The organism is Akkermansiaceae bacterium (genome assembly GCA_017798145.1).
Lineage (GTDB): Bacteria > Verrucomicrobiota > Verrucomicrobiia > Verrucomicrobiales > Akkermansiaceae > Luteolibacter.
The window spans coordinates 576,716-692,058 of the sequence record CP059069.1; the positions used below are offsets into that span (position 1 = coordinate 576,716).

Annotated in this window: 100 protein-coding genes, 1 tRNA gene, 1 other RNA gene, 2 pseudogenes and 1 riboswitch (2 of these 105 running past the window's edge); of the genes and pseudogenes, 48 read left to right on the plus strand and 56 right to left on the minus strand. The window is 59.6% G+C overall.

What is annotated here, in order from left to right; genetic code table 11:
- The 7 genes in view from HZ994_02400 to HZ994_02430 are tightly spaced (at most 58 nt apart) and all read left to right on the plus strand, a layout consistent with a single transcriptional unit that may run on beyond the window.
- On the plus strand, nt 1-788 hold the 3' portion of the coding sequence (locus HZ994_02400) for a restriction endonuclease (GenBank protein QTN31226.1). 3,550 nt of this gene lie to the left of the window's left edge; the window shows 788 of its 4,338 coding nt (coding positions 3,551-4,338); its start codon lies beyond the left edge, outside the window; its stop codon occupies nt 786-788.
- 7 nt (nt 789-795) lie between these two features.
- Complete coding sequence (locus tag HZ994_02405) at nt 796-2,805, plus strand: hypothetical protein (protein QTN31227.1); 2,010 nt, start codon at nt 796-798, stop codon at nt 2,803-2,805.
- A 58-nt stretch (nt 2,806-2,863) separates the two neighbouring features.
- Nucleotides 2,864-3,382, plus strand: coding sequence for a hypothetical protein (locus tag HZ994_02410; protein QTN31228.1), 519 nt, complete (start codon nt 2,864-2,866; stop codon nt 3,380-3,382).
- A 13-nt stretch (nt 3,383-3,395) separates the two neighbouring features.
- Nucleotides 3,396-5,966, plus strand: a complete 2,571-nt coding sequence (locus tag HZ994_02415) for a hypothetical protein (protein ID QTN31229.1) — start codon at nt 3,396-3,398, stop codon at nt 5,964-5,966.
- A 26-nt stretch (nt 5,967-5,992) separates the two neighbouring features.
- The gene (locus HZ994_02420; GenBank protein QTN31230.1) at nt 5,993-8,869 is read left to right on the plus strand and encodes an AAA family ATPase; all 2,877 of its coding nucleotides are present in this window, start codon (nt 5,993-5,995) and stop codon (nt 8,867-8,869) included.
- Nucleotides 8,869-9,267: a hypothetical protein gene (locus HZ994_02425; protein ID QTN31231.1), complete on the plus strand. Its 399-nt coding sequence runs from the start codon at nt 8,869-8,871 to the stop codon at nt 9,265-9,267. Before HZ994_02420 ends, HZ994_02425 begins: the two co-directional genes overlap by 1 nt.
- Before the next feature lie 42 nt (nt 9,268-9,309).
- Nucleotides 9,310-9,624, plus strand: coding sequence for a hypothetical protein (locus HZ994_02430; GenBank protein ID QTN31232.1), 315 nt, complete (start codon nt 9,310-9,312; stop codon nt 9,622-9,624).
- Between the two features lie 127 nt (nt 9,625-9,751).
- On the opposite strand, the gene HZ994_02435 is transcribed toward HZ994_02430, so the two are convergent.
- Both HZ994_02435 and HZ994_02440 read right to left on the minus strand, forming a co-directional pair.
- A complete protein-coding gene (locus HZ994_02435) occupies nt 9,752-10,615 on the minus strand; it encodes an IS3 family transposase (protein QTN31233.1) in 864 nt (287 codons plus the stop codon).
- The gene (locus tag HZ994_02440) at nt 10,576-10,893 is read right to left on the minus strand and encodes a transposase (GenBank protein QTN31234.1); all 318 of its coding nucleotides are present in this window, start codon (nt 10,891-10,893) and stop codon (nt 10,576-10,578) included. The genes HZ994_02435 and HZ994_02440 overlap by 40 nt, the downstream gene beginning before the upstream one ends.
- Before the next feature lie 112 nt (nt 10,894-11,005).
- Between HZ994_02440 and HZ994_02445 the strand changes: the two genes are divergently transcribed.
- Nucleotides 11,006-11,656 (plus strand): hypothetical protein, encoded by a 651-nt coding sequence (locus HZ994_02445; protein ID QTN31235.1) that lies wholly within the window; start codon nt 11,006-11,008, stop codon nt 11,654-11,656.
- Nucleotides 11,657-11,802: 146 nt separating this feature from the next.
- Here HZ994_02445 and HZ994_02450 read toward each other — a convergent pair whose 3' ends face one another.
- Nucleotides 11,803-12,084, minus strand: coding sequence for a helix-turn-helix transcriptional regulator (locus tag HZ994_02450; protein ID QTN31236.1), 282 nt, complete (start codon nt 12,082-12,084; stop codon nt 11,803-11,805).
- Between the two features lie 118 nt (nt 12,085-12,202).
- Here HZ994_02450 and HZ994_02455 point away from each other — a divergent pair, with 118 nt between their 5' ends.
- The 8 genes from HZ994_02455 (at nt 12,203) to HZ994_02490 (ending at nt 27,275) form a co-directional block, all read left to right on the plus strand.
- On the plus strand, nt 12,203-12,949 hold the full coding sequence (locus tag HZ994_02455; protein QTN31237.1) for a hypothetical protein: 747 nt from the start codon (nt 12,203-12,205) through the stop codon (nt 12,947-12,949).
- 808 nt (nt 12,950-13,757) lie between these two features.
- Nucleotides 13,758-14,444, plus strand: a complete 687-nt coding sequence (locus tag HZ994_02460) for a DUF1573 domain-containing protein (GenBank protein ID QTN31238.1) — start codon at nt 13,758-13,760, stop codon at nt 14,442-14,444.
- Entirely contained in the window at nt 14,441-15,421 is a 981-nt protein-coding gene (locus HZ994_02465) for a hypothetical protein (GenBank protein QTN31239.1), read from the plus strand. Before HZ994_02460 ends, HZ994_02465 begins: the two co-directional genes overlap by 4 nt.
- A 23-nt stretch (nt 15,422-15,444) precedes the next feature.
- Complete coding sequence (locus tag HZ994_02470) at nt 15,445-19,416, plus strand: hypothetical protein (GenBank protein ID QTN31240.1); 3,972 nt, start codon at nt 15,445-15,447, stop codon at nt 19,414-19,416.
- Nucleotides 19,417-19,460: 44 nt separating this feature from the next.
- Nucleotides 19,461-25,373 carry an RHS repeat-associated core domain-containing protein gene (locus HZ994_02475; protein ID QTN31241.1) on the plus strand — a complete coding sequence of 1,971 codons (5,913 nt, stop codon included), beginning with the start codon at nt 19,461-19,463 and terminating at the stop codon, nt 25,371-25,373.
- Between the two features lie 125 nt (nt 25,374-25,498).
- Nucleotides 25,499-25,948 (plus strand): hypothetical protein, encoded by a 450-nt coding sequence (locus HZ994_02480; GenBank protein QTN31242.1) that lies wholly within the window; start codon nt 25,499-25,501, stop codon nt 25,946-25,948.
- 322 nt (nt 25,949-26,270) lie between these two features.
- Entirely contained in the window at nt 26,271-26,468 is a 198-nt protein-coding gene (locus HZ994_02485) for a transposase (protein QTN31243.1), read from the plus strand.
- 27 nt (nt 26,469-26,495) lie between these two features.
- Nucleotides 26,496-27,275 (plus strand): hypothetical protein, encoded by a 780-nt coding sequence (locus HZ994_02490; GenBank protein QTN31244.1) that lies wholly within the window; start codon nt 26,496-26,498, stop codon nt 27,273-27,275.
- A 114-nt stretch (nt 27,276-27,389) separates the two neighbouring features.
- Here HZ994_02490 and HZ994_02495 read toward each other — a convergent pair whose 3' ends face one another.
- Entirely contained in the window at nt 27,390-28,481 is a 1,092-nt protein-coding gene (locus tag HZ994_02495) for a WGR domain-containing protein (protein ID QTN31245.1), read from the minus strand.
- Complete coding sequence (locus HZ994_02500) at nt 28,478-28,738, minus strand: hypothetical protein (protein ID QTN31246.1); 261 nt, start codon at nt 28,736-28,738, stop codon at nt 28,478-28,480. Before HZ994_02500 ends, HZ994_02495 begins: the two co-directional genes overlap by 4 nt.
- Before the next feature lie 296 nt (nt 28,739-29,034).
- Between HZ994_02500 and HZ994_02505 the strand changes: the two are divergent.
- Nucleotides 29,035-29,322: pseudogene (locus tag HZ994_02505) on the plus strand (hypothetical protein).
- A 198-nt stretch (nt 29,323-29,520) separates the two neighbouring features.
- Entirely contained in the window at nt 29,521-30,132 is a 612-nt protein-coding gene (locus tag HZ994_02510; protein QTN31247.1) for a hypothetical protein, read from the plus strand.
- 227 nt (nt 30,133-30,359) lie between these two features.
- On the opposite strand, the gene HZ994_02515 is transcribed toward HZ994_02510, so the two are convergent.
- The 5 genes from HZ994_02515 to HZ994_02535 form a co-directional block, all read right to left on the minus strand.
- Nucleotides 30,360-31,880 carry an AAA family ATPase gene (locus tag HZ994_02515; protein ID QTN31248.1) on the minus strand — a complete coding sequence of 507 codons (1,521 nt, stop codon included), beginning with the start codon at nt 31,878-31,880 and terminating at the stop codon, nt 30,360-30,362.
- Between the two features lie 22 nt (nt 31,881-31,902).
- Complete coding sequence (locus HZ994_02520; GenBank protein ID QTN31249.1) at nt 31,903-32,199, minus strand: hypothetical protein; 297 nt, start codon at nt 32,197-32,199, stop codon at nt 31,903-31,905.
- Entirely contained in the window at nt 32,196-32,396 is a 201-nt protein-coding gene (locus tag HZ994_02525; protein QTN31250.1) for a DUF2997 domain-containing protein, read from the minus strand. Before HZ994_02525 ends, HZ994_02520 begins: the two co-directional genes overlap by 4 nt.
- Nucleotides 32,393-32,782, minus strand: a complete 390-nt coding sequence (locus HZ994_02530; GenBank protein QTN31251.1) for a DUF1257 domain-containing protein — start codon at nt 32,780-32,782, stop codon at nt 32,393-32,395. Before HZ994_02530 ends, HZ994_02525 begins: the two co-directional genes overlap by 4 nt.
- Before the next feature lie 225 nt (nt 32,783-33,007).
- Nucleotides 33,008-34,030, minus strand: a complete 1,023-nt coding sequence (locus HZ994_02535) for a hypothetical protein (GenBank protein QTN31252.1) — start codon at nt 34,028-34,030, stop codon at nt 33,008-33,010.
- A gap of 106 nt (nt 34,031-34,136) precedes the next feature.
- Between HZ994_02535 and HZ994_02540 the strand changes: the two genes are divergently transcribed.
- Complete coding sequence (locus tag HZ994_02540; protein QTN31253.1) at nt 34,137-34,367, plus strand: hypothetical protein; 231 nt, start codon at nt 34,137-34,139, stop codon at nt 34,365-34,367.
- A 113-nt stretch (nt 34,368-34,480) separates the two neighbouring features.
- Here HZ994_02540 and HZ994_02545 read toward each other — a convergent pair whose 3' ends face one another.
- The 13 genes from HZ994_02545 to HZ994_02605 all read right to left on the minus strand — a co-directional run bounded on the left by HZ994_02545 (nt 34,481) and on the right by HZ994_02605 (nt 48,784).
- Entirely contained in the window at nt 34,481-35,653 is a 1,173-nt protein-coding gene (locus HZ994_02545) for a vanadium-dependent haloperoxidase (protein QTN31254.1), read from the minus strand.
- The gene (locus HZ994_02550) at nt 35,653-36,960 is read right to left on the minus strand and encodes a hypothetical protein (GenBank protein QTN31255.1); all 1,308 of its coding nucleotides are present in this window, start codon (nt 36,958-36,960) and stop codon (nt 35,653-35,655) included. Before HZ994_02550 ends, HZ994_02545 begins: the two co-directional genes overlap by 1 nt.
- Before the next feature lie 11 nt (nt 36,961-36,971).
- Nucleotides 36,972-38,222, minus strand: coding sequence for a hypothetical protein (locus HZ994_02555; GenBank protein QTN31256.1), 1,251 nt, complete (start codon nt 38,220-38,222; stop codon nt 36,972-36,974).
- Nucleotides 38,223-38,246: 24 nt separating this feature from the next.
- Nucleotides 38,247-40,850, minus strand: a complete 2,604-nt coding sequence (locus HZ994_02560; GenBank protein QTN31257.1) for an Ig-like domain-containing protein — start codon at nt 40,848-40,850, stop codon at nt 38,247-38,249.
- A 5-nt stretch (nt 40,851-40,855) separates the two neighbouring features.
- Nucleotides 40,856-44,407, minus strand: coding sequence for an alpha/beta hydrolase (locus tag HZ994_02565; GenBank protein ID QTN31258.1), 3,552 nt, complete (start codon nt 44,405-44,407; stop codon nt 40,856-40,858).
- A 95-nt stretch (nt 44,408-44,502) separates the two neighbouring features.
- Nucleotides 44,503-44,748, minus strand: a complete 246-nt coding sequence (locus HZ994_02570; protein QTN31259.1) for a hypothetical protein — start codon at nt 44,746-44,748, stop codon at nt 44,503-44,505.
- Nucleotides 44,749-44,857: 109 nt separating this feature from the next.
- On the minus strand, nt 44,858-44,998 hold the full coding sequence (locus tag HZ994_02575; GenBank protein QTN31260.1) for a hypothetical protein: 141 nt from the start codon (nt 44,996-44,998) through the stop codon (nt 44,858-44,860).
- Complete coding sequence (locus HZ994_02580) at nt 44,976-45,404, minus strand: hypothetical protein (GenBank protein ID QTN31261.1); 429 nt, start codon at nt 45,402-45,404, stop codon at nt 44,976-44,978. The genes HZ994_02575 and HZ994_02580 overlap by 23 nt, the downstream gene beginning before the upstream one ends.
- Nucleotides 45,401-46,264 carry a PD-(D/E)XK nuclease family protein gene (locus tag HZ994_02585; protein QTN31262.1) on the minus strand — a complete coding sequence of 288 codons (864 nt, stop codon included), beginning with the start codon at nt 46,262-46,264 and terminating at the stop codon, nt 45,401-45,403. The genes HZ994_02580 and HZ994_02585 overlap by 4 nt, the downstream gene beginning before the upstream one ends.
- Nucleotides 46,261-46,776, minus strand: coding sequence for a hypothetical protein (locus tag HZ994_02590; GenBank protein ID QTN31263.1), 516 nt, complete (start codon nt 46,774-46,776; stop codon nt 46,261-46,263). The genes HZ994_02585 and HZ994_02590 overlap by 4 nt, the downstream gene beginning before the upstream one ends.
- A gap of 103 nt (nt 46,777-46,879) precedes the next feature.
- The gene (locus tag HZ994_02595; protein ID QTN31264.1) at nt 46,880-47,095 is read right to left on the minus strand and encodes a hypothetical protein; all 216 of its coding nucleotides are present in this window, start codon (nt 47,093-47,095) and stop codon (nt 46,880-46,882) included.
- A gap of 264 nt (nt 47,096-47,359) precedes the next feature.
- Nucleotides 47,360-48,577, minus strand: a complete 1,218-nt coding sequence (locus tag HZ994_02600) for a hypothetical protein (protein QTN31265.1) — start codon at nt 48,575-48,577, stop codon at nt 47,360-47,362.
- 122 nt (nt 48,578-48,699) lie between these two features.
- Nucleotides 48,700-48,784, minus strand: a tRNA-Tyr gene (locus HZ994_02605).
- Nucleotides 48,785-48,906: 122 nt separating this feature from the next.
- Between HZ994_02605 and HZ994_02610 the strand changes: the two are divergent.
- Nucleotides 48,907-50,729, plus strand: a pseudogene (locus HZ994_02610) (carbon starvation protein A).
- Between the two features lie 519 nt (nt 50,730-51,248).
- Here the strand turns inward: HZ994_02610 and HZ994_02615 are convergent.
- Genes HZ994_02615 through tdh form a run of 4 tightly spaced genes read right to left on the minus strand, consistent with a single transcriptional unit; the run spans nt 51,249 to nt 55,569 of the window.
- Nucleotides 51,249-52,181: an NAD-dependent epimerase/dehydratase family protein gene (locus HZ994_02615; protein ID QTN31266.1), complete on the minus strand. Its 933-nt coding sequence runs from the start codon at nt 52,179-52,181 to the stop codon at nt 51,249-51,251.
- Entirely contained in the window at nt 52,178-53,299 is a 1,122-nt protein-coding gene (locus HZ994_02620; GenBank protein ID QTN34298.1) for an aminoglycoside phosphotransferase family protein, read from the minus strand. The genes HZ994_02615 and HZ994_02620 overlap by 4 nt, the downstream gene beginning before the upstream one ends.
- A gap of 32 nt (nt 53,300-53,331) precedes the next feature.
- Nucleotides 53,332-54,522 carry a glycine C-acetyltransferase gene (kbl, locus tag HZ994_02625; protein QTN31267.1) on the minus strand — a complete coding sequence of 397 codons (1,191 nt, stop codon included), beginning with the start codon at nt 54,520-54,522 and terminating at the stop codon, nt 53,332-53,334.
- Between the two features lie 12 nt (nt 54,523-54,534).
- A complete protein-coding gene (gene tdh / locus HZ994_02630) occupies nt 54,535-55,569 on the minus strand; it encodes an L-threonine 3-dehydrogenase (protein ID QTN31268.1) in 1,035 nt (344 codons plus the stop codon).
- 122 nt (nt 55,570-55,691) lie between these two features.
- Between tdh and HZ994_02635 the strand changes: the two genes are divergently transcribed.
- The 6 genes from HZ994_02635 to HZ994_02660 all read left to right on the plus strand — a co-directional run bounded on the left by HZ994_02635 (nt 55,692) and on the right by HZ994_02660 (nt 62,106).
- Nucleotides 55,692-56,678: a LacI family DNA-binding transcriptional regulator gene (locus HZ994_02635; GenBank protein QTN31269.1), complete on the plus strand. Its 987-nt coding sequence runs from the start codon at nt 55,692-55,694 to the stop codon at nt 56,676-56,678.
- 117 nt (nt 56,679-56,795) lie between these two features.
- Entirely contained in the window at nt 56,796-58,172 is a 1,377-nt protein-coding gene (locus HZ994_02640; protein ID QTN31270.1) for an ROK family protein, read from the plus strand.
- A gap of 150 nt (nt 58,173-58,322) precedes the next feature.
- Complete coding sequence (locus HZ994_02645; protein QTN31271.1) at nt 58,323-59,180, plus strand: PIG-L family deacetylase; 858 nt, start codon at nt 58,323-58,325, stop codon at nt 59,178-59,180.
- Complete coding sequence (gene nagB / locus HZ994_02650; protein ID QTN31272.1) at nt 59,180-59,950, plus strand: glucosamine-6-phosphate deaminase; 771 nt, start codon at nt 59,180-59,182, stop codon at nt 59,948-59,950. Before HZ994_02645 ends, nagB begins: the two co-directional genes overlap by 1 nt.
- A 98-nt stretch (nt 59,951-60,048) precedes the next feature.
- A complete protein-coding gene (locus tag HZ994_02655; GenBank protein QTN31273.1) occupies nt 60,049-60,720 on the plus strand; it encodes a DUF3313 family protein in 672 nt (223 codons plus the stop codon).
- Between the two features lie 357 nt (nt 60,721-61,077).
- Nucleotides 61,078-62,106 carry an agmatine deiminase family protein gene (locus HZ994_02660; protein QTN34299.1) on the plus strand — a complete coding sequence of 343 codons (1,029 nt, stop codon included), beginning with the start codon at nt 61,078-61,080 and terminating at the stop codon, nt 62,104-62,106.
- A gap of 42 nt (nt 62,107-62,148) precedes the next feature.
- Here the strand turns inward: HZ994_02660 and HZ994_02665 are convergent, their stop codons facing one another.
- Nucleotides 62,149-63,933 (minus strand): TonB-dependent receptor, encoded by a 1,785-nt coding sequence (locus tag HZ994_02665; GenBank protein QTN31274.1) that lies wholly within the window; start codon nt 63,931-63,933, stop codon nt 62,149-62,151.
- A 47-nt stretch (nt 63,934-63,980) separates the two neighbouring features.
- Nucleotides 63,981-64,123: riboswitch (cobalamin riboswitch) on the minus strand.
- Nucleotides 64,124-64,258: 135 nt separating this feature from the next.
- Here HZ994_02665 and folD point away from each other — a divergent pair.
- Entirely contained in the window at nt 64,259-65,143 is an 885-nt protein-coding gene (folD, locus tag HZ994_02670) for a bifunctional methylenetetrahydrofolate dehydrogenase/methenyltetrahydrofolate cyclohydrolase FolD (GenBank protein QTN31275.1), read from the plus strand.
- A 23-nt stretch (nt 65,144-65,166) separates the two neighbouring features.
- Here the strand turns inward: folD and HZ994_02675 are convergent, their stop codons facing one another.
- The 4 genes from HZ994_02675 to HZ994_02690 form a co-directional block, all read right to left on the minus strand.
- Nucleotides 65,167-65,487 carry a pyrimidine/purine nucleoside phosphorylase gene (locus tag HZ994_02675; protein ID QTN31276.1) on the minus strand — a complete coding sequence of 107 codons (321 nt, stop codon included), beginning with the start codon at nt 65,485-65,487 and terminating at the stop codon, nt 65,167-65,169.
- Between the two features lie 10 nt (nt 65,488-65,497).
- Nucleotides 65,498-66,019: a rhodanese-like domain-containing protein gene (locus HZ994_02680; protein ID QTN31277.1), complete on the minus strand. Its 522-nt coding sequence runs from the start codon at nt 66,017-66,019 to the stop codon at nt 65,498-65,500.
- Nucleotides 66,016-66,420, minus strand: coding sequence for an FKBP-type peptidyl-prolyl cis-trans isomerase (locus tag HZ994_02685; protein QTN34300.1), 405 nt, complete (start codon nt 66,418-66,420; stop codon nt 66,016-66,018). Before HZ994_02685 ends, HZ994_02680 begins: the two co-directional genes overlap by 4 nt.
- A gap of 69 nt (nt 66,421-66,489) precedes the next feature.
- Entirely contained in the window at nt 66,490-67,272 is a 783-nt protein-coding gene (locus HZ994_02690; GenBank protein ID QTN31278.1) for a segregation/condensation protein A, read from the minus strand.
- A 105-nt stretch (nt 67,273-67,377) separates the two neighbouring features.
- On the opposite strand from HZ994_02690, the gene HZ994_02695 reads away from it, so the two are divergent.
- Nucleotides 67,378-68,967, plus strand: coding sequence for a hypothetical protein (locus HZ994_02695; protein QTN31279.1), 1,590 nt, complete (start codon nt 67,378-67,380; stop codon nt 68,965-68,967).
- Between the two features lie 5 nt (nt 68,968-68,972).
- Here the strand turns inward: HZ994_02695 and HZ994_02700 are convergent, their stop codons facing one another.
- The 5 genes from HZ994_02700 to HZ994_02720 all read right to left on the minus strand — a co-directional run bounded on the left by HZ994_02700 (nt 68,973) and on the right by HZ994_02720 (nt 73,810).
- Nucleotides 68,973-69,689 (minus strand): hypothetical protein, encoded by a 717-nt coding sequence (locus tag HZ994_02700; GenBank protein QTN31280.1) that lies wholly within the window; start codon nt 69,687-69,689, stop codon nt 68,973-68,975.
- 123 nt (nt 69,690-69,812) lie between these two features.
- Nucleotides 69,813-70,874: a DNA replication and repair protein RecF gene (recF, locus tag HZ994_02705; protein ID QTN31281.1), complete on the minus strand. Its 1,062-nt coding sequence runs from the start codon at nt 70,872-70,874 to the stop codon at nt 69,813-69,815.
- Between the two features lie 38 nt (nt 70,875-70,912).
- Nucleotides 70,913-72,274: an arylsulfatase gene (locus HZ994_02710; GenBank protein QTN31282.1), complete on the minus strand. Its 1,362-nt coding sequence runs from the start codon at nt 72,272-72,274 to the stop codon at nt 70,913-70,915.
- A 4-nt stretch (nt 72,275-72,278) separates the two neighbouring features.
- Nucleotides 72,279-72,500 (minus strand): hypothetical protein, encoded by a 222-nt coding sequence (locus HZ994_02715; GenBank protein QTN31283.1) that lies wholly within the window; start codon nt 72,498-72,500, stop codon nt 72,279-72,281.
- Nucleotides 72,501-72,508: 8 nt separating this feature from the next.
- Nucleotides 72,509-73,810, minus strand: a complete 1,302-nt coding sequence (locus tag HZ994_02720; GenBank protein ID QTN31284.1) for an SGNH/GDSL hydrolase family protein — start codon at nt 73,808-73,810, stop codon at nt 72,509-72,511.
- A 127-nt stretch (nt 73,811-73,937) separates the two neighbouring features.
- On the opposite strand from HZ994_02720, the gene HZ994_02725 reads away from it, so the two are divergent.
- Nucleotides 73,938-74,588, plus strand: coding sequence for a DUF1294 domain-containing protein (locus HZ994_02725; GenBank protein ID QTN31285.1), 651 nt, complete (start codon nt 73,938-73,940; stop codon nt 74,586-74,588).
- A 59-nt stretch (nt 74,589-74,647) separates the two neighbouring features.
- The gene (locus tag HZ994_02730; GenBank protein QTN31286.1) at nt 74,648-74,800 is read left to right on the plus strand and encodes a hypothetical protein; all 153 of its coding nucleotides are present in this window, start codon (nt 74,648-74,650) and stop codon (nt 74,798-74,800) included.
- A 1-nt stretch (nt 74,801) separates the two neighbouring features.
- Here the strand turns inward: HZ994_02730 and HZ994_02735 are convergent, their stop codons facing one another.
- Both HZ994_02735 and HZ994_02740 read right to left on the minus strand, forming a co-directional pair.
- Complete coding sequence (locus HZ994_02735; protein QTN31287.1) at nt 74,802-75,335, minus strand: DnaJ domain-containing protein; 534 nt, start codon at nt 75,333-75,335, stop codon at nt 74,802-74,804.
- 33 nt (nt 75,336-75,368) lie between these two features.
- Complete coding sequence (locus HZ994_02740) at nt 75,369-75,728, minus strand: iron-sulfur cluster assembly accessory protein (GenBank protein QTN31288.1); 360 nt, start codon at nt 75,726-75,728, stop codon at nt 75,369-75,371.
- A gap of 110 nt (nt 75,729-75,838) precedes the next feature.
- Between HZ994_02740 and ligA the strand changes: the two genes are divergently transcribed.
- The 8 genes from ligA to HZ994_02780 all read left to right on the plus strand — a co-directional run bounded on the left by ligA (nt 75,839) and on the right by HZ994_02780 (nt 88,223).
- Complete coding sequence (gene ligA / locus HZ994_02745) at nt 75,839-78,004, plus strand: NAD-dependent DNA ligase LigA (protein ID QTN31289.1); 2,166 nt, start codon at nt 75,839-75,841, stop codon at nt 78,002-78,004.
- A gap of 160 nt (nt 78,005-78,164) precedes the next feature.
- Nucleotides 78,165-78,890, plus strand: a complete 726-nt coding sequence (locus HZ994_02750; protein ID QTN31290.1) for an ATP-binding cassette domain-containing protein — start codon at nt 78,165-78,167, stop codon at nt 78,888-78,890.
- Between the two features lie 38 nt (nt 78,891-78,928).
- Nucleotides 78,929-79,660 carry an ABC transporter permease subunit gene (locus HZ994_02755; protein ID QTN31291.1) on the plus strand — a complete coding sequence of 244 codons (732 nt, stop codon included), beginning with the start codon at nt 78,929-78,931 and terminating at the stop codon, nt 79,658-79,660.
- A 41-nt stretch (nt 79,661-79,701) separates the two neighbouring features.
- Nucleotides 79,702-81,606, plus strand: a complete 1,905-nt coding sequence (locus HZ994_02760; protein QTN31292.1) for a Gldg family protein — start codon at nt 79,702-79,704, stop codon at nt 81,604-81,606.
- 46 nt (nt 81,607-81,652) lie between these two features.
- Nucleotides 81,653-82,960: a DUF4340 domain-containing protein gene (locus tag HZ994_02765; protein QTN31293.1), complete on the plus strand. Its 1,308-nt coding sequence runs from the start codon at nt 81,653-81,655 to the stop codon at nt 82,958-82,960.
- 102 nt (nt 82,961-83,062) lie between these two features.
- Nucleotides 83,063-83,420, plus strand: a transfer-messenger RNA (tmRNA) gene (gene ssrA / locus HZ994_02770).
- A gap of 752 nt (nt 83,421-84,172) precedes the next feature.
- On the plus strand, nt 84,173-86,737 hold the full coding sequence (locus tag HZ994_02775; protein ID QTN31294.1) for a tetratricopeptide repeat protein: 2,565 nt from the start codon (nt 84,173-84,175) through the stop codon (nt 86,735-86,737).
- Nucleotides 86,738-87,242: 505 nt separating this feature from the next.
- The gene (locus HZ994_02780) at nt 87,243-88,223 is read left to right on the plus strand and encodes an aldo/keto reductase (GenBank protein ID QTN31295.1); all 981 of its coding nucleotides are present in this window, start codon (nt 87,243-87,245) and stop codon (nt 88,221-88,223) included.
- A 65-nt stretch (nt 88,224-88,288) separates the two neighbouring features.
- On the opposite strand, the gene HZ994_02785 is transcribed toward HZ994_02780, so the two are convergent.
- Entirely contained in the window at nt 88,289-88,561 is a 273-nt protein-coding gene (locus HZ994_02785) for an EF-hand domain-containing protein (protein QTN31296.1), read from the minus strand.
- A gap of 128 nt (nt 88,562-88,689) precedes the next feature.
- Entirely contained in the window at nt 88,690-89,166 is a 477-nt protein-coding gene (locus HZ994_02790) for an EF-hand domain-containing protein (protein QTN31297.1), read from the minus strand.
- Nucleotides 89,167-89,318: 152 nt separating this feature from the next.
- Between HZ994_02790 and HZ994_02795 the strand changes: the two genes are divergently transcribed.
- Both HZ994_02795 and HZ994_02800 read left to right on the plus strand, forming a co-directional pair.
- On the plus strand, nt 89,319-90,215 hold the full coding sequence (locus HZ994_02795) for a CDP-archaeol synthase (protein ID QTN31298.1): 897 nt from the start codon (nt 89,319-89,321) through the stop codon (nt 90,213-90,215).
- A complete protein-coding gene (locus HZ994_02800) occupies nt 90,212-91,381 on the plus strand; it encodes a 1-deoxy-D-xylulose-5-phosphate reductoisomerase (GenBank protein QTN31299.1) in 1,170 nt (389 codons plus the stop codon). The genes HZ994_02795 and HZ994_02800 overlap by 4 nt, the downstream gene beginning before the upstream one ends.
- 7 nt (nt 91,382-91,388) lie before the next feature.
- On the opposite strand, the gene HZ994_02805 is transcribed toward HZ994_02800, so the two are convergent.
- Genes HZ994_02805 through HZ994_02815 form a run of 3 tightly spaced genes read right to left on the minus strand, consistent with a single transcriptional unit; the run spans nt 91,389 to nt 94,940 of the window.
- Nucleotides 91,389-92,249, minus strand: coding sequence for a hypothetical protein (locus tag HZ994_02805; GenBank protein ID QTN31300.1), 861 nt, complete (start codon nt 92,247-92,249; stop codon nt 91,389-91,391).
- A 53-nt stretch (nt 92,250-92,302) separates the two neighbouring features.
- Nucleotides 92,303-92,932 carry a VTT domain-containing protein gene (locus tag HZ994_02810; GenBank protein ID QTN31301.1) on the minus strand — a complete coding sequence of 210 codons (630 nt, stop codon included), beginning with the start codon at nt 92,930-92,932 and terminating at the stop codon, nt 92,303-92,305.
- A 7-nt stretch (nt 92,933-92,939) separates the two neighbouring features.
- On the minus strand, nt 92,940-94,940 hold the full coding sequence (locus HZ994_02815; GenBank protein QTN31302.1) for an ATP-dependent DNA helicase: 2,001 nt from the start codon (nt 94,938-94,940) through the stop codon (nt 92,940-92,942).
- A 119-nt stretch (nt 94,941-95,059) separates the two neighbouring features.
- On the opposite strand from HZ994_02815, the gene HZ994_02820 reads away from it, so the two are divergent.
- Nucleotides 95,060-95,500, plus strand: coding sequence for a DUF5069 domain-containing protein (locus HZ994_02820; GenBank protein QTN31303.1), 441 nt, complete (start codon nt 95,060-95,062; stop codon nt 95,498-95,500).
- Between the two features lie 2 nt (nt 95,501-95,502).
- On the opposite strand, the gene HZ994_02825 is transcribed toward HZ994_02820, so the two are convergent.
- From HZ994_02825 to HZ994_02845, 5 genes are all read right to left on the minus strand, one after another.
- Nucleotides 95,503-96,576, minus strand: a complete 1,074-nt coding sequence (locus tag HZ994_02825; GenBank protein QTN31304.1) for a VWA domain-containing protein — start codon at nt 96,574-96,576, stop codon at nt 95,503-95,505.
- Between the two features lie 124 nt (nt 96,577-96,700).
- On the minus strand, nt 96,701-97,165 hold the full coding sequence (gene ybeY, locus HZ994_02830) for an rRNA maturation RNase YbeY (GenBank protein QTN31305.1): 465 nt from the start codon (nt 97,163-97,165) through the stop codon (nt 96,701-96,703).
- Nucleotides 97,166-97,173: 8 nt separating this feature from the next.
- The gene (locus HZ994_02835; GenBank protein ID QTN31306.1) at nt 97,174-98,946 is read right to left on the minus strand and encodes an HDIG domain-containing protein; all 1,773 of its coding nucleotides are present in this window, start codon (nt 98,944-98,946) and stop codon (nt 97,174-97,176) included.
- Nucleotides 98,947-99,001: 55 nt separating this feature from the next.
- Entirely contained in the window at nt 99,002-99,184 is a 183-nt protein-coding gene (locus tag HZ994_02840) for a transposase (protein ID QTN31307.1), read from the minus strand.
- A 14-nt stretch (nt 99,185-99,198) separates the two neighbouring features.
- Nucleotides 99,199-99,660: an ISL3 family transposase gene (locus HZ994_02845; protein ID QTN31308.1), complete on the minus strand. Its 462-nt coding sequence runs from the start codon at nt 99,658-99,660 to the stop codon at nt 99,199-99,201.
- Between the two features lie 487 nt (nt 99,661-100,147).
- On the opposite strand from HZ994_02845, the gene HZ994_02850 reads away from it, so the two are divergent.
- The gene (locus HZ994_02850) at nt 100,148-101,785 is read left to right on the plus strand and encodes a peptide chain release factor 3 (protein QTN31309.1); all 1,638 of its coding nucleotides are present in this window, start codon (nt 100,148-100,150) and stop codon (nt 101,783-101,785) included.
- A 160-nt stretch (nt 101,786-101,945) separates the two neighbouring features.
- On the opposite strand, the gene HZ994_02855 is transcribed toward HZ994_02850, so the two are convergent.
- The 3 genes from HZ994_02855 to HZ994_02865 are packed head-to-tail and all read right to left on the minus strand — an operon-like array spanning nt 101,946 to nt 104,474.
- Nucleotides 101,946-102,473 (minus strand): hypothetical protein, encoded by a 528-nt coding sequence (locus HZ994_02855; GenBank protein QTN31310.1) that lies wholly within the window; start codon nt 102,471-102,473, stop codon nt 101,946-101,948.
- Between the two features lie 22 nt (nt 102,474-102,495).
- Complete coding sequence (locus HZ994_02860) at nt 102,496-103,938, minus strand: SpoIIE family protein phosphatase (protein ID QTN31311.1); 1,443 nt, start codon at nt 103,936-103,938, stop codon at nt 102,496-102,498.
- A gap of 5 nt (nt 103,939-103,943) precedes the next feature.
- On the minus strand, nt 103,944-104,474 hold the full coding sequence (locus HZ994_02865) for an STAS domain-containing protein (GenBank protein QTN31312.1): 531 nt from the start codon (nt 104,472-104,474) through the stop codon (nt 103,944-103,946).
- A 101-nt stretch (nt 104,475-104,575) separates the two neighbouring features.
- Here HZ994_02865 and HZ994_02870 point away from each other — a divergent pair, with 101 nt between their 5' ends.
- Together HZ994_02870 and HZ994_02875 are read left to right on the plus strand one after the other, a co-directional pair.
- A complete protein-coding gene (locus HZ994_02870; protein QTN31313.1) occupies nt 104,576-105,349 on the plus strand; it encodes a class I SAM-dependent methyltransferase in 774 nt (257 codons plus the stop codon).
- A 91-nt stretch (nt 105,350-105,440) separates the two neighbouring features.
- A complete protein-coding gene (locus HZ994_02875) occupies nt 105,441-106,604 on the plus strand; it encodes a class I SAM-dependent rRNA methyltransferase (protein ID QTN31314.1) in 1,164 nt (387 codons plus the stop codon).
- Nucleotides 106,605-106,636: 32 nt separating this feature from the next.
- Here HZ994_02875 and HZ994_02880 read toward each other — a convergent pair whose 3' ends face one another.
- The gene (locus HZ994_02880) at nt 106,637-107,401 is read right to left on the minus strand and encodes a hypothetical protein (protein ID QTN34301.1); all 765 of its coding nucleotides are present in this window, start codon (nt 107,399-107,401) and stop codon (nt 106,637-106,639) included.
- 209 nt (nt 107,402-107,610) lie between these two features.
- Here HZ994_02880 and HZ994_02885 point away from each other — a divergent pair, with 209 nt between their 5' ends.
- Complete coding sequence (locus tag HZ994_02885) at nt 107,611-108,354, plus strand: hypothetical protein (GenBank protein QTN31315.1); 744 nt, start codon at nt 107,611-107,613, stop codon at nt 108,352-108,354.
- A gap of 15 nt (nt 108,355-108,369) precedes the next feature.
- On the opposite strand, the gene HZ994_02890 is transcribed toward HZ994_02885, so the two are convergent.
- Together HZ994_02890 and alaS are read right to left on the minus strand one after the other, a co-directional pair.
- Nucleotides 108,370-108,801 carry a hypothetical protein gene (locus HZ994_02890; protein ID QTN31316.1) on the minus strand — a complete coding sequence of 144 codons (432 nt, stop codon included), beginning with the start codon at nt 108,799-108,801 and terminating at the stop codon, nt 108,370-108,372.
- 290 nt (nt 108,802-109,091) lie between these two features.
- On the minus strand, nt 109,092-111,908 hold the full coding sequence (gene alaS, locus HZ994_02895; protein ID QTN31317.1) for an alanine--tRNA ligase: 2,817 nt from the start codon (nt 111,906-111,908) through the stop codon (nt 109,092-109,094).
- A gap of 363 nt (nt 111,909-112,271) precedes the next feature.
- Between alaS and HZ994_02900 the strand changes: the two genes are divergently transcribed.
- The 3 genes from HZ994_02900 (at nt 112,272) to HZ994_02910 (ending at nt 114,330) form a co-directional block, all read left to right on the plus strand.
- Nucleotides 112,272-113,642 (plus strand): glycine--tRNA ligase, encoded by a 1,371-nt coding sequence (locus HZ994_02900; protein QTN31318.1) that lies wholly within the window; start codon nt 112,272-112,274, stop codon nt 113,640-113,642.
- Nucleotides 113,643-113,701: 59 nt separating this feature from the next.
- Nucleotides 113,702-113,938: a ferredoxin gene (locus tag HZ994_02905; protein ID QTN31319.1), complete on the plus strand. Its 237-nt coding sequence runs from the start codon at nt 113,702-113,704 to the stop codon at nt 113,936-113,938.
- A 62-nt stretch (nt 113,939-114,000) separates the two neighbouring features.
- Nucleotides 114,001-114,330: a DUF721 domain-containing protein gene (locus HZ994_02910; protein QTN31320.1), complete on the plus strand. Its 330-nt coding sequence runs from the start codon at nt 114,001-114,003 to the stop codon at nt 114,328-114,330.
- Between the two features lie 24 nt (nt 114,331-114,354).
- On the opposite strand, the gene dnaG is transcribed toward HZ994_02910, so the two are convergent.
- Nucleotides 114,355-115,343, minus strand: the 3' portion of a protein-coding gene (dnaG, locus tag HZ994_02915) for a DNA primase (GenBank protein QTN31321.1). 904 nt of this gene lie beyond the right edge of the window; 989 of the gene's 1,893 nt are visible here — the last part of the coding sequence; the start codon falls outside the window, past its right edge; it ends in the stop codon at nt 114,355-114,357.

The window sequence follows — 115,343 nt, forward strand, 5'->3', positions numbered from 1 at the left end:
ACCGCCAGCTCGACCAAGCCGTCCTCACCGCCTACGCCTGGCACCAACCCGGCCCCGACGGCCCCGCCATCCACCTAGCCCACGACTTCCAACAAGTCGAAACCCTCCCCGAAAACGACCGCACCCGCTACACCATCACCCCCCAAGCCCGCAAAGACCTCCTCACCCGCCTCCTGAAACTCAACCACCAACGAGCCGCCGAAGAAAAGGAACAGGCCACCACGAAGCGCAAGACGGTAGCTGCCAAGCAACAGGTGATCCAACTTCCGACCGACGACCTCGACCTGTTCCGCCCGGCGGCATCTAAACCAGCGAGACTGGCCTTCCCCAAATCCGAACGGCAAAGCCTCACCGGAGAGCCCTTCCTGTTGGTGCTCGTCCACTACTTCATGAATCTGGCTGGCGAGGAAGCCACCGTCCGCAACCTCGACGGTGTCTTCCATCTCCTGCGGAACCGCACGACCCATCGGGACAACATCATCGCGGCCATAGGCACCATAGGCGAGGCATGGTTTAAGGGTTACAATGACGAGCCTCCCAACAAGCTGTTCATCCCCTTCCTCAAAAAGTTGGAGGAACAGAGGTGGATCGAAGTGGACCGCGAGACCGGCCAGCTTCGCCGACTCTCTGCCTTCAAGCAACCGACGCAGCCCCATCCGTGGCAAGAGTTGGACGTTAACATCGCGCTCCAGGTTCTCAAGTCGGAGCCTGAAGTCATCGACATCATCACCGAAACCAGCAAATCCACCCGCGTTTCCTCGGCTTTCGGCATCACCCAATCCGCCTGACACCGCCATGCCCTCGGACCCAGAGCTCATTCCGGATAAAGATTACCTGAAGGTGGTCAACCCGCCACCGGCCCTGTTCTGGTTCAGGGATATCCGTCTCTTCAATCGACTCGACGCCGAAGCTGCCCAAGAGATTCGCCGAATCCCTCTTTCTCGCGGGCTCAACATCGTCTGGGCCAAGCCGTCCGACCCTGACGAGTCTGATCCTGAAGCTCGTGGCCGGGGACACGACGTGGGTAAGACCACGTTCTGTCGCCTCATTCGTTACCTGCTCGGAGAAAAACACTACGGCACCGAGAGCACGCGCCGGGCACTCTCCACCTCAGATAAGCTCGACCGCCCGTGGGTGGTGGGTGAACTGGAGTTGTCGGGCGAGACATGGACCATCGGGCGTCCACTCTACTCTGGAGGACACCCGTTTGCCGTTCGGGGAAAGGGACTCGACGAGGCCATCGCCATGCCGGCGGCGGAACGCTCGAAGCACGAGGAGTTCATCACCCACCTCCAGCAGGAGGCACTGAAGGATTTCCCCGTCCGCAGCTTCGACGCTCAAGAACTGCGCCCGCTCCGTTGGCTCCACCTCCTTCAATGGCTTGCGCGTGATCAGGAGGCGCACCTCTCCAGTCCGTTCCGTTGGCGCGACACCACCTCCCACTCCGAGTCGCCCGATCTTTCCGCACAGGACACCCGGTTTCTCGTCCGCTGCGTTCTCGGTGTCACCGACACCATAGAGCGACGCATCATCGGCGAGCGGGAGCAACTGGAGAAAACAAAGGAACAACTGATCGGGGATATCCGCTTCCATGAGCGCCGGGTCGCAGAGGCCATCGAACTAGCCCGTACCGGTCTGCCCCAAGGGGATCAATTACCAGACATCGCCGAGTCTCTTTTCGTCGATCAGGTCTCCCGCCACGCCGAGCACCTCGTAGAGGCTCGCCGGGCCATCATTGAATCCCAACTCGGTGAGATTGATATCACCACCGTTGAGCGTGAGCTCGAACAGGCAATCGGACGGACGGCGGTCGCACGCGAGCAGCGGGATGCCGAGCAGAAGCTACTTTCAGACGCTCAGGACAGGTGGGAACGGCTGACCGCATCCGACCAAGCTCCAGCCTTGGACGAACTGGAGTCGATTCTCGCGGCACTCAAACCGGATCGCCAGCATTGCGAAGTCCCCACTAACATCGCCCTCTTCAAGTGCCCCATCCTACGTGAACACCGTAGGACGCAGGAACAACCCGGACCTGTTCCGACCGGCATCGAGGAACAGACCGCCCAACTGCGCAATGAGGTAGCCCAAGCGCTCACGGCAAGTCGGGCGAGACTCGCCGCTCTCGACCAGCGCCTCACCAGTGCCGTCACGACCGAATCCGCCGCGCGTAAGGTTCGGGACCAACAGCTTGCTGAGCAACGAGAGTTGCAAGCCAGTCTCAGCGGCCTGTCCCCGGAGATACTAACATGGCGCTTCCGGGCCGAAGATGCCAAACGCAGCCATGACGCGTTGGAAGAGATCCGCAAGCAGATCGACACCATCGAAGATAAGGCGTCGAAACTGAAATCCGCCCAGGATGCCGCACAGAAGGCCGCGAAGGTGATGCAGAAGCAGATCGGCAAGCTGTTTGTCTCGCTGTGCCAGGATCTCAAGGGGGTGAACGTCGATGCCGAACTCAAGTTCACCCGCGACGAAATCAATGCCCGAATCGGGTCCGGCGGCGGAGCCTACAACGCTCTCAGCACCTTACTCTTCGACTACAGCGCCGTCCTTGCCCGCATGCACCGGCTCGGCCACCACCCCGGGTTCCTCATCCACGACAGTCCCCGCGAGTCCGACATGGAACCCAGCCTCTATCGCCCCCTCTTCCGCCTCCTGAAATGCTTCTCAGACTCCGCGCCAGATTCCTTCCAATACATCGTCACCACCACCGAAGAACCTCCCCCGGAGCTCTCCAAAGGCCACGTCGTGACAACCTTGGACGGGTCGACTAAAGAGGGATTTTTGTTCAAAACCCGATTTTAGATCAAGGAGACAGACCCGCATATAGACCTGCCATCTTTCGCTACAAGTGATTCTTCCAATGCACACCTTCGACGATACAGTATTAAAGAGATCCACGCGAGACTGGTTAACCCGGCACAACGCGATGCCTTCGGCATGGAAACTCCCCGAGCAGGAGCTTGAACGCTGGCTCCAAGCGGGGGTTCGAATTTGCGTATTCAACTCACCGGCATGCTTGGTCTCGATCGGTGCAGAGACTCAGATTCCATCACCAAGACTTCAACTGGCACTTGTTGATGCATATAAGATTGATGACTGGGTGGCCGAGCACGGCTTTGCTAGAGAGGAGCTGATCGCGACGATTCTCCACGAAATCGGTCACGCCGTGAACTGCCCCAAGTACCCGATGGGTCTCGGTGAGGAGTTTGGAGCAGACGACTATGCGCGCCACTGCGGCTACGAAGCTCCATTGCGCTCAGCCCTTGAAAAGATTCTCAAGCTTGATCCCAAGCATTGCGAATTGGACGCGTTTCAACAGCGGATTCAAAGGATACACAAAAAGGAACCAATCGAGCTAGCATGGCTATCTCCCGTCTAACCACGTTCACCACATGACCGCACCGCTCCCCTTTTCCGACCGCCCTTTAAAACACGGCGAACTCGACCTTCTCCACCGGGGTCCCTTCGTTCGGAATTTAGCAACAGCCATTTGCCATACCCCAAATGACGCGAGCATTGTCTTCGCCCTCTATGGCCGATGGGGAGAAGGCAAGACCAGTACCCTTGCTCTGCTCGAAGATGAACTAGCGGCAAGAGAAGAGAATGAGGAGTCCACTCCTGTTCTCATACGTTTCAATCCGTGGGTCTTCAGCGGTCGGGAGCAACTGTTCAGCGCGTTCTTCGAAGACATTGGAAACGCCATGAACAACTCTGGTGTGAAAGATGCCGAAGATAAGGCCATGCGGTGGAAGCGGCTCGGAGCCTATTCGAATCTTGTCGGGCAGGGCCTCAACCATGTCGATACTGTCCTCAACGTCTTTGGCGCATCGATTCCCGGTTGGAAGCTGCTCGGCAAGTTCCTGGAACACGCTGGCGAAACGACCGCCCAGGCAGCAGAAGCTGAGCTCGCCGGGACAGATCGGAATCTCAACCAGCTTCGCAAAGAACTTGAGGAAGCACTAATCGAGCTCGAACGCCCGTTCCTCATCATCCTGGACGACCTTGACCGACTGCCGCCCGGCGAACTGGTCGAGATATTCCAGCTTCTCAAATCAGTTGTGGACTTACCAAAGGTGCACTACCTGCTTCTCTGCGATCGCACGAACATCGAGCGAAGTCTTGAGGTGCAGAACCTACGTCGGGATTACCTAGAGAAAATCGTCCAATTCAGCGCGCCTCTACCAGCCGTTCCGGCGAGCGTGTTGCACGGTCTGCTTCTCGGCCAGTTGAAGGCATTGTTCACAGAATTTGCGAAGGACGACGCTCGTCTCAACACGGAGTTTTGGGAGGCACTCGGCGAGGGGGAGCTTCCCCGGCTTTTCTCCACCTTGCGCGACGTGAAGCGATACATCGGCGAACTCCGCCTGGCTCTACCCACATTCTGCGAGGGAGACCACTTCGAGCTTAATCCAGACCACTTCCTAAAGCTCCAGGCACTCCGGCTTCTGGCCCCGGAGATCGTCGACGAGATCTACGCGCACCGTTGGCTCTATGTTTCTACGCGTGCGAGTCAGCTTGTTTGGAGGGACGAGATGCATGAAAGGGCGGCAGACCGAAAGAACTTCGCCGAGGTCGAGCTACCGAAACTGCTCAACGGAAGCAAAGCATCGTCGCTTGACATGATCCTCGCCTCGCTTCTCCGTAGCGGAGGAGTCGACTGGACTGCAGACGAGGCTGCCGCAGAAGGCCGTTTCCTCACCTCGTCACTTTGGTTCGACTGCTACTTCACACTGACGGTTCCCACAGCGACGGTTCGCATGCGGGATTCTGCTGCAATCGAGCGCTGCCTCTCGACTGAACCTGACCGCATCTCGGACGTAATCCAACGTATCGCCTCCCAGAACGGCTATCCCGCGCTCGTTCGTTGCCTGACAACCCGCTTAGCAGCACTGACGCCGGAACACGGGCAGCGAATTCTTGATGCGATGCTCTTGCCCGGTGCGGAGCCTGAAGACCCGGGTTCGAAGCTCTTCGAGCCAGGAATCCATGACTACTTCGCACGATGGATACATCAGATCCGTGACCAGGATCGCGAGGCGCGAATCGTCGAACTCATCCGATCGACCTGCAACCACGCTTTCTTTGCCAGCATCCTCTACTCAGCTGAGAATTCCGATCAGTCGCAAGGCGGCCTGTTCCAAAGCCTGAAGTCCTGTGTCAATGGCGTGGGCAAGGCGACCGCCAAGCTCATCGAGTCCAAGGCGGAAAGCGGCGAGTCGTTGCTTTATAATGGGTTCTGGGAATCTTACGACGTCTGGGCGAAGTGGGGCTCTAAGGCAAAACTTCAAGACTGGATTCGAGAGCAGACCGAAAGTGACATCGGTTTGAGAGACTACCTCCTCGCCCTGGGCGGTTATCGCAAGGCTCACGGCAATGATCGAGACGAATACGAGTATTTCTGGATAAATCATCATCGATTGGAAGCGTTTCCCAGTCTAGCGAGCGGCGAGAAGCGCTGCCGGCAACTGGTCGGTTCCGCATCTTCAAAGGATCGGATGCTGTACGAGAGCGCGGCTGAAGCATTTCACGATCAGGCCGAATACCGCAGAGGAAGCCGAACGTTGCTCCGTAAGTTTCCAGAACTTCGCCAGCTGCGATTTAGAAGCGTACAATACGAGGTCGGCACACCAACCGCGTTTTTCCTAGATCGAACTCTTGATCAAGGCATGCCTGCGCTGGCAGATCATCCTTCTTTGGAAACGAGAATCGAAGATCACTTTAAGCACCTAGGACCCTACATGGTTCCTGCCACTCTGACATGCGATGGTGGACAATCGGAACTTTCGGCTGTGGCTCTATCCGCGAATCCCGATCTCGCCGAGGAAGTTGGTCGTGCTCTCGACCTCCCATACGTTCTCATGATCTTCGATGATGGCCGGGTTTTGGTGATCGGGTTGAACGGCGAGGGTCGCCTCGCTCTCGGTTTGGCCAAAGACCTCATCTACAAGCCCGGGAATTGCTAGAGATTAATCATCACCACTTCAACACCATGTTCACCTGGATCCCCATACACGAAGAAACTGCCAAGCGCCTGCTTGCATTCAAAGACAGCAATCATGAGCTCGTTGAAATTCTCGCCCGGATGAAATCCAGTGGATACACCACGACGAAGATTTCCGACGAAGCTGCGGACGGCAGCAAGTTTCAGCTCAAGGAAATCGACCCGTTCACATTCCTCGCTAACTTCAACCGCGGAACCATCGACAAAAACCGACAAGGCATGTGGGAGAGGCTCAAGGATGAATGGCATTTGGATTCTGATGTGCCGCAGGATTTCGACGGCATCCCGGTCGCAAGTGCCATGAACTCATGGCTCATGCCCTACGCCAAGGACAGAGCCCAGGATCATGTCCCGCTGCTCTGGCGCTTCTTCGCGCACATCATGGGCACGGATCCGGATGCACTCGATGTAGATCTGATGCAGCGTTGCCTCAAGCTTCCAAAGGTCGGTCTCGGAATGCTTAGCATGGGCATGTTCTGGGCGTGTCCGAAGAAGTGGATTGCGACGGATGGAAAGAACCTCGCGTTTGCCAAAACCAAGGGCATAGGTGAGGAACCCAAGACCGCAGCCGATTACTTCCGTTGGCTCCCTAAGATCCGTGAAGCGGTCGGTGGCGATGGCGTGGAATTCTCCCTACAAGCCCATCAATGGGCGCTTGCCAATAAGCCCGGAAATGGGAATGAGTCCAAAAAAGATCCTTGGTGGAAGCAGTTCTTCGATACCGAAGAACAGGGTCATGCGGCATTCGATCTGCTCCACGAGGCATGCCTGGCATTGGGCGTCACGAACACCCAAGGAACCACTGCGCAGAGAGTTTCATTGACCAACGTCAGGGTGGACGGAAAGGAGAGGCTGAGGCTGAGTTGCGGCAATTCGCTTGTGTTTGAAATCACGTCGCCGCCCGCTAATAAGCCGAATTCGGTCTTCATTGCACGGATTAGCGAACAGGACACTTCTCCGGAACCAGAGGGACGTTTCAGCACCCCTTACGCCGGGCAGATGCTTGGACTTTACCGGGTCGATTTGGATGATCTTTTGAAGACGGATTCCGCTTTCCGGAAACTGTTTTTTACAGCGCTTGGAGATGTGGCGGCGACCTACAAGAACATCAAAAAGAGGCATTTCGAGAACGCCCACCGTCCCAGGCTCCTCTATGCGGCCTATCACAAGGAACGGAGGCCTGACATGCTTGCGAACGGGCCAACGAGCGGGCCTGCTGATGAGGAACCCGATCCAAAGCCAGTGCCCACCACCTCTCCGGGCAAACATGAATCCGCGAAAAACCTGATCCTCTACGGCCCGCCGGGGACGGGGAAAACCTATTCGACGATCGACCGGGCGCTCGAAATCATCGACCCGTCGCTGGTGGAATCCACCTGGAACGAAAAGGATGGCCGGGCAAAGCGCAAAGCCCGCTTCGACGAACTCCTCCATGCGAAGCGCATCGGGTTTGTCACCTTCCACCAGAGTTTCAGCTACGAGGACTTCGTGGAAGGTCTCAAGGCCTCGACCGATGAAAACGGACAAGTGAAATACGAGATAGAGGACGGCATTTTCAAGCAGATGTGCAGCACCGCCGCCGCCGCCGTCAGCGGAGCAAGTCGCAGCGGCTCAAGCGGGAACGTGGATCCCGCCGGCCGCACGATCTGGAAAATGTCGCTCGGCAACACCCTGGGAACGGATGCCACCGTTTACGACGAGTGCATCGAGAACGGCTACGTTCTTCTCGGCTGGGGAAAGGGCGTTGACTTCTCCGGTGCCTCAAGCCGGGAGGCCATCAAATCGAAGGTCGAGGCTGAGAAGCCGGAGGGATGGGAATCGGAATACACCGTCACGGCTTGCCACGCCTTCGTGAACACGATGAAGCCCGGGGACTTGATCATCGTCTCGGATGGCAACCACAAGTTCCGTGCGATAGGTGTGGTGAAAGGGGGCTACCGATTGCTGCCTCTTGACGACGAGCGCGGGCACATTTACCAGCAATGCCGCGACGTCGAGTGGATCCGCACCTACGTGCCGCCGCTTCCCAACGACCGGCTGATGACCGTGGCCTTCTCACAGGCAACCCTCTACCGGCTGAAGCCCCCGGCAATCGATCTGGATCTGATGCGCTCCCTTCTCAAGGAGGATGAAGCGGACGCCGGTGATGGGCCGCGCCCATTCGTCCTGATCATAGACGAGATCAACCGTGGCAACATTTCCCGGATCTTCGGCGAGCTGATCACCCTGATCGAAGACAGCAAACGGATCGGGAACGCCGAAGCCCTTTCCGTCAGGCTGCCTTATTCGAAAGAGATCTTCTCCGTGCCCTCCAATCTCCACCTGATAGGCACCATGAACACCACCGACCGTTCCCTGGCACAGGTGGACATCGCTTTGCGCAGGCGCTTCGTTTTCGAGGAACTCATGCCGGATCCTTCCATTCTTTCGATGATCCCGGCAATCGCAGGCATACATGCGGGCGAGATGCTCACGGCCATGAACCGCCGCATCGAGGTTCTCTATGACCGTGAGCACGCCATCGGCCACACTTTCTTCCTCTCCCTCAAAGATGACCCGAGCATGGCTGAAATGGGGCGCATCTTCTCCGGGAGAATCCTGCCCCTGCTGGAGGAGTATTTCTTCGAGGACTGGGAAAAGATCAGGCTGGTGCTGGGCGACCACCGCAAGCCTGCGGAGCTCGCCATGATCAGGCCGAAATACTCCGATGGCGAACTGGAAGCCCTCTTCGGAGCGGAACCGAACCATCCGATCACCACCGTTTACCAACGGAACGAGAGCGCACTGAAGATCCCGGAATCCTACATCGGGATCTACGATCCTGCGGCTTGCAACGGGAAGAACCCATCCGCCCCCATTTCGTGATGCTCACGACCGTGGCCGTCGAGCGGGAGATTTCCATCAGGGAGCATGAAGTCCTGCTCCGTGGCGGATGTCTGTCGATCGAAGGGGCTACCTCCATCGGGGTTGAGGATTGGGATTGGCTGAACGATCTGAGCGCCAGGGTTACGGAGGCACCGGCCTTTTTCCGTCCGGTCTTCCGAGCTGGGATCCGCGGTCTTCAAGCCTGCAATTATGTGGGAACCGTCGAAACACCCGGCGGCACGCGCATCGAGATCCTGCCCAAGTCATTCATCACAGGGGACGATCCGAGGCGAGCTCGCAACATAGTCCTCAAAATGCTCAGCCGTGTCCTGGATCTTAGCACGTATTCCTGGGAGAAGGGATCCTTGGTGGTGATGAACCAGCCCCGTTGCGGCTGATAGAATCACAGTCTTTGCGGGGAGAAGGGATCCTTGGTGGTGATGAACCAGCCCCTGCACGAACACCTGATCGGGATATTCCTCACCGGAGTGGAACGTCTCGTCAAAAAGGGACTCCGAAACAACTACATCCTCAAGGAAGACGACCACCCATTCCTGCGCGGAAGGCTTCGGATCGAAAAGCAGCTCAATCGGCGTCCCGGCTCCAAGCCGGAGTTTCCCATCGAGTATCACGAGTTCATCCCAGACCGCCCGGAGAACCGTCTCATCCACTCGGCCATCCTTGCCGTGGGAAAATGGACGAGGAATCCTGAAGTGGTCTCCTTTTCGTGGCCAGCATTTTTTCTGTTTTATTGATGCCTTTGGCGGGTCTTCGGGGGACTTGGTTGTTGTATTGGTTTCGTAGCGGGTGAGGTGAAATGGAGAGGCTGGAGCGTAGCGGAAGACTAGCAATGGAGCCTCACCCGCTACGCCGCCGCCCCGGTCAGGCGGCTTGGCAGGCTGGCGGTTCGTAAACCGACCACGGTGTGCCGTAGCCGTGAGTCTGGTGCTTCCGGCGGTGGTTGTAGAACTCCATCCAGTCGGCGGTCAGGGCACGGAGTTCGGGGATGGTCCGGTAGCTCCAGAGCCGCAGCTTCTCATACTTGAGGCTGCGCCACAGGCGCTCGATGAACACGTTGTCCATCCAGCGCCCCCGGCCATCCATGCTGATCTGGATTCCATGGCCTTGGAGTTCGGAGATCCAATCCGCCCCTGTGAACTGGCTGCCCTGGTCAGTGTTGAAGATCTTCGGCTTGCGCCCTGTGCTGCGCAGCGCGGCGCGCAGCGTGCGGACACAGAACGCACTGTCCATCGTGTTGCTGATCTCCCAGGCGAGCACGGCGCGGCTGTGCCAGTCCATGACCGCCACCAGGTAGGCGTGGCCTTTTTCCATGGGGATGTAGGTGATGTCGGCGCACCACACTTCATCAACGGTGCTGATGTCCCGGTTGCGCAACAGGTAGGGGAAGATCCTGTGCCCCTTTGCAGGGACACTCGTCGAGGGCTTCGGCACCAGGGCTTCGAGACCCATGATGCGCATCAGTCGCCGGATGCGCTTGCGACCGAGGAAATAGCCGTGATCCTTGAGGTTTTCGCGGAAGTTCCGCTGTCCGTAAAACGGGCATTCCATATGGAGGTTGTCCATGATGGCCATGATCCTGAGGTCTTCTTCGCTGGTCTTGGTGGGGCGTGCTGCGAGCCGGTTGCGGTTGATCCCCAGGAGCTTCGCCTGCCTGCGGATCGAGAGTTTCCTGTCGCTGGGATCGATCATGGCCTTTCGCTCAGATCGATTCCCAGCTGCTCGCACTTTTTTTCGAGGAACTCCTTCTCGATGAGCAGTTGGCCGATCTTTCGCTCCAGATGCGAAGTCCGGCGCTCCTGCTTCTCGGCGCTTTGGTCCGCCGCGTTCTTGCGCTCGAAGATCGAGGCCATGTGGTCTTCGAGATCCTTCTTCCAGGTGCTGACCTGTGAAGGGGCGATGTCGTTCTCCTGGGCGATCTGCTGGATGCTCTTCTCGCCCTTGAGCGCCTCGGTGGCGACGCGGGCCTTGAACTCGGCGGTGAGGTGTCTTCTCTTTCGTTTCATTGGTCTGATTTCGGGGTAATTCGCCCCTCTCAGACCAGTCAAAGTTTCAATAAACCGCTGGCTCCGTTTTCCGGGGCCACTTCATCCCAACAACCAACGCCGTGCCCGAACCTTGCGATTCGTCTTCTCCGAAATCCCGGAAAGCGCCGATCACCGGAGAGACCTTCAACACTGGAGCCCCGACCGCGCCCTGATCGACTACCGGGGGCTGAAGCCTTGGTGTGAACTCATCTTGAGCCGGAAATCCCCTCTCTTCATGGCCGGCACGTTCAGCGGACTCTCGTTCCTTTTCCCCATGGAGCAGCTATTCGAGCGCTACGTGGCAAGCGTGCTCCGGAATATGTTGGAACCCGGATTCCGGGTGGTCGCCCAGGCTTCGCGTCACTCGTTGGCAACCCATCTGGGAGCGGATTGGTTCCGCCTCAAGCCCGATCTGATCATCGAACGCGGCGATGGTTCGTGTTGCTCCGTCCTGGACACCAAGTGGAAGCACATCGATGAAAACAGGGGCACGTCCACAGAGAAATATGGGCTCAGCCAGTCAGACTTCTACCAGATGGCCGCATACGGCGAGCGCTACCTGCAGGGAACCGGCGACATGTTCCTGATCTATCCACGGTCTCCGCGATTCACCCGCCACTTGCCACCCTTCGGGCTGTCATCTGATCTCAGGCTTTGGGTCGTGCCATTCGACTTGGAGAGCGATGTCCTCGGATTGCCTGAGACATCTTCATCCGGAATCACTCACGGCATAGCCTGCTGAAAGGCTCTCAACACGTCGTGATTCCGCGAACGGCATGCGAGACTATGAGCAAAGAGGACAATATCTCTTTTCGCGCTGAACCGAAAAAATTGCCGCGTTCCCGAACGTTTTGCCTGTTCGCGGCTATCACCAGGCGCAGTCGTCGATCAGGTTCCAGTTTTCCGTCTCGAAGATCTAACTTTCGCACTCTTTCCACCGATGTTCGCACTCCCTCCTGGAAGGAGTAACTGCCAGGGTTCCAATCCGTGGCCATTGGCCAGACGATCCAAGGTCGATAGGCGCAAGTCCCTTTTCCGCCCTGCCTCTACAGCTTGGTAGTATTTGTAGGAAATACCCGATTTCTCAGCAAATTCCTCCTGAGTCAGCCCACTCTCGATCCGCAACGCCTTGAGGCGCCCGAGCAATCGTTGAACCGTTTCAGTCTCCATTTCAGGGCTAGCATACCCGCTGGATTTCCTCCTTTACACCTCACCTTCGGTAGTGCTTGTGTTTACGTATTCTTCCCACCTGGCTCGGATCAATTCCCACCGCCCCTCTCCTAAATCCATGATCACCTTCCCTTGCCCCCAATGCGCAATCCACATCACCGCAGAGCCGGAACATGCGGGCTGCGAAGCAAACTGCCCCAAATGCGACCAGGCTCTGGTTGTGCCGAAAACCTCCGATAAGGTTGAAACTGTGGCGAAAAGGCCTGATAGCCCTCCCCTGCTCCCAAACCTGCTTTTTACGGCAAAGAACAAGGCCATTCATTTATCACATAAACTACATCCTCTGCATAAATGGATTACATTCCACTCTGCCCAAATTATTCAACAGACAAGCAAATATGGAAAAATTAAAATTAAGCGAGCAATAAATCAAAACAAGTATTTACTAGCGCTGTATCTGCTAGCGATTGCGGTAATTTTAATTTATTCGCCCATTGGCAAAAATTCATCAGAGAATATTTCAAGCGAGGAAGCCATCGAAGGAAACGAACAGGAAAGCACAATCAGCGAAGTTTTCTTGGAAGAATACAAAGAGGCTGGCCCAACAGGATATGGAAGCTCCAAGATAACGATAAAACTTTACGATTTCAGGAGTTCCGGAATAGTTATGATAAAAAGCGAGATAATATACTACCTTGGGTACGGCAATCCAGACTCGACAAAATTTGCTGAGACAGCTTCATATCGCGTTCAAGGAAACCATTTGAGAATAAGCCATAGAAACGGCGACACTACAATATTTCAGATGGAGCCGAATGGAGACCTGATATCGAACGCTACCGGAAGCCGGATGCAGCGCCAATAGATGCGGTGGATTTACAGTGTCGGCATTCGTCTGCCAATCGGTGTCGTGCAGGCGGCGTCCTAGCTGTCAACCAGGCAGAGAATGTGCGCCGGAGTGCGGAAGGGGCGGGCGGTCTCAGCGACTACGAGACGGAGCTCCTGCCATCGAAGCACTTCCGGGTTGAATCCGACAACAAAGGCGGCGTCTTGGGAGCAAAAAAGAGGATGTCCTCCACCGGAAGTCCGGTGGAGGAATATTCAAACAGATGCTAGGGATCAGGCTGCGGCCGATGCCTGCTCGGCTTTGTATTTCAACTTACTCCTGGTGCACATTACCACTGCCTGCGTTGAGCGGTTGAGTATTTCCCTGTCGTAGACCCGGTGCTAGGTTCCCTCCATGTGCAACGCCTATTTCGTCGAGCCGAAGAAGGATGCTGTGGGTCGTGACCGTGCAGTCGCCAAAGTCCGTTGAGCGATTGAGGTTTGCACTGATCCGACCCACGGTTGCAAGTCTGGTGTTGCTGGAGGATGGGCTTGGTTATCATGCGCTGGAGGACGACCACAGTTCCGGGGATGAGTGGTTTTGGATCCTGAAATTTCCGCACCTGAATCGAAAGGACGGCGAGTTATCGCTGATTCAGGGAATTTTAATACCGGCAAGTCGTTGAAAATGAATATCTGAAAATCCATGGCCGGTTTTGGGTAATCAAATTCCTAGGCGCTGGCGGATTTTCTGTTAAATCCGATGTGTGTTTTTCAATCCCCGTCGGTTTTCTTTGCGTTTGCTTTCGTCGGCCATGATGGCTGCGGTTGTGCTCTGCTTGCAATTCTTGCCTGGGACAATCTCCGCCAAAGAAGGCGTTGATGCGCGGGACATCGGAACGGCGTTTGTAGCAAAGGTGGTCGAAATTACCCCGGCAGCCGGTGCCAGCGAGATTGCGGTTCAATGGGATTTCACGAACAAATGGGACATGCCGCTGATGGTCGAGCGCTTTGAGGAATCATGCGGCTGCCTTGGCGGTGTGACCGACCAGAAGGAAGTCGCTCCCGGCAAGACCGGCCATATCCGTGCCAATTTCATTCCCGGCGGGTATCGCGGGAAGATCCGCAAGTCGCTCCATGTTCGCTTCGTTGGCTTCGACAAGCCGGTGGAATTGGTGGCCGAGGTCACGATCCCTTCGTCGGTGGAGCTTTCCTCCCAGGAACTCGTCTGGAATGGCTCTGCAGATACATCGTCCAAGACGGTTGATGTCAAAGCGGGCACGGATGCCGATTTCACCATCACCGGGCTGGCAGGGGTGGCCGAGGGGATGTTCTTGGTCAAACAGGAAATCGTGACCCCGGGTCGCCACTACCGCGTCACGATCACCCCAACAAAGGCCGCCGGTTCCGATGTCCAATGCCTCCAGATTCGCACCGATAGCGCCGACCTGCGTGACCGTGTCGTCGCTGTCTTCCTCCGCTGCGGGCCATCACCCGCCGGGCAGCCTCCTGCTTCAACCTCTCCCGAACCATGAAACCATCAGCCCTGCCAGGTTCCAGCCCGCACCGCAGCCGTCCCTGGCTATGGCTCAGCGTGGTCTTGGCCATCGTGTGCGGGGGCGTAGGTGCAATTTGGTTCGCGAGCCGGACTCCCGACCTCGAGCCACTTGCAGTGGCGATCAAATCCCTGCCGCGAGCCGTGCCGGTTCCAGATATGCAGGAACCGGCGGAGGATTTCGGCACCTTCCTCCATGTTCTCCGGACCGGCGGAAACGAGGTGACCAAGCCCGTCGCCATCGCATGGCTGGACAAGGTTGCCAGGGAAAACATCGCGCTCACCAAAAGCGAACGCGAGGGGGTGATGGGGATGATCCGCAGCGGCGGCCACCAGTCATGGGAGTCCGGTTACCGCCTTCACCTGTTCAATTCGGCGTTCAATGCCATGCAGCTCCGCCACCCATTCGGGGAATTTACGGAGGAACTGCTGCGCCTCGCCACGCGCGACCCGAACCGCACGATGCGCCTCTACGCCTTGCAGCACCTGAACCTCCAGAGGCGCACCGGTCGCTTGCCTGATGGAGCGCTTGCGGACGAGGTTCTCGCGGCCGTGCGCGGCATGTCGTCCGACAACGGGGTTGCAGGCTACGTGATCGAAATTCTCGCCACATGGGACGGGGGTGAGGATGCCGAACCCACACCGGAGATCCTGCGCATTGCTCTTTCCACCGCCGCAGACCCGTCCTTTCCAACGGATGTCCGTGTCACCGCGATACACGCCGCCGGATCAGCGAGTGTGCCGCTGGCCAGAACCATCGCAACAGATGCGGGGGAACACACCATGCTGCGCAAGGCCGCGATCGCCCTGATCGGCAGGTATGGCTCGCCCGCCGACCTCGGGTTCTTGGAAACCATCCGCTCCGAGAGCGCCCGGCTTGCCCAAGCCGCCGAACCCGCCATCGCCCGCCTCCGCGAACGCCCGGACGGGCGCGGGGAACCCATCCCTTACCAGTAAAAGACTCGCCAACCAATCGCCCCATGAAAACGCTCCTATCCATCACCCTCGCCTCGCTGGCCTCCGCGCTATTTGCTGCCGCTGGCATCACCCAGACCGGCTCCGCATCCTGGATACGCACAGCCGCTCCGGGCACCTTCGACGCCTCCACTTCCGACAAGCTCGTCGTGGTCGTATCCGGAGAGCACAACTTCGGGGGCAACTACACGGGCGACTGCACAGCCGTCACCTACAACGGACAGGCGCTTAGCCTCGCGGAGAAGCAACTCCCCTCCAATCCTTCGGCGGGAGGCCACGGGCAGACCCATTCCTCAATCTGGTATTTGGACAGCCCGGCCAACTACACGGGTGCTGGCACGATTGCGGTCACTTGCACTGGCAACAACTGGGTCGCCACAGCCATCGGCCTTTCGGGAACCCTGCCGGGCGTCGGCTCCACCGCCAAGGTCACCAAGACCTCTACCATCCAGCTGACCACCACATCCTACGGATCGATGCTCATTGGCGCTGTCGGCATGGGTGGCCAGGGAAACACCGCCAGCCCCTTGCCCGGCGTCACCGCCACCTCGCCCGCCCAGGCAGTCACCATCGGCGGCCTCAAGATCGGCAGCAACTGGGCGGGGCATGCCGTGGCCCGTGCCCTGGTCGACTATCCTTCCACGACTAGTCTCGGCTTCAACACCGCGCTGACCGATGTCGTCACCGTGGGTGCCGTGTTCAAGTCCGCAAGCCCGGCCGTCCCAGCCGGCCCTGTGCCAACCGTGCTCGATGTGGTTCCCGGCCAATCCGTCCAGCTCACCTGGAACAACCTGCTACCCATACAGGGCGGCGATGTGTGGGTGGACGTCTGGATCGGCGACTCTCCCTCGAATCTCACAAAAGTTGTGTCCGCCGATCCCGATGGCCTGAACCTATCTTCCTTCACCTACACCGCTCCTGCACCGGGAACCTACCACGGCAGGATCGATTCATACCTGAACGGCTCTCCCACAGGCACCCCGCACACAGGCGAGGCATTCTCGTTCACCGTGGATGACAAGGGGCTGCTTTCGGAAACATGGATCGGCCTGCGGGCTCTTGCCAGCGTCGAGCTGCTGCAGAAAGAGGGCATCGATGTCCGCCCGCCAAATACTTCTGCACGCATTCTCTCCTCCGGCGTGTCGAACCTGCCGGCACCTGCGGGTGTCCGCCTGCGCGGCCTGCTCACCCCCGATGTCACGGGCGATTACACCCTATATGTTGCCGGTTCGGAAAACTCCTCCCTCTGGTTCTCGTCCGGCGCGTCCCGTTTCAACAAGCAGCGCGTGGCATGGCATCTTGAAACAACATCTGCGAACGAGTGGGGCAAATTCCCGACCCAGAAATCGGCGGTGATCCACCTTGAATCGGGGCAATCCTACTACATCGAGGCCCAGGTCATGAACTCCACGGGCATCGGCCACATCTCCATCGGCTGGAAAGTTCCCGGTGCATCCACCCCTGTCGCGATCCCGGTCGATCGGCTGCGCTATCCGCTGGCTGATCCCGATGATCTCAACGACAACAACCTGCCGGACTCATGGGAGATCGCGAAGGGTCTCGACCAATCCGTTTTGCCCGGAGCCTTGTCCCAGACCGGCGACCCTGACAAGGACGGCATTTCCAACCTCGACGAATACCGCTACGGTTCCGATCCCCTCGTGTCCGAAGAGCTGGCCAACGGACTCACCCGCGATACATGGGCATCACCGGGTATGGGAGGCTGGCCGATCACCTCACTCACCTCCACCCCACGCTTCTACGACATCCCCAGCGAGACACTGCATGTGCCGGGCATCGACGATTCCAGCCGTGGAACCCAATTCGGAGCGCGTTACCGCGGCTTCCTCATTGCGCCCACCACAGGCTCCTACCGTTTCTGGATCACCGGCAACGATGAAGTGCAGCTCTGGCTTTCGGACGGCACCGTGACTCCGCGCGGCGAGTCCCAGCCGCGCTCCGATTCCTTCGGCAAGCGTATGATTGCCTTCAACCAGACTATCATCAGCAACGTGGATTGGGGTCTTCCTCACGATTGGGATCGCACCCCCGCACAGCGCAGCCAGGTCATCCATCTCGTCGCCGGCCAGCCCTACTACATCGAAGCGCTCCACAAGCAAGGGTGGGGGGATTATGAGGATCACGTCTCTGTCGCATGGCAGCCTCCCGGCCAGGCGCGCGCCCTTCTTCCCGCCTCGGTTCTGATCGGAAACATCCCACATCCCCAGGATGCCGGCGATGACGGCCTCCCCGACACCTGGCAAACCGCCAAAGGCCTCACCGAACCCGCCTACACCAGCGTCCAGCGAGGCCAGTTCGGCGATCCCGACGCCGATGGCCTCACCAACCTCCAGGAATACCAATACGGCACCAACCCGAAATCCGCCGACACCGACGGCGACGGTGTCACCGACTACAAGGAACTCTTCCATTACCACACCGATCCGCTCGTCTCAAACGCCCTTGCGCCCGTTCTCGCCGCCGCGCCTGCACCCCACATTTATGCTTCCTACACCGGCGGCTGGACCGCCAACCCCGACGGTTCCCTCTCCGCATGGGATAGGCGCGGCGAAATCACCTACTCCTTCACCCTCGCCGAGGCCGGCGTCCACGAAATCACCCTCACCGGAGCCGCCATCGGCGATGTCCGTTCGGTCGAACGCCTGCCCATCGTCCTTTCCGTCGACTCCATGGGCTCCTTCGCCTCCGCCGAGCTGGTGAGCAACAACGGCGGCCAGGGCACCGTCACCGGCGTCACACCCTGGCTCGCCGCGGGCACCCACACCCTCACCATCCTACACGACAACTACCGCGCCGCCCGCCGCCTGCGCATCGACTCCATCCAGATCCACCGCCTCGGCGGCCTGGACATGGACTCCGACGGCATCCCCGACTGGATCGAGGCGAACGCCGCCGAACTCAACCAGCTCACCCGCGTCCCCGCCCAGAGCCGCACCTCCCCGGCATCCATCGAGGGCGTCACGCAGAGCCTCGACGCAGCCGTGCTCACCTACACGCCCTTCGGTGAAACCACCCCCGTTCCGCTCACCCTCTCGAAATCCGTCAACACCGGCTTCTTCACCGATGTCCCTCTCTCGGAAAACGGAGCCACCGCCGTGGAATCAAGCTTCATGGGAGGCCTCGTGGAAATCCCCGCATCCATCGAATGGATCCCCACCAACCTCTTCGGAACCTATCCCTCCGCCACCCTCCACATCCGCCAAGGCGACTCCCTCCGCCTCGACGCATGGAGCGCAGCCTCCCCGGACGGGCAGCCCTTCACCGTCACACTCGATGGCACCCCGCTCGCCGACGCCAACCAAAGCACCACGCACACCTCCGGCCAGCCCTTCGCCGCCGCCTTCGGAAGCGCAGGCACCTTCACCCTCGCGGCCACCCACGGCTCCGCCACCTCCAGCATCACCCTTGTCGTCCACAGCGCGGATTTCGGTCCGGCGTTCTCCGTCGGCTCCGGCACACCGCGGACATGGACCCCAGCGTCGCTTGATACCCTCTCCGTCGTGGAATTCGACGATCACGTGATACTCCAGGAAACCACCGGCACGACAGGGCCGCGCAAATTCCTCGCAAACGTCAGGGACGCTGGCAACCGCCACGTCCTCGCCCGCCTGCCCGGCGATATCGAGGGCGCACCCTCCGCCATCCTCGCCCGGGGAACCGTCAACGGCTTCCGGATCGCCTACCTCGACCAGACCGATGACGCCGCCGTCGTCACCCGCTACCCGGACGGAACATGGCTCATGTCGGGCTCCATCGTCGCCGTGAACCTACCTCCCGACATCCTCATCCGCCTCCGCGCCCACATCCAGGGCATGCTCTTCCCGGACGGCTCCAATATGATCTGGCTTGACGCCTCAGACTTCGACGCCAACGGCATCGCCACCATCTATTACGAATGGTCAGGCACCGGAGACCCCAAACTCTGCAACCGCCTCCAGCTATTCGTCCAGCCCTGAACCCCGCCCGCCGCGCCTACGAAACACTTCCCAGAACTTCCCCAATGAAACCGACCGCCATCCTCGCCCTCTTCCTCGCCTTCCTCGCAGCGATCCCCGCACCGGGACAGCAGCAAGGCGATACAACCGGATCCGAAAAAACCTACAACCAGGATCCCGATCTATGCTGTGAATGCATAAAAATGAAAACCGAAAGGCAGAAGCCCGATACCAAGGGCAACGTTCCCGTCATTGTCACAGTCACACACACAGGCGCTACGGATTGCCCCGATTCAGTGGATTTCACTGTCTCCGCACACGGCCTCGACGCCCCGGCAGCGGTGCCCGACCAGGACGGCACGGTGGCGGCGGGCCAGAGCGTCACCCTTACATTCTTGATCACGCCCGACCAAAACCGAACTTGCGAGGAATGGGAGTTCACCCTGACCTGCGAGAAGAGCGATTCCTACTGCGACCGCCAGATCGTCACCCTCCGCCCCTGCGGAGGCGACGATTCCTGCTCGGACTGCGATGGCGAATCTGCGGAACCCAGCGCATCCCAGCCTGAGGGGCCGGGCAACTTCGCCTCCGGCGACGGCCCCAGCTCATCCTTGCAGGACGACGATGTCACTTTCTCCGCCACCTTCCCGACCACCAGATCCAACGGTGGCATGAGCGACGGCTCGATGCGTTTCGTATCCCGGGACTTCACCTTCCCCGGCCGTGCCGGACTGATCACGAACTTCTCACCGGACTTCGACACGACCAACAGCCTCGGCGGCATCCTGTCCAAGGTGCAGACAAAGGCGGGTCTTGCGGAGGTCGAGGTCACCGACGGCCCCGGACAGAACGCCTTCACCGTAACCCACCGCGATCCCGTCGGATTCGCGTTCCGCACCACCGTGATTTCCTGGCTCACAGCGGGCGGGGAGCAGACCCTGCGCATGGACTCGACCTACGACGGGACGACCACGCGCCACGAGCAGACCCAGCCACAGCCCGGCACTCTTGTGCTAAAGAAAGGCCGTGTTATCGACAACGAATTCGTCCCTCTTCTCACCGACACCCTGGTCAAGACCGAGTCGAACGGCCTGCGCACCTACCACCGCACCGTCGAGACACGCGCCTCGGGGAGCCACGCATGGCACACGGTTTCCGACACGGAGACAACATGGGAAAAGCAGATCTTCGGATGGATGAAGACCAAGGAAGTCATCCATCCCGGTGGAGCCGCCCTTACCTCCACCTGGACCTACTACCAGCCGGGGGATTTCCCGCCGCCTGAAGTGGGTGTCTCCCCCGGTGGCTTCGAACTCGACCGCGCGGTCGGCCGCGTCCGTCACTTTATCCGCTACGATGGGTACGAGGCCTTCTACACCTACAGCCTTTTCTCCCGTTCTGTCACGACCCCCTACGCGGGGAACCCTGCGGGGAAAACCACCACTTCAAGTTGGGACGCCGCCACCATGACCCAGACCATCACCACTCGTGTGGGCAACCACATCATCTCGAAAACGGTTCGCAAACACGGTCCTGGCAGCACCATGACCGTGGACGAATACACCTCGGAGGGCACAAAGCTCACCACCACTCACTTCTACAAGGAATCCAACATTGACTTTGGCGGGAAATCCGCCCGTGCCGTCCATCCCGACGGAACGCTCACCACCTATTCCTACACCCGAAATGCGGGCGGCGGCTACACCACTGTCACCGACAACGGCCAGGCAAATACCGCAAAAACCGCGGTGACCAAAGGCACCCGCACCACCACCACCCGGAACTCCCGCGGCACCGTCATCCTCAGCAAAACGGAAGCCATCGGCTACACCGGCGCGGCAGGACTCTACTCCTCCATGGCCGTCACCGAAGTGGACAACCTCGGCCGTGCACTCACCACCGCCCATCACTCCGCCGGCCCAAGCGCTGGGCCCTCCGACGAGCAAGCCACCGCACCCTTCCCGGCCTACAATACCTACACCGCCTATTCCTGCTGCGGCGTTTCCAAGGAAATCGATATGTATGGGGTCAAAACCTTCCACGCCTACGACGGCCTCCGCCGCCGTGTGAAATCCAACACCCTGGGCGTCACCATTGAGACCGTCTACGACGGACTCACCACCGAGACACATCGCTACGCGGAAGAGATCGATACAAGCCTCTCCTCCGCCTTAACCGACAACGACATAAACCTCGTCTCCAGTTCCTACCGCAACCTCTCAGGAACCCTGAGTGAATCCGGGTCGCCTGATCCGACCCCGGATCCTGTCCCACCCCTTGCACCCGGTGTGCCAAGGCCTCTCGTGATAACCAAATCCGAAATCACCTACAAGCCCGCCGCCGGCCTCTCAATGCGCGAGGTCACCACCACCCCGGACAATTTCTCCCAGACCACCGACTCCTTCCTGGATGGCCGCCCCTACAAGACCTACGGCTCGCTGTCTCCCGAAATGGAATACGCCTACTCCACCAATCCAACCGGCCAAATCGACACCCGTTCCTACCTTGACGGCACGGCTCTCCGCGAAACCACCACCTCCCAATCCGACTGGGCGGGCCGCACCCTCCGCTTGGATTACATGGGCGGAGCTTACGCCACCATGACTTACAACTCCCTCGGGCAGATGACCAAATCAACCGACCCCGACGGCATCGCCACACTTTACGAATACAACACCCGAGGCGAACGAACCGTCTCCGCCATCGATCTCGATGGTAACGGAGCCGTCACATACGGCACCGACACCGTCCAATTTTCCGAAACAGTCCCCGCCACCGGCACCATCGGGACAACCGGCACCATCGCCTCTTACTCCGGCCCCGTCTGGAAATCGGTATCAAAGGTCTGGCAGGACGGACAGGCGGATTCCGCCACGGGCACAACTGTCTCCACCTCTATCCGCTCCGCCAACGGGCTGCATTCCTCCACCGAATCCATAGGCGTGGCCAGCCCCTCGATCTCTGCCACGGCACTCGCAGGAAACGGCGAATGGATCGTGGAATCCAAGAACCCCGACGGATCGAAGTCCGTTGCATCCTACGAAGCCGGCTTGCTGAGAAGCACCGCCGTCCGGGATTCCTCCAACGCCCTCGTTGACTCTGTCACCTACGGCTACGATTCGCTCAACCGCACCATCTCGCAGACCGACCTGCGCCGTGGTTCCATCACCGCCCTGCCATCCAATTACCTCCCCGGAGCCTATACCTCCATCCTCACCACCTACCTCTCCGACACCGCAGACTACGTGAAATCCACCGGAGAGCCGGTCAACCTGCTCACAAAATACACCTACGACATCCGCGGCCGCCGCATCACCGTGGACGCCCCCGACACCACCGATGCCGATGGAGCACCCCTCGCAAACATCACCAACACTTTGTATAACCCCGACAGCACAGTCCAGGAAACGAATGGTGCCCAAACCTACCGCACCACCCACACCTACGACTACGCGGATCGGATGACAACCCTCACCACCTACGGCACCGCCACGGCCACCACCACCTGGACATACTCACCCGACCGCGGCTTCCTCACCCGGAAGCAATACGCCGACTCGACCGGCACCAACTACACCTACACCGCCGCAGGCCGTCTCGCCACCCGCACCTCGGCGCGCGGCCTGCTCACGGTTTACACCTATGAAAAAGGCAGGTTGGTGAACGTGGACTACTGGAAAGGCGAGGCTCTCAGGGGTTCCTACCTCCAGGCTCTCGCCGATAAGGCGGCAATACTGAATAATCCGAACTCAACACAGCAGCAAATCGACGATGCCGTTGCAGCCGCTGCTGCAGCATACACTGCTGCGAAGGATCCAACCCCGGATGTCGCCATCGCTTACGACGCCCTCAATCGCCCCACCACTCAATCCAACGGCCTCGCCACCTCAGCCTTCACCTACTCATCCACCCTTGCCCCCGATACGGAAACCATCACCTACAACCTCCCCGGCCAAACCGCCTTCACCCGTGTGATCGACCGCTCCCGCGACAACCTCAACCGCCCCAGCGGCTGGAAATATGGCACAGCCGCACAGTATGCGGCGGGTTGGGAGCAGTCCGGCTCGCCCGATCTCGAAAACCAGGCCGCCTACGGCTACGACACCGCCGGCCGCCTCTCCACCGTCAGTGGCGGCGGATTGAATCCGCCCAGCCAATTCACCTACGGCTACGAACCGAACAGCTACGGCATGCTTCGCTCCGTCACCGGCCCCGCCCACACCGTCACCAACACCTGGAACCAATACCGCAACATCCTGCAATCCAAGGAAAACGAGGCGGGCACCACCAACATCAGCACCTTCGCCTACGGCGTGAACTCCATCGGCCAGCGCGACAGCCTCACCACCACCGGCTCCGGCTTCGACGGCGGCAACAACTTCGCAAGCGCCACCGCCACCGGCCCTGCCTACGGCTGGAGCTACAACGCCCGCGGCGAACTCGTAGAGGCGAGCGACACCAGCACCGCCAACAACGACCGCGCCTACGAATACGACGGCATAGGCAACCGCAAAAAAACCGTGGACGGCCTATTCGCCGATCTTGGGACAGCCCCCGTCAACTACACCGCCAACGCCCTCAACCAATACACCGCAGTCCCATCCGTAGCATCCGCACCAACCTACGACCCCGACGGCAACGCGACATCATATCCGGTTCCCAAAAACCCAAGCGCCAACTCAACCCTCACATGGGACGCCGAGAACCGCCTGATCACCGCCACCGTCAACGGCACCACCACAACCTACCGCTACGACGCCGCATCCCGCCGCATCGCCACCACCACCGGTGGATCAACAGTCACGGTCATCTATGACGGCTGGAACCCGATCGCAAAATATGCTGGCACAACGCTCGTGGAGAGTTATCTATGGGGAATGGATTTGTCAGGTTCCATGCAGGGAGCGGGAGGTGTCGGAGGACTACTCGCCGTCAACGACGGCAGCGCGAGCTACTACCCGACCTACGATGGAAACGGTAACGTATCCGAATACCTCGACTCCGCCGGAGCCGTCGCCGCCCACTACGAATACGACCCCTTCGGAAACACCACCGTCGCCACCGGAGCGAAAGCCGCCGACTTCTCCCACCGCTTCAGCACCAAGCCGCTGGACGCCGAGACCGGCCTCTACTACTACGGGTACAGATACTACGACCCTGTAACAGGGCGCTGGCCATCCAGGGATCCGATCGGGGAAAGAGGCGGATTGAACCTGTATGGGTTTGTGGAGAATGATGGAGTGAATTACCTCGACCGGTTGGGTCTTATCGAGTGCCCCGTAAACTGTTCAGGAGCAAAATTGGGGGTGATGAAGGGCGAATTAGGAGGGTTCTTTCACGACCGTCGAGACATAGACAATGTTATCGAAAACTGGAATCCAGGAGATGGTCCTACGAATGGAGTTTCAATGGAGATTAGCTTCGACGGCAAACCGAATCCTGGAGAGGGAGAGTGCTGCTTTGATTCGTTTATGTTTATCCAGATTGTCAAAACGAATGCAGGCCAACAAATCGACGAAACAAAGGAAGGGTTTGCTCTTGATGGAAATAGTCGATCGAACCCTGGCTACCCCAGTGTGCCAGGTAACAAGTACCCTGAGGGTCACCCAAGAGAAGGTCAGCCCTTTGGCGGAATGATAGATGCTCCGAATAGGCCAGATTACTGGTTGGAGGGGTTCGAGGGTAAAGATATTAATTGGCGCGCATGGACGTTCGTTGTGGGCTTCAAGAATGGCTCGGCAAAGTACGGTGACCACCACAAGGGAACAGTTCTTCTCCAGGGAATTGAGTGGGGTTTTGATCGGCTTTGGAACAAGACTTCTGGAAGCTGGGGTAGCGCAGACCCGTTCGGTCCCAAGTGTATTGAATCTCTAGGTGCGAATGGTGTTCCTACGAGTCAGCAGATTGCAGACGCGATTTCAGCGGGGGGAAGGAATGGCAATGGAGGGCAGGGCTATACCGGTCATCAAGGACCTTGACGTACGGTTACGATCACGAAGCCTGTAAACGTGTACGGAAAGATAGCGAGATGATTAAGAATTTGGGGATTCTGATAATTAGGCTGTGTTTGGTCTTGGGAGTTTGTCATGCCAAAGAACCTGAAGTGCCTGACAAGCAGTTCGCTTCATTTCAACGTGAATTTTGTTCAGTTCTTTTCCAGCGAGATTTAGCTAAGTGTGCAGGTTTTTTTGCGGAATTTGATCAGTATGAGAAAATATTCTCCGAATTCGGAACGCCTGACTCACTGGATCGCAATTTTACGCTCGCAAAGTCGGATTTTCTTGATGATTGCAAGAGAGTGATGGATCAGTTGCCCAAAGCTGGTGAGACGCTGCGGGTTGTTAAGATCGACTATAGTGAAGCCAAGATTACCGAGACTGATTCGATCGTGCGGATTTCTGGTGCATTGGTTCATGTGGGGTACGGGTTGAGGCTTGCCCGCTGTACGTTGAGTTTGCCGCCTATGATCATGGTTGAGGGAAAGTGCTCCTTTGTTGAGCGGTTTCAGGGGATGGTTCGCTTTCAGATTCTCGATCCTGAGACCGGCGAGTAAATGGGGTATGAACCGACCACGTAGGTAACAATCATAGGGGTCAGGAGTATCAGAGAGGATCAAGTGGTTTTTTTAGTTTTTTGTAAGGTCAGTTTTTGGACGCAAGGGATCGTGCCAGATCGGAGGATTCGATTTTCTGGCCTGTCTGCTTTGGGATCTTTCCGGCAGTTCGGACGCTGCGGTATGAACGGGTGGAAACGGGTGCGGGTGGTGGCAACCGTAAGCGTCCTACCAAGCGCCTCTAGTCATAGCGCCATTCGGGTCAGGTGTCGCATTGCAACATTTGCCTTGGTTTTGCCGAAGGCGAAGGCAGGATCACCGCATGCCGAGGACGCTGAGACACGAGTATCCGGGAGCGGTCTATCATGTGATGGCACGCGGCGATGGCGGGAAGGCGATCTTCGAGGGCGACGACGACCGGAAGGCGTTTCTTTACCGGCTCGGGCAGGTTTGCGGGAGCCACGGCTGGCGCATCCACGCATGGGTGCTGATGGGCAACCATTTCCACCTCCTTCTCTAAACCCCGGAGCCGAACCTTGTGACGGGGATGAAATGGCTGCTCGGGACTTTCAGCCAGGGCTGGAACGGCAGGCGTTCCCGGCGCGGTCACGTTTTCCAAGGGCGCTACAAGGCGGTGCCTGTCAGCGCTGCGACGGAGAGCCCGCATTATTTCCGAATCGTGGCGGACTACATCCAACTCAACCCCGCCCGCGCCGGTCTTGCGGGAGGCAGCCGGGGGAAGCTCGTTTCCTGGAAGTGGAGCAGCCTAGCCGACTTCGCACGTGGCAAGGGACCCGACTGGCTGATCATGGAAAGGGTGCTCGCCGCCTTCGATCTGGCAGAGGACGGCAGGGGGCGGCGGGCTTACGTAGCGTGGCTGGAGCAGCGGGCAGCCAACTCGAAGGGGGAGATCGATCAGGCGGCGATGGCCGCCCTGCGGCGGGGGTGGTATCTTGGCGAGCCGTCCTTCGTCGACAAATTGCGTTCCCTGGTGGAAGGGAAGCCCCGTCGGGCGACAGGAACCGATCCGGTTGCGAGGTCGCACGATGAGGCAGGTGCCGAGGAACTCGCCAGGCGGGCGCTGGTAGCCGTGGGGCTGCCCTCCGATCCCGCCGATCTCGCAAGCCACAGGAAGGGCGACCCGGGAAAAGTGATCGTCGCCACACTCCTGAAAAAGCACACGTCGGCTGGCAACCGCTGGCTGGCAGACCGCCTCGCAATGGGGCATACCGGAAGCGTGAGCCGCCTCGTAGGGGCGTTCGGCAGGGGTAAGGGGAACCTGGGTAAGCTGGGGGAGCTGGAGAAGCTATTGCAATGCTGCACCTGAGCGAAATGGCGGTTCATGCCATAGCTAAAAAAATGGCGACCACGGAACCCGCTTCCGGGTTCCGTGGCGGCCATCGTTTCATCCGTGATGCTTGGGAGCGGATTTCCCCGTGGATCAGGCAGCAGTCGCCACCATGACTGATTTGTATTTCAGCTGTGCGGTGGTGCAGTCCTCGGCGGGGATGTCCTTACGTTCGCCGATGTAGACGGGCTGGTAGATGCTGCCGCTTTCGCGGTAGGCATACAAATAACGTGTCTCACAGACCTGCCCGATTGCCGGGATCCGGTGGTTCGGCGGGATGGTGACCTTGCCGGCGGGGACGATGCCGCCGCCGTCTTCCGCAAGCAGGCCGAGGGTGACGCTCCGCTTGGCGTTGTGGCCGGTGACGATGAAGGACGCGCTTTCGACGAACTTGAACTTCAGGTGGGTGCCGCCGGAGTTGGGGCGGCCGGGGCTGAAGGGGGCGTCGATCTCCTTGAAGACGACCCCCTCGCTGCCGGTGCGGCGGAAGGTCTCGAACATGGCGCGTTTCTCCTCTTCCTCCATGTGGGTGTTCACGGGGCGGAGGTGCTTGTGCTCGGGATCGAGGAGGGTGATCAGGCCGGCGAAACGGGACAGGTAGGCGTTGCCCCGGATGTCGTGGCCTTTCACTTCAAGGAGATCGAAGGCGTGGAGTGTGTCTCCCACCGCCTCGCCGTCGATGAGGACATCCACGGGGAGTTCCTCGAAGGCGTGACGGATGGGTTCCGGGATGGGGATGAGGAGTCCACGGCGGTTGATGCCGGTGATCTCATCCCCGCGTTTGCGAATCATGAGGCGGCGACCGTCGAACTTTTCCTGGAGGCAGATGGCATCGCTGCCGAGGAGCCGGTAGAGTTCGGATTCGTCAACCGGGTTGAGGAGCTGGCAGCGGATGCCGCTGTCCTGGCCGTCGGCGGTGCTTGTGCGGTCGGGTTGCCTGGACTCCCCGGTGGGGCGGTAGCCTTTCGCGGTCTTCTGTCGGACGAGCTGGTCGTGGATCTTGTTCGCCTCGGCGAGCGTGACGATGTGCTGGGTCTTCCTGCCGGTGGTTAGGGTGCTGCCACGTCGCCCATAGGCGAAGGTGACGATGTAGCCCTCGCCTTCCGGCTCGACGGCGACGTGGTATTCCTTGTCTGAATTGCCCTCGCGGAAATGGAGGGAGGTGCTGGTGATGCTGATGTTCATTTTTTGGTATGGGGTTGGTTGTTGGTTTGGTTCTCGTGGTGAGAGGGGTTGGAAAAGAAATGGCCGCCACGGGGATCCCTCTCCAGGGAGTCCGTGGCGGCCTTGTCGTGACCCGCGCCGCGCTTGGGCGTGTCGTGCGGGGCGGGTCTGTCATGCGGGAAGGAGTCACCGCGCGGTTGGGCGGTTACGGAAGAGCCGGGAATGTCCGGGCTTGTCGGGAGGGAGGAGGCTGTGATAGGCCTCAGGCATGAAAACAACCGCTCAGAAGGTGCTGGACGAAGTCTGCCTTTCCGGGTCGTCTTTTACCCTGATCAACGATGGGGGCGTGTAAGCACAAAACCCGACCGGCCGTTCAATAAGACTGTTAGCAAAGAAGATGAAAGACGAGATCACACCCAGCAATTGCAGGCTTCTATTAGCAGCATTTATTGAGAAAGAGAAGCTCACAGCTCCCAAGATCTCGAAGGCTATTGGATGTAGACACGCAACACTTGGACGGATTTTAGCGGGAACGACCGAGCCGACAGAAGAGTTCATGCGGCAGATCGGCGTCATGATCGGTATCGGATATGACCGATACAGCACACTTAGCGAAGCGGAGAAAGAGAAGATATCGGACGCGATTGGAACAGTTGGAGGTGGGGTTCTCGGCTTTGGCAGTATTGCCGCTGCGGTCAGTGCATCTGGAACTGTTGCTGGTCTTTCGGCGGCCGGTATCAGTTCGGGTTTGGCTGCGATTGGCACGGTTGTCGGTGGCGGCATGATGGCAGGTGTTGCCGTGGCTGCCGCGATACCTCTCGCCGCAGGTGCTATAGGCTATGGCGTCATCAAGGGGGTGAAGTATTTCTTTTCCGAAGCTGAACTCAACAAGGAGGAGATTGACCAGAAATGGGAAGTCGAAAAAGAGGGCTAACAAGACGAGACACAGTAATCGCCACTAGCCGCCTGTTTACATGATCCATCGTAATTACAACCTTTACCCAGCGTCCAACGCTCGCCCTCGCTAGTGGCGGCGCGTGCTCTTTGACGTTAGCCAGAAATGAATATTGTTGAGGACGCGATAAAATCTCTAGCAGACCTTGGGGTTGAAGTCGAAAAAGCGAAAAATCGCCATCGTCGTGAGTTCACAGCCAATGAAGGGGATGATTACAATATCGCTCGAATCTTCGTAGATGGGCTCATTGCCTCAATATTTCTAAAGACGAATAAGCCGATTCAAGGAATAACACCCGAAGGAGAATACCAAATCCTGATCGGAGCTTCATTTGTTCGAACTCATGCTCTACTTCACGACTTGATTCTCGATGGTCACATCATTGACAGTCATTGTCTCCTTCGTAAACAACTCGAGCAACTAGCTCGTCTGCAGGAGTTGGAAACCAAATCGGTATCGCAATTGCGCGGTAAGACCCCGAACATCAAGAATGCTATAAGCGGTATTGCTGGGACAATTTACGGCGCGCAATCGAAGATTGCCCATTTTGCAGATACAGAGGTGGGATATTCATTGCTCGAGACACATAACTTTGATGATCATTCAAGAGTCTCGGCATTACCCTCCTATTCCGAGAACAGTGTATTTTGCATGAACTCTCGTCTGTTTCTAGCCGTTCAATTCGCTGCCTGGTTTGTTGACAAGCTCACTAGATGATACCCATTAGAGAAAATTGAGATATTGTCTAAGCAGCTATATATTGCCGTAGAGTTAACCGTGAAAGCGGGGATCATGAGCAAAAATGAAAAATCCGAATCGGGTCCCGGGGAGTGATTAGCTCCCCGGTCCCACACCACCCTGCGTATGGCTCCATACAGGGCGGTTCCAATCAGACACGGGCATCAGGCCCGTAGTGAACAACGATGCAGTTCGACCGGTGATGTTCAGTTCATTTCCGACATTCGCCTGCTTGGGCGGGAGCCGGTTGCGGTGTTGCTCCGGCTGGCTGCCTCGCGGGCACGCCCCTTCGCCCAGTGGCGGAGGGCGGCGATCTTGCCGTCCATTAGCTGCGCCAGGGGCACGGTGCCGGTGATGGCTTCGAGGATGTGCTTGGGCTTGGGTTCCTCGCCCTCCGCGTAGGCCTCGTGCAGGGCGTCGATGAACACCGCCTCGATCTCCGCCCCGGTGAACTGCTCGCAGGCGCGGGCGAGGACGACGGTGTCGAAGTCGGTGGGCTTGCGCTTGTGCCGGGCGATGACGATGTCCCAGATCTGGGCACGCTCCAAGGCGTCGGGCAGATCGACGAAGAACATCTCGTCGAACCTCCCTTTGCGCAGGAACTCGGGTGGGAGCTTGGAAACATCATTTGCCGTCGCCACGACGAACACCGCCTTGGTCTTCTCCTGCATCCAGCTCAGGAACGAGCCGAAGACACGGGAGGAGGTGCCGCCGTCGGTGCTGCCGCTTGACGAGCTTCCGGAGAAGCCTTTCTCGATCTCATCGATCCACAGCACGCACGGGGCGATGGCCTCGGCGGTCTGGATGACGGAACGGAGGTTGGCTTCCGATTGCCCGACGATGCCGCCGAAGACGCGCCCCATGTCGAGGCGCAGCAGGGGCAGGCCGAAGGCTCCGGCGGTGGCTTTCGCTGTGAGCGATTTCCCTGTGCCGGGGATGCCGACGATGAGCAGGCCTTTGGGTGCGGGCAGGCCGTAGGCTTTCGCGGATTCGCTGAAAGCCCCGGAGCGGCGTTGCAGCCATTCCTTGAGCAGGCCGAGTCCGCCGATGTCCTCCAGGGATGTGTTGTTTCCGACGACCTCGACAAGGCCGTTGCGTTTCAGCGTGTTCGCCTTTTCACGGGAGACGACGCGGTGGTCGATTCCGTTGGTCTCAACGACCGAGAGGGCGAAGGCGTTCTCCGCTTCCGTGGTGGTGAGGCCGAGGGCTGCCTGGACGGCTGCCTCCCGCGTCACCTCATGGACATTCTTGAGCTTCGCCGACTTGATGATGCCATCGAGCACGGTGTGCAGTCCGGCAGGATCGGGCAGGTCGAAATCGACGTGGGTGATTTCGTGTTCGAGTTCGGCGGGGAGTTTCAAACGGCAGCCGAGCAGGACGATGGTGTGGCCGTTGGCCTTGGCGATGCGGAGTGCGTCCTTGATGCGGCGCACGAGCATGGGGTCGCTCTGGTCGAGGTGGAGCTGGAGATCCCGGAGCAGCACGACGTGACGTGGCTTGTCCGAGGCGAAGACGCCGTCCAGGAGCTGGAAGGCATCGAGTGGGTCGGGGCACGGGGTGACCCGCCCTTCCTTCACATCGGCAAGACCCTCGGTGGAGGACCAGGCGAGGAGTTTGCGTTTCAGGGAAGTGCATGCGCCGGCGATTTCCGCTTCGGCACGCGCTTCCTCGGAACTGATGATGGCGAGGCCGGGGTATCCGGCACGTAGGTAGGTGGTGAGGTTCATAAGTTTGGATTGTTGGTGGTTCTCAAGGACGGCCTGTGACCGGTTTGAGGTTTGGCAATGTGCCGGTTGGTCTCGGTGGTTCCGGATTGGGTGGGCCGAGGTTTTCATGTTCCCAGACGAGGCACGCCTCGCGGGAGGGATGGCAGTGGAGGAGCTGGCCGGATGAGGCGCAGCGGACTTTCCACAGTTGGGTGGTTTCACAGAAACGGATGTCCGTGGCCCGGACGACATGGAGTCGCCCGAGCGCACGGAGATCGATCGCTTCGGTGTAGAGGCAGTCGATGTGACCGCCGGGGTTGAAGCGGAGGGTGGCTTTCATCCCTCGCCTCCCAGCTGTTGTTCGCTGCGGAGGAACTGGGGTCGCCAGAACTGCGGCTTACGAGTGCGCTCCCGGGGTTTCCCGAGCGCATCCTCAATCGCCTTGGTGGCGGCCTCGCAGCCTTTCCCCTGGAAGCCCTCGGCCTCGACGCTGATTTCCCCTGTAGGGGAAACGCGGACAAGGATCTTGCGGCTCATAGCGAACCTCCTTCCAGGGTGAGCAGGACGGTGCCGTCGGCCTCGATCCTGCGGGTGTGGCGGAGGCCGCGCGTGGCGGCTTCGCGCACGGTTTTGTGAACTCCGTAGGATTGCAGCAGGCGGCCATAGCCGCTGCCGACTTCCTTGGCGACGTGTCCGTCCCACCAGTCGGTGGTCAGGCCGTAGCTTCCGGGGTTCCCCTTGTCCGGCTCAACCGCGATGTCATACGGGCCCTTGAGCTTGATGACGTGCGGTGCGGGTCGGGTGATGCCGGCGTAGCCCCGGCACTGCGTGTCTGCCAGGAGCTGTAGGCCGAGTTCGACGGATGCGTCGCGCAAGGCTTCGAGATCCCGGATCTGGGTCTGGATGGTGGTGAAGTGTGACATTGGTTGTTCGTATTTGGTTGGTTGTTGATAGAGGGAAACGCACGAAGGGCGGCCCCTGGTGTGGAGCCGCCCTTCGCGCGGATTGGTCGTTGTGTTTTGGCAGTGGAGTTAGGGCGGGTGGTATCGTTGGAGGTAGTGGTTTTGGTAGTGGTGGTTTAAATATCGGGCTGGTGAGGGCGGGGCAATGTGACGGGAGGTGTAATTGGCTGGCTGGGTGGATTTGTTTCAACCAACCGCCGCGAGCCTGCGCGATCCCATCTGGCCGAATCGGGAGACGAGTTCGCGGGCGTCGCTGCGGGCGAGTTGGACTGCGTTTTCGCGGAGGCGAGCGAGGCCTTCGGTGAGGCTGCCCATCGCGGCGCTGTCGTTGCGGTAGTCCTCCGCGCTGCGGGTGAGCAGGTCGCGGCGGAAGCGTTCGAGCGTTTGCTCAAGCTGCTGGTCGCCTGCGAAGTTCAACGAACGGAAGCTGTCGATGAACGTGGTGAGCCGGTTCAGCGTGCGCTGGTGGACTCCGTTCTCCGATCCGTCGATGGTGGCGAGAACCTCTCCGGCGAGCCGGGCGGTTTCCTCACGCATGGAGGCGACGCTCTCACGGATGAAGCTGTCGAGGTCGGACTGCAGGCGGCGCGATGCCTCCTCCGCGATTCGGCGGCGGTCGTCGGCGACTTCGAGCCGTTCCATGCCGTCGGCCACTTCCAGTCGGATGTGGTCGGGGGCGGCGATCTGGAACAGACGTGTCTCGAAGGCGAAACGCTTGGCGATTTCTCCGGCTGGTGGGAACGACTGCTCGATGGTGGCGATCAGTCGTTCGGCGCTTCCGTTGAGGTGGCGGGCGGCTTCACGCCACTCCTCCATCGCGGCATCACGCAGGGGCGTGTAACCGGCGACGAAATCGAGCGTGGCCTCACGGAACTCCTCGCGGAGCTTGTCGAGCTTGTCGGTCAGGTCGCCGAGCCGGGGGTTGGGCACGAAGCGTCCGATGCCTCCCAGGAAGGGGAAGCTCGATGACTCCACGGCTGCGTTTGTACGCGACTCGATCAGGGCGAATGCCTGGAGCGCGTCGCGGGGGATGAGGCGTTTATGGCCGAGCTGGATGAGCCGGTCTGAGACGTGCGCGGGATCAAGGCCGAGGTCTTCGGGATTGAGCCGCTTGCAACCCCGCCAGTAACGGACGGAGGTTGCGACAAGGACTCCCCGGCGGCAGATGCCTTCGAGGAGCGTTTGGTTGGTATATGGTGTTTGGTTCATGTTTTCTATTTTGGTTGGGGTTTTTGTTTTTGGGGAAAATGAAACGCCCGCCTCGATCACGTGGATCGGGCGGGCGTTGCGAACAGAGAGTTCTGGTAGAGGAGATGTGCCCAGGGGGCGGGCGGAAAAGGACGAATGCCTTCCTGTCGCTACCTATCCGGAAGGCCTCCGGCTGAGCCGACTGATGGAAGTCGTCGACGAGAGATACGAGAAATCCGTGACCTTCCACAACGGTTCATCGACAGGCATGGATCTTGGCGATGTGCTCGCCATCAGGAGTCCTCGGACGAGGTACGTATCACGAGCGGTGTGGTGTTGGGTCGGACTGGAGCGCTGAAAAGTAATTCTAGGTCGAAGTCGGCAGCTATCCCAGCGCTTTCGGAAGCGAGGTCACCGCACGTGAGTTTTATCGTGTGATCTGCGGGGGGACTGTCTACGTTTTAGGTAGGATCAAGGCTCGCTATAGTGTGTCACGACCCTATCCGCAACTTTTCTTCCAAGTGCCAATCCCTCCCTGTTTGATGTAGGGAAATGGATGCCGCCGTATATCCTGCTTTGACCGCACTCCGCCGCGATTTCATCAAAACTCCCGAACGACCGAATCACTCCCGGCATGTCCGGGTTCGTGACTCGAATAAGTTCCGAGGGCTTTCCGAGATATTTGTCGAGAACCCGGGAGGCGGCACCGCTGAACGTGCTGTGCCCTGACACGTATTCCGGATGTGAAGGCGAAGGGAGCAGGGATTTCCAGTCTGTGGAAGCCACCGTCAATGTATTGCGGTCATCAATGCTCTCGTGGATCGCGGACTCCGGTCTCCAGAAGCGGTAGAAAAATTTGCAATCCCACGCTGCGATTCCCGCATCCGCCATTGCAACATTCAGAACTGCAAAGACCTTTGCCTTTTTGGAAATGGAAAACCCTTTTCCGGCCACTGATTGGCTCGCGATTTCGTTCCACCTTCCGGGAGGAGTATCCGTGTAGCTGAAGTCTGACCAGAAGCGTGCGGTTTCCTCCTGATCCTTCGTTCTTTTTGCGGAATCTTTCCCGCCGAGATCGCGCACCAAGGCCACATCTTTGGAGTATGCTTTGCTCTCCAGCGCGGGCGGTGGAGGTGGGCGGAATGCATCGGCGGAAGCGATCACAAACGGCTTCACGTTTTGCCAGTGTGGCAGCTCGGGAGGCCGGTTATTCGTCGTCCTCTGCCAGATACCTGCCGCCAGTTCCGGTTTGTAATGAACTGTTGTATTGGCTCCATCATCGGCGCGGGATTCCAATATTTTCTCCGCCTCTTGTTTTGCGAGTAAGAAAACATCACCTTTCGCAGCTGGGAATTCGGTTAATAATTTTTCAAATCCGACCCTGTCTCCGGAAAAATAAGTGGTGCAGACTGTATACGCCGCCGCGCAGGCTGCGGATTCCTCGTTGCCTTCCCCGGCTGACTCCACCGCCCGCCAGATCGTAAGGTGCAGGATCGCGAGATTTCTCGCCACCAGACAGGGTGGCATCGCCTGCCTTCTGATCGCATTGCGAAATTCCTGATTCCAACGCTCAATCACCCGGGATTCGTCTCCTCCGGCAAAAACTGGGAGCAGCAGGCAAAGTAAAACGGCCAGTATTTTCATCACTCGCGTACAACTCCAAATCTGAAAAACTGCTGGTCGGGGGCATTCCCGTCAATCTTCGACGAGAACTCCTCGGAGAATGAGGTGCTTCTGCCTGTGAACCCTGTTGTTGTGGTCGCAGGAGTCCAATCTTGGAGGTTTGTGCTGGTCTCGATCAACAGGGCCACTCCCTGCGCTTCACGGGAAACGCCATATTTCAGCTCGGCGGTTCTGATATTGCCGTTGTAGATTAGGCCGGCTTTGGGTAGCGCAGCACTGTCTGTCGCCTTTGGATTACTGCCGAGTAGATATTCCAGAAGATTGGACATGCCATCTCCATCCGGATCTTGCTGCTCGCCTGCGGTATTTGGGTCAAGCAACTGGTTCGCGTCGAAAGAAAGCGCCAGCCATTGTGAGAAAGTTACCTTGGGAACAACACCGATGTTTGGAGCTGCATTCGGATTGCGTGAAGCTCCGATCCTATAGAATTGCACCGGTGCGGCGACCGGATCGGATTCGACGGTGAGTCGCATCTGATCGGTCAGGCTGTCGATGCTCCCCGCGTTTACCGGTGCGACAGTCTCACGCTTCCACAGCTTCAAGTCTGCGGAAGTCTCTATCCACAGATCGACCCCTTCGATGTCCTTAGCTTGCGGATAATCGAAGCTGAAAACAAAAGCCCCTGGCTCCGGTTCGCCTGATCCATTGGTTTCTAAGCGCCTTGCAAGGCTCTGGATCGCGACGTTTTTCCCATCCGGCGACAACGGATTCGTGGCGAACAGGAATTCCATCAGGTTTGAATAACCGTCACCATCCGGGTCTTTTGAGTCTCCGACAATCTCCGGATTGGATCGTTGCTCCTCAGTGAAACGATCCTGCCGCCAAACCTCCAATGGATGGTAATACACAGCCCCGGCTATACGTTGTCCGGCGGCGTTGGTGAAAATCAGGTTCTCTATCGCGAAGGACGGGCCACCTTCCGGAGAGTTGGCCGATAAATTCAGAGGAATGGAAAGGATGTCTGCACTCGGAAGAAGGGCATTGGTCGGCGAGTGAATGACGATCTTGAGCGTGTTGCCCACCGAACGGCTGTCCACCCTGTGGCGCTCCATTCCTTCTCCTGCGGAGGCGGATCCCGGTAATGCTTGGCTTCCGGGGATTTTCAGGTCGAACTGCATTCCCACGATTGCCCGCTCATTGACGATTCCCACATCTGCGGAAACCTGTGTGTTCGGGGAGCCGCTTGTATTCTTCAAGACAAGCGTATCTCCGGAAGCACACAAAGTGGCTCCTAGAAGCAAAGTCCCATGACGTAAGGCGGCAATCATTGGGCTAGTAGTTAGCGTGTCCACACGTCGACGCGGCTGGCAACACCAGCAGGAATGTTCACCTGCACGCTGCCTTCGGAGGAGCCACCTGCCGAGTTGTCCACGGTGAAGTCAAAGGTCTGCTTTGATCCGTTCTGCGGTGTCACGACCGCACGCAATGGGACGGAAGTGTTGAAATCCTTGACGATCACTCTCACAGTTTGGGCTTCGGTAGACCCGGCTGGGAAAAGCACGAACACAGGATCAATCTGGGTGTCGGAGATGATTTCGGTGCCCACCTGCTTGATCCTCAATATGGGAAAATTTGGCGGGAAAACCACCATATTGGAACCGAAACTCGCGTATTGTGCGGAAAACCCGTCATTGTTGATCAGTTGCAATGCCCCTCGGTTGATTGCATCGATACGAATTTTACCCATACCGCCGCCGCTTGGCCCCTGGCCGTTGGCCGCTGATATCCGGATATCTATGCTTCCACGAATTTCTGGGGCAACCAGCCTAACTGCACCCCCGCTTCCTCCTCCGAAGGCGGGAGAATTGCCGCTTTGAGTTCCAGATCCTCCATTCGCCAATACCACGCTGTAACCATTGGTTGGAAACACTATCCGGGTATTTGAAGCAATGACAACCGCCCCACCGCCTCCACCACCACCCCAACTATACTGCAGGGTTTCAGTTTTCCCCCCTCCACCCCCAGAACCGCCTATGATCGGTATGAGCAATGCGTTTCCGTATATTGCCCCACCTGTAACGGACTGATTCGTATTTGCAGGACGATTGGAGTACCCGGCAGCTCCCCGGTAAGGTAGTTCATTTGGCTTGTTATCCCATGGGCCAGAGTCCCCCGTCCAACCCCAGGCTCCCCCGCCAGGACCCGCACCATCGCCCGGCTCCGCGCCACCTTGTCCACCATCGAATCCTCCGGGTCCGCCGGCACCACCTGCAACGCCGACACCTCCAAAGCCGGAAACATCGATGGACGGAATTCCATTCACTCCGGTGAAAGTTACATCACCAGTCGCCAAAAGATAAACAGGAGTATTCGCTGAGTTCTTGCTAAATTTGAGAGTTGCGCCGCTTGCAATCGTGATTGTCGTGCAGTGAAAAACCCCGTCTTCTGGCAGCTGTAGAGTCGTGTTGGAGGTAATATTCATCGGACCATACGAGCCATTGCTGCCCGAGTCGAATTGAGCCATCGCGGTTCCGCTGGCTAATGCCGCAGCTAGCGCTGATGCCATGATAAGTTTTGGAGTATTCTTCATGATTGGTTTCCTTTGATTTTAAAACTAGTTGTCGCGCTGGACTTTGACGGGAGGTTTGGCCAAGAGGATGGAGCCGGGCACTTCGGGAGTATCGTAGTTGAAACGGAGCGTGTTAACAAAAGGGGTAGATCGGAAAAAACTCCCGAGGTCACCGTTGGCCTTGGCTCCGAAATTCAAGGCTGTGATTTCAGGATTGCTTCGTACCGTAGTGAGCATCCCATTCCCTGGTTGGCCGATGTGCAGTGCGGTGATTTGAGGCGATTGGATTAGGAAAGGATAGGGACGACTCCGTGGATCCAGAGGATTACTGCCAGCGCTGACTTCGGCTTCATCGCTCCAAGTATCGTCGTCGGTGTCCGCCTTGAAGCGATCTGTCCCAAGAACGAACTCGCGGGCGTCCGTGAGACCGTCAAGATCGCTGTCCTCAAGGCCGTCCGGAATACCGTTTCCATTGGAATCGGTTTTTGTCGGATCGGTGCCGAGGAGGACTTCCAGACCGTTGCTCACGCCGTCAACGTCGAAATCCTCGTCACCATCCAGGATCCCATTGCCATTGGTGTCCGTCTTGGTTTTGTCGAGCCCAAGCAGGCTTTCCCAGTCATCAGCAAGGCCGTCGGCGTCATCGTCCGTCAGCGCGAAGACCCGGAAAGAGGCGTTCAGCGGCGATGCGAGGCCGTTGCCTGCTGCGTCGGTGATGTTGCCCGTGACATTGAGGATGTAATTTCCGGGATTGAGAGGTTGGACGAAACTCAGGAAAGCTGTGTTCGTTGATTCACGGTAGCTCGCTTTTGCCAATACGGGCGTTCCTCCGAGGGTCACGGTCAGTCCGCTTGAAAGTGTGTCTGCAGCCATTGGCTCATTGAACCTCACCCAGGCCTCGTTGATCGCCCCTACCAGACTACCGGAGACGGGCGAGCTGGCGACAACCACCGGAGGAGTCGCATCCCGTGTCAGTGTCAGATTAATCAAGTTGGTCCAAGTGGAATTGCCACCGGTATCGGTCGCTTTAGCCCGGATGGTGAATATCCCGCCGCTGGAGGAAATCGAAGGCGTCAGGAAAGCGAACTCGAAGGGATAGTTCCCGTCCGTCGATCTCAAGGCACCGTTCACGTAGAATTCCACGTTGCGGACTTGTACATCGTCCGTGACGGAGGCGCTCAGGCGCATTCGTTTACCTTCCTCCGCCATTCCACCCGCAAGATTGAAATTCGAGGAAAGCGCGATTGTTGGCGCGATTCGTTTTGTATCGAAATCCAGGTAATTAAATACCTGCAGCCCCCTTTCGCTATCAGCGACATAGGCGAGGCCATTGTAGATCGAGAGGGATCTTGCCAGGCCGGGAGTCTCAAGGGTTGCCCGAAAAACCGTGCTCCTACCATCCGTGCCAACGTCATAGAGGCTGATATCGTGCGCTCCAGCTTGGTTGAGGTTCGGTTCTGTGGCGGCGATAGCCAATCCTGAACCATTGGCAACGATCTGCTTCCAGCCGAGCTGGCCGTCCACATACTGACTTACCAACTGGGGTGTGGCTGGATTCGCCACGTCCATTATGTAGTAACCACGTGAGTGGGTGCAATAGGCCGTTTTACCGTCACAAAAAAGACGGAACGGCAGGTTCAGCCCCCCGCGCAACAATCCGCTGAGTGCAACAGTGCCCGATGCGACCGTTCCACCATTGGTCAGGCGATATATCCTCAGGGAGGTGGAATCCAAGAGGTAGAGCGTTTCCCCGGCTATCTGGATGTCCTCCGGAGTGCTGCCGCCGGTTTTCAGTCGAGAAGTGACCACTCCCGTGGCCAAATCGATACCCACCAATTCCCCGGCTCCCGTGCCGACATAGGCGGCCACGCCGTCACTGGCCACCGCCGTGACTACGGCTCCCAATGGGATCTGCCGTGTCAGACGGATACTCTGGGGATCTCCCACATCAATGATCGCCAGGCCTGCCTGCTGATCCGCCACACATACGAAGTCCCCCGCGGAGGCGACCGCCACCGCACTCCCCGGTGTATCGACATCGAGAATCCGGCTCGGGCTCATCCCGCTGAAGACATTGAATATGGAAATACCGGATGTGCCCATCGCCACGGCGGCAATGTTGTTCGAGGCACTCACATGCAGGGCACTGCCTGTAGTGGGGGCGGAGGCGATGACTCCGGCTGCCGCAACAATCCCATCAAGTGGATTTGTTCCCTGACGGACTTCAGCCCCATCGGAAATTCCGTCGCCATCTGTGTCGGCTTTCGCGGGATCCGTACCAATGATCGCTTCAGCCTCTGTGGGTAGTCCGTCACCGTCCGGGTCTCCTGTGCCGGTCAGGTAGCATTTGATCTGGGGAATCACGAAGCGCTGACCGTTATCCGGCGTCTCAAAGGTGCGGATCCCATACTTGAGTGTGGTAGTAGAGACGCAGGAAAGTCGGTAAACCGTATTTGGTGCGAGCACCACGTTGCTCAACCCTGCGGAGGAGTTGTAAGTTCCCGTGCGGGCGACGCGGTTGGTGATGGTTTCTTCCAGTTTAAAGATCAGAATGCTATTTCCCGCACTTTGCGCTTGGAGGCAGTTGCCGCAGCACAATAATACTGCTGAGTAAATGGCAATGGCTAGCGGGGCATATATACGATTCATGCCAATCATCTCTGAAGTTCTTTAAGTATGTATTCTCTCCAATAATTCTGCGTATAAATCAAAGGCCTATTGAACTGCCCAGAATGATCAAATTCACCCGCCATAAATTCGTTCAACTGGATATTGCTTACAGATATTGAAGGTAACTTGATGACGACTGCTCCCATCGGTCGGTAACGAGATTCGGCTACATGTGAAAAAATTTCATATCTATCAACTGTACGATCCAATTCAAAATCTTCAAATTCCTGATCTGGCCCCGTTAACGGATTTGATGGAGGAAAGGTTCTAAATTCACGGCGATAAAATTTTTGTGAGATTGATGACCAGAGCCATTCGCCACCGAAAATTGAAGGCGTATCTGTCGAAAGCTCAAATCGATCTGGTTTAGTAAGCTGGTTGACCATCCAATATTCCAGTGCGTAATCATCCGGATTGAAAAGATTGATCATTCTATCGGCTGAATTTCCGATTCGATAAAAGTAAGGTTGGTTTCCGGCGGTCGGGTAGCTTCCGTAAAAGTCCGGTTGTGTCTCGTCACGATCCGGGAGGGCTCCCAACCCAAGCAATTTTTCGTTGCCAATGTCTTCAACGCCAAACTCAGCCGCTGTAGTAGAAAAAGCACCTGCTGAAACTGCACCTTGGCTGGCTATATAGGTATCTGTGACTTTCGTTCCCGCAATCGCCGAAGTCCTCAGTGCCTCGCTTACGACGATATTACCCATGCTGTGAGCCAGAACTACATTACGCGAATATTGCGACTTCAGATGCCTTAGGAGTGAAAGTAATGCAGGCGAAGAATGATAGGCCCTCCGTTCGCTTCGGTCATAGTTTTTTGGATAAATCAAAGGACTTATCGTATAGTCACTAATCCAGTCTGTTGGCCACGAAAATAGACCGACACGACCACGATAACCAAGCCAGAATAGGCGTTTAAAAGCTGTTTCAGTAAAAAACCTACGGTTCTCGGGCTTCATTCTCCATCCATGGACAAAAAGCAGGTATTCGTTATCTTTCCTTTGAGTCCATTCTGGGAGCGAGGCGCTCACTCTCACATAGTTTTCATCAATATTGTAATAAGGTGTCGTAATATCATCACAGTTTCCTCCGCTTTTGCTCGCCGGCGAATAAATATCGTAGAACTGCTCTATTGGTCGGATATCGAGGTGAATATCATTTGAGACAGCAGTGGGAATTGTTCCTCCTTTTTTAATAAGCTCAAAGCGTATTGCATACTCATCCGCTTCTCTACCTTCAAATAAAAATGTGATCTCACTATCACCGAAACGGGAAATTTGTGCACTTCGTGGTTTTGTTGCGTAAGTTGCTATATCTGATGTTGGGGTGAGTATCTTGTTTGCCTGTTCTTCCGCAAGGCTAGGATTGGTCAGTAAGTATCCGAGAGTGGAATCTTCTCTTGCTGTCATCGATAGCCCCAATTTTTTAAGCGGCACTTTAATTCCGCTTTCCACTAAACGGATCTCATAGCCTCTATTCAACAATTGCGGAAAGATGGCATTACCTTTCATTACCAAGCGATCGAAATCCTCAAGGTCACCTAAACCCTGTATTGTGCTCGGTGCCCGGTCAATATCTCCGCGAACATATCCCAAGTCTCCAATTTTCAGATCGTTGACTTTCTGTATTCCTCCATTATCGGAATCAGAATTTACCCAAAAAACATGCTTCGAGCTAGGGCTCGTCTCATCGTCCACGTCAAAAGAAACGACTCCATCTCTGTTCCTGTCTACGGCAATTTGCAGCTTGGGTACAATGGTGATCTTAATCGTGTCTGTCTCTGGGCCATTCTTACCCGGATAGGTGCCGGTAATTGTGACGTCGCCTATAGTTTTGCTCCCTCCAACGGCCACGATACCGATATTGGCGGTGCCGGGACTGGTGGATACGCTGCCCGGTGGAGCGGTAACGTTCCATTCGACCCCCGGTTTGTTTGATACGATGTTCAGGTTATCACCTTCCTGCATCACCGGACCTTCTTCTTGTCCGCCGGGTTGCCCAGGTGGTCCGGGCTGCTCCCTGTCTGCTCCTTCCGTTGTGATATCCAGGGGAGCTTCGGGTGGATCTTCGGGATCTTCCGTTCCACCGTTTCCGCCAGTCCCGGGGGCGGGAGCATGCCAGCCAGGTTGCCTGACCCCTGTTCCCGGATCGCTTTGGAGGAAATTTCCATCCGCCGTCACCGTCATTGGACCAGATAATTCCCATTCCCCCGTATCATGGTTGAAAGACCATAAGGCGGACTTTTCACCGGGAGGCAAAATTTCACCAGTCACGGGATCAGGCAGGTTGGGAAATATGACCGCCACAGGACGATCAAGGTTGGTGCCGCCATCTGTCTGGATGGTGATGACAAGGGGCGGATTGAGCCCTTCAGGCAAAGGAGAGGGCAATCGATCCGGGGCGACTGGTGCCATTCCAATCTTGCCACCTCGAGTGCCATCGTCGGAGAACAGGGAATTGGCTGGGACTACGAGCATGGTTCCAGCCAAGGCCGGATTTACCGCCAGAGTGGCGGCTGGGAATTGAACGGCAGTGTCTCGCGACACGCTGGTGCTTTGTAAACTGCCGCTGCATACACAGGGAAGATAGATCGTGCCCCGGGTGCTATCGCCCTCGTCGCCAGCCAGATTGTCCATGCGACCGGCGAAGGCATGCCATTTTTTTCCTACGAATGGATAATAATCACCGCCAGGCCAGGAACTATTAGGCGATGTACGTCCATCGATTTTCACGAAGAAGGTTCCCGCCGGGCAAGGGCTGAGGGTGAAATTTCCCTGGGCATCGGTGACTGCTCGGAGCGTTTCCTCCGCCCCGTCCACAGTGATGGTGACTCCGGACAAGGGCTTCTCGATTCCACCCGTGCCGCGCTCGGAAGCGATCACCCGACCCACGATGGCAGTTCCACCCACCGGGGTAATCGAGAGGGTATCGAAGTTGAATCGGCGGAAGCCACCCGGCTGTCCGTCCCCATCACCATCCAGCGGGCGGTTAAGCAGATCCGTGACGCCATTGGTGTCCAATGAAACGCGGATCCGGGCGTTCGAGGGCAGCGGCTCCAGATAGAACAGGGTGGCCTTTTTCCTGTCGCTGGAGATTTCCACCCGCGAGAGGATTTTCTTTCCGCCGAATTCCGCCTGGAACTTCGTGGTATCCAGCGTTGCCGTGGGTGAGAGGGGGACGGTGAAATGGACGACCGTTTCCCGGGTGACCGCGACATTCGCCTCACCGGATGAAGGGGAGGTGAAACGGACAGTTGAGAGAGGAAGGGTCTCCGGAGTGCGGGTGCCAAGGATTTCCTTCACCAGCTCGTCCATGTCTGAGGAATTCACCGCCCCGTCCTTGTTCACATCCGCGATCTGCTTCTGGACATCCGTGAGGGCAGCGGTGCCATTGAAATGCCCGGCGATGATGGCGATGTCCCGGACGGTCGCGACCCCGTCATTATCAATGTCGCCGAGGGCGGGGAGTAGCTGCGCAGAAGCTACTTGGACAAGCGAGAAAGACAGGATGAGTGCCTTGAGGGGGAGATCGAATGCCATTCGTAGATGAGAAGAGCGGAGTGTGAGGGTGATGGCAAGCTTTGGGCTGTGACAATAGAGGTTTTTCCCATTTAGAATCCTAACTATCTAGGAATTCAAATCATATCGTTGCTAGCAATTTGCTCTTGGGGTGAAGGCCGTTGAAAGAGCCGGTGACCGGACTGGGGGAGAAAAAGAAGGGGAAGTGAAAATTGCTGTGTGAGCAGATAAGAAAAGCGTGGCGAAGCAGCCGTGTGCCGGACGCCGTTGCTGGTTTTAGTACTCACATTCATAGCGGGCTTAGCTTCCCGGCGGCAGATGCCTTCGAGGAGCGTTTGGTTGGTGTGTTGTGTTGGATTCATGTTTTCTATTTTGGTTATGGGGTTGTTTGTTGGGGAAAATGAAACGCCCGCCCCGCCAATGAGGCGGAGCGAGCGTCGTTTTATGGATCCTACCGGTGGGGCAGGCTGGTCAGTGGCTGCGGGCGAGCAGCCAGATGGCGGCGGCGACACCGGCGGCGATGAGCGCCCAGGTGTGGCCGTCCGCCAGTTCGAGTGCCAGGCCGACGACACCCAGCACGACGAGGACTTCAAGGACGGGACGCGGTCTCATGGTTGCTTCCTTTTCCTCTGTTTCCTCGCCTGTGACGGCTTGGCGGAGACGGTCGCTGCACGTCAAGGATCCTGCGGGGAATTACGGGGTGGTGGTCGTATGTCTGCCGGGGAGGCATCTCTTGGCGGGAGACACCCTGTCCCAAGGGATCTGCGCCCCACGGTCTCCGGAGCCATACAAGGCCGGTGACCGCGCCGCCTGTCAGCACGATGAAACCGGTCAGGCGGATCGTGTGCAGCATGTCCTTTCGCTCGGCTGATGCCTGGCGCTTGCCGGAAACACGCTTCGCGACCTCCCGCTCGATCCTGGCCTCCTCGGCCGCTTTCGCCGCTCTCGCGGCATCCTTGTCGTCCCGGCAACCGGACAGGAGCAGGAGGAAGGCCGGCAGGATGATATGGTATCTCATGCTGCGGCCCTCCTTTCCTGCAATCCCTGGCCGGGTAGCCACGCCTTACACTCGTTCTTGAACTGGCACCACGAGCAATGCATGCCGGGCTGCGGGTGGAAGCGGTCTTCGGAGATGCCTTGGACGGCAGTCTCCAGCAAGGCTATGACCCGGCGCTTTCGGTGCTCATCGGCGGGTCTTGATTTCACCCGGATGACCTGGGGGGTCTTGGTTTTCACCAGGAACACGAGGTCGAGCGACGGAGGGGTTTCGCCGGTGGCGGCCTCCATCAGCAGCTGGTAGCTGACAAGCTGGATCTCATGGTCGAAAGCCGCGTTGGCCGGATCGGGCTTCGCGGCGGCGGACTTGAAATCCACCGCTGTGAAGTCGCCCTCAACCAGATCCATCGCCCCGGTGAGGGGCACGGACAGGCCGGGGATGGTCTCCTTGAGGAGAACCTCGACGGCACGCGGCTTTTCCTTCATCGACTCCGGGGAGTCGAGGTAGGCGGCGACCACGCGCAGGCCGTCCGTGCGGGCTTTCTCCCGTTCGGACGTGTCCTTGTAGTTGACCGGGCCTTCGTCGCGTTCGAGATCGCTGAATGCTTTCTCATAGGCAGCGGCTACGGTCTCCGGTGAATCATCGCCACCCCGCCAGCGGGCGAGGTGGAACGATTGCAGGGCGGCATGAACCGCCTTTCCGAGGTGCAGGGCGACAGGGGTCGACTTGCGGATGCAGGCCACCCGCTCGAAGTAGAACTTGAGCGAGCAGCCGAGGTAGGTTTTGGCCGCCGACGGGCTGATGTGTCCGGGCAGTGTCTGTGCCCAGGGTGCCAGCCCGGTGGTGAACGGCGCTTCCGGTGGGGTGGCGGTCGCGATCATGCGGCGTCCCTCCCGTTGGAGCGGCGGTAGGCCGATCCGTTGCGACGGTTGCCCTGGCGCTGGCCGGAGCCGTGCGTGTCGAGCAGCTCGTCGATCAGGCCGGATGCCTCCACCTTGTTGAGCAGGCGGACGCCTTTTCCGAAGCGCTCTTTGGCAAGTGCCTCGACGTCGTCCTTGTCGAGTTGGTGCTCATCGACAAGTTTCAGGATCAGATCCTTCTGCTTGTCGGAGCATTTCCACCGACCGTTCTCGTGGATCTGGGTGATGGCTCCCGGTGCGGTGGCATCGGAACCTTGGGAGTCCTCCATGCCGTAGTCGGCGGGAGGGACGAAGCCGGTGTGGAGGATCTGCCCATCGACGTTCGTCTGGAGCAGTTGGTAGATGCGTGCCGATTCTGCGGCGACGTCATCGGTGGTCACCAGCTCGGTCTCTATGGAGACGCTGAACTGGTGGCTCGAGTAGCCCGGGAGACCCAGGCGTTTGCTGTAATTTGCGATCAATTTGATAGCCATGGCTGGTTGTTGGTTATGGGGTTATTGGTTTGCTGGAGAATGAAGACACCCGCTCCGGCTGGCGCTGGAGCGGGTCTATGGAACGTCGGAAAAGGCGACCGGATCAGGCCGCCTGTCTCCCGGGTGTGGCGGATTCAGCCGCATGTGCGGTTGGGAATCCACAGATGGGAAGCCCGGCGGAAAGGGAGGATCCGGCCAGGGCGGCCAGGATCAGCTCGTCCGCCAAACGGGTCATCGGCATGCGGCGACGTTTCCCCTCGCGGTAGAGCGCGCGGATGATGTCATCGGACAGCCGGGGCGAATACAATGTGCGCGGCATGGTGAACTCAGGGTGTTGTGGTTCGATGAAAACACCTGTAGGTGTCTCAACATTATGTAACACAGAATCGCATCGAGTTTCAGCGGGAGGAGATCCTTGCAGCGTACCTAGGAGATGAAGGTCTGTCTTTACTGCTCCAATCCAGACAGCCAACCCCGCAAACGGGTAACTCGGGCACTGGTCTCGCGAGGGCAACTCGCTCGCTTATACCAGCTACCCTAAGCCCGTGGGGTCGGCGATTATCGAGTTGTTCGAGAAGAACAGCTATCTCAAATCTTGAAGGGGTCCCGTCGGCGGGGACGGATCGCAAATTGCCTCCATGCGGGCAAGGAAGCCACTTACATCGAGTTTGGCTGAGCTTTCGAATCCTTTCACGGTCCTGATAAGAGGGATATGATTCGCTCGTGTTCGGACGTCGTAGTCGAGCTGATGGATCTTCTCAAAGGACTCCTGGCGAATTCTCCTGTCTGCGATCACGATGCCTAGAGCCTTCTTTTTCTTATCGATCAGAAGCTTGAAATCGCGGAGGATTGTGTCGGTCGTTTTCGAAAGATCTACGGCGAGTGCCATGGGATGCATTTGAAGCACCTTGAGGCGCCCTTTCAGAATTCCGAAGCTAAGCCAAGGATATGAATCTAAATCCGCCCCCTCCGGGATAAACGAATTGAACTTTGTGTGATACTTCTCGGTGGGACGTAACTTCGCGAAGTTCTCCAGAAACATGCCGGACATTGGTTGGGGATCGAAATGGTCAGCCTCATCCATCAAGAGATCAAAAGCGGCTTTATCCTGTCCGGCCATAACACCCCCCTCGCAATCCTGGGAATCCGGAATCCTGGTCGGAACGCTCCCCACCTGCCCTATCTGATGCCACAACTCGAGGTAATGCGCCTTCCACTCATTTTTAGGCTCATTCGGAATCTGATCATATGGATGCCGCCAGTTCTCCCGCAAAACATCCAGCGTCCTCAGGACATTGAAGCCCACCTCTCCCATCACTTGGACAGCGATTTCGTTGTGGCATTTAACCTTTTCAAACTTCACCACCTTTCCAACTAACGCATCTGACGACAGGTTCTCTGTGATGTGAATCAACTTTTGCGCCTCGGGAAACCGCCTCAGAGCCTCCCATAGAAATCCCGGATGAACCTCGCTGGCAAGAGAATGGCGGGGCTTGGCGCTCCGCTTGGTCTTTCTTGATCGAGTTTCGTCCTCCCATTTGATTCTTTTCCACCAAGGTTCGCCGGCTCCGGTCTCAAACTCCCTTAGACGTCCATACCACGAAAACTCCTTCGCCCGCGGCGCAGGCTTTCGCCCCTTCTGCACCCCTTGTTCAGTATCTGCAGATGACCGTTTCTTTTTCGCCATGTCCAATAACAAAGGGGATCGGAATTGGAAGTCCAGATGAAGAATATTCAGAAAGTGGAAATAGCGGAAGCCCTGAAAACTCAATTCAGAGCAAAAAGGAAATGAACGCAACATGCTCCGGAGAAGAGCGAACGAAGCTCCCAGAACCTGAAAAAAGATGACAAAAGGATGACAAGCCATAATCCTCACCACCAAAAAGGGAGCCTTTCGGCTCCCTAAGTCCTTCAGAATGAAGATGGTGGGCAGGGCTGGATTCGAACCAGCGTACTCAATGAGAGCAGATTTACAGTCTGCCGCCTTTAACCACTCGGCCACCTACCCGGTGCCGCTTGTGCGGGGCGGGATGTTTGGTTTCGCGCCGGGGGCTGACAAGCAAAAAGAGGTCTCTGCCGGGTAATTTTTTCCCTTCGTGTCGGCAGGGATACCAGCTTTGCTTTCTTGAGATGCAAACTCTACTGATCGCGCTCGGCTCGCTTGTCGCCTACATCATCGCATATAACACCTACGGACGCTGGCTTTCGCGGAAAATTTTCAAGCTCGATCCTGCGAACAAGGCACCTTCCATCGAGTTGGAGGACGGTGAGGATTTCGTGCCAACCTCGAAGGGTGTGGTCTTCGGCCATCATTTCACTTCCATCGCTAAGCACTTCGGCCATCGTTGCGTTGCTTAAGGCTGGCTGTGATTTGGGGATGGCTGCCGGCGCTGCTTTGGGTGCTGTTCGGCTCGATTTTCATCGGGGCGGTGCATGACTTCGCGGCGCTTGTGATTTCCATGCGGAACAAGGGTCAGACTGTCGGCGATATCTCGGGGCGGGTGCTTGCGCCGCGGGCGCGCATCCTTTTCCTGTCCATCCTGTTCATGGCACTGACCATCGTGCTCGCGATCTTCGGGCTGGTGATCGCGGCGGTTTTCAGAATGTTTCCGGCTTCCATTTTCCCCTGCCTGGTGCAGATCCCCATCGCGGTTGCCATCGGGGTCTGGATCCATAGAAGAGGATTCAACCTACTGATCCCCTCCCTGCTCGCTCTTGGCATCATGTATCTGACTGTCGCTTACGGCGATTGGGGATTTCTGCATGCTTTCAATGTCGAGCTGGCCTCCTGGCCGGTGATCGCCTGGGTCGTGCTGCTGCTGGTCTATTCCTACATCGCCTCGGTTCTGCCGGTCTGGGTGCTGCTCCAGCCGCGCGATTACATCAATTCCCTCCAGCTCCTCTCCGCACTCGGGCTGGTGGTGGTTGGATTGGTGCTTGCCGGGATCTTTGGATTCGGAAGCGGCGCGGAAAAACACGCCTTGGAAATCGTCGCCCCCGTGGCACGGCTCGGAGATCAGGCGCCGGTGGGAGCGCCTTGGATTTTCCCCTTCCTGTTCATCACCATCGCTTGTGGCGCGGTCTCCGGTTTCCATTGCCTGGTTTCCTCCGGCACTTCCTCGAAGCAGCTCAAATGCGAGACGCAGGCACAGTTCGTCGGCTATGGATCTATGCTCACCGAAGGCTTTCTCGCGGTGCTTGTCATCCTCGCCTGCGTGGCGGGGATCGGGCTCGGTGTCCCGGAAATGATCGATGGAAAAGCCACCGGGCAAACCCTATTCGGCGAGGCGGCGTACCAATCCCGGTATGCCACCTGGCAGGCATCAGGAGGACTGGCGGCGACGGTCGGTGCCTTCGTTTCCGGCTCGGGGAATTTCATCCAGGCCTTGGGACTGGGTGCCGCCTTCGCGACCGCGCTGATGGGAGTGTTTGTCGCCTCTTTCGCCGCGACTACCCTCGATTCCGCCTGCCGTCTGCAGCGCTACGTTACCCAAGAACTCGCCGCTGCGATCGGCATTAAGGCGCTCACCAACAAGCACGGGGCAACCATCTTCGCCATCATCATCGCCGGAGCCATCGCCGCAATGCCGGTGCAAGGAGCCGCATGGGAGACTGCAAACATGGGCAAGGGAGGCCTCATCCTCTGGCCTCTCTTCGGTGCAACCAACCAACTTCTCGGCGGACTCGCATTCCTCGTCATCCTCTTCTGGATGTGGCGGCGCAACCTGCCCATCTGGTTTGTAGCCATCCCTGCCGCCTTCATGCTGATACTCCCCGCCATTGCGATGCTGTCCCAGCTCTTCGTTGGCAATGAAGCATGGCTCACGGGTGAAAATCCGAACTATCTCCTCGCCGCCATCGGCCTGATCACGCTCGCGCTGGAGGCATGGATACTAGTGGAGGCCGCCGCGGCCTGGCCAAAGGCAAAGGGGATTCTGGAGCAGCCTGCCTGATGCCATTTCCGAAAGAAAACCAGATCAATCCATACTGACCTGCATCCCACAATCAATCTGCTCATGGGATTTCAGCATCCACGGTACAGGCTCCGGCCCGGCATCGCTGACGTTTAATTTCTTCTCTGAGCAGGGAACGATTCTGCTGTGCGGAAAGCTTTTCACAATCCGTAAGCATGGGCCGTTCAGTGGATATTGGACACTTGAATACGGCGGCAAGCTCATTTTAAGCGCCCATAAGCCGAGCGGGTTTTTCCGATCCTTCGAGCTGAGTGCTCCGGAAACCCGTCTTACTGTAAAGGCAAGCTCAGCACTTGCCCGCAGATTCGATATCCACGGCAATGGCCGCATCCTTGGCTCAATCCAACCGGCGCACGCATTCACACGACGCGCATCAATCACATGTTCTCCAGAGGTTCCTGAATTGACCCAGCTCTTCTCGTTTTGGCTGGTCGTTCTGTCTTGGCGGCGTGCTGCGCAGAATAACAACGCATAACAGACCTGGAGCAGCCCGCATGATTATGCTTTGTCCGCCCACTTCGCCCTGAAAAATGCCAGCGTCTTTTCAAGCCCTTCCTCCAGGCTGTGCCGGGGTGCCCAGCCTTCATTACGCAGTTTTTCGGCACTGGCGCGGGAGTGCTTCACATCCCCTGCCCGTTCCGGGCCGTGAAGGACTTCCGAAGATGATGAGGCGGATGTGATGATGCGCTGCGCGAGATCGTTGATGGTGATCTGGCCGCCGTACCCGGCGTTGAAGACGCCGGTGACGCCCGGAGTTTCCACCGCGAAGGAGAGTGCTCCGGCGATGTCCTTCACGTAGATGAAATCCCGTGTCTGCTCGCCATCGCCATAGACGGTGATGTCCTCGTTGCGCACTGCCTTTTCGATGAAAATCGGGACGGCGGCGGCGTAGGCTCCCTTGGGATCCTGGCGTGGGCCGAAGACGTTGAAGAAGCGGATCGCGGTGGTTTCGAGCCTGCCCTCTTGCTGGAACATGCCGAGGTAGTATTCCCCATCGAGCTTGGTGATCGCATACGGGCTTTTCGGCTCCGGGCACATCGCCTCGGTTTTCGGAACGGTGGGGTTGTCACCATAGACGGCGGCGGAGGAGGCGAAGACGAGTTTCTTCACCCCGACGGCGGATGCCTCTTCGAGCACGTTGAGCAGTCCGTGGACGTTGATATCAACGCACTCGCCGGGCTTGGCCATGGATTCCGGGACGCTCACCAGTGCGGCGAGATGGAAAATGTAATCCACACCCTCGACGGCTTTTTTCACAAGTTCGCGGTTGGTGATGGAGCCTTCGATGAAGGTGTGCCTGAGCCCATCGAGATTGTGGCGGTATCCGGTGCGGAGGTTGTCGAGGACGCGGATTTCATCCGCCTTGTCCTGATACATTTCAACGATGTGGGAGCCGATGAAACCGGCTCCTCCTGTGACTAGTATTTTCATGCGGAGATTGGTTTATCGGTCGCGATGGCCTGAACGATGGCTTCCATTTCAGCGAGATTACCCTCGATGGATCCCACGTATGCGAACTGGTTGCGGCAACGGTCGAGGTTGTGGCCTTCCCGCTGGGTCTTGAAATACACATCGCCCTGGAGATAGTCTGTTAGGAAACGCATGCCGCATTCGAGTGTGAGCAGCTTGCCGGAAAAAGCGAGGTTTTCGATCTCCACCGGATTGAGGAATTCCCTGCCGACAACCATGAAGCCTTTGACAAGCGATTCGAAACGGTCAAGGCGAACGTTGGGCATGCCGGTTTCCGCTTCGTCCTCGCGCCTGTTGGTGGCGGCGGTGCGCACCATGTCTCCGAAGTCGTAGAGGGCGGAGCCGGGCATGGTGGTGTCAAGGTCGATCACGCAGACAGCCTCGGTAGTGGAGTCGTCAAGAAGGACGTTGTTGAGCTTCGTGTCGTTGTGGGTGACACGTTCGGGGATTACTCCGGCGGCGATGAGATCTGTGATCCGGCTGCAATCTCCCTTGCGTGCGATGGCGAAGTCGATCTCCCGTTTCACCGAGGCGGCACGGCCGTGCGTATCCGCATCGATGGCAGAAAGAAGGTTCTCAAATCGCTTCGGTGTATTGTGAAAGTCCGGGATGGTCTCATGAAGGCGCGGGCCGCCGAGTAGTGCGGCGAGCGACTGGAATTTCCCGAAGGCCATCGCCGCCTGGAAGGCCTGCTCGTTGGTCTTCAGCTCGTCGTGGGCGGTGGCGCGCTCGATGAAGGGATACACGCGCCAATAGCCTCCCTCCGAGTCGACCGCGAAGGGACGGCCGTCTTTCGCGGGTATGCAGGTTAGGGTGCGGCGGTGGGCTTCGGGATGCCCCTGCCCCATGAGCCGGGCCAGTGAAAATTCCGTGACCCGCGAGATATTCTCCATCAGCTCCTCAGGATTTTTGAAAACGTCCGTATTGATCCTCTGGAAAATGTAGCGGATTTCCTGCAATCCCGACTGATCGAAATTCGCGCAGTAGGTGTCGTTGATGTGACCGCTGCCGTGGGGTGAGCCGGCCAGGAAATCGGCACGCATGTCAAAGAGGGCGGCGATTCTCCCTAGGTCGGGAATGATCCTGGCGTTGGACATGGGATAGCGCTCGGTCAGACCCCGAGTTCCCGCTTCACCTCTGTGAAGGCGGCCACAGCCATCTCCAAATCCATCCGGGAATGGGCGGCGCTGATCTGGGTGCGGATGCGGGCCTTGCCCTTGGGTACGACAGGATAGCTGAAGCCGATGACATACACGCCCTTGGCCAGCATCTCATCGGCAAACCGTGCGGCGAGCGCCGCATCGCCCAGCATCACTGGCACGATGGGATGGGTGCCGGGCACGATGTCGAAGCCGGCCTTGGTCATTTCCTCGCGGAAAAAAACGGTGTTTTCCTCGAGCGTATCGCGCAGGGTCGTCGATTCCTTGAGCAGACGTATCGCCTCCAGTGAGCCGCCCGCGATACAGGGTGCGAGGGTGTTGCTGAAAAGGTAGGGGCGCGAGCGCTGGCGGAGAAGTTCGATGATTTCCTTCCGCCCGCTGGTGTAGCCGCCGCTGGCTCCGCCGAGCGCTTTTCCTAGGGTGCCCGTGATGATGTCCACCCGGCCCATCACCCCGCAATGCTCGTGGGTGCCGCGCCCGGTTTTCCCGATGAAGCCTGCGGAGTGGCACTCGTCCATCATCACCAGGGCATTATATCTCTCCGCCAGATCACAGATCTTATCCAGCGGCGCGATGTGGCCGTCCATGGAAAAAACCCCGTCCGTGGCGATGAGCTTGTGGCGCGCACCCTGGGCGTCCGCAGCGATGAGCTGGGCCTCCAGGTCCTCCATGTCACAGTTCTTGTAGCGGAATCGCTTCGCCTTGCAGAGGCGAATCCCGTCGATGATAGAGGCATGGTTCAACTCGTCGCTGATCACCGCATCCTCGGGGCCGAGTATGGTTTCGAAGAGGCCGCCGTTCGCATCGAAGCAGGAGCCGTAGAGGATGGTATCCTCTGTGGCGAGGAAATCGCTGAGGCTGGCCTCCAGTTCCTTGTGCAGGATCTGGGTGCCACAGATGAAACGGACGCTGGCAAGGCCGAATCCCCACTCGTCGAGCGCCTTGCGGGCGGCCTCCCTGATGCGCGGATGCTGGGCTAGCCCGAGGTAGTTGTTCGCGCACATGTTGAGCACTTCCTTGCCATCGTCCGCCCGGACGGTATTCCCCTGCGGGGTGCTGATCCTCCGCTCAACCTTGTAGGTGCCCGCCTCGCGGATGCCCTGGAGTTCGGCCTCGATGTGTTTCCTGAATTCCTCGTTCATAGCTCGTTTTTTCTAACCAAAGACAGACCAGTCGAGCACGACCTTGCCGCTCATCCCGCTCTGCATGACTTTGATGCCCTTTTCAAATTCATCCGCCCCGAAGCGGTGGGTGATGACAGGCGCGATGTCGAGACCGCCCTCCAGCAGCACCTTCATCTTGTACCATGTCTCATACATCTCGCGGCCATAGATGCCCTTGATCGTGAGCATCGAGAAAATGACCTTGTTCCAGTCGATCGCCATCGGCTCGCCGGGGATGCCGAGCATCGCGATCTTCCCGCCGTGGCACATCGCGCCCACCATGGAGTGGAAGGCGGAGGGATTGCCGCTCATTTCCAGGCCGACATCGAAGCCCTCCTTGAGACCGAGCTTTTCCGTGACCGACGAAAGGCTTTCCTTGGAAACATCCAGCGCGACGTCGGCTCCCATCTTGCGTGCCAGATCGAGCCGGTAAGGGTTCACATCCGTGATGACGACATTGCGTGCGCCCGCGTGCTTCGCGATCGCCACCGCCATGACACCGATGGGGCCGGCCCCGGTGATTAGCACGTCCTCGCCGAGCAGATCGAAGGACAGCGCGGTATGCACCGCATTTCCGAAGGGATCGAAAATCGAGGCCACCTCCTCATCCACATCCTTGGAGTGGAGCCATACGTTAGTCATCGGCACGCTGATGTACTCCGCAAAGGCGCCGGTGCGGTTCACGCCGATCCCGCTGGTATCCTTGCAAAGGTGCCTCCTGCCTGCGAGGCAGTTCCTGCAGCGCCCGCATACCACATGCCCCTCCGCGCTGACGATGTCGCCCACCTGGAATCCGCTGACATTTCCACCTGTGGAGACGATTTCCCCCACGAACTCATGCCCCACGACCATGGGCACCGGGATCGTCTTCTGCGCCCAGGAGTCCCAGTTGTAGATGTGGAGATCCGTCCCGCAGATGCCCGTCTTGCGGACTTTCACCAGCACATCGTTCATGCCCACCACAGGCTCCGGGACGTCTTCGAGCCACAGGCCGGGTTCGGCTTTTGATTTTACCAGCGCTTTCATCGGTGTGCAAAGTCGGCTTAGCTCCTGCCAACATACAAGTCAACCGAAGTCTCGCTCCGCCGTAGGATAAGCGAGCGATGCCTTGCCCAAACAGGATATGTCCCCCAGCATATTCGAACAATATGGTCACACAGGCACAGATCGCGGAAAAACTCGGGGTATCCCGTCAGCTGGTCACCTTCGCCCTTTCCGGGCACCCACACGTCGCCAAGGAATCCCGCGAACTCATCATCGCCACCGCCAATGAGATGGGCTACCGACCCAACCCTTTCGCACGGGCTCTCAAGAGAAAGCGCACCGGGATCGTCGCACTATGGATCCCGGACCAGATCTCAACACACTACAACCATGTTGCCCGCGAACTCGGACGGCTGGTGAAACAGGATGCGCAAGAGCTGATCGTCTCGGAAATCGGCGGTGCGGACATGAACCAGATCTGGTCCAACGTGCCCGTGGACGGCATCCTGGCCGTCGATGCCTCGGAGGAAGCCTTCCGCGAACTTGAGAGCTTGGCCGGAAATTCCGCACCCATCGTGTCCATCGGCGCGCATGCTTCCGCGAAAACCGATAGCGTGCGCGTGGATCTTGGTGCGGGCGCCACAAGCGCCCTGAAACATCTGATCGGCTCCGGCTACAAACGCATCGCCCACGCAACTTTCGTCAGCGAGGGAGACCCGCATGGGAACCGCCGCAAAGCATATGCGAAAGCGATGAGAGACGCAGGGCTTGCGCCCGAGTTCATCCAATACCCCTTCAGCGAGAAACAACGGTCCATCACCCGCAGTCTCATCCAGGGATACATCGCGGAAAACGGCGCGCCGGAGGCTATTTTCTGCCACTCCGATGACGTCGCACTCGGGATTTACCGCGGCCTATGCGACATGGGAATCCGTGTCCCGGGGCAGGTCGCGCTCGTCGGCTGCGACGGCATCGAGGACTGCGAATATCTTGAGGTGCCCCTGACCACCATCGTCCAGCCGGTCGCCGAGATGTGCGCAACAGCATGGGAATACCTCAAGGCGCGCATCGAGAACCCAAAACGGAAACCTGCCTACAAGACATTATTGCCCGCACTCGTGATCCGGCAGTCCTCGCAGCGGACTTCCTGACCGAAACTCCGCACAGGCAGCCAACGAAACAAGAATTATCTTGTGCTAAATGCCGCTTGACGCATCCCGCAGACACGCAGAGCTTCCCCGCGGTCCGAAACAACACCGGACACGTCCATGAAAAAGATCCAGACATCTGCCAAGGCGCCGCTCGATCCCGGATTCCTGCCGGCTGCCCTTTTCAATCGCAGCTACCGCGAATCCACAGCCACCTCAGGAAAGGCGTACCCACTCGTTCTTGGGCTGGAGCGTGAAAACGGCCTTGTTTCCCGTTTCGAGACCGCCGTCTTACCCACAACCGATGCGACCACCCTCCGTTACGTCGAGCGGCTCGTGAAATTCCTCATCTGGTCGCGCGGCGGCTGGAAACTACATTTCGGCGGCCCCGTTTCCATCGGTGAGTCGATCCGAAAAACCTACTCTTCCCGCGGGGCCCGCAAGTTCGATTGCAAGATGATGGCACTGGCCTACGGCCGTGACTTCGAGGTCTCCGTCACCAACGCCGATCTGGTACCCGACGCAAAGGACATGGAAGTCCCCGCCGGAGGGCATCTCAAGGGCTGCCGCATCGGCTTCGACCTCGGAGCCAGCGATTTCAAGGTCTCCGCCGTCGTCGATGGTCAGGCGATCTTCACCGAGGAAACCCCGTGGGATCCCAAGAACCAGAAAAACCCGCGCTACCACTACCACAACATCTCCGCCGCCCTGCACCGCGCGGCCGCGCATATGCCGCGCGTCGATGCCATTGGAGGCAGCTCCGCAGGCATCATCGTGGATAATGAGATCCGCGTTGCCTCACTCCTGCGTTCCATCCCGAAAAAGGATTTTGCGCAAGCCTCCGCAGTCTTCAAGCGCGTCCAGAAGGAATGGGATGTGCCACTGGTGATGATGAACGACGGCGATGTCACCGCTCTCGCCGGTGCCCTCTCGCTCGGCAAAAAAGGCATGCTCGGCCTCGCCATGGGCTCCAGCGAGGCCGTCGGCTACATGGACAGGAAAGGCCGCATCCTCGGCTGGCTCAACGAACTCGCCTTTGCCCCTGTCGATTACAACCCCGCCGCCCCCGCCGACGAATGGTCCGGCGACCGCGGTGTCGGCGCACTCTATTTCTCCCAGCAGGCGGTCAACAAGCTCCTGCCCGCCGCGAAGATCAGGATGCCCGCAAAAATGGATCTTCCCGAGCGGCTGGTAGAGCTGCAGGAACTCATGAAAAAAGGCGATGAGCGCGCTGCCAAAATCTACGAAACCATCGGCGTCTATCTCGGCTACACCATCCCTCACTACGCGGATTTCTACGACTACGCCCACATGCTCATCCTTGGACGCGTCACCACCGGAACCGGAGGCGACATCGTTCTCGCCAAAGCCGCCGAAGTCATGAAAAAAGAGTTTCCCGAAATCGGCGGTAACATCGAAATGCACGTCCCCGACGAGAAAACCCGCCGTGTCGGCCAGGCGGTCGCCGCCGCCAGCCTACCGAAAGCGAGCAAATGAAGTCTCAATGATCAGAGCGAACACAAGGACCCGGAAAACAACCCTCTCTCTGGACTGCGTGTCCTCAGTGGTCAAAATACCCAGCCGGGCCGAGCATTCCATCTTCGTTCATCCGCGCATCCTGCGGTCAGATCCCATTCCCCATAGCCCATGAATTTCCACCAGCCCAATGCACAAACCTTCATCCCGGATTGCGCACCGGAGACCGAAGCCCTCGCCCGCACCACCCACCTCGGCATCGGAGCACACCAGGATGACCTCGAATTCATGGCTTTCCACGGCATCCTCGAATGCTACGCCCGCACAGACCGCTGGTTCGGCGGAGTCACCTGCACCAACGGCGCGGGCAGCTCCGCTCCGGTCCCCTACGCAAAGTTCACCGACGAGGATATGATGAAGATCCGCGTGCAGGAGCAGAAAACCGCCGCACTCGTAGGCCAATACGGCTCCATGATCCAGCTCGATTACCCCAGCAGCGCAGTCAAAGGCGCGACCGATCCATCCCTGAAAGACGATCTCCGGAAAATCCTCGAAGCCACCCGACCCGAGGTCGTCTACACCCACAACCCAGCCGACAAGCACGACACCCACATCGGCGTGACCATCGCCGCGCTCCATGCCATGCGCGAAATGCCCGCTGCGGGGCGCCCGAGGAAAGTCGTCGGCTGCGAAGTTTGGAGAAACCTCGACTGGCTGCCCGATGGAGAAAAAGTCCTCATGGATGTCAGCGGCCGCGACAACCTCGCCGCCGCCCTCAACGGCGTCTTCGACTCCCAGATCGCCGGCGGAAAACGCTACGACCTCGCCACCCTCGGCCGCCGCGCCGCAAACGCCACCTTCTTCGACTCCCACGCCACCGACCAATCCGGCCAGCTCATCTTCGGCATCGATCTCACACCCCTTGTCACCGACGAGTCCAAAGACATCATCACGTTCATCAGCGATCTTTTGGATAGGTTCAAGAACGACGTCTGCCAGAAACTCTCCAAACAACTCGGACAGATCTAATGGAAATCATCATCCAGGAAACCAAGCAGCAAGCCTCCGATGTCGCCGCCCGCCTCATCGCGAAGCTCATCACGGAAAAGCCGGATTGTGTCCTGGGGCTCGCCACCGGCAGCACTCCCCTGCCACTCTACCGGCGGCTCATCGAGATGAAACTCGACTGGGGCAAGGTCACAACCTTCAACCTCGACGAATACATCGGACTCCCCCGCGAGCACCCGCAGACCTACCATACCTTCATGTGGGAAAACCTTTTCCACCACGTCAACATCAACGCGGACAACGTGCACATCCCGGACGGGAACGCCGCTGACATCCCGGCGTTCTGCCAGGAATACGAGGAACGCATCAAGGCCGCCGGTGGCATCGACCTACAGGTGCTTGGCATAGGCACCGACGGCCACATCGGTTTCAACGAACCGACATCCTCCCTCGCCTCCCGCACCCGCATCAAGACCCTCACCGAGCAGACCTGCAAGGACAACGCCCGCTTCTTCGGCAGCGAGGAAAAGGTGCCGAACCACGTCATCACCATGGGCATAGGCACCATCATGGAAGCGCGCACCAACCTCCTCCTGGCCTTCGGCGAAAACAAGGCTCAGGCCATCGCCGAGGCCGTCGAGGGACCTGTCACCTCCATCAATCCCGCCTCGGCTCTCCAGATGCATCCCGTCGTGAAAGTCCTCATCGATGCCCCGGCGGCAAGCAAGCTGGAGCGCATCGACTACTTCCGCTGGGTCCATGACAACAAGCCTGACTGGCAGAAAATCTAGGCCGGATGCCCCCGGTGCAGAACTCCGGAAGGTGCCCCGGAAAGGCATGATCCGCTTGCCGCTTGCCCACACCGATGATGCCGGATACCTTGGGACACATGAGAGCCGTCCTAACAGTTATCGCAGCCTGCATCGCATTTTCCTCCTGCGGCTACGAACATGCCGTCGTGCCGGCAACCCCCACCGAGTTTCTCACATCCACTGGCACCGATACCAAGGCGCGCATCGCCCGCCTGCCATTTGAGCACTCATGGCGCGATCCTGCGGTCAACATCACCGACTACAAGAACATTGTCGTCCGCCCTGTGACACTGCGCCATCTCAATACTGACGAATGGGAACTCAGCAAATCCGCGGGAATTCCCGACCGCAAAGCCTTCGAGAAACGCGCCGCCACCCTCGCCCAGCATTTCACGCGGCAGCTCGACATCGCCTTTTCGGATCCCATCTGCGTATTCTACAAGACGGCGAACACCACAAAGCCCAACACCCTCATCCTTGAGGTGGCACTGACCCATGCGCACTTTCCGGACAAAGCCCTCTCGCAAATCCCCGTCTGCGGATTCGAAGCGCGCGTGCGCGATGCAAAGACCGGTAAGCTCGTTTCCACCGCATCCGACCGCCGCGGCCCCGACATCCACCTCAGCGGCACGGACACCCACATCACCGACAACGAGGAAATTTGCTCCATATGGGCGCGCCAACTCATGGAGGCCTCCAACAAGGAAATCTTCTCGAACGTCCGCCGCAAAATCATCGCCATGGATTGACGCTTATCCGCCCAGGCAGTGCGGGTGGTGGCCGACACCTTCCTTCTCGCATCATCCGGAGCGCCCCGCCGAGAGCCAGCTAGCGCCCCTTGGGCAGATCCTTGTTTTCCGCCATCGGCACCACATCATCGGCCGCACCGCAGGCAATCAGGATGGGCCCTTCGCCTGCGCCAGAGGCTCCAGACCATCCGGAGCGCTCCCCCTGAAACCATCCAGATCCTCACCATAAGACCCAGCATGGCTAGGCACGGGAGAATGGGTTCAAGCTTTCGGCCACCGACGCGTAGTTTCCCTTTGCAGTCCCCGCGGGGAAATCCCAGCCTCCGAGCCATGACAGCTGCCGCAACCGGATACTCCATGCCCGCCGAGTGGTCCCCCCAATCCGCAACCTGGCTCTCCTGGCCGGTCGCGGATCCCCGCCATTGGGGTGGAGCGAAGGATGCCCTGATCCGGGAAAAATTCGCGGAGATCGCCGCCGCCATATCGCGCTTTCAGACAGTCCGCATCAATGCGCCCGGAGCCTCCCATCCGAGCATCGCGGCCGCCTGCAACACCGCCAAGGCGGATCCTGCAAACCTGGAGTTGTTCGACCACCCCAACAACGATGTCTGGTGCAGGGATCACGGCCCCATCTTCGTGAAAAACCAAAGCGGCCATATCGCCGTCACCGATTGGGAATTCAACGCATGGGGCGGAAAATTCGGCCCATGGGATCTCGATAACGCCATCCCTGGGCGCATTGCCGCATCCCTCAGCTTGCCGCGCTTCGAGGGCGGCATGATCCTCGAAGGCGGTGCCATCGAGGTCAACGGCCGCGGTCAGCTCCTCACCACCGAGGCAGTCCTCCTCAACCCCAACCGCAACCCCCATCTCTCCCGCGAAAATACCGAGCAAAAGCTCCGCGACACCCTTGGCATCACAGAAATCCTCTGGCTGGAACAAGGCATCGAGGGCGATGATACGGACGGCCACATCGACGATCTCGCCCGCTTCGCCTCGGAGGACATCATCCTGGCTTGCGAGGAGCCGGACACCTCATCTCCAAACCACCCTGCCCTCGCCGGGAACATGACCCGCCTGAAAAACTTCCTCACCCCTTCCGGAAAACCCTACGAAATCCTCCCCATCCACTTGCCTCAGGCCTGCGAGATCCCCGGCTGGCGGCTGCCCGTACTCCCCGCCTCCTACGTGAATTTCCTCATCATCAACCACGCCGTCCTCGTCCCCACCTTTCGCCAGCACAAAAACGACGACCGCGCCCTCGGCATCATCGCCGAGCTATTCCCCGGCAGGGAAGCCATCCCCATCGACTGCCTCGACCTGGTTCAGGAAGGCGGCACCTTGCATTGCATCTCCCAGCAACAGCCCGCGAAATCCGACAGCTAGGGCGGAGCCGGCATCGGTCGCCCCTGCCATGGCGGAATGTGCTCAGAAGCTCGCGGTCAGGCCTGTGAATGCGCCGAACCCTGCGCCCCGGATAGGGTTCCCGAAACGTGAGAGTTCGTAATCCTCGTCGGCAAGATTCTCGATGCGGGCGTGGAGAGTCACGTGATCGGTGAGCGCATAGCTGGCATGGATGCGCAGCAGCAAAAAGGCATCGAGTGGGGCGCCGCCGTAGGAGCGCTCCGCCACGTAGCCGGCACCGCAGCCGAGCAGGACTTTTTCCGCAGGCCGCCAGTCAAGCGATGCAGTGACGGTGTTTTCCGGCTGATCCTGCAAGGAGGCGCCGAGCCATGTCCATGCAAGGCGCATCCCAACGTTTTCGCAGAGCGGCCCGGCGGCGGCGAATTCCAGGCCCCGGGTGGGGGTTTCCCCGGGGAGGTTCACGGGCGGGGTCGGGAAGGATCGGATCCGGTTGTCGATGGAGTTTTCAAAATATGTCAGGGAAACGATTCGACCGCCGCCCATCCCCTGCTCCACACCCATGTCCCAGCCTAAGCTTTGCTCAGCGGCGAGGTTCTGATTCCCGGCACCGAAGGCGGTGCCGAAGAGATCGAGGTAGGTGGGGGTGCGGAATGCCTTGCCGATGCCGGCGCGGATCCGGGTCTCCCCGAGAGCCTGCCAAGAGCCGCCCATGCGCCACGTCACCTGATCCTCATACTCGGCGTAGTCCTCCCAGCGCAGAACCGCATCCGCCGTGACGGACTCGGTCGATTTCCACTCCCAGCCGAGGTGCGCACCGTAGCGCTGCGCGACGTTGGCCGTGCCTATCGTGTTTGAGAAATCCGTGTGTTCCCAGAAGGCACCGGCCAGGAGCTTGTGGCGCTCGCCCAGCTCCATGCTGTGATCAGTGGAAAACACGGTCCGTTCCTGATCGGAGCCGTAGTTCCCGAACGCGGTGTCGTTGTCATAGCGTTCCACATAGCGGCCCAGCGTGAAGCGCGCCAGCCAGCCGGGGGTGAAACGCGCATTCGCGTAGAACGTGGCCAGACCTGCATCGGTATGGTCGGTGTTCGTGCCGAAAAAATCATACTGGAATCGCGAGTCCGTGGCGCGGAAGGTCATGCCTAGCGTGAGGTCTTCCGATTGCGCCCATTCAAGCCGCATCGCTGTGCGGGCTTGGTCGAAGTCCTGTGCGATCGCGTCGTTGTGTGTTCCGTCGTAGCCCGCGCCGAGGAACCAGGAAAAGCCGTCCTGTGCCCCGGAGTGAGAGAGATGGCCGTTGAATGTATCGAAGGATCCGCCCTCCAGCCGGAGCCGCGCCGCAGGGTCTCCCGCGCCGCGAGCGGTTTCCAGCCAGATCACCCCGCCGACAGCCTCGCCGCCATGGATCGCCGCGTGCGGGCCGCGCAGCACCTCAATTCGGCCGAGATCATCGAGCCTTGCGCCGGAGAAGAAGTTTCCCAAGGAGACGGTGGAGTCGCTGAGACGCACCCCATCCACGACGAGCTGGGAATACGAAGTGGCGGTGCCGCGCAGGAAGACGGAGCCGATGGCACCCGTCTGTCCGGACGTCGAGGTTGAGTTGACGCCCGGCACCTCGTTGAGCGCCTGGCGGAGGTCTAGGATACCCCGTTCCGAAAGTTCAAGCGGATCGAGGACAGTCACCGCCGATGTGCTCTCCGCGGATTTTCCCGGCAGTCTCGTTGCGGAGACGACAAGGGTGTCGAGATCGTTTTCGGTCTCCGCAGGCAGGTGTCCGCAGAGGGTGAGCGCCGCAAGCCCGGAGAGGGCACGGCATGTCGCGTTCGTCCGGCATAGCGCGGACGGCATGTGTTGTGTCATTTTATCTGGAATCCATGGGGCTGTGTTCCGCAGCCCTGTTAGAAAACCCCTCTGGCTGGCGATCTGGCTCGGCCTGCCTTCGCAAGACCATACAGTGGCGGCACCGCTCCGGATTCACACCGGATTCCCCATCAATTTCCTGCCCGTGCGACGGGCTTCCAACGGAGTGCCGCTTTGTTTTTCACGGCGCGGGAGGACGTATCCGAGAGCCTTCATCGGGTCAAGGTATTGATGGATCAGATACGGCCGCGCAGACAACCTTTCCTGAAGTTTGAATTTTGAAATCCGGGGTTTAACGCCTAGCATCCGCCGCATGAACCAACCCCGCATCCTCGATGGCAAGGCCATCGCCTCCACCGTGCTCGAAGAATGCCGTGCAGAGACGGCGGAACTCAAGGCGAAGGGGATCACGCCCGGCCTCGCCGTGGTGCTCGTCGGCAGCGACCCCGCGTCCGCCGTTTACGTAGGCTCGAAGGCCCGCACCTGCGCGGAGCTCGGCTTTCACTCGGTGAAAATCGAGCTGCCGGCGGAAACGACCCAGGAAGAGTTGCTGAAGGTGGTTGCGGATCTGAATGCGGATCCTGCCGTCCACGGCATTCTCGTCCAGTCACCGCCGCCGCCGCACATCGATGAGGAAACGGTCATCAGAGCCATTGCTCCGCACAAGGATGTCGATGGCTTCCACCCGGAGAACGTCGCCAAGCTGGCATTGGAAGATGCTAGCGGTTTCGTCCCCTGCACGCCGGCCGGCTGCATGAAATTGCTGGAAGTTTCCGGGATCGATACCAATGGGGCGGAGGCGGTTGTGATCGGGCGCTCCATGATCGTCGGCAAGCCAATGGCCCTTTTGCTGGTTGGGAAAAGCTCCAACGCCACCGTTACGGTTGCGCACTCACGTTCCAGGGACTTGGCAGCGATCTGCCGCCGTGCCGACATACTCATCGCCGCCGTCGGCCGCCCGGATATGGTCAAGGCGGATTGGGTCAAGCCCGGTGCCGTCGTGATCGATGTGGGCATCAACCGCGTGGCGGACGCATCCTGTAAATCCGGTCATCGGCTCACCGGGGATGTTGATTTCGGGGAGGTGGCACCGCGCTGCGCCGCCATCACCCCGGTGCCGGGCGGGGTTGGCCCGATGACCATCGCCATGCTCATGAAGAACACCATCAAGGCGGCGAGGCAATCCGGCCAGGCCTGAGCGGCGTGCGCCGCAGCGGCTGTTCAGGGTGCGAGGAAGGAGCAGACGTATTGGCAGATGCCGGAATTCACGGTGATGGTGAAGCCGCTGTTTCCGGGCACTTCGAAGGATTCGTCCGTGGGGACGAAGCGGGTGCTTCCGGAGCCGTCGATGCTGACCTCGCAGGAGCCGTCGGTGATTTCCATCAGCTCCGGTGCGCCGGTGCCGAAGTGGTAGGTGCCAGGGTAGATGATGCCGAGGGTCTTTTTGGTTCCGTCCGGGAAATGGATGGAGTGGGAGACGACCTTACCATCGAAATAGACGTTTGCGACGGGATCTGCGGTGACGTTTTGGAAGGGGTTCATGATTTTGGGGTTATCCGTTTGCGATTTTCCAGGCTTCGTATCCTCCTTGGAGGACGGATACGCGATGCCCGCGGGCTGCGAGTGCGTTTGCTACGCTGACCGCGTCCGGACAAGCAAAATCCGTGCAGTAGATGACGACGGGTGTGTTTGCCGAGTTGGCGGAGCGGATCCGGGCTTCATTCGCCGGAAGGTCGGCGGCAAGCTTGGATTTCGGCCAGCTGACGGCTCCGGGAATGTGCCCCATCCTGAAATAGATCGCGGGCCGGACATCATAGATGAGCGCGGCGTTGCTCTGGACGAGCTGGTAAAGATCGCCGAGGGGCATGCGGGTTACGCTGCCCGGCTGCATGGGGGCTGCGAGTGTCTGGACAGGGGTTCCGTTTTCCGGCGCTGCGGGGGCGGGCTTGAGCGCGGGTATGGGTTTTTCCGGAGGCTCGGCGCAGGAAAGGAGCATGGCGGAAAACAGGGCTGGCCATGCGAAACGGATTCCGCGCAGGGTTGCTCCGACTTGTCTTTTCGATGGGTTGCTCATTTTCCGATCCGGATGAGTTCGACATCGAAAACCAGTGTCCCGGCAGGGTAGCCGCGACCAGGATTCTCGCCGTAGGCCATTCTTGCGGGGATCCAAAAACGGCGCTTCTCACCCTCGACCATGAGCTGAAGGCCTTCCGTCCAGCCGGCGATGACACCGTCGAGCGGGAAGGAGGTGGGCTGGCCGCGCTGCACCGAGGAATCGAAGAGCTTTCCATCCGTCGTCCAGCCGGAGTAATGAACGGTGACATGATCCGTGGCCTTGGGTTTGGTCTCGCCATTGCCGACTTCAAGGACTTTGGAGGCAAGGCCTGAGGCCGTGGTCTGGGCGTCTGCGGGGGCGGCGGCTACGTCTTCGGGTGTTTGGGGCATGGCTGCTTTTGGGGTGGAACATGCGGCCATGGCAAGCGCCAACAGGGCGGCGCAGAGAGTTTTCACGGGAAACCCAAGCGGTTGAAGGTCTGTTTTCATTCAGGCCTTGGCGGTTTCGGCTGCTTCCGGGACATCCTCGTGACCCATTTCCACGGCGGTGCGGCGCTCGACGGTGATGGCTCCCAGCAGGTGATCCTGGCGGACGACGAACTGGTTGAGCTTCATCAGCTCCAGCATCGCGAGGAAGGTGACGATCACCTCCGATTTCGTGGTGGCGGTCTGAAAAAGGGCGTCGAAGGTGAGCGCCTGGCCAGGGCTGAAATGACCGAGCAGGAACTCGATCTTGTCGGATACAGTGAAGCGGTCATCGACGATGTCGCCGAAGTCGTGGGATTCCTCGAAGCGCTTCAGGACGTTCTGGAAGGCGCGGATGAGATCGAAGATGGAGACCTCCGCCAGCGCCGGGGGCTCCTCGGCGGGCTTGGTGCCGGGATCCGGCTGGTGGGCGAACCGGCCTTGCTGCTCCAGCTCCCGGATGGATAGGAAACCGGCGGCGTCCTTGAATTTCTTGTATTCGATGAGCTGGCGGATGAGCTCCCAGCGCGGGTCGTCGTCCTCCGCATCCTCCTCCGGAGGCTGCTCGGTGCGGGGCAGGAGGGTGCGGGATTTCAGGTACATCAGGTTCGCCGCCATCACGATGAACTCGGATGCGAGGTCGATGTTGAGGAGCTTGAAGGTGTTGATGTAGTCAAGGTACTGCCTTGTGATCCGCTCGATGGAGATGGCATGGATGTCCAGTTCGTCCTTCTTGATGAGGTAGAGGAGGAGGTCGAGCGGGCCCTCGAAGATTTCGAGCTGGACCTTGTAGTCGGAAGTTTCCAAAGGGGTATCGCGGGGTTGGTGTTGGGGAAAGTTTGTTCTCGTAAGCCCGGGGGCGGGAAGGTTTTATGTGGGCGGAGCATGAACGGACAGCCCGAATCAGAGCAATTGCAAAACTTCCATGAGCGCCTCAGCGAATGGGTATCCAGCCAGGGCTTCTGGTTCCAGCTCAGGTATTCGTTTTCCGGCGGCGGAGCAAAGGGCGCCCTCGGATACCACCTCTTCCGACTTTTCGCGCGCCTACTCGTTTTCACCGCCGTGGCGGCGGCAGGCACCTGGGTGTTCCTGGTCAAGCAGTCCGGCAGCGCCTCCTATTCGGACCAGGTCAAGGAAACGCTGGTGGAAAAGCTCCGCGCAGAGGAAATCCAGCTCCAGGGACTGTCCCGCCAGCAAGGGGAGTTCTATGTAAGCCGCCTGGCGATGTCCGGCGGAGATGAAACCTTTTTCACCGTGATGGAGGCCAGGAACCTGAAATGCCAGATGGGCTTGCTCGACGGATTCCGGAAGCAGTGGGATCCCGGCCCGCTCACCATCTCCAGGCTCGACATGGGGCTGAGGGCGGGGGCGGATTCGGCCAAGGCGGCTGCTTCGCTGGGCGATGTGCTGTTCCAGGATCTGGGGAAAATGAAGCTTGATGCGATCGTCGTGAACGACACCTCGCTACGCTGGGGCTACTCCGAGCGCACCCGCGGCTCCATACTCGGCAGCAAGATGCGTGCACAAAAGCTGGCAGATGGCTGGAGGCTCAGGTTCCGGGGCGGGACTTTCACCCAGAACTGGCTGAAGCGGCTCGAAATCGTGGAGCTGGATGTGGTTTTCAGAAGGCAGGGCATCGTCTTCGAAAAGGCGGTACTGAGGAAAAACCAGGGATACGTGACCTTCACAGACCTCAAGGTTACAGCGGGCGAGAGGCCGGAGGTGACGGGCAACATGAACCTGCGAAAAATCGATGTCGCGGCGCTTGTGCCGATCGGAGTAAGGAATTTCCTGGAAGGCACCGTCTCAGGTCAGTTCAAGGTCTTCGGATCGACCAACTCGGCCGATGGTGTCGGCTTCGAGGGCGAGGTAATGCTTGCCGGGGACGATGTGATTTTCCTGCGCGACAGGATCCACCTTCTGCGCGCTCTCAGTGTTGTGGATGCGTTCAACAATTACCGCCGCGTGGATTTCCGCGACGGATCTTTCAGGATGAAAACCCACGGCGGCAGGATGGAACTATCGCAGGTCGATATCCGGGCGGGAGATCTCTTGCAGATGAAAGGCGAGATGGTCGTCAGGCTTCCGACAGCGGAGGAGGCGCTCCAATTCAACGAAACCGGCATCGCCGATGACGATGACGGGATACTCAACGACGATGAGATCGACATCACCCTTGAGCGGGCCGCCATGAATGCTGGAGAGAGCGTTGGCTTCAGGAAAGAAGGCGACGATACGCTCTTCGAACGGCTGGGATTGACCCTGGAGAACCGCAGGCTTGAGGAAAAAGCCGCCGAGCGGCTTGCCCGTTCCTACCGCTATGAGGGTATGTTCACGATCAGCCTGCCCAGGGACTCCTTCGTCAGGGCCCCTCAGTTGCAGCAGATGTATCCCGGCAACGGAGCCAACGGAAGGGTTGTCATGGACGTGCCCATCGAGGGGGTTCTCTACGACCTGACCCTGAAGCAGGCGAACGAGATCTACGAAAAAGGCGCGCGCTGAGCAACTCACCAGCGGAACACGAGCGGCGGCACGATGATGCGCACATCCCCGCCCTGCCTGTTCTCGCTTTCCTCCAGGGCCGTCACAAGCCCGTCCTTGAACTCCACCACCGTCTTGCCCTTCTCCTCGCGGGTGATGCTGACAAGCTGCCTGAACACCTGTCCCGTAGCAGGATCGATGCGGGTGGCGTAGTTTTTCACATCCTCATAATCGATGTATTCCCAGGAACCCTGCTCGCCTTCCGCAGTGCGCCGCACCGAGGTTTTGGTCGGCTTGCCACGGGATTTTCCCACCTCCGCAGGGGTCATGCCGATCGCGATCCCTTCCCTTGAGATCACTTCGTTGACCGCGATCTGTCGCTCATAGAGCTGTTTGAGCTTTGCCACGAAATCCTCCTGCGGGTGGGAGAAAGCCCATGGCGCGACCCAACCGGCGAGGCCGTTGCGGGTGCCCTCACCTCGCACCTTGTAAACCTTCGCCGTCATCCCCTCCAAGGTCACCGTCTGATCAGCCTTGAGGAAACCGAGGCGGATATTGCCGGCCTTGTCGGAATAGACCGGAGCTTCCTTGATGACCCTGAGCTTGATTGGCGGATCGACGACCTCATTGAGGTAGACCACCTCCGGATCGGAATCCAGCAGCGACTTCCGATCCGTCCTGATCTCTGCGGCAGCCTGCCCGACAAATGCGGCGCAAACGAGGAAAGGAAGCATTGCTTTCATACGGTGTAAGATAGTCCGCAGGGGTGAAAAGGAAAGATGGAAATCGGATCCGCCCTTTTGACGGATGAGGCGTGCGGATATTCGCGGAAAATTCCGGAATGACACACACCCATGCATGATCGCTCAAACCGCCCGCACCGCGCCGCCCTGGACTTCCATGACCGGCAGGCCGGGAATCGCATCTGTCTCCTTCAGCCAGCCGAGATGGGTGGTGGTTATGAATTTCTGGGCGTGGGGCGGAAGGTGGCGTAGCAGGGCATTGCGGCGGGCGGGATCCAGCTCACCGAAGATATCGTCGAGCAGGTAGATGGGGGATTTCTCACAGCGCCTGTGGAGCAGATCCCCTTGGGCGAGCTTGAGCGCCAGAGCGATGGTGCGCTGCTGCCCCTCGCTGGCGAATTCCGAGGCGGGCATCCCGTGGAGGCGGATGGAAACATCGTCGCGGTGCGGGCCGATCACCGCCTGCCGCTGTGCCGTCTCGCGCTGGCGCGCCTGGAGGATGGAATCCTTCATCGATGGGCCGGAGGCGGGCAGGTAGGAGAGCGTGAGGGCTTCGTTTTTGCCCGAAATGTCGAGCTGCGCGGCGGCGACGAGGGGCGAGATGTCCTCGACAAGACAGCGGCGGCTTTCCGTCAGGTAGGTGCCGTGCTCGATGAGAATTTCCTCATAGGCAAGCAGCTCCGGCAGGCGCAGCTTCGGCTCCTTGAGGAGGAGGTTCTTCGCCCTGAGGGCACGGCGGTAACGGGTGTATGCGGTGCGGTATCGCGGATCGAGCTGGGCTCCGAGGAAATCGAGGAAATGCCTGCGAGCCTCCCCCGGGCCGCGGATCAGGCCGAGATCCTCGTTGCCCATCCAGACGACCAGCCCGCCGTCGGCGAGGTATCCGGTGCGGGATTTCCGCTCCTCCCCATCGACTTCCAGCAAAAGCCCTTTGGCAAGGTTGCGTATCTTCCTTTCCTGCCCCCATGGGTTGCCTGCAATGCCGAAGCCGGGGGTGGAGAATTTCGTGAGCGTGTTGAAGCGGTTGCTTCGCGGGGAGTGCAGGCGGACCAGGGTGCAGACGGCCTCCAGCAGGGAGGTTTTACCCTGCGCGTTGTCGCCGATAAGGATGACACCCTCCGGCGCAGCCTCCATGGCCAGGGCGCCGAAGCAGCGAAAATTCTGGAGGCGGAGGTGCTGGATCACTGAAACTCGGATTTTTGACTCCCTGGGAAGGACAGCAACTAATCCAGGGACTGGACCGGGAAGTCGGCGACCGGCTTGCGGGCGGTGGACATGAGTTTGAGCAACTCCGCGACCTTCTCCGGATTCCCATCGGAAAGGTCGTTGCCTTCGCCGATATCCTTGCCGAGGTCGTAGAGTTCCGTGGTCGTAGCCGCAGGCTTGGAAAGGTTGTATTGCACCAGCTTCCAATCGCCCGACTGGATGGCACGGCGTATGCCTTGCTCATGGAATTCCCAATAGAGATGGGGGTGTTTCGCCTGCTCGCCCTTGCCGGTGAGCGTGGGCAGGAAGGAAATGCCCTGGATCCCTTCCGGCAGGGGCTGGCCTGTCAGATCGCAGACGGTGGGCAGGAAATCCCAGAACGCGGAGGGATGGGCCGTGGTGCCGCCCGCCTTGATCGCGGCTGGCCATGACGCGATGAAAGGGACCCGGATGCCGCCCTCATAGAGATCTCGTTTCCCGCCCCGCAGCGGGCCGTTGGAATCGAGCAACTCCGGCCTGTAGCCACCCTCGAAGTGTGGGCCGTTGTCGCTGGTGAGCATGATCAGGGTATCATCTAGCAGACCCTGCTCATCCAGCCGGGCAACGAGGGAGCCGACGGCATCGTCGAGGATTGTCATCATGCCGATGTAGTTCGCCTTCACCTCCGGGGTGGCGGTGTAGTGGCCGGATTTTTTCAGGCCGACCTCATCCGCCACGAGCGGGCGGGCTTTTTGCAGTGCCTCATCCGTGGCGACCACCGAGGCATGGGGTATTGGGTAGGAAAGGATCATGAAAAAAGGCTTTTCCGCCTTCTGCTCCGCGATGTAGCCGAGCGCTTCCTTGGTGTAGAGATCCGCATCGTAGTCGGTGCCGGTGTGGAGCTTGTTGCCGGGGAACTCGATTTTCTCGGTATTTCGATAGATGAACTCCGGGTAGCGGAAATGCCCGTCCCTGTGGCTGGTGGTGCCGTAGAAAAAACCGAAGCCCCTGGCGAGCACGGTCTCCGGTGTCTGGGTGTCGCCGGTCACGCAGGACTTGCCTATCATCGCCATGTTATAGCCCGCCTTCTGCGCGATCGCCGCGACGTTCGTTTCCTCCGCCGGAAGCTCGAAGGGGCCGTTTCCGCGGATGGCCGCGTGGCCACCATCCTTTCCTGTCATCAGCGAGCAACGGGATGGTGCGCAGACCGTCGCGCCGGAGTAGTGGCGGGTGAAACGGATGCCGCTTGCCGCGAGCTTGTCGATGTGCGGTGTCTTGAAATTTTTCTGACCGTAACAGGAGAGATCCCCGTAGCCCATGTCATCTGTGATGATGTAGATGATGTTAGGTTTTGCGGAAAGCGGGGTGAGGAGCAGGATGCCTAGGAATATGGATTTCATGGGTTCAGTGCGTGAGGTGTTCGAGGGCTTTTTGGTAAGATGAGTTTGTGAGGTAGTGACGCAGCTTGGCATCGAACTCCCCGGCGTGCGTCTCTGTGTACGCGGTGATTTTCTCCGAAACATCCTTGAGGGCATCGAGGTGGCCTGCGGGGTCGCGTTCGCGGAAAGAATGATCCGCGATGACTTGGATGCGCTCGTTCAGGAGATCTCGGAGAATTACGTGCATGGGAGGATTCAGGGCTTCGGGACGGCCTCGAACTTGTAGAAGAGTTTTGCGGCGCTGGGAATGATTATCACGGAGCCGTCGGGGAGCTCCTGCTTGTTTTCATCCGGCACCCGCACCCAGTCGTTGCCAAGTGTCTCCGACTGGAGAACACCCAGATCCGCAAAGCGGAGGGCATCCGGCGAGGGATGGAAGCTTGCGGAGCCGTCCGGGGAAAACATGAGGGGCGAATCCGCAGCCAAAGGGTTTTTCCCCAGCAGAAACTCAAGCAGGGCGGGCAAGCCGTCGCCATCATCAGGAGCGCCGGCCATATAGTCGATCAGGGGCTGGTCCGCGTTCTGGCCAAGGATGTCCGTAAGGATCTCGCGGTTCGTGAAGGGCGGGATAGGTGCCGGGGCGAAGCGATTGACGGCTGCCAGGATCTCGTTGGCAATGAGCGCTTGGCTGACCGTGGAAGGATGGAACCCGTCCTTGCAAAAAGTGTGCAGCGGCGGGTTCTCGGAATCGGGCGCGTAGGTGAATTCCGTGCCATTCACATGCAGCGGCACCTGATCGGCGATCCTGTCAGTCACACGGTCGATGCGGGCCATGTGGGTATTCGCCCTTGCTCCAAGATCCGCGATGATATTCGCGTTCAGCGTCGCAACCCTCTGCCTCGCCAGCGCGGCGGCTTGCGCATCGGCGAGTTTCTCCGCCGGGGTGGAGCCGATGTCAGGAACGGTGCCCACAATGATGGGCAGGTCGGCCGTGGCGTTGGCGCGGACGAAATCGTGGATCCGGCCTATGAAAACGCGGATCGCATCATTTTGAGCGTCGTTGCTGGCCAGGCTCAGGTCGTTCCCACCGACAAAAATCAGGACTGCATCGACGCTTGGGAGATCGCCGCGCAGCTCGAACCTTGTCGATGCAGCGAGTGCGTTCTCCGGATCCAACAGGTCCGCGAAGGAGTAAGAACGGTAGAGCAGCTCCACCCATCGCTCAGCCTTGAATCCCGGCACCCCGTAGTTGTATTCGTAGCCGGCGTTTCGGAAATCCGCATAATTCCCCAAGGACGGCTGGTAGCCACCCATGCTAAACGCCGCAGGGCGGTGCGAGTGGAGAAGCTCCACCCAGTTTTTCGTATTCGCGTCCAATGGCTTGGAATCCGGTGCCGAGAAAGGCGTTTCGAAGCGATACTCCTCTGTCAGCGAATCCCCGATCGCCAGCAGGCGAAAGGGGGCTGCCTCAACGTGCGCATAGGAAAGCAGCACCGCCACTGCCACCCGCATCACCTGGTGAAGCTGGCTGTTGTTTCCTCTCGCTGGTCGGTTCACTTGGGTATGGGTAGCGCAGGAAGGACGGATTGCAAAGGGGCGGCAAGGATCAAAGGATCATTTTATATGGCTGCAAATCTTCACTTCCTGATAGTTTTCAAGGGATATCGGGTATGAGAATGAAGGCATGCAAGGCGGGACAACCAAGGCGAAGCAGGATGCCGATCGGCTTTCCGGGATCATTGCGGAGTGGGTGGAGGAACGGGGTTTCGGATGGGTGCAACATGGGGATGTTCGGATTTTCGCGCACATCCGCGAGTTCAAGAAAGGGCGTGTGCCAGTGCCCGGTGACGGCGTGAGCTTCGTCCCTGGGCAGGATCCCCTCGGCAGACCCTGCGCTCGCTGCCTGCTCCTCGACAAAGAGCACGATGGCCCCGGGCTGTGGGCCTGCGCGCAGCTTGCCGTGCTGGTTTCGCTGCCCTTGCTGGCCGGACTTAAGCTTCCGGTGGCGGCATGGGCGGTGCCCCTTGCCATGCTCGTCGCATCGGTGGCGGCTTGGCGGACTTACCGCAGCGACAAGAAAGCTGCGGAGGCCGGAGGGTGGCGCTTCTCGGAAACGATGCTGCATACCCTGGAACTCCTCGGTGGATGGCCGGGCGCTTTTCTGGCGCAAAGGAGATATCGTCACAAGACCCGCAAGGCCAGCTACCAGGCGATCTTCCAATCCATCGTTTTCCTCTACCAACTCGCGGCGCTAGACATCGTGCTGAGCCATCGCCTCTGGGATCATCTCGTGCAAACCATCAATGAGAGCGGGATACTGGATATGGTTCCCTGAATCTCGCCTACCTCACCTTTCCTCTAGCCATTCAGTCCGCGACATCCCATCCTTCCCCCATGAAATCATTCCTGCTCCTTCTCGTGACCCTTCTGATCCTCATCGCGGTCGTCGGCGGGGGCGGTGCGCTTTACTACCTCACAAAAACCTCCGAGATCACCCGCGCCTCAAAAACCCCTCCCGCATCCTCCCCCGCAACCCAAGGCCGTTAGTTCACATCAGCCGCCCATATACGGACTTCAGCGAAGCCCGCCATTTCTCCAGGAAAACCAGATCCCGCATCACCTTGCCGGGATCCGCATCACCCGCCTCGATGGAGGGAAACTCCCCCACCATTTCCGAGATCCCCCCACCGATCTCTGCGAGCAGCGCCTTCACCCGTTCACGCTCCGCGATCAGCTTCACCTCCGCCATTGCCTTTGCCAGCGAAGATTGCGCTCCGGCGGCAGCCTTGATCGCAGCCTCCGCCTCATTGCCCACCTCGGCCACCTTCTGGAAAAGATTCATCAACCCGGCTCCGATCCGCCCCCGCTCATCCGCGTCGATGCCCCTTGCCAAGATCCATTCCCTCAACCTACGTGCCGGGCTTAGCAAAACCTCCTGCGCCTCCTGGAGCCGCGCAAAGCCATCCTCATCCCCCCCGCTATCCGGATGCATATCCCCCGCCCGCTTCCGAAAGGCCTCCCTTATCCCTTGCTCGGAAATCACCAGAGCCACCGGCAATCCCAGCCGCTCAAACGAATTCATAAACAAAATAAGGATCCATTGGCGGCAACGAATTCAGGCCGCGAAACTCTCCCCGCACGAACAAGTCACCACCGCATTCGGATTGCTCACCTTGAAGCCCCCCTGCTGCAGGTCGTCGGAAAAATCCAACTCGCTGCCACTGACAAAAAGGGCGCTCTTGGGATCGATCACCACGTTCACCCCGTTGCTCGGCACCAGGATATCCCTGTCCCGGGGCCCGTCCACGAGATCCATCTTGTATTGCAATCCGGAGCAACCGCCTCCGATCACCGCAATCCTCAAAGCTCCGTCCGCCCTCCCTTGCTTTTCCAGAAGCCCGCGCAAGTGGGAGGAAGCGCTATCCAGCACCTTCACCAGCTTCTCGTTCCCGACCTTGTAATTCACCGTTTCCAACTGCCGGAAGCTGCTGCCTCACCCGACCATAGTCAAATCCCAAAGGAAGTGCTTGCACATCCGGCATGACAATCCGCCAGTCTTCCTTGAAGTTTGGCATTTCAAAATTTATGGTTTCCCCACCCATGTCCCAGCTCGACTTGTTTTCATCCCCTCCCGCACCCGAAGCGCGGATCTCCGAGCTCCGCAAACTCCTCGATCACCACAACAACCTCTACTACGCAAAGGCTGACCCAGAGATCAGCGATGCGGATTACGACAAGCTCTACCGTGAGCTCGAGACCCTCGAAAATGCCCACCCGGAACTCGCCGATCCCAACTCCCCCACCCAACGCGTCGGATCGAAATCCCTCGACGGCTTCTCCCAGGTCAACCACCCCGTCCCCATGCTCAGCATCGACGACGTGTTCGAGCTGAAAGACGCGGCGATCCCCGAGGCGGAGCTCATCACCTTCTATCAACGCCTTCAGAAAACCCTAGGACGGGATCACATCGCCGTGACCATGGAGCCGAAGATCGATGGTGTGGCCGTCTCCCTTTTCTACGAAAACGGCTCCCTCAAATACGCCGCCACCCGTGGCGACGGCACCACCGGCGACGACGTCACCCAGAACGTCCGCACCATACGCAGCATCCCCCTGCAATGTGGGGGCGATCTTCGGTCGCCCCTTCCATCCATACTCGAAGTCCGCGGCGAGATCTTCATGCCGAACTCCGCCTTCGCCGCACTCAACGAGTCCCGCGACGAACAAGGACTCCCCACATTCGCCAACCCCCGCAACGCCACCGCAGGCACCCTCAAGCAGCTCGACCCCAAGATCGTAGCCAGCCGTCCCCTCGCCTTCCTCGCCCACGGCCTAGGAGCATACGAGGGCGAACCCCTCGATTCGGAAACCGATTTCCACAAACTCCTCGACACCCACTCCATCCCCCGCAACCAACCCGTCCGCATCGCGGAAAACATCGATGAGTTGCTCGATGGCATCTCATTTTTCCGTGGCCACCGCCACGAACTCGACCACGCCACCGACGGCGTCGTCATCAAAGTCCTGGATCGCTCCGAACGCGAAACCCTCGGCACCACATCCCGCGCCCCCCGCTGGGCCGCCGCCTACAAGTTCCTCCCGGAGCAGCAGGAAACCACCCTCACCGCCATCACCATCCAGGTCGGCCGCACCGGCGTCCTCACCCCCGTCGCCGAGCTGGAGCCCACTCTCATCTCCGGCTCCACCGTCTCCCGCGCCACCCTCCACAACCAGGACGAGATCACGAAAAAAGGAATCTACATCGGAGCGAAAGTCCTCGTCGAAAAAGCAGGCGAAATCATCCCTGCCATCGTCAAGGTCATCAATCCAGACCCGAACGCCGCGGTCTTCTCCCTCTACGATTCAGCCCACGGGAAATGCCCCTCCTGCCACGCCCCCATCACCCAGGAAGAGGGTTTTGTCGCATGGCGTTGCACCAACTTTGAATGCCCGGCACAGGCGGTCACCGCCATCTCCCATTTCGCTTCCCGCAAAGCCCTCGACATCGACGGACTCGGCGAAACCGTAGCCGAAGCCCTCGTCCGCCACGGCCACGCCACCTCACCCCTCGACCTGTTCTCCCTCACCGAGGAAACCTTGGCGAACCTCAACCTCGGCACCGAAGAATCCCCCCGCCGCTTCGGCGAAAAGAACGCCGCCAAGGTCATCGCCTCCCTTGAAGCCGCCCGCACCAAACCCCTCAGCAAATGGCTCTTCGCCATGGGCATCCGCCAGCTCGGCGAATCCGCCGCAAAGGAACTCTCGCGCCTGCACGAAAAACTAACAGACATCACGGAATCGGAACTCCTCGCCGAACTCCTCGCCGACACCCGCCCGGACGCGAAAAAGAAAAACCCCGCCCTCGAACCCTACGCCATCACCGGAGACGTCGGCCCTGCCGTCGCGGAATCCATCCTCGACTTCTTCAGGTCGGAGGCAGGAAGACATGCGCTCAACCGACTCTCGGAACTCGGCATCAACCCGGCCTCCGCGAATTTCGCCCCGAAACCCTCGGCCTCCAACCTGCCTTTCAGCGGCAAGACCTTCGTCATCACCGGCACCCTTTCCGAATCCCGCGATCATTTCAAAGAGCTCATCGAGAAAAACGGCGGCAAGGTCTCCGGCTCCGTTTCCAAGAACACAACTTACCTCCTCGCCGGGGAATCCGGCGGCTCCAAACTCGAAAAAGCCGCCCAACTGGGCGTCAGGATCCTCGGCGAGCAACAACTCGCCACCCTCATGGAGCGCTGACTCCGTCGGCAAACCAACCCTGCAGGCAAGCACACCCCTTCCCTTTGCGGGTTGACTGCTAGCTGAAATTTCCCAAACAAATCCAAAATCCGGTGTCGCAAAAAATATGGCATCCGCTAAAACCCGCCCCCGCCCCTTTGGCAACCCAACATACCCTCCCATGATCGAAGTCGCAAAACTCAGCAAACATTTCGGCAGCAAGCTCGCCGTGGACGAACTCTCATTCACGGTGGAAAAAGGCGAAGTCCTCGGCTTCCTCGGCCCCAACGGCGCAGGAAAATCAACCACCATGCGCATGGTCACCGGATTCCTGCCCCCCTCCTCCGGAGATGCAAGGATCTGCGGGATCTCGATCACCGAAAACCCCTTCGCCGCCAAGTCCAAGATCGGCTATCTCCCGGAATCCGCACCGCTATACAACGACATGACCGTCATCGGCTTCCTCAAATTCTGCGCCTCCGTCCGCAAGCTCTCCGGCTCCGCGAAAAAGGCTGCCGTCGAGAAAGCCATCGAAACCTGCTTCCTCGAAAGCGTCGCCCACCAATCCATCGACACCCTCTCCAAAGGCTACCGCCACCGCACCTGCCTCGCCCAATCCCTCCTCCACGATCCCGAAGTCCTCATCCTCGACGAGCCCACCGACGGCCTCGACCCCAACCAGAAATACGAAGTCCGCCAACTCATCAAGCGCCTCGGCGCGGACAAGGCCATCCTGTTCTCCACCCATATCCTTGAGGAAGTGGAGGCCGCCTGCACCCGCGCCGTCATCGTTGACCGTGGCAGGATCGTCGCTGACGGCACCCCCGCCGAGCTCATCGCCCGAGCCCCCAACGGCTCCCTCACCGATCTCTTCCGCAAGGTCACCACCACCGACACCGCAGCGTAAGCAAAAGTCTTCCCTGAAAACTGAACACTAGCAAACTGATGTCTTCCCTAACGATCTACAAACGCGAGCTCAAATCCTATTTCGCACAGCCCACCGCCTACGCGATCATCGTCATCTTCGTATTCCTCTCGATGGGCCTGACGTTCACCTTCGGCGAGTTCATGCGGGTAGGCGATGCATCCCTCCAATACTCGTTCTTCTTCTGGCACCCATGGCTCTACATGCTCCTCGCCCCCGCCATCGCGATGAAACTCTGGGCCGATGAGCAGCGCAACGGCACCATCGAGCTGCTCGGCACCTTCCCCGTCTCCACGTGGTCCGCCATCGCCGGGAAATTCCTCGCCGCCGCCACCGTCTCCCTGGTCGCCCTAGCCCTCACTTTCCCCATCGTCATCACCGTCAACTACCTCGGCAGCCCCGACAACGACGCGATCCTCTCCGGCTACATAGGCTCCTTCCTCGTCTGCTGCACCTTCATCGCCATCACCATGCTGGTTTCCGCATTCACGCGGGATCAGGTCATATGCCTCATCGTCGCGGTCACCATCTGCACCCTGATGGTTCTCTGCGGATACGATCCCGTCGCCCGCGAACTTGGCAAGGCAACCTCCCCCGCTGCCGTCGAGGCCGTCGTCGCCTTCGGGGTCTGGGACCATTTCTCATCCCTCAACCGCGGCCTGTTCCGCTTCCAGGACATGGTCTGGTTCGCATCCTTCATCGGACTCTGCCTCATCGGCACCTCCACCATCCTCGGCGCAAAACGCGCCTGATCCTTCTCCTTAGGGTTTGAAAAATTAAAATTCAGAGTTTCATGAAATCCCCAATCGCACGCGCCGCCCTCGGAATCGCCGCCCTCGTCACCATCGCCATCCTCGCCAACTGGCTGATATCCCTCACGCCTGCCGGCAACCGTGGGGCGGATCTCACCGAGAACAAGATCCACTCACTGACGGACGGAACGAAAGCCATACTCGGCGAACTCGACACCCCCGTTGTCATCCGCTACTACGCCACCCGTGGCAGCGACTACATGCCGGAGCAACTCAAGGTCCACCTCCGGCGCGTCGATGATGTCCTCAAGGAATACACAGCCCTTTCCAACGGCAAGCTCCGCATCGAGAACCTCGATCCCCAGCCGGACACCGACGCCGAGGATTCCGCCAACCTCGATGGCATCTCCGGCCAGCAGATCAACGACGAAAACCTCTACCTCGGCATCGCCGTCTCCGCCCTCGACAAGAAAGTCGTCCTCCCTTTCCTCGATCCCTCCGAGGAAACCATGCTGGAATACCAGATCTCCAAGGCGATCGCCGAGGTCAGCACCCCGGTGAAACCCGTCATCGGCATCATGTCCGCACTCGATCTCGCAGGCACCCCTCCTATGATGCCCGGCCAACAGCCCCAGCAGCCGTGGGTCATCTACCAACAGCTCCGGCAGTCCTTCGAACTCAAGGATCTCGGAATGAACCCCGAAAAAATCGACCCGGCCGACATCAAGGTTCTCTTCCTTTTCCACCCGGCGGAAATCTCCCCCAATGCCGAATTTCTAATCGACCAATATCTCCTGAATGGCGGCACCGTCGTCGCCTGCCTTGATGCGCACTCCGTCGCCGCGCAGATGCTCGGCGGCCAGCCGAACCCGATGACTGGCCAACCCGGCGGTGCACCCACCACCTCCACCCTCCCCACCCTGCTCCCCGCATGGGGCGTGGAGTTCATCTCCAACCAGGTTCTCGCAGACCCCGTCCACGCCACCCTGCTCGGCGGAAACCGCAAGGGCATCGCCGTCCTCAGCCTCCCGCAGAGCGCCATGCCGCAAAAGGACAATATCATCACCAAGGGTGTCGAATCCATCACCCTCTACCTCCCCGGCGCCTTCAAGCGCACCACCGGTGGCGGCGTTGCCTCGAACTCCCTCGTCCGCTCCTCCACAGGCGCCGGCTTCGTCGATTCCATGCGCGCCTCACAACTCGATCCCACCCTCGACACCAGCGTCAAACCCGATGGCATCGCCTACGACCTCGTCACCCACCTTTCCGGAAATTTCAAGACCGCCTTCCCCGATGGCAAGCCCAAGGAGGAAACGCCAGCTGAATCCCCTCCGGAAGCTGCGGACAAAAAGGACGACGCCCCGAAAGACGAATCCCTCAAGGAAGCCACCAAGCCCGGCAACGTCTTCCTCATCGCTGACATCGACGCCTTCTACGACCGCTTCGCCTACAACATACAGAACTTCGGCGGTATGCAGATGGCCGGCCCCGCAAACGGCAACCCCGCCCTTCTTTTCAACCTCCTCGACCAGGCCACCGGCTCGAAATACCTGATCGGCTCACGCTCGCGCGCCGCAACCCGCCGCCCCTTCACCGTTGTCCAGGAAATGGAGGCGGAATTCGACAGGAAGGTTGGCAGCAAGCTCAAGGAATTCGAGGCCAAGCTCGAGGAAACCCAAACCAAGCTCCAGGAACTCCAGGCCCAGAAAGCGCAAGGCACGGAACTCTACCTCTCCCCAGAGCAGGAGGCGGAGATCCAGAAGCTCCGCGAGCAGCAGGTCGAATACGCCCGCCTCACCCGCGAACAGCAAAAGGACCTGCGCCGCCAAAAGGACAAGCTCGCAGGCAAAATCACCCTCCTCAACGTCGCCGCCATGCCCGCCTTCGTAATCCTCTTCGGCCTCGCCCTCTTCCTCAAGCGCCGCTCCTCCACCCGCGCCCGTTAGGCCCATCTTGCTGAAAGCTGAAACCTTCACACTAGCAAACTTCATCATGAAACCCCGCACAGTCACCATCCTCTGGATCATCGCCCTCCTCCTCGGCGCAGCCGTTTTCCTAATCAAGAAATCCGATGGCGGAGCCACCCAAAACAAGACAGCCCGCTCCGCAGGCCAGAAGCTCATCGCGGATTTCCCTGCCGCCGAGACCTCATCCATCGTCATTTCCGGCGCGGACGAATCCGTAACCCTGCAGCAGAAGGACGGCAAATGGACCGTCGCCGAACGCGACGCATTCCCCGCCAACTCACGCAACATCAACGATTTCCTCCGCACCCTCGCAGAACTGAAGGTCACCCAAGGCATCGAGGCCGGCCCCTCCTTCGCGCCCCGCTTCGGCATGGATGAAAACTCCTCAGACCCCGCCAACCATGGGATCACCGCCACATTCACCGACGCATCCGGCAAGGAACTCGCCAAGCTTTCCTTCGGCAAAAACCTCGATGCCGCATCCGCATCGCCCTTCGGCGGAGGCTCCACCGGCCGTTACGTCCGAAACCACGCCGATGAATCCGGTTTCTACGCAGTCTCCGAGCTTTTCGGCACCCTTTTCACCGATCCCAAATCATGGCTCGCCGACGATTTCATCAAGGTCGAGAAAATCAAATCCATCTCCCTCACCAAGCCCGGCGAGGACACCGAGGAATACGCCCTTGTCCGCGACGACGAAAACGCCGATTTCAAATTCACCGATGCCTTCCCCGGCGTCAACATCGACCCCGCCGCCGTCAGCCCCCTCAAATCCCTCTTCTCCTACGCCCGCTTCGACGACGTCGTCCCCGCCGCCAAGGTCACGGAAAAGGCCACCCCGGAAAAACTCCAGAAAGCCGTTATCACCACCTTCGAGGGCTTTAGCTACGAAATCTCCCTCCAGCCTGTGAAAGCCGCCCCCGCGAAGGAAGGCGAGGCACCACCTGCGGATAACGACTATCTCATGCAGATCGGGGTCAGCGCCGAGCTTCCCAAGGAACGCAAGAAACCCGAAGGTGAGAAACCCGAGGAAGCCGAAACCGCCGACAAGGCCTTCTCCGGGCGACTGGAAACACTCACCGAAATCCTCGCCAAAACCAAAGCCCTCGAAGGCCGCACCTTCCTCGTCAGCAAGTTCACCGTCGACGCCCTACTCAAAGGCCGCGCCGAACTCATGGCCAAGGGGCCAGGTGCCGATGCCCCACCCATGCCCCCGGGCACAGCCGCATTCACACCACCCGTCGAGATCCCACTGCGACCTGAGCCTGAGGCGCCTGCTCCCAGGGAAACAGCCCCTGAGGAAGCGCCAGACGCTCCGGAATCATCCGAATGACCGGCACCACGCCCCCCGTCTTCCCGCAGATCTTTTTGGGCAGCGTGGATTTTCCTTTGAATAAAACCGCAGCCGAACTATCATACACTTCGCATGGCGATTGGGGGCGTTCTGGTTTCGACGGAATGTCTGAAGCGCTGGCTGCACGTAGAGGTTGGTCGGTTGGCCTCTTAAAAAAGCCGCCCAAAACAAATAAATGCAGACTCTAACGAGCTCGCACTGGCCGCTTAATTGACGACCACGTCAAATCCCTGATGTCTGTTAGGGGAGGAGGCGAAACTTAGCAGACTGGATGGCGAGCCGGGGAACCGGGCACATCATCGAGACCAAACAGGTTCCTAGGAAGCGCAACGCGGCGGGTCGGCCCAGCGTTTCCGAAACACCAGATGATCCGCTAAACGTGTAGATGCCTGTGCAGATGGCGTTCCGGACAGGGGTTCGACTCCCCTCGCCTCCACCAGCCTTCGCCAAGGCTACGGCTGGCAAGCCAACAAGCTTGACTGACGGAGCCTTGGCGAAGGCTGGCAGCTTGTGCACCATTCCGCTTTTTCAGATCGCACCAAGGCATCCGCCTTCGAAAAGCCTACCTCAAATACGGCTCCGGCCGCGCCTTCGCAGCCAAGAGGCTCTGGTAGGCTACCCACCGTAGCCTTGGCGTAGGAGGTGGCGAAGGAGGGCTTATGCGTCCAAATCACCCGAAAAGCCCCGACCCACCTTGCGGCACCACGTCCATCTCCTCCAAAGCGGAACCCGCCCGGAGTCAGCCAATTCCATCCATTTTCGTAAACGCGGAGAACCAGCGCCTACAGCAAACCCCTCACCCGCTCCGCCACCGCCGCCCACTCCACCTCCGTTTCCTCCTGTTCAGAAATCAGCAACCCGTCCGGCATAGACTTCCCGGCCTTCGTAGCTCGAGCGAAGTAGGCGGCGAAGTCGGATCATCCAATCTCCAATCTCCAATCTCCAATCTCCAATCTCACAGCTCACCCTCAACGCCGCAGCCGACATTCCCGAATGTTGCAATGAAGCACCCGACCCCACCGATGGTGGATGTCTTTGGAAGGGGGGCGGAGAAAACGACTCCGTATAGGCAAGACACGCGAACAAACGGTTCCTTGGAACTTTTTGGTGCCGGGATCGAAAATAGGTGTGGCTGGGATGCACCCATCTTCTTCCTTCCATGCAGCCCGCTCCTATTCCATCCTTACCGCAGTGAAAGCAATCTTCACAGCCATTTCCCTGCTTTGCGCAGCTGCATCCGCTGCGCCTTTCGAACCCCTTTTCGATTCTGCGAAAAGGGCGATGCAGGACGGCCTCTGGGATGTGGCCGCCATACGCCTCCGCGAGGCGAGCGCCGCCCCTGACGCCGCTCCGGAAATTCTTCCTTCGGTCCAGCGATTGCTCGGGGAGTGCCTTGTCCGCAGCGGGCGGCCCGATGATGCCCTGGACGTGCTGGGGCAGTCCGCGGTCCGCGACCTGCCCGAAGCCGCCTTCTGGGCCGGACAGGCGCTCGCCGGGAAAGGCCGCTTCGCGGAAGCCGTCGGGATGCTGTTGAAAGTCGCGACGGATCCCGCCAACCCGCTCCGCCCCGAGGCAAGCTTCACCGCAGCCAACCTCCAGCTCTCGCTCGGCCTTCCGGATGCCGCGCTCGCCACGTTGTCACTCCTGCGCGATTCCCCGGACAGGGGCGCGAATGCAGAAGCCCTGTTGCGCCGCATCGCCATCCTCATCGACCAGGGGCGCCCCGGTGAGGCCAGGGAAATCTTCCCGGGTGCCGATGACATTCCTGAGGACCAGATCCGCTTCGCCAGCCTTCTCCAGGGCTACCTGTCGCTTTCCCAGGGCGAGCCAGCCGCGGCGCAGCAGGTTTTTGCATCCCTTCTGGGCGACCCCACCGGCCAGGGGATCGGCCGCTATAATCTCGCGGCCATTGGCATGGCGGACGCCATCGCCGCGCAGGGCAACACCCTGGCCGCCGTGGAATCGCTCTTCAGCTTCATCCAATCCAGGCCGGAAACCGCCCGCCTCGCGCCGATGTTCCAGCGCATCAACTCGTGGCTGCCGGAGGACATCCTCACAACGGATCACCCCGCGCTTGTTAGGCTGGCCGGCTGGCTTCCGAAAACCATCCCGCCCGCTGCCGGCCTGATCAACATCGAAACTGGCACCGCCGAAGCCGCATACCCCTCCGCCGCCGCCCGCCTAACGGATCTGGAGGTCTTCTCAATGTACGCCCGTGCCATGGGCCTGCGGCGTGTGGACACACCCGTGGCCAAGGCGGAATCGCAGCTCCTCTTGCATCGCATCCAGCTTTTTGCGCCGGACCATTTCCTCGCCGCGAGGAGCCTGCTGGCTCTTGCCAAATGGAAAACAGAGGACGGCAGGAGCGATGCGGCGATGGCCATCCATGATGCCCTGCTGGCAAGCGCAAGCCCCCCGCGCACCAAGGGCGAGGCCGCGTTCTCAAGTGCGAGGGAAGCCTACCGGAACGGGGATGCCAAGCGCGCCGCTGAGCTTTTCGCACAAGCGGCGGAGCTGCTCGATGGCAATGACCGCGAGGCGGCCGCCTTCAACATCGCGCTCGCAGGCCTTGCCCTGGACGATTCCGCCCCGCTGACCGTGCAGAACCTCGATCCGGAAGCGAAAAAAAGACTCGCCGCTGACCTCGCGCTGGAACGGGCGCTTTCCGAGGATTCCGCCGAAAAGGCGAAGGTCGCGCTCGATGGGTTCCTAAGGGAAAACCCCGGCCACCCGCGCGCCGCGGAAGCCCGCCTGGCCATCGCGGAGGCCGCCCTTGCATCCGCCCCACCCGATCTGTCGCTCGCCCAGGCACAGCTTGACACCCTGCTCGAATCCGCCGCCGATCCTCCAGGCCCAAAGGATCCCAGGCTGGAGCTTGTGAAGCTGCGGCTTCTCGACATTTCGGAGAGCGGAGAGGAAACCATCGCTCTCGCCACACGCATTGCGGAGGATTTCCCAGGCAGTCCGGCCGCTTCCGAGGCATCCCTGATCCTTGGGAAGTGCCTTTTCAAGAACGGCCGCTACAACGAAGCCCGCCTCACCCTTGAGAAACTCGCCACCTCCGAGCCGGGCACCCAGCGCTCGCAGGCCGCGCTGCTCCTCGCCGCACGCTCTGCCGCCCTCGGAGCAACCGCACAATCCCGGGAGGAAGCGCTGAGTCTTTTCGACCGCACAATGGCCGTTGACGGGCCGCTCAAATCCCTCGCCCTGCTGGAGAAGGCGCGCCTGCTCATCGACCTCAACCGACTGCCCGCCGCCATCGAGTCCCTGCGCTCCGCCTACTCCGCAACCACCCCGGACGACCCATCACGGCTCCCGACCGGGCTGTTGCTCGCGGAGGCCATCTACGGACTTGGCGACAGCGACCCGGAAAGCCTTTCCGAAGCCCTGGGGATCTACGACAGCCTGGTGGATCTCACCAAGGGCAACCTGGCCACCCACTTCCGCCTGCAATACCTCAGGGGGCTGACCCTGGAGAAACTCCCCGATCCCGCAGACCCGACAAAGACCCGCCTCGCCGAGGCGCGCGACGCCTATTTCTCCGTGCTCGACCGCCCTACCGATCCTCCGCCCCCAGAGTGGGAATGGTTCGAACGCAGCGGATTCCGCTTGCTCACCATCCTGGAAAACCAACGGAACTGGAAAGCAGCCATTTCCATTGCGGAAAAACTTTCCTCCTTTGGCGGGCCGCGCGCCGAGGAAGCCGCCACCCGCGCACGTCAGCTACGCCTCAAGCACCTCGTCTGGGATGACTGAAGTCGTTCTTCCTTGGAGCCGAATATGGGAATTCATTCATAACACGACTGTTGCCGGGAGAATCGTGCATCCTTCACGTTGACCGGGAGCGCACCCGGCAGAGCCAACTCCGGTCAACCCAGATTCCGCGGTTCGATGCAGGCTTCTTCACCGCAAAGGATCTCAGAGCCTTGCCTGTTCGACGGGAAGAAGATTCCCCTGACACTTTGATTCACACTATGGGTGGAATGGGAGCACCGCCACCCCTGAAATCTCGCCCAACTGAGTTTCCCAGGCTTCGCTGCTTTGGTCTCTGCCGCGAGATCCCAAGAGCGCGGCCCCGGGATCACCGCCCGCTGATCAAGCGCATGGTGCAATGGGCGGAACCATCGGCCCGCCACCGTCAGGACGTGGCCTCTCCTCAAGCAGGACATGATAGATACGGAGCGTGACCATGTCATGCATGATGCGTGCACCTTCCTCCCTTCTTCCTTGAAAGTTGAATGTTGAAATTTGAGAGTCGCACATGAACTACAACCGCTGCGGCGACTCCGGCATCCTTCTCCCCGAGATCTCCCTCGGCTTCTGGCACAACTTCGGCCACTGCGATGACTTCCAGGAAGCCCGCAAAATCATGCGACGTGCCTTTGATCGCGGAGTCACCCATTTCGATCTCGCGAACAATTACGGCCCGCCTCCCGGCTCCGCCGAGGAAAATGTGGGACGCATCCTTGCAGAGGATTTCGCCTGCCACCGCGACGAGCTTTTCATCTCCACCAAGGCCGGGCACCTGATGTGGGGCGGCCCCTACGGCGAGTGGGGATCACGGAAACACATGCTTGCCTCGCTCGACCAATCGCTGCGCCGCCTGCGCCTGCCGTATGTGGATGTCTTCTACTCCCACCGTCCCGATCCGGACACGCGGCTTGAGGAGACCATGTCCGCGCTCGCCACCGCCGTGAATTCAGGCAAAGCGCTCTACGCCGGCCTTTCGAAATACCCACTGAAGAAACTGAAGAAGGCGGTCAAGCTCCTCAAGCAGATGGGCATACGCTGCCTCGTCTATCAGCCACCCTACTCCATCCTGAACCGATGGCCGGAAAAGGAAGGCATCCTCGATTACCTGTTAGAGGAAAAAATCGGCTGCGTCGTTTTCTCCCCCCTCGCCCAGGGGATGCTGACGCCTAAATATGTGGATGGCATCCCGGAAGGCTCGCGCGCCGCAAGGCCGGAAGGATTTCTCACGGAGGAGCAGGTCACCGCCCAGCAGGAAAAAATCCGCGCCCTTGCCGATCTCGCCGCCGCCCAGGGGATGTCGCTAAACCACATGGCTCTGCGTTTTTCCCTGAACCACAAGGCCGTTACCTCCTCCATCATCGGGGCACGCACTGTCGCCCAACTCGATGATTCCCTCAATGCCATGGCATCTCCTGAGCTGTCAGATTCCATACTGGCCGCCATCGATGGCATCGCCCCCACAGTGAAAAGCAAAAAAGCGGAAGGCTAGGAAACAACACAAAAAACGGGCACCCTATCATGGATGCCCGTATGAGAAATTTCAGTCCTTGCAGATCACTCCGCTGCATCCTTCTTCTTTTTCTTCTCGCCCTTGGGCTTCTGCTCCTTGGCTGGCTTCACCTTGGCTGGCTTGTCCTTGGCTGGCTTGTCCTTTTTCATCTCGGCCTTCTCCTCTTTGCTAAGCTTGCCGTCCTTGTCCTTGTCATACTTCTCAAGCTGCTCCGGGGTCGGCCCCTTGGCCCTTCTTTTCTCTTTTCCCTGTTCCGCGTGGGCGATTCCCATGAAGGCGGCGAGCGCGGCGATAACGACTAGCGATTTGGTTTTCATTTGGTTTCTGTAACGGCAGGCGGTTGTGCCCGCGCTTATTAAAACACCGTCGGCGAAGCCGGGTTGCGGAGAATCCGAAGAAAAAGGCCGCCCGGAATCCGGACGGCCTTTCGCTCAGGTGTTTCGGATCACTCGGTCACGCCGGGAGCCTCGCCGTCGCCTTCCGGGGCGGGCTTGCCCCTGCCGTCACGGGTATGCTGCTGCCTGCCATCGCCGCCGGGACGATGGCCGCCCATGGCCTTGCGCATCTCGGCACGCTCCTCCTCGTTGAGTTGGCCGTCCCCGTCCTTGTCGAATCTCTCGAGCATGCGGGCTTTCATGGCTTCGCGGGCGGCCTTGCGCTCCTCTTCGTTGAGCTTGCCGTCGCCGTCCTTGTCGAACTTTGCGAGCATTTCCGGAGGCAGCTTGCGATCGGGACGATTTGCGAGTGCCGCCCTGGCTGCGGCGCGCTCTTCCTCGCTGAGCTTGCCGTCGCCGTCCTTGTCGAATTTCTTCAGCATCTCAGGTGGCAGCTTGCGCTCGGGGCGCTGCTTGCCTTCCTCGGCGGCTGCGGTTCCGATGAGGCCGATGGAGGCCGCGATCACGATCAATGTGTTGGTTTTCATGGTGTTGTTCTTGGTTTGGTTGCGATGAGTTGCATTCGCTCTCACTGAACGGGAAACACCCTGTCCAAGGGAAAGTTGCGGGATCGCTCCCAAGAAATTTTTCGGGAAAGGTTTGCCACGCCCGCCGCAGCTGTCTTGCATGCTTCCGAGACGTGGAAAACGAAACCCAGAAGCCCGCCCCCAGCAAGTCCGCCGTATTCCTGCGCCGGGGGTTCAGCACGCTTCTGCTGTGGGGGGTCGTGGGGGCGATTTTCGCGAGCATGGCTCCCGCCGCATACCTCGGGCTGATTGCGGCGCTGGTGCTCATTTCCACATTGGAGTATTTCCGGATGTTGCGGGCGGACAAGGTCGAGTGCTTCCCGCGATTCGGCATGGCGGTGGCCGTCGCGTATTGCGGGATCGGCTACTGGCACCTTCTGCAGGGCGGCAGAGACATCCCGCCCGCGCTGGATGCCTGCGCGATTTTCATCACGGTGACGGGAGCCTTCACCCTCCAACTGCGCTACCCGATCAAGGGCATCGAGGCGCTGCTTGCGGTCGCGGCGAACCTGCTCGGCTTCCTCTACATTGCCTACCTGTTCAGCTTCGCGGCGCGGATCTCCTTCGGGCTGCCGGGAGAAGGTGCGGTGCCGGGAGCCTTCGTCCTGCTCTGGCTGCTTGCGGTCACGAAATTCACAGACATGGGCGCCTACATCACCGGTTCGCTCATCGGGAAGCACAAGATGATCCCGCACATCTCACCGGGGAAAACCTGGGAGGGATTCGGCGGGGCCTTGTTATTCTCGCAGCTCGCCGCGTGCGGGCTTTACGCGCTGATGCCATCGCAGCTCACCGCTCTGGGCGGATGGCCGCATGTCATCGCGCTCGGTTTCCTGCTCGCCATACTCGCAGTCATAGGGGATCTCGCGGAAAGTGTCGTCAAGCGTTCGCTGCACGCCAAGGACTCCGGCAAAATGCTGCCAGGCATAGGCGGCGGGCTGGATCTCATCGATAGCATCTGCTTCACCGCGCCCGCCCTCTGGTTCTACCACGCCCACGTCCTCGCATGAGTGCAGGGAAAAAACGCCGCGTTGTGCTGCTCGGTTCAACCGGCTCCATCGGCAAATCCACGCTGAGGGTCGCGGAAAATCTCCCGGAGCTCATCGAGATCGTGGGACTCGCCGCAGGCTCAAACATTGCGGAGCTCGCCGCGCAAGCCACCGCCACAGGCGTGAAAAACGTTGCCATCCACGATGCATCGAAAGCCGGGAAACTCGCCGCACTTCTCCCTGCCGGGGTGAAAATCCATACCGGGGCGGAAGGCTTGGCGGAGATTTCCCAACTCGCGGAAGCGGACATCGTGCTCATCGCCATCGTCGGCACCGCAGGCTTGCAGCCCGCCTTGGCCGCGATCGGAGCAGGCAAGGATCTGGCCGTCGCCTCCAAGGAAATCCTCGTCATGGCCGGTGGGATCATCACCGCCCGCGCTACGGAAAAAGGGGTGCGCATCCTGCCCGTCGATTCAGAACACAATGCCATTTTCCAATGCCTCGAAGGCCACCGCGGCCCCGACCGCGAAATCTCCCGCCTCATCCTGACCGCATCAGGCGGCCCGTTCCGGGAGATGGCTTCGGAAAAGCTCTGGGACGTCACACCGGAGATGGCCATGAAGCACCCCACCTGGGAGATGGGGCCGAAGATCACCATCGATTCGGCCACACTGTTCAACAAGGGCTTGGAAATGATCGAGGCACGCTGGCTGTTCGGCATCGGCATGGATCGAATCGAGGCGGTGATCCACCCGCAGAGCATCGTCCATTCCATGGTCGAGTTCACCGACGGCTCGGTGCTCGCCCAGCTCTCGCGCACCGACATGGGTTTCCCCATCCAGTATGCACTCACCTACCCGGCTCGGATGAAAGGCGCCCTGGAGCCGCTGGACTTCACAAGCCTCTCCAAGCTGGAATTCTACGCCCCCCGCACGGATGACTTCCCAGCGCTGAATCTCGCGCGGACAGCCGGGCTGACAGGCGGCACCCTCCCCGCCGTCCTCAACGCCGCAAACGAGGTGGCCGTGGAACATTTCCGCAACGGGAAAATCCGCTTCCCACAGATCTGGGAATGTGTGGCTCAAACGATGGACTCCCATGCAACCGTGCATAATCCATCTCTCCCGCAGATCCTCTCGGCCGATTTTTCCGCCCGCGAGTCCGCGCTGGAATGGTGCCTGCGATAGGCTTGACTCAGCGTCTTCTGCGAAGAAGGGCTATCATAAGCCCGAAAGAAAACGCGATCGAAGTGCCGAGCTCAGGCACCGGCACCGGTCCGTCCCACGGATTCAGAGAGATCACCGACTGGTTGTTGTTCGGGTTGGTGGGATCGATCCAGAAAATCACCCGATCCGTGGGATCGTAGCCGGGGCCGCCCCAGTTGTCGCTTGCTGCGGAAGCGAACCATCCGTCCGTGATCGCGATGATTTGGTTGGCACGGCCGTCAAGAACGCTGTTTCCCGTATTGTTCCTGACGTAGTAATTTCCCTGCCCTGTCTCCACATCCGGGGCGGCATCGTAGAGAACCTCCCAGATCGCCGTCTGGAGGGCGGCGGCCTCGATATCACCCGCTGCATGGACTTGGTCATAAAATCTATCGATCAGGTAGGCCGCGCGAAGAAGCGCGCCGGGACGGTATTGTGAAACACCCTCATTGATGTAGCGGCTGTTTGCAGTCGCAAAATCGCTACCAACATACGTGTGGGTGACCGATTGGTTCGCAGAGGTCAGGAAAGCCGTTTCCGAATCGATGCAGAAAACTGCGATCCCCCGAACCTGCTGGTAAGTCCCGCCGGTATCCCCCTCGACCAACCCGGGAGCCGATGGCGTAAGTCCTCCCATCAGGCTTGGATCCGTGGGCATGATTACCAGTTGACCGACGTAGCCATTGTAGTTGTTGCCACCTAGGTGATCCGGCACCTGAAGACCATCAACTGCCCCGTCCACATCGGCGGATTGACCGGAGATACTCCAGAACTCCAACTGCGCCGTGACAAACGGAGAACTGAACAGGACGAATATGATCGCTCCGAAGATCTTTCGTATTTGAAGCATGGATGGATATTTTCAAAAAAATATGCCGATGTCCATCATTTATTTTGTATAAATTAATAATCAGACTTTCTAAAGTGATTTGCCGTAATCCAAAGGAAAGCGGGCAGACCCAGGCTGAGAGCCAGTCCCCAGCCCGGATTCTCCCGCCCGACTGTCCCAATCCAAGCAAACAGAAACCCCATCGGCACCGCACCACAGGCGAGAGCCAAACAGAATTTCCCGAAGGGCATTCGCAACAGCCCTGCCATGCAGGCCAGCACCTCGGGAAGGATAGGCAAGGCGCGGCTTACGGCCACCACCAGCGCCCCGTTCCTATCGAAAAGCCTGCGGCCTTTTTCAAAATCCTTCTCGCCGAGCCATTTCCGGGAGAACCCTTCCTTGAAAAAACGCCCCACCCCGTAGCCCAGCATCCCGGCAAGCATGGATCCCGCCGTGGCAAAAAAACCACCCAGCCAGAACCCATACACCGCCCCCAGCGCCGACATCACGACCGTCCCGGGAATGGGCAACAAAAGATCCGCCAGCAGCAACCCTATCCCAGCCAGCCACGCCCAATCTCGCGATTCCTCAAATCTCGCCACCAGCACCTCCCCACTCCACGCCTGTTCCAGCCCGGCTCCGAACAACATCCATCCGAGCAGGAATAACGCGCACAGCAACAACATCAGTCCAATCAGTCTCATCGCTTTATCAGATGATCTCCACCGGCGCATCCGGGAGCGCCTTCATGAACGCGTTTCCATAGCGTTTCGTAAGGATGCGGTTGTCGAGAATGTGAACCCAGCCGATGTCGCGCTTGGTGCGGATCAGGCGCCCCACTCCCTGCCGCATTTTCAAAATGGCCTCCGGCACGGAGTATTCCATGAACGGGTTTCCTCCCGCCGCCTCGATCGCCTCCAGCCGCGACGCGGTGAGCGGATGATCCGGCACGGCGAAGGGCAGCCGCGTGACCACAACGTTGGAAAGCGCTTCGCCCGGCACATCGACACCTGTCCAGAAGCTGTCCGTACCGAAGAGGACGCTGTCGAGATCCTCGCGGAAATTCTCCAGCATCGTGTGGCGCGGCATACCCTCGCCCTGCATGAGCAGCCGCCAGCCCTTGGTCCTGAAAAAATTCCCGCACTTTTCCGCCGCCTCCCGCATCGTGCGGTAGCTGGTGAACAGCACGAAGGCGCGGCCATCGCTGGCGCTCACCGCCTCCATGATCGCCTTGGCCAGGGCATCGGGATACTCCCTCGCGCTCGGCTCGGGCATGGTTTTCCTGATACGGATTTTCATCTGCTTGCGGTAATCGAAGGGGCTTCCTATGCTCAGCGCCCGGGCATTTTCCGCACCCACCCGCTTCCGGAAATAGCCCAGCTCAGGATCGCCCACGCCGAGCGTGGCGCTGGCCATCACGCAGGATTTCTTTCCTGAAAAAAGCAGCGGCCGCAGCCTATCGGCAACATTCACCGGCGCTCCGTGGCAGCTGAACTGAGTCTCTTCGCGCCCGCTCCTCTCCACCCAATAGACGCAGCCCTCGTCCTTCTGGTCGAGGAACTCGCCGACCGCGCCATGCGTCTCGCGCAGCTTGCGCGCGGCATCCATGAGTTCGTTCTTCGATGATTCGCTCTCGGTGTCCTCCGCCAGCTCGGAAATCTCTTCCCACAGTTCCCGCAGCGGAGCGGCGAGGCAGTTCTCCACAAGCTCCGGCCTGCGCACGCGGAATTCCTTGGACCACTCTCCGAACTTCGCCGCATTGCCCACTTCCCCGAAAAATTTCTCCACCGCCACCAACCCGCGCTCAACGGCGAGCATCGGCGCGGCCTTGCGGTGGCTTTTGAGCATCCCTTTTCGCGTCTTCGGATTGTAGAGCCGCTGCAAATCGAAGCGCAGCCCCGCCTGTGAAATTCGCAGCCCCAGCTGCACCGCCGCGACCTGCTCCACCGTGTGCGCCTCGTCGAGGACGGCGAAGTCATTCGGGAAAAGGAAACCGGGCATCTTTTCCTCGCCGGGTTCCGCATCGAGTTCGAGGTTGTTCAGCAGTGCGAAAAACAGGGTGTGGTTGACGACAACAAGCTTTGCGTCCGCAGCGGCCTTCCGCGCCTCCTGGAAAAAACAGTTCCCCCTCGGCCCGCAATGGCGCTGGGTGCAGGAATGCGCCTCGCTGCACACCTGCAGCCAGACTTTCGTCGTGGGCTGGAAGGGCATCCCGCTCAAGGTGCCGTCCTTCGTCCCCTCCGCCCATGTCCGGATGCGGCTCAGCTCCTCGCTTTCCGTTGTGGTGAAAAGATCCGCCGATTGTTCCCAGGCCCGCCGCAGCCTTGCCGGGCAGAGGTAGTTCTGCCTCCCCTTGAGCAAAACCGCAGGCAACTCCTCGCCGAGGATCTTTCGGACGATGGGTATGTCCTTTCTCACCAACTGCTCCTGCAGATTGATCGTGTGGGTGGAGATCACCGCCTTGCGCCCCGTCTCCAGGGCGAATTTCGCCGCAGGAACAAGGTAGGCCAGTGATTTCCCGACACCCGTGCCGGCCTCCGCGACAAGGGAGCTACCCGCGACAAAACTCTCCGCCACCGCCACCGCAAGCAGCTCCTGCTCCCGCCGATACTCAAAGTCCTTGGATCCCGAGAGCGGCCCCTTCGCGGAAAAGATCTCCCGCACCCTCTCCGCGAGATCCGTTCCCCCGCCGCTTTCCGAAACCGATATCATCCGGGCGCATCTTCATCCCGCCACCGCCCGGCATGCAACCCGCATGTTTCCGCGTCAGCGCGCATTTTGTCACAATCCCAGCCTAGCCTTATTCCGCATCCCGCCCATAGTGGCCTGCCATGGACATCCAAGCACCAGACCTTTCACAGACATTCCCCCGCAGCCCCCGCGACACCTCGATCGCAGGCTACGTCGTCGCCGCCCGCGCCCTCGACAAATGCCGTGCCGTGATCGCGCAGACCGCCGGCGAATACCATTCCGGGTGCCCGCTCGATGAGGTGTGGCTCGATTTCGCCGGGATCAAATACAAGGCCTTCCTCAAATTCGTCGCCACCGGCGCGGATGACGCGGCGGTCTCCGATTGGGTCGCGAAAAAGGCGAAGCAGAAGAAGCGTTCCGAGATCATCGCCTGGAACAACAGGATGCGCGACAAGCAGATCAGCAAGATGCCAGCCAAGCTCCAGGAATTCCTGGAAGACTATATCCCCGCCAACATCCCCGCAGGAAAAGTCGTGCGGGTCTGGTTCGATGTCTATGACATCGAGGAGCAGCGCCTCTGAACCTACTTTTTCTTGAGACTCTTCACCTCGCGGACTTTTCCGCCCTTGTCCACGATGGTGAAAGCTCCGCCGGTGCGCTTGGCCAGTTCGAACATGGCCTCCTCGGCCTTGGGTTCCATCATGGCGATGGAGTTGACAACGATCCCCTTGCGCTTCGCCTTGGCCGCGAGATCCCTGGTCAGACCCATCATGTCGCGACCGCTCATCTGGCCGTCTGTCATGAAAAAGACTATCTGTGGCGGAGGCTCCATATCGAAGGCCATCTCAAGGGGGTTGGTCCAGTCCGTGCCCCAGACGAGCTTCGATTCCTTGATGACCTTGAGGGATTCCGCCATCTGGGAGGATGTCATGTCCAGCCACTCGACCGACTGCCTTTTCCCGACCGGTTTCCAATCGTGGGCACCCTTTCCTGTCCACTTGTAGGTGTGCCCGCCTTTGGCTTTCACGGAACCCTGGGGGCCGCTGGCTGTTGCATCGCTGCCTGCGACCCATGCCGGCCCGGAAAAGAAAATCATCTGGAATTTGGTCGAGGCGTTGAGGCCGCTGACGGATTTGGTGAGTTCGTTCCTCATCAGTTTGTCCTTCTCTCCGGCCATGGATCCGGAGTAGTCGATGACATATGCGATGCGCTCGGCGCTCACTTTCTGGTTGAAGAAGGATGCGCCGCCGCCCTTGCCGCTGCCCATACCGTCTCCCCAGCCTCCGCCGAAATCCTCACCATCGCCGAATTCGACCGATTCGGTGGTCACGGCGACATCGGGCACAGGGATGGAGATGTCCGCCGTGGTTGTGGCTGCGATGACCTTGACCATCGAGGAGGAGGGCGATGAAGGCTTGCGCTGGATCGCGCTCTTGATCTTCTCGGGCTCAGGTTCGTCGGCCTTTGTCTCGTTGGCCTTGTAGGTGACGATGGTGGGGGTTTCCTTGATGAGGTTCGGCAGCAGGAAGAAGCCGAGCACCAAGCCGAGGATCACGATCGTAAGGAAGGCGATCACGAGGGAGGAGATGGTCGAATTGCGCCGTTGGGAAGCCAAGCGCGCCTGCGCTTCGGGGCTGAGTTTTGCGTGGATGCTCATGGTCTGGGTTTCACTTTGCGGAATGCTAATGCGCTATGACGGTTTCGCCAAACGGAATTTGGCTGAAACTCGAATACCTAACGCCTGGATTCAATGCTTCCTTTGGTGTTTCTTGCAATTTCCGTCAACCGAGCCTCTCCGCCAGCCCGTCCGACCAGAGTGCGGCGACGATGTTTTCCTGGGCCGCTTCCATCGCCTTGCGTTCCGAATCCTCCACATCCTCGTGGCCTGCCAGATGCAGCAGGCCATGGACAAGGTAGCGAAGGATTTCCCTACCCGGCGGCTCGCCGTATTCCGCAGCTTGCCGGAGGGCCACCTCCGCGCCGATGACGATCTCGCCATGGTGGAAAGTTATCACATCGGTGGCTCCGGGGATTTCCATGAAATCCATGTGAACCCGGGAGCTTGTCTCATCGTCAACCAGGGCGACCTCAAGCGTGGCGAGGTGAGCGAGCGGGCTGCCTTCCTCCGCCGCGGCGGAAAGCGCCATTCCCGCCGCCTTATCCGCGATATCCTCAAGGGCGGTGAGCCATGCGACGGGGATACCGACCGCGTCCTGGTGGTTCCCGATGATGACTTCCAATGGCATGGGAGGGTTCAGTTGCTGCGCTGCACGGCCACGCCGGTGAGCCTGCCCGTGGCGGCGCGCGGATCGCGACTGAGATCCGAAGGGCGCTTGGTGGCTCCTTGCGTCCGATCTTCCGGCTTCTGGTAGTCGATGCGGCTATGGAGCATGCTACGAAGGGTTTTCGCGAAACTCTCCTTCACCAGCGCAAGTTCGCGGAGCGTCAGGGGGCATTCGTCGAGTTGCCCGTCGTTGATCTTTGCGCGGACGAGTTCCTCCACAAGCGCGCGGATCTTCGCCGGAGTAGGCTTGCGCAGGGTGCGGGAAGCGCTCTCGATGGTATCGGCAAGGCAGACGATTCCGCTCTCCCTGCTGCCGGGGCGCGGGCCGGGGTAGCGGAAATTCTTTTCCTCAACCTTGGGCAGGTCCTCGGGATTCTCAAGGCGCCGGTCCACCTTCTCAAGCTCCGCCTTTTTCTGCTCCTGCGCTTTCCGGTAGAAGAAATACACGAGCGAATCGCCATGGTGCTCCTGGATCACATCGATCACGCGTGGATTGAGCTTGTGCTTCACCGCGAGATCGATGCCGTCCTTCACATGGGCGGTGATGATGAGCGCGCTCATTGTCGGCGTCAGGCTGTCGTGCGGGTTCTCCGCTTCATCATGCTGGTTCTCGATGAAATAGCCGGGCTTCTTGAGTTTCCCGACATCATGGAAATAGGCGCAGACGCGGCACATCGGGGCGTTCGCGCCGATGGACTCCGCAGCGGCTTCTGATAGGGCGGCAACCACAAGGCTGTGGTGGAAGGTCCCGGGTGCCTCCAGTTGCATTTGCTTGAGGAGCTTGTGGTTCAGATCGCTGAGTTCCAGCCAGCTGATGTCCGTGGTGAGGTGGAAGCCACCCTCGAACATGGGTAGCAGCCCGCTGATGATCATGGCAGTGGCCACGGCGATACCGATCGAGATCCCGCCCGCAGACCCCAGGATCTGGATGCGGTTCATGGAGCCCGGGCCGAAAACCTCCATCGCATCCAGCTTGCCAAGGATGAGCGCCAGAAGCAGCATGACAAGGCCGACGTAAAGCCCGGATCGCAGGAGTTGGATGCGCCGCCGCACCCTATCCGTGCAGAGCACCGCCGTCATCCCGCCAAGCAGGCTGATGATGAGGTAATTCATCACATCCCCGGCAGGCACCAGCAAGGCGCCGATCAGGCTCACGTAGACTGCGGCAAAAGAGCCCACCGTCCTGCCAAGGAGTATCCCCAGGAGCATGGGGGCAAGCGCACAGGGGATGGATATGAAGCGGTATGTCTCCGGTATGGTGCCCAGGTCCGCCAGCACCATCACCAGCCTTACGATGAGCAGGTGCCCGAAGACGGATCCCAGCACGAGCACGACCCGGCTGTTCTTGCCGCATGCCTGGCGGTGACCGACGTGGAACATGGCCAACGCGGCGAGCGCGATGGAGAAGCCGTAGAGCATTCCCTTGAAGGGCTCCGCAGAAAAGGTGGCTGCAGGCGAGGCTTTTAGCGCGAGAACCGCAGACGCAACCGCAAAGGTTGCATAGAGGGCCAGCCTGACGATGGGACTCTCCTCGATGGCCTGCACGGCTGCATTCTCGCCATGCACACGGCGCTTTCTGCCCAGCGAGAAGCCTTTTTGCGCCAGCCGCCAACGCTTGATGGTGTCAAGGAATCCCAAAATGAAATCTTTTGTTAATCCACCCGGGAATCGCTCCGAATCCCGGTGGCAGGGGGCAGAAACTAGCCACCGCGCCAGCCGATGGCAATCCGCATTTTCCGACATGCCACGCATTTACTGAATTTCCTCAATTACAGAAAATCGGCTCCTCCTTAGATCTTTATGGAACCAGTGATAGCTTGCCGCAGAAGAAGAGGATTCTGGTGCGGCAGTTCTTGAAGTTCCTGAAGCCCCGGGCATTGGCCTTGATGGCTTGGATCTTGGAGTTGATCCCTTCCGGGATGGCGTTGGTGATGTGGCAGTCGAAGTGGGTGAGGATGTTGTCGAGATGCTTCCCGGGCATCCCCGCCACTTCCTTCATCCATCCACTCCCGAGCTGGCAACCTCCTTCTCCCAATACTCCAAGTGGCGCTCCGCATCATCCCTGTCCCGCCGGTTCCAGAAGCGCTTGAAGAGTTCCTTGAGACACCAGGCTTTGGAAACCCCGAGCTCGCATCCGCCTGACATCCTGATCCGGCAGGGGGCTTCATCGCTCAGGTGCTCCATGCCAATCCATGCAAGCTCGCCGGGTTCCCGACGCGCCAGGCCGCGCCCAACCGCACGTTCCATGATGGTCTGGATCTGGTGCCGGTTGATGCCCAGGAGATCTCCCGCGGCTTGCGTGCTGCGGCTGGCTTGGATGACGCGGATGGCGAATGCCTCAAACAACAGCGTGAAGCCGGAGTGCTTGGCCGCCCATGGCAGCGACATGGTTTTCACCACGTGTTGCTCGCATTTGATACGCGGCGATTTGCTGTGGAGATAGGTGCCGGATTGCATCGTGTCCAGATGCCTCCAGCTGCGCTCGGCGAACTGGCCGCAGACCTTGCAGGCCTTTCCGCACTCAGGGCATTGGTCGCTCTCGCCCTCATAACCACCCGGAGCGGATCAATATCAAGGTCAACACCTGTCAACTTTCCAAGGGGATTGCAGCCCGAGCAGTTGGCCGCAGTGATTCGCCGTCAGCACCATGCATGAGCATCCAAGCCATGAGCCCTCCAAGCAAGCGTCTGGCTCGCCTCTCCACAAAATCTTACGAAGAACCGGAAAATCAGCAAACCTACGCGATTGCGGGATAGCGCCCCCCGAAACAGATGGCATGGTGGAGGTGTCAATGCGGGCTTCCGGCCAGAAACCGCATTGGCGTTCCCCCCAAGAGATAGTCGGCGGACGTCATGGACAGCCTCCCGGCGTCCGTCGGCGAATCTTTGGGAATCTGCGGACATTGACCTTTTCACGCCCAGGGGCTATCCCCTCGCCCCCGTCCATGCCGCTTTCCGACTACTCAACCCCATCCCCGGCTCTCCAGAAAGAGGTCTCGCGCCGCCGTTCCTTCGCCATCATCTCCCACCCGGATGCAGGTAAAACGACCCTTACGGAAAAATTCCTCCTCTATGGCGGAGCCCTGAACCTCGCCGGCTCGGTAACCGCGCGGAAAAACCAGCGCTCGACAACCTCCGACTGGATGGAACTGGAAAAACAGCGCGGGATCTCAGTTTCCTCTACCGTCCTCCAGTTCGAATACAAGGACTGCGTGGTCAATATCCTCGACACCCCCGGCCACAAGGACTTCTCCGAGGACACCTACCGCGTCCTCACCGCCGTAGATGCCGCCGTCATGGTCGTGGACGCCGGAAAAGGCATCGAGGCACAAACCCGCAAGCTCTTCGAGGTCTGCCGCCGGCGCGGGGTGCCTATCTTCACCTTCTTCAACAAACTCGACCGCCCGGCCCGCCCGACCCTCGATCTCCTCGATGAGCTCGAATCCGTCCTCGGCATCCACGCCTACCCCGTCAACTGGCCCCTCGGCGACGGACCTCGCTTCAAAGGCGTTTTTGATCGGGAAAACAAGCAGGTCCATCTCTTCGAGCGCACCGTCCACGGCTCATACCGCGCCCCCGTCAACGTCTCGGGCATCGAGGACCAGTCGGTCAAGGACACCGTCGATGAGATCACCTACAACCAGGTTTGCGACGAACTCGAACTCCTCGAAGGAGCCGGGGCCGATTTCAACCTCGCTGAAATTCTCGCCGGAAACCTCACCCCCACCTTCTTCGGCTCCGCCGCGAACAACTTCGGAGTGCAGCTCCTGCTAGACCGTTTCTTGGAACTCTCCCCACCACCTCTCCCGCGAAAAAGCGACACCCAACCGGTTCACCCCGCCTCAAGGGAATTCTCCGCTTTCGTTTTCAAGATCCAGGCGAACATGAACCCGAAGCACCGGGACCGCATCGCCTTCATCCGCATCGTTTCCGGCCGGTTCGAGCGCGACATGAACGTTTTCAACACCCGCACCGGCGACACCGTCCGCCTCGCCAACTCCCAGCGCCTTTTCGCCCGCGAGCGCGAAACGGTCGATGATGCCTTCGCCGGCGATGTCGTCGGCCTCGTCGGCAACTACGACCTCCTCATCGGCGACACGCTGGCCACCTCCCCGGAGGTGAAATTCGACGAGATCCCGCGCTTCCCGCCTGAGTGCTTCTCCTACCTCACCAACAAATCCACCGCGAAATACAAGCGCTTCCAATCCGGGCTCGAGCAGCTACTCAAGGAAGGCGTCGCCTCCGAGTTCACTCCGCTGGAAGACACCGGCATGTCCTCGCGCGTCCTCCTCGGAGCCGTCGGCCCGCTGCAGTTCGAGGTTCTACAGCACCGCCTCGAAGGCGAGTATGCCGCCGAGACGCGCATCGAGCCCGCCGACTGGTCCATCGCGCGCTGGCTTAAGCCGAAGGAAGGCGACCCGAAAGCGCCCGAAGCCCGCCCCGCCCTCTCCCTCGGCACCGTTCTGGCGCGCGATCCCAACGGCTGGCTCACGGCACTTTTCCCGCACGACTGGGCTATGAAAACCTTCACCGAAAAAAACGAGGACTGGATCATCTCCGAGCAGCCGTTCGCGCCGATGTAGGAGCAAGCCCTTTGGAGTGGGGACATCTTGTCTCCGTTATGCGGCTGGAAGGCTCGCCTCACGCGGCGTGGAGCGACAAGCCGAGAAACAACGCCCTAGGTATTTCCCGCGAGGCAAGCCTCACTTGCAAAGGCGTAGGCTAGCCGTCTGCGCTCCCAATTCACACCTCCACCCGATACCGCATCACCTTCGGATCCACCTCCTTGCTCCAGGCATCAATACCGCCTGTGAGGCCGTAGGCATTTTCGATCCCATGCCCCCGGAACCACGCCACCTGATCGAGCACGTATTTCCCGGTATGGTCGTAGAGGGCGATGATTCCTCCGGGTTTCTCCTTGAAAATTTTCTCCTGAAGCTCCGGGTTGAATAGCTCCGCACCAGCGATCTTCACCGCCTCGTGCTCCTCCCGCGTCCGCACATCGACCCAGTGGATTTCCTCCCCGGCATCCATCCGACTCTTCACCACCTCGGGCTCCATCAGCATGGTGAGGTCGTGTTCGTGGCTGGCGAGGAGATGAGCCAGGACTTCAACGGCATCCAGTTCCGCGCGCTTGCATAGTTCCGCAAGGGATTCCCCGTCATCGAACGCACAACTCTGGCAGCCACCGAGGTGATATTTCGCGAAAAGCGCCCGCCGCGCCCCCGGCATCGCCGCCATCAACTCCCCCATCTTCGTTTCCGTATCCATGCTCTTTCTTGAAATTTGGAAGCTAGCGCTTCTCGATCGCCACGATTGTGACATCGTCCATCTGAGGCCTCTCGCCCGAGAAGGAACCGACTTCCTCCTGCACCCTTTTGACAATCGCTTCCGCGCCCATCGTCGCCGCAGCGCGGAACGAGCGGGACAGCCTCTCCAACCCGAATTCCTCGCCGCTCCCGTTGGCGGCTTCCTTCACCCCGTCCGTGTAAAGCAGCACGCAATCGCCGGCCTCCAGCGTGATCGTCTCATCCTTCGTGACCCGCTCGAACACATTCCCGCCATCGATCCCCAGAGCCATCCCCTTCGGCTTGGACACCTCCACGATTCCTGTCGCCTTCCGGAAGATGAGCGCCGGGTCATGGCCCGCCCTTGAGAAGGTCATCGTGCCGTCCGCCGGATCGAGCACTGCGTAGATCAGGCTGATGAACATGTCCTCGCGTATGTCGGGGAAAAGATAGCGGTTCACCGCCGCTAGCACCGCCGAGGGCGATGCGTCCGCAAGCGCCACCGCCCGCAGGAGACTGCGGCACATCGCCATCAGCAGCCCCGCAGGAACGCCTTTGCCTGAGACGTCCGCGATGACCACGCCAAGCTTTCCGCGCGGCAGCTCGATGTAATCGTAATAATCGCCGCTGATGATCTTCGCCGGGAGGTTGGTGCCGTTCACCCGGAAGCCGGCCACCACCGGATCCTCCTGCGGCAGCAGAACCCGCTGCACCTCTCGTGCGTTCCGCATCTCGCCCTCCATTTCCTTTTTCTCGTTCGCATCCCGATGCACCCGCGCATTCCCGATGGCAAACGCGGACTGCTCCGCCACCGACCGGAACACCGCGAAATCGTTGTTGGAAAAACCTTCGGCCCCCTTCCGGTCCGCCACCGCCAGCACCCCGATATCCTTTCCGGCATACCGCAGCGGGGAAACCATCACCGCCACCGCATCCGCGTATCTCGCCCCATCCGCCGATGCGGGATGCCGCCGCAGATCACCCACAAGAGCCGCCTCCGCCGATGTGAAACCCTGCCCGATCAGCCCCTCTCCGACCGCCACCCTCGCCAGCCTGAGATGGCTCTCCAGTGCACGCGGATCGGACTCCGCCCTTTTCGTCACGTCTTCCGGCACCGCCACCAGCGGGGGGCAGTGTTCCGAAACATACGCCGGATTCAGGAAACCCGGCTCGTTGGCCACATGATAGATCGCACCACCTTCCGCTCCCACCACATCAACCACCCCCTCCACAATCATACGGGAGAGCGCACCATCCGTAGGTTCCATCCCGATCGCCAGCCCGAGGTCATGCAGGAAGGTGAACATGCGCTCCTCCTCCCCTTCCATCTCGCGGAATTTCTCGCGGATGCGCTTCGCCCTGCGCCGCTGGTTGCGTAGCGCCATCAGCAGCACGGAACCCACCGCCAGCGATGCGGCTATCGTCCACGCAGTGGGTTCGTCGATCATGCCGTTCAATGCCTGGCCTCCGGCTTACCGCCAAGCTGCTCGCCCAATGTCTCCACCACTCCGGAAAACTTCCGCCTGTTCCCTTCGTTCGCATCGGAGAGAACCTCGTGTGCCTCTAGGATGTGCCGCGTGTGCAATTCCGTACCCGCTTTCATGCCCGCCACCTTCGGCTTGAGCAGATCCCTTGCCTTATCCGCCACATCTTTCCACCCAGCATCCTTGGGATCGATCTCCATCAGGAAATCGAGTCCCAGATCCTCGAGCGAGCTGCGGTTCCGCTCGCCCGGATCCGCCACCTGCAGCACCCCGTCCTTTTCGGAAATCCGGTTCGCCAGCCCCGCCAGCGTCCCCATGAAGGTAGAGTCCATACCCGTGCAGGCCTCGAGGTCAACCACCAGGCACGCCTCCCCCCGGCTGATCCTCGCCTCGCCGAATTCCTTCACAGCCGGGCTGTTCAGGAACGAACCCTTGCCCTCGCAACGAATCCAACTGAAACCTTCGAACTTCCCGACTTTGATTGGACAAACGATTGACACGCAACATGCGCCGTTGCTCCACGGCGATTCTTCTTTTACCCTAAACACAGCCGCCCACCCGGTCAACCTCCAAGCCAAAAACCCGGACAGCCCATCTTCGCATGAAATCGCGCTACCTCATCCTCATCCCCCTCATCCTGCTCGGGCTACTCCTCATCCCCCTCATCCTCGTCCGCAACGAGGTCACGAAAAAACTCCCCCCCTCTCCCACTCTCCCCACCCCGCCCTCTTCTCCGCTCCCGCCCTACACCACCGCCCCACCCTCCCCCGACGGCATCGGGAAAATCTTCATGGGCCGCGAAATCTCCCACGTCATGGGCCACCCCGGCATCGGCTGGCTGGAGCGCACCGACCGGGAAAAGGAGGAAGCCCCCTCCAAGGCCATCGCCATGCTCGATCTCGCACCGGACACCGTCATCGCGGACATCGGCGCGGGCTCCGGCTACTACAGCTACCGCATCGCCCCGCTCATCCCGGAGGGAAAGGTCATCGCCGTCGACATCCAGCCGGAGATGCTCCGCTACCTCAGGTTCGAGTCCGAACGCCTGTCCATCACCAACGTCGAACCCCACCTTGGTGCCATCGACGACATCAAGCTTCCCGCGCACACCCTCGATGCCGCCCTCATGGTCGATGCCTACCACGAGTTCTCCCACCCCGCCGAGATGCTGCAATCCCTCCACAAAGCCCTGAAACCCGGCGGCAAAATTTACCTTCTCGAATACCGCGCCGAAGACCCCGAAGTTCCCATCAAACCCCTCCACAAGATGTCCGAAGCTCAGGCCCGCAAGGAATTCGAAGCCCTGGGCTTCACCTTCCTCGAAAACAAGCCCGGCCTGCCGTGGCAACACCTGCTGATCTTCGGGAAGCCTTAAAATCTAAACTGCAAACCCCAAAAAAGAGCGAGCGGCCCGGCCGTGAATTCTTCTTCCTTGGAGTTTGGAGTTTAGAATTTAGAGTTACGCCATGCCCGGCCTCATCATCGCCCCCCGTGCCCGTATCTTCCACGGCCACGAATGGGTTTACGCAACAGAGATCAAGAAATCCTTCGGAAACCCGCAGCCCGGCGATGTGATCACGCTCAAGGATTTCCGCGACCGCCCGCTCGGCTCCGCGATCTTCAACCCCGCCTCCCAGATCGTCGCCCGCCGCTTCTCCCGCCGCCGCCAGGATCTCGATCTCGACTTCTTCACCCGCCGCATCCGGCAGGCCATCGCCCTGCGTGAAGACCTCCCCGGCATTGACCCCACGCTCGCCCGCCTTGTCTGGTCCGAGTCCGATGGCATCCCAGGCCTGATCGTCGATCGCTACGGCGACCACCTCTGTGTCCAGACCACCACCCTTGCCATGGACATGCGCAAAGAACTCATCCGCGATGCACTCGTGGAATTGCTTTCGCCGGTATCCATCGTCCTGCGCAACGACTCCCCCTCCCGCAAGGCGGAGGGCATGGAGCAATCCATCGAGATCCTTCACGGCGAAAACCCCGGCCCGTTCATGGTTTCCACGAACGGGATCACCTACGAGATCGACCTCATCGACGGCCAGAAGACCGGGCTCTACCTCGACCAGTTCCAGGCGCATGCCGAGGTCGCGAAGCTCTCCAAAGGTCTCCGCGTCCTGGATTGTTTCGCCAACCAGGGCGGCTTCGCGCTCGCCTGTGCGAAAGCCGGTGCGGCGAAAGTCACCGCCGTCGATATCTCCGGCTCTGCCTGCGCCGCCGCGCGCAAAAATGCCGAACTGAACAACCTAGGTATCGAGGTCACCGAGGCGAACGTCTTCGATTTCCTGAAATCCGCGAAACCGGAATACGACCTGATCATCCTCGATCCGCCGAGCTTCACGAAGAACAAGAAGACCCTCATGGACGCCATGCGCGGCTACAAGGAGATCCACCTCCGCGCCCTCAAGCTATTGGAAAAGGACGGCCTGCTCTCCACCTTCTGCTGCTCCCACCACGCCTCCCGCGAGCTCTTCCTCGAAAACCTCGCCGACGCCTCCGTTGATGCCAAGAAATCCCTCCGACTCGTCGCCGAGCATACCCAGCGCCCCGACCACCCCGTCCTCATCACCATCCCGGAAACGTCCTACCTGAAAGGCTTCACCTCGCAGGTGATCGCGACACGCTGACGCCCTGTGCGGCCGGCAGGGAACATTCGGGCTCAGAGTTCGCTCAGCGGTTTTTTGAGATATTGCTCATCGCGCAGCTTCCGGAGATATTCCAGATACCTTTGCTGTGCCTCCAGGCTTTTCCCGTCTCTCGCAGGCGCGGTGCCGGATGACGCGATGCCTACCGGCTGCTGCCCGTATTTTTTCCAGGGACCGTAGGGCACCTGGCCTTCCTCGACAAAACGCCAATGGACTTTCTCGCCGGATTTCACGCCGAGGTAATCGCGGATTGATGGTGAGAGATCGATGCCGGCCGCCTGGTTCTGGCTGGTCTTCGGAGCCTTGTTGCCAAAGACGTAGGCCCAATCGTCCGTGACCCATGGGCCGCAGTCCTCCCATTGGGCGTAGCAACTCCTCTTGTTGACGTAGATCTGTACCCAGCGGCCTTTGAGGACGGTTTTCCCCGGCGCGGGGTTCATCCTGGAAAACCACGGGATGACTTTTGCCGCCTCGGGCTTGTGGCTGTTCCAGCCAAGGACGTCGTTGTAGGGAAGGGCTACGTAAAATGGGTTGAGCTTAGGGATGAAATCCTTGGGCCGGAACTCGCCTGTGGCGTGGTTGGCGATGCGCTTTTCCGGATCCGGGTTGTCGTATCCCCCGAAGTTTTCCGCCCACCGGGTATCCCATGAGGATTTGCAATTCGGGGTCGGGTTGCGCGCGGTAGGCTGCTCGCCGCACCAGAAAATCGTGGCCGTGATGTAGGTTTTCCAGGGATAGAGCGCCCTCGAGGAAGGGGTGACAGGCCTCGGTGGTGAGATAGGGCGGCTGCCTGTGGGGATGACGACCCGTGGCGCCCCTTCCTGGATACCCTGCCCGGCCAGCGGTGCCTGGGATACCAGGAGCGCTGCGGCGAAGGGCAATTTGTTTCCAAGGAAATTCTGTAGCATCCGTTAAGTAATGGCTTCTTGCTGGCAATTTTCTACCCTAAAAAACTCCTGCGGACAAGCCAAAGCCCATGCCATACCCCATGAAACGCATCATCCCCACGCATCTTCTCCTCGCAGCCTCCCTATTGGCCGCCGAGACGAGGACATGGACGAACCCTGATGGGACAAAATCCTTTGAGGCGGAATTCGTCTCCAGGGGCAAGGATACGGTGAGCCTCTTGCGCAGCGATGGCAGGAAACTGGAGATCAAGCTGACCCTCCTTCACCACGAAGACCAGCGCTGGGTGAATGCCAACCACCCGGCGGATGGCGGCGACCCGGTGCCGGATCCGGACGCCGTCTTTGACACGCTGAAATTCGGCGACAGCCGGGACAGCGTCACGGAAAAGCTCAAGGCGAGCAAGATGGTGGAGACGGCGGTGGCGGGGACTTTTTTCGGGCGTACCGGGCTGAACGGGATTTTCCGCACCAGGCACGAGATCGGCGGGCTTTTCTGCTACCTATTTTTCGATTGGGACGAGGGCGGCGGGCTGAAGGAAATCACCCTCCAGACCGAGGGCAAGCCTGCCGCGCAATACGACTCCACGCTGAAGCCATGCTGGGCGCAGCTTGTCGAGCTCATCGGCCCCATCCATGGCAAGGCCTTGCAGGACGCAGGTTTCCCGGCTTCGACAAAACTTGCGGAAGGGCAGATGCTCGCCAGCCACCTCTGGAACATCGAGAGCGGCGGCTCCGTGATGCTGGGCACTTCCCGCGTGGGCGATGAATACCAGGTTTCCGTCCGTTTCACCCGCGAAAAAATCCCCGTGAACCGGACACCGTGAGGAGCCAGCGCGACATTACCACAAGGTTTTGGGAGCCACCCACTCGCGGGTTTCGCGGATCTTTTCCAAGCGCTCCACCTCAAGCCGGTAACGCCTGAGCCGGATTTCATCATCATCCATTTCGGCCGACCATCGCCACATCTGCCGGGTTTGGGCGATCCGCCCATCCAGGCCATCGGCCCAGGCGGCTTCCTCTGCCCGGTATGCGGCGATGCTCCAGCCGAGGGGGATCGCAATGAACAGGGTCACGGCAAGGCGCATCCGCCATTTTCCGGCCACATTGCGGGTGGACATCCAGCCGAAGAATGCCGCCAACGCCGATCCGAGGGTTGAGTAGAATACGAAATTGCCTGCGGTCGAAAACGGGAAACAACCGGGCGTCCTAAGGTAAAACATGAAATCCGGCGCATACCACAATCCCCCGCTGAGGGTGTGCAAAGCGGGCATGTTGTACAGAAAACCAATCACAAACTGGAACCAGAAGCCTGCGTAAAGGGTGCCACAGATCAGCATGACCCGCATCCAGGCCTCCCAGCGGCGCGCTTCCCCAGCTCGCAGATCCGCCTGCCGCAATCGCGCGGCTCTCCCCCTAGCTGGGATGCCTCTCAGGCGCAGGCGCGGACGGCTTGGCTCCCCCTCTGGGAAAATGAGCTTTGCGGGCACGTAAATATCGAAGGAGGAAACCGGCTGCCGGTCAAGCCTCCGAAACGATGGGTTGTCAGCGGCTGACAGGGAGGCTATGCCCCGGTTTTGGCGGACATGGCGGCCTTGATATCCCGTAGCCTGCCACGATCCGGAGCGGCTCCGCGTGCCTGGTCGGGTTTGCCGCCGCCTTTCCCACCACCGATCGCGGCAAGCTCGCGAAGGATGTCTCCGGCTTTCATTCCTTTCGCGAGGGCGTCCGCACCACAATGCACGGCGAGGTGGAGCTTCTCACCGTCATCGACGATCAGAAGCGCCGGGCCGTCGAAGTTCCGTTTCTTCAGCCCGTTCTGCAGCTCCTGGAGGAGCGATGCATCGGACTCGAAACTCTCGACGATCGGATCACCCTTTTCGATGAGTTCGGAAAGCGCTTCATCGGCGAGTGCGGCGGACTGGGCGGACTGGATTTTCTTGATCCGTTTTTCCGCTTCGATCGCTGCCTCCTGCGTTTCCTCAAGCGTGCGCATGCCACGCTCGAAGGTGGCGTTGATCTGGGAAATGTCGGCGCGCTCGACGAGCATCGCTCCCATGATGTGGGGGAATTCGTTGACGGTGAGAGGCTCTTCGCCGAGTTCGGCCAGCTTCGCGTTGGCCGCCTTGAGCTTCTCGGTGGCTGCCTTGAGTTCGCTATCCCACCTTTCGATATTGTCGCGGATCAGCGCCCATGCGGCATCCCCGCAGACCGCCTCGATGCGGCGGACTCCGGCGGCGATGGCCCCCTCGGACTTGATCTTGAAAAGCCCGATCTCGCTGGTGTTGCGGACATGGGTGCCGCCGCAAAGCTCCATCGACGGGCCATTGAGTTGGTCGGCATGGCCGCCGATCTGCACGACGCGGACCGTGTCCCCGTACTTGTCGCCGAAGAACTGCATGATGTCGGTGCGGTGCTTGATGTCGGCGTGTTTCACCTCCGTCCAGGAAACCTGCATCCCCTGCTTGATCGCACCGTTGACCATCTCCTCCATCTCGGAAACCTGTTGGGGAGTGAGGGCGGCGCTGTTGAAATCGAAACGGAGGCGGTGTTCATCGACCGAGGATCCCTGTTGGGCTGCATCCGAGGAAACGACCTCGTGCAAAGCCCAGTGAAGGAGGTGGGTTGCGGAGTGGTGGGCCTCGATGTGACGGCGGCGGCTGACGTCGAGATTCAGGGAAACCCTGTCGCCGACCGAGACATCACATTTCTCGATGATATGCGCACGTGCCCTGCCGATCTGCTGGGTTCCCAAAACACGGTGAATGTCCCCACCGGAAACCAGTGTACCCGTATCCCCGCTCTGGCCGCCCATCTCCGCGAAGAAGACCGTCTTGTCGGTGATGACGAACAGGGAGTCGTCCTGGGGATGGATTTCGAGAATGGTGGCATCGGTCTCGTCGTTCTCGAATCCGACGAATTCGGTGACGGACTCAGAGGAAATGTCGAGTGCGCGGACGACGGTGGATTTCTGGGCGGCCTGCGCCATTTTCCGCTGATTCTGCATCAGTTTCTCGAAACGCATCAGGTCGAGCTTCAATCCACGCTCGGCACAGAGAAGCTCAGTGAGATCGATGGGAAAACCGAAGGTATCGTAGAGCTGGAAAGCGACATCGCCGGAAAGCTCGCCGGCGACAATTCCGGCAACCTCGTCCTCAAAGCGCTTCAGCCCCCGGTCAAGCGTCTGGTTGAAACTCGCCTCCTCATTTTCCAAGGTCGCCCGGACTGCTTGGGCACGGGTTCTCAGCTCCGGGAACACAGTTCCCATCTGCTCGACGAGCGCCTCCACAAGATTCCCGAAAAACGGTTTCTCCCCGGAGAACCCGAGTTGCCTCCCGTAGCGGACGGCACGGCGGAGGATGCGGCGCAGCACGTAGTTGCGGCCGTTGTTGCCGGGCATGATTCCGTCGGCAACGGAGAATGAGAGAGTACGCAGGTGATCTGCGATGACCCGGAAGGCGACGGCGGTCTTCATTTCCTCGGAGAACGCCGCGCGATCCGCGCCAGGCTCCGGGTAGATGTCCGAGTAGGTCTTTCCGCTGAGCTCTTCCAGTTTCCGGAAAATGGGCTGGAATACGTCGGTGGCGTAGTTGGTGGGCTTTCGGGAGAAGTCGGTCAGGCCTTTCGTGTTCTGGATGATCGAGCAGGCGCGTTCGAAGCCCATGCCGGTGTCGACGTGTTTGGATGGCAGCTCGCGGAAGGTGCCATCCGCCTCGGCGTTGTATTGGATGAAGACGAGGTTCCAGATCTCGATGCAGAGGTCGGAGTCCTGGTTGACGAGTTTCCCGCCGGAGTCGCCGTCCGGGGTGAGATCCACATGTAGTTCGGAGCAGGGGCCGCAAGGGCCGGTCTCGCCCATCATCCAGAAGTTGTCCTTCACGTTGCCGTTTACGATGTGGATGGAGGGATCGAGGCCTTTGCTTTTGAACAGCTCCGCCCAGAGATCGTAGGCCTCCTGATCGAAGGAAGACGGATCGCCCTCGGAGGGTGAGTACACGGTGGCATAAAGCCGTTGCGCAGGCACGCCCCAGCGCTCGACGATGAGTTCCCAGCCCCACGCGATGGCTTCCTTCTTGAAATAATCGCCGAAGGACCAGTTCCCCAGCATCTCGAAGAAGGTGTGGTGGTAGGTGTCGTAGCCGACATCCTCGAGGTCGTTGTGCTTGCCGCCGGCGCGGATGCATTTCTGCGTGTCGGCGGCGCGTGGAGGGCTGTAAGGCGCTTTCTCCGTACCGAGGAAATAGGGCACGAACTGGTTCATGCCCGCGTTGGTGAAAAGGAGACCCGGCGACTGCGGCATGAGGGAGGCCGAGGGCACGATGGTGTGCTGTTTCTCACGGAAGAAATCGAGGAAGGATGTGCGGATCTCGGCGGCGGTCATGGTCGGGCGCGCAAAATGGACAAAGTCCCGGAAACTTGGAACTCTAAACTTCGAGGAGTGGCGAGTGATCAGTAAACAGTGATCGGTTGAAGACTCGGGCTGTGACGTATGGAATTCGGGTAATTTGCTCAGCTTTGAGGTTTAGGGTTTAAAGTTTAGAGTTTTGAAGTTGGTGGCACGGAAAACGCTTCAAATTGCGTTATTCCCGTGGTTAGCGGATGGGCTGCGGCGGATTCAAGTTCTCCCTCGGGGGCGCTGGGTTCGCCGCAGCGATCCGGGTGGGAACCAGAGGGCGCTGAATTGATGTTGCCCCCTCCAGTGGCCTGTGTTCTTATCCGCGCCCCCGAGCGCGGGATCGATTTTATGGCAAACAAGGATGTAACGGACCCGGTGCGGATGGAGAAGATCGTATCGCTCTGCAAGCGCAGGGGCTTCATTTTCCAGGCGGGCGAACTCTACGGGGGACTCAACGGCTGCTGGGACTACGGCCCGCTCGGCGCGGAACTTAAGCGCAACCTAAAGGACTACTGGTGGCGCAAGACCGTGCAGGAGCGCGACGACGTGCTTGGCATGGATGGATCGATCCTGACCATGGAGCAGGTGCTCCAGTCTTCCGGCCATATCGGTGGGTTCAGCGATCCGATGGTGGACTGCAAGACCTGCAAGGGGCGCTTCCGCGCGGACAGTCTCGATACCTTCCAGTGCAAGGAAAAACCAAGCGTCTGCCCGGGGGCTTCGCCGAAATGCGAGCTGACCGAGCCCCGCGAGTTCAACCTCATGCTCCAAACGAACTTCGGAGCCACCGGAGAGCAGATCGCCTACCTACGTCCGGAGACCGCCCAGTCGATTTTCTGCCAATACAAGAACGTGCTCGATTCGAACCGCGTGAAACTGCCCTTCGGCATCGCGCAGGTCGGGAAATCATTCCGCAACGAGATCAACCCGCGGAACTTCACCTTCCGCTCCCGCGAGTTCGAGCAGATGGAGATCGAGTACTTCTGCCGCCCGGAGGACGGCATGCGCCTCACCGATGAGTGGTTGGAAACCCGCCTTTGCTTCTACGAGGAAATCGGCATCCCGCGCGCCAAGCTCCACATCCTGGATGTCCCGGACGGCGACCGCGCGTTCTACTCGAAGAAAACCTACGACATCGAATACGAGTTCCCCTTCGGCATCCAGGAACTGGAAGGCGTGGCCTACCGCACGGATTACGACCTCGGCGTCCACGCGAAGGGCTCCGGGAGGCCGCTTGAGTATTTCGACGAGGAGACCAAGGAGCGTTTCCTCCCGCATGTGGTGGAGCCATCCGCTGGCTGCGACCGCACGGTGCTGGCTCTCATCTGTGAGGCCTTCGACGAGGAGGAACTCGGCAGCGACGGCAAGAGCGATGTCCGCACGGTCATGCGCTTCATGCCCTCGATGGCGCCGATCAAGGTCGCAATTTTCCCCCTTCTGAAAAAGAACGAGGACCAGGTCCGCATCTGCCGGGAGATCCAGAAGTCACTCCGGCCGTGGATGAACGTGTTCTACGACGACAGCGGAGCCGTAGGCCGCCGCTACCGGCGCCAGGACGAGGTCGGCACGCCGTTCTGCATCACCGTCGATTTCGAGACCCTCGGAGAGGAAGATCCATCCCTGAAAGGCACCGTCACCCTCCGCCACCGGGATTCCATGCAGCAGGAGCGCATTCCTGTGGATGAATTGCTTCCTTGGCTGCTGGCAAGGATTCGGTAATTTGAAGTTGCAAGAAGCCCCCCGCCCATTCATCCAAGGGGGCGAGAAAACCAAGCACCATGGCAGACAAGGAAGATAGGAACGAAGAGAACGTCGGCGGGAAATTTTATGTCGATAGCCAATGCATCGACTGCGATCTCTGCCGTGAGACCGCACCGGCGAATTTCACGCGGGCGGAGGACGAGGGATACTCCTACGTTTTCAAGCAACCGGAGACCGACGAGGAGCTCGAGCAATGCAAGGAAGCCATGGAAGGCTGCCCGGTCGAGGCCATCGGCGAAGACGGGGACGAGTGAACCCCATGGCCTCGCCACGGAGAAAAAAACCAACGCGCCGGGCGGGGATACACGAGGATCTGATGCGCGAATGGCTCGGCTGCGACAAGCCGGACAATCTTGGTGCGAACATCAGCCAGGCAGGCGCATGGGTGGACTCCATCCTGAAGTCCCAGTTTTTTGCGGACGGGCTGAATGAAGATGAGCTGAAATCCGCATGGAAGGAGATCGCGGGCGAGTTCATCGGCGCGAACACGCAGCCCGCATCCGTAAAGGACGGCCACCTGGTCCTCCGCGTCACCCAACCGGCGATGCGCTTTCATCTGGAACAACTCAAACCCCAGCTCCTGAAAACCATCCAGGAACGCTTCGGGAAAGCGAAAGTGAGGTCGATACGCTTCAACCTGGGATAAGATCCCGGTTTCGGTGAGGGCACTTCACTTCTTCCATTTCTCCCAAGGCTTTTTCTCCGCCTTGATCGTTTCCTGAGGAAGTTCGTCATCGTAGAGGGAGCGGCCTGTCCATCGGAGCAGGCCGGCGATTTCCTTGGCCTCCTCAAGGAGTTCCTTCATCCGCTCCGGTGATATGCCCGGTTCGTTGAGGGCGGCTTTCACGGCGGCATCGCGCTTCTGGAGGACTACGGCGGAGAGCATCCCGAGCGATTGCTCCGCCGCCTGCAAGCCGTCCGCCGGGGTGACATCGCCTGCGCCCATGAGTTTGTTGAGCGCCATCTGTTCGCTTTTCCGCAGCCCTGAGATGAAGGCGTTCACTGCGGCGCTCGAACCCGGATCTGGCGATGCGGCGAGGATCTTTTCCAGCAGCCCGACACCCTCCACCCATGCCTTTGCCTCGTGGAGGGTCTCGAACTGCTCGCCGAGGAAATGCTGCGCCGGGGCGGATGTCAGCCCGAGGTGACAGAGGTAGCCGACGGTGCGATCCAGCGGTACGGGCGCGACGGTCACCTCTTCCTCCGCGTCCTGCCCACGCACCGGCCTCTGCGACTGGGTTTTCGACTTCCTGACCGCGGCGCCTATGCCCTCCCGCAAGGTCGCTGAGCCGAGGCCGAGCATGCTGGCCACCACATTGATTTGCTGGTCGCGCGCGGCATGGTCTCCCATCGCGGCGAGCAATTCCGTGCATTCACGCGCCATCTGAGCCCTGCCCTCTGCGGTTTCCAAACGTCCAGCCGCCCGCGCAACCTGAATCTTGAAATCAAAGAAACCAGTGGCCTCCCCCACCAGCTTGCGGAAGCCGTCAACACCATGTTCCCTCAGGAATGAATCCGGATCGTACCCGGCGGGCAGTTGCACCATCACAACGGACAGACCCTCGGCCGCCAAACCGCGGAAAGCCCCTTCGCTTGCCTTGATCCCAGCGCTATCCGCGTCGTAACACAACGCGGCAGTCTGTGCGTAGCGTTTCAATA

What these genes read in the sequence shown, in the direction of transcription:
- HZ994_02710 (QTN31282.1), bottom strand. Translation starts at nt 72,274, where the DNA reads ATGAAATCCATATTCCTAGGCATCCTGCTCCTCACCCCGCTTTCCGCA.
- HZ994_02765 (QTN31293.1), top strand. Translation starts at nt 81,653, where the DNA reads ATGAAACCCCGCACAGTCACCATCCTCTGGATCATCGCCCTCCTCCTC.
- HZ994_02780 (QTN31295.1), top strand. Translation starts at nt 87,243, where the DNA reads ATGAACTACAACCGCTGCGGCGACTCCGGCATCCTTCTCCCCGAGATC.
- HZ994_02440 (QTN31234.1), bottom strand. Translation starts at nt 10,893, where the DNA reads ATGAAACGAAAGAGAAGACACCTCACCGCCGAGTTCAAGGCCCGCGTC.
- HZ994_02735 (QTN31287.1), bottom strand. Translation starts at nt 75,335, where the DNA reads ATGAATTCGTTTGAGCGGCTGGGATTGCCGGTGGCTCTGGTGATTTCC.
- HZ994_02405 (QTN31227.1), top strand. Translation starts at nt 796, where the DNA reads ATGCCCTCGGACCCAGAGCTCATTCCGGATAAAGATTACCTGAAGGTG.
- HZ994_02815 (QTN31302.1), bottom strand. Translation starts at nt 94,940, where the DNA reads ATGATATCGGTTTCGGAAAGCGGCGGGGGAACGGATCTCGCGGAGAGG.
- HZ994_02425 (QTN31231.1), top strand. Translation starts at nt 8,869, where the DNA reads ATGCTCACGACCGTGGCCGTCGAGCGGGAGATTTCCATCAGGGAGCAT.
- ligA (QTN31289.1), top strand. Translation starts at nt 75,839, where the DNA reads ATGGTTTCCCCACCCATGTCCCAGCTCGACTTGTTTTCATCCCCTCCC.
- HZ994_02485 (QTN31243.1), top strand. Translation starts at nt 26,271, where the DNA reads ATGCCGAGGACGCTGAGACACGAGTATCCGGGAGCGGTCTATCATGTG.
- HZ994_02700 (QTN31280.1), bottom strand. Translation starts at nt 69,689, where the DNA reads ATGAAAGCAATGCTTCCTTTCCTCGTTTGCGCCGCATTTGTCGGGCAG.
- HZ994_02645 (QTN31271.1), top strand. Translation starts at nt 58,323, where the DNA reads ATGAATTTCCACCAGCCCAATGCACAAACCTTCATCCCGGATTGCGCA.
- HZ994_02790 (QTN31297.1), bottom strand. Translation starts at nt 89,166, where the DNA reads ATGAAAACCAACACATTGATCGTGATCGCGGCCTCCATCGGCCTCATC.
- HZ994_02885 (QTN31315.1), top strand. Translation starts at nt 107,611, where the DNA reads ATGAAACGCATCATCCCCACGCATCTTCTCCTCGCAGCCTCCCTATTG.
- HZ994_02755 (QTN31291.1), top strand. Translation starts at nt 78,929, where the DNA reads ATGTCTTCCCTAACGATCTACAAACGCGAGCTCAAATCCTATTTCGCA.
- HZ994_02490 (QTN31244.1), top strand. Translation starts at nt 26,496, where the DNA reads ATGAAATGGCTGCTCGGGACTTTCAGCCAGGGCTGGAACGGCAGGCGT.
- HZ994_02600 (QTN31265.1), bottom strand. Translation starts at nt 48,577, where the DNA reads ATGTTGCGTTCATTTCCTTTTTGCTCTGAATTGAGTTTTCAGGGCTTC.
- HZ994_02900 (QTN31318.1), top strand. Translation starts at nt 112,272, where the DNA reads ATGGCAAACAAGGATGTAACGGACCCGGTGCGGATGGAGAAGATCGTA.
- HZ994_02595 (QTN31264.1), bottom strand. Translation starts at nt 47,095, where the DNA reads ATGCCGCGCACATTGTATTCGCCCCGGCTGTCCGATGACATCATCCGC.
- alaS (QTN31317.1), bottom strand. Translation starts at nt 111,908, where the DNA reads ATGACCGCCGCCGAGATCCGCACATCCTTCCTCGATTTCTTCCGTGAG.
- HZ994_02910 (QTN31320.1), top strand. Translation starts at nt 114,001, where the DNA reads ATGCGCGAATGGCTCGGCTGCGACAAGCCGGACAATCTTGGTGCGAAC.
- HZ994_02520 (QTN31249.1), bottom strand. Translation starts at nt 32,199, where the DNA reads ATGAAAGCCACCCTCCGCTTCAACCCCGGCGGTCACATCGACTGCCTC.
- HZ994_02575 (QTN31260.1), bottom strand. Translation starts at nt 44,998, where the DNA reads ATGAGACCGCGTCCCGTCCTTGAAGTCCTCGTCGTGCTGGGTGTCGTC.
- HZ994_02730 (QTN31286.1), top strand. Translation starts at nt 74,648, where the DNA reads ATGAAATCATTCCTGCTCCTTCTCGTGACCCTTCTGATCCTCATCGCG.
- HZ994_02510 (QTN31247.1), top strand. Translation starts at nt 29,521, where the DNA reads ATGAATATTGTTGAGGACGCGATAAAATCTCTAGCAGACCTTGGGGTT.
- HZ994_02835 (QTN31306.1), bottom strand. Translation starts at nt 98,946, where the DNA reads ATGTCGGAAAATGCGGATTGCCATCGGCTGGCGCGGTGGCTAGTTTCT.
- kbl (QTN31267.1), bottom strand. Translation starts at nt 54,522, where the DNA reads ATGAACGAGGAATTCAGGAAACACATCGAGGCCGAACTCCAGGGCATC.
- HZ994_02420 (QTN31230.1), top strand. Translation starts at nt 5,993, where the DNA reads ATGTTCACCTGGATCCCCATACACGAAGAAACTGCCAAGCGCCTGCTT.
- HZ994_02725 (QTN31285.1), top strand. Translation starts at nt 73,938, where the DNA reads ATGCAAGGCGGGACAACCAAGGCGAAGCAGGATGCCGATCGGCTTTCC.
- HZ994_02850 (QTN31309.1), top strand. Translation starts at nt 100,148, where the DNA reads ATGCCGCTTTCCGACTACTCAACCCCATCCCCGGCTCTCCAGAAAGAG.
- HZ994_02635 (QTN31269.1), top strand. Translation starts at nt 55,692, where the DNA reads ATGGTCACACAGGCACAGATCGCGGAAAAACTCGGGGTATCCCGTCAG.
- HZ994_02890 (QTN31316.1), bottom strand. Translation starts at nt 108,801, where the DNA reads ATGCCCGCTTTGCACACCCTCAGCGGGGGATTGTGGTATGCGCCGGAT.
- HZ994_02535 (QTN31252.1), bottom strand. Translation starts at nt 34,030, where the DNA reads ATGAACCAAACACCATATACCAACCAAACGCTCCTCGAAGGCATCTGC.
- HZ994_02640 (QTN31270.1), top strand. Translation starts at nt 56,796, where the DNA reads ATGAAAAAGATCCAGACATCTGCCAAGGCGCCGCTCGATCCCGGATTC.
- HZ994_02475 (QTN31241.1), top strand. Translation starts at nt 19,461, where the DNA reads ATGAAACCGACCGCCATCCTCGCCCTCTTCCTCGCCTTCCTCGCAGCG.
- tdh (QTN31268.1), bottom strand. Translation starts at nt 55,569, where the DNA reads ATGAAAGCGCTGGTAAAATCAAAAGCCGAACCCGGCCTGTGGCTCGAA.
- HZ994_02840 (QTN31307.1), bottom strand. Translation starts at nt 99,184, where the DNA reads ATGCCCGGGAAGCATCTCGACAACATCCTCACCCACTTCGACTGCCAC.
- HZ994_02905 (QTN31319.1), top strand. Translation starts at nt 113,702, where the DNA reads ATGGCAGACAAGGAAGATAGGAACGAAGAGAACGTCGGCGGGAAATTT.
- HZ994_02800 (QTN31299.1), top strand. Translation starts at nt 90,212, where the DNA reads ATGAGTGCAGGGAAAAAACGCCGCGTTGTGCTGCTCGGTTCAACCGGC.
- HZ994_02750 (QTN31290.1), top strand. Translation starts at nt 78,165, where the DNA reads ATGATCGAAGTCGCAAAACTCAGCAAACATTTCGGCAGCAAGCTCGCC.
- HZ994_02715 (QTN31283.1), bottom strand. Translation starts at nt 72,500, where the DNA reads ATGCACGTAATTCTCCGAGATCTCCTGAACGAGCGCATCCAAGTCATC.
- HZ994_02655 (QTN31273.1), top strand. Translation starts at nt 60,049, where the DNA reads ATGAGAGCCGTCCTAACAGTTATCGCAGCCTGCATCGCATTTTCCTCC.
- HZ994_02675 (QTN31276.1), bottom strand. Translation starts at nt 65,487, where the DNA reads ATGAACCCCTTCCAAAACGTCACCGCAGATCCCGTCGCAAACGTCTAT.
- HZ994_02680 (QTN31277.1), bottom strand. Translation starts at nt 66,019, where the DNA reads ATGAGCAACCCATCGAAAAGACAAGTCGGAGCAACCCTGCGCGGAATC.
- HZ994_02665 (QTN31274.1), bottom strand. Translation starts at nt 63,933, where the DNA reads ATGCCGTCCGCGCTATGCCGGACGAACGCGACATGCCGTGCCCTCTCC.
- HZ994_02615 (QTN31266.1), bottom strand. Translation starts at nt 52,181, where the DNA reads ATGAAAATACTAGTCACAGGAGGAGCCGGTTTCATCGGCTCCCACATC.
- HZ994_02685 (QTN34300.1), bottom strand. Translation starts at nt 66,420, where the DNA reads ATGGCCGCATGTTCCACCCCAAAAGCAGCCATGCCCCAAACACCCGAA.
- HZ994_02550 (QTN31255.1), bottom strand. Translation starts at nt 36,960, where the DNA reads ATGATTGCCGCCTTACGTCATGGGACTTTGCTTCTAGGAGCCACTTTG.
- HZ994_02585 (QTN31262.1), bottom strand. Translation starts at nt 46,264, where the DNA reads ATGATCGCGACCGCCACCCCACCGGAAGCGCCGTTCACCACCGGGCTG.
- HZ994_02875 (QTN31314.1), top strand. Translation starts at nt 105,441, where the DNA reads ATGCCCGGCCTCATCATCGCCCCCCGTGCCCGTATCTTCCACGGCCAC.
- HZ994_02525 (QTN31250.1), bottom strand. Translation starts at nt 32,396, where the DNA reads ATGAGCCGCAAGATCCTTGTCCGCGTTTCCCCTACAGGGGAAATCAGC.
- folD (QTN31275.1), top strand. Translation starts at nt 64,259, where the DNA reads ATGAACCAACCCCGCATCCTCGATGGCAAGGCCATCGCCTCCACCGTG.
- HZ994_02760 (QTN31292.1), top strand. Translation starts at nt 79,702, where the DNA reads ATGAAATCCCCAATCGCACGCGCCGCCCTCGGAATCGCCGCCCTCGTC.
- HZ994_02805 (QTN31300.1), bottom strand. Translation starts at nt 92,249, where the DNA reads ATGCTTCAAATACGAAAGATCTTCGGAGCGATCATATTCGTCCTGTTC.
- HZ994_02810 (QTN31301.1), bottom strand. Translation starts at nt 92,932, where the DNA reads ATGAGACTGATTGGACTGATGTTGTTGCTGTGCGCGTTATTCCTGCTC.
- HZ994_02785 (QTN31296.1), bottom strand. Translation starts at nt 88,561, where the DNA reads ATGAAAACCAAATCGCTAGTCGTTATCGCCGCGCTCGCCGCCTTCATG.
- HZ994_02820 (QTN31303.1), top strand. Translation starts at nt 95,060, where the DNA reads ATGGACATCCAAGCACCAGACCTTTCACAGACATTCCCCCGCAGCCCC.
- HZ994_02565 (QTN31258.1), bottom strand. Translation starts at nt 44,407, where the DNA reads ATGGCATTCGATCTCCCCCTCAAGGCACTCATCCTGTCTTTCTCGCTT.
- HZ994_02555 (QTN31256.1), bottom strand. Translation starts at nt 38,222, where the DNA reads ATGAAGAATACTCCAAAACTTATCATGGCATCAGCGCTAGCTGCGGCA.
- HZ994_02455 (QTN31237.1), top strand. Translation starts at nt 12,203, where the DNA reads ATGATCACCTTCCCTTGCCCCCAATGCGCAATCCACATCACCGCAGAG.
- HZ994_02590 (QTN31263.1), bottom strand. Translation starts at nt 46,776, where the DNA reads ATGGCTATCAAATTGATCGCAAATTACAGCAAACGCCTGGGTCTCCCG.
- HZ994_02855 (QTN31310.1), bottom strand. Translation starts at nt 102,473, where the DNA reads ATGGATACGGAAACGAAGATGGGGGAGTTGATGGCGGCGATGCCGGGG.
- HZ994_02515 (QTN31248.1), bottom strand. Translation starts at nt 31,880, where the DNA reads ATGAACCTCACCACCTACCTACGTGCCGGATACCCCGGCCTCGCCATC.
- HZ994_02415 (QTN31229.1), top strand. Translation starts at nt 3,396, where the DNA reads ATGACCGCACCGCTCCCCTTTTCCGACCGCCCTTTAAAACACGGCGAA.
- HZ994_02495 (QTN31245.1), bottom strand. Translation starts at nt 28,481, where the DNA reads ATGAACATCAGCATCACCAGCACCTCCCTCCATTTCCGCGAGGGCAAT.
- HZ994_02580 (QTN31261.1), bottom strand. Translation starts at nt 45,404, where the DNA reads ATGAGATACCATATCATCCTGCCGGCCTTCCTCCTGCTCCTGTCCGGT.
- HZ994_02410 (QTN31228.1), top strand. Translation starts at nt 2,864, where the DNA reads ATGCACACCTTCGACGATACAGTATTAAAGAGATCCACGCGAGACTGG.
- HZ994_02450 (QTN31236.1), bottom strand. Translation starts at nt 12,084, where the DNA reads ATGGAGACTGAAACGGTTCAACGATTGCTCGGGCGCCTCAAGGCGTTG.
- HZ994_02860 (QTN31311.1), bottom strand. Translation starts at nt 103,938, where the DNA reads ATGATCGACGAACCCACTGCGTGGACGATAGCCGCATCGCTGGCGGTG.
- HZ994_02545 (QTN31254.1), bottom strand. Translation starts at nt 35,653, where the DNA reads ATGAAAATACTGGCCGTTTTACTTTGCCTGCTGCTCCCAGTTTTTGCC.
- HZ994_02825 (QTN31304.1), bottom strand. Translation starts at nt 96,576, where the DNA reads ATGAGCATCCACGCAAAACTCAGCCCCGAAGCGCAGGCGCGCTTGGCT.
- HZ994_02870 (QTN31313.1), top strand. Translation starts at nt 104,576, where the DNA reads ATGAAATCGCGCTACCTCATCCTCATCCCCCTCATCCTGCTCGGGCTA.
- ybeY (QTN31305.1), bottom strand. Translation starts at nt 97,165, where the DNA reads ATGCCATTGGAAGTCATCATCGGGAACCACCAGGACGCGGTCGGTATC.
- HZ994_02845 (QTN31308.1), bottom strand. Translation starts at nt 99,660, where the DNA reads ATGCAATCCGGCACCTATCTCCACAGCAAATCGCCGCGTATCAAATGC.
- HZ994_02570 (QTN31259.1), bottom strand. Translation starts at nt 44,748, where the DNA reads ATGAATCCAACACAACACACCAACCAAACGCTCCTCGAAGGCATCTGC.
- HZ994_02560 (QTN31257.1), bottom strand. Translation starts at nt 40,850, where the DNA reads ATGAATCGTATATATGCCCCGCTAGCCATTGCCATTTACTCAGCAGTA.
- nagB (QTN31272.1), top strand. Translation starts at nt 59,180, where the DNA reads ATGGAAATCATCATCCAGGAAACCAAGCAGCAAGCCTCCGATGTCGCC.
- HZ994_02470 (QTN31240.1), top strand. Translation starts at nt 15,445, where the DNA reads ATGAAAACGCTCCTATCCATCACCCTCGCCTCGCTGGCCTCCGCGCTA.
- HZ994_02530 (QTN31251.1), bottom strand. Translation starts at nt 32,782, where the DNA reads ATGTCACACTTCACCACCATCCAGACCCAGATCCGGGATCTCGAAGCC.
- HZ994_02660 (QTN34299.1), top strand. Translation starts at nt 61,078, where the DNA reads ATGCCCGCCGAGTGGTCCCCCCAATCCGCAACCTGGCTCTCCTGGCCG.
- HZ994_02465 (QTN31239.1), top strand. Translation starts at nt 14,441, where the DNA reads ATGAAACCATCAGCCCTGCCAGGTTCCAGCCCGCACCGCAGCCGTCCC.
- HZ994_02430 (QTN31232.1), top strand. Translation starts at nt 9,310, where the DNA reads ATGAACCAGCCCCTGCACGAACACCTGATCGGGATATTCCTCACCGGA.